Origin of the sequence: Comamonas sp. SCN 65-56, from assembly GCF_001724135.1 — a bacterium.
In the GTDB taxonomy this organism is placed as follows: Bacteria; Pseudomonadota; Gammaproteobacteria; order Burkholderiales; family Burkholderiaceae_C; genus Comamonas_C.
In genome coordinates this window covers 1-110,704 of sequence record NZ_MEDS01000006.1, presented here as the reverse complement: position 1 = coordinate 110,704, position 110,704 = coordinate 1, and the positions used below count along the sequence as shown (strand labels likewise).

Annotated in this window: 109 protein-coding genes, 2 pseudogenes and 1 riboswitch (1 of these 112 cut by a window edge); of the genes and pseudogenes, 48 read left to right on the top strand and 63 right to left on the bottom strand. The window is 65.7% G+C overall.

Annotated elements, in window-relative coordinates:
* The 6 genes from rpoN to ABS45_RS04405 all read left to right on the top strand — a co-directional run.
* Positions 1–997: the 3' portion of an RNA polymerase factor sigma-54 gene (rpoN, locus tag ABS45_RS04430; protein WP_291553421.1), read on the top strand. It extends 545 nt beyond the left edge of the window; 997 of the gene's 1,542 nt are visible here — the last part of the coding sequence; its start codon lies beyond the left edge, outside the window; the stop codon is at positions 995–997.
* Between the two features lie 15 nt (positions 998–1,012).
* Positions 1,013–1,465 (top strand): thioesterase family protein, encoded by a 453-nt coding sequence (locus ABS45_RS04425; protein WP_146912503.1) that lies wholly within the window; start codon positions 1,013–1,015, stop codon positions 1,463–1,465.
* Entirely contained in the window at positions 1,462–2,745 is a 1,284-nt protein-coding gene (locus ABS45_RS04420) for a THUMP domain-containing protein (protein ID WP_291553420.1), read from the top strand. The genes ABS45_RS04425 and ABS45_RS04420 overlap by 4 nt, the downstream gene beginning before the upstream one ends.
* Positions 2,742–3,491, top strand: coding sequence for a M15 family metallopeptidase (locus ABS45_RS04415; RefSeq protein ID WP_291553418.1), 750 nt, complete (start codon positions 2,742–2,744; stop codon positions 3,489–3,491). The genes ABS45_RS04420 and ABS45_RS04415 overlap by 4 nt, the downstream gene beginning before the upstream one ends.
* A gap of 22 nt (positions 3,492–3,513) precedes the next feature.
* Positions 3,514–4,005 carry a putative toxin-antitoxin system toxin component, PIN family gene (locus ABS45_RS04410; protein ID WP_146912500.1) on the top strand — a complete coding sequence of 164 codons (492 nt, stop codon included), beginning with the start codon at positions 3,514–3,516 and terminating at the stop codon, positions 4,003–4,005.
* A 65-nt stretch (positions 4,006–4,070) separates the two neighbouring features.
* The gene (locus tag ABS45_RS04405) at positions 4,071–5,357 is read left to right on the top strand and encodes a solute carrier family 23 protein (protein WP_291553412.1); all 1,287 of its coding nucleotides are present in this window, start codon (positions 4,071–4,073) and stop codon (positions 5,355–5,357) included.
* 9 nt (positions 5,358–5,366) lie between these two features.
* On the opposite strand, the gene ABS45_RS04400 is transcribed toward ABS45_RS04405, so the two are convergent.
* Positions 5,367–6,080 (bottom strand): zf-TFIIB domain-containing protein, encoded by a 714-nt coding sequence (locus ABS45_RS04400; RefSeq protein ID WP_291553410.1) that lies wholly within the window; start codon positions 6,078–6,080, stop codon positions 5,367–5,369.
* Positions 6,081–6,165: 85 nt separating this feature from the next.
* Between ABS45_RS04400 and ABS45_RS04395 the strand changes: the two genes are divergently transcribed.
* A complete protein-coding gene (locus ABS45_RS04395) occupies positions 6,166–6,588 on the top strand; it encodes a hotdog fold thioesterase (protein ID WP_291553409.1) in 423 nt (140 codons plus the stop codon).
* 44 nt (positions 6,589–6,632) lie between these two features.
* Here ABS45_RS04395 and ABS45_RS04390 read toward each other — a convergent pair whose 3' ends face one another.
* Positions 6,633–7,211 (bottom strand): cob(I)yrinic acid a,c-diamide adenosyltransferase, encoded by a 579-nt coding sequence (locus tag ABS45_RS04390; RefSeq protein WP_291553407.1) that lies wholly within the window; start codon positions 7,209–7,211, stop codon positions 6,633–6,635.
* A gap of 171 nt (positions 7,212–7,382) precedes the next feature.
* Here ABS45_RS04390 and ABS45_RS04385 point away from each other — a divergent pair, with 171 nt between their 5' ends.
* Both ABS45_RS04385 and ABS45_RS04380 read left to right on the top strand, forming a co-directional pair.
* Positions 7,383–10,514 (top strand): EAL domain-containing protein, encoded by a 3,132-nt coding sequence (locus tag ABS45_RS04385; protein WP_291553404.1) that lies wholly within the window; start codon positions 7,383–7,385, stop codon positions 10,512–10,514.
* A 178-nt stretch (positions 10,515–10,692) separates the two neighbouring features.
* Positions 10,693–12,117, top strand: a complete 1,425-nt coding sequence (locus ABS45_RS04380; protein WP_291553402.1) for an FAD-linked oxidase C-terminal domain-containing protein — start codon at positions 10,693–10,695, stop codon at positions 12,115–12,117.
* A 19-nt stretch (positions 12,118–12,136) separates the two neighbouring features.
* Here ABS45_RS04380 and ABS45_RS04375 read toward each other — a convergent pair whose 3' ends face one another.
* The 8 genes from ABS45_RS04375 to mnmG all read right to left on the bottom strand — a co-directional run bounded on the left by ABS45_RS04375 (position 12,137) and on the right by mnmG (position 19,990).
* Positions 12,137–13,381, bottom strand: a complete 1,245-nt coding sequence (locus ABS45_RS04375; RefSeq protein WP_291553400.1) for an MFS transporter — start codon at positions 13,379–13,381, stop codon at positions 12,137–12,139.
* A 68-nt stretch (positions 13,382–13,449) separates the two neighbouring features.
* A complete protein-coding gene (locus tag ABS45_RS04370) occupies positions 13,450–14,490 on the bottom strand; it encodes a peptidoglycan-binding domain-containing protein (protein ID WP_291553399.1) in 1,041 nt (346 codons plus the stop codon).
* Between the two features lie 94 nt (positions 14,491–14,584).
* The gene (locus tag ABS45_RS04365) at positions 14,585–15,322 is read right to left on the bottom strand and encodes a class I SAM-dependent methyltransferase (protein ID WP_291553397.1); all 738 of its coding nucleotides are present in this window, start codon (positions 15,320–15,322) and stop codon (positions 14,585–14,587) included.
* Positions 15,323–15,327: 5 nt separating this feature from the next.
* The gene (locus ABS45_RS04360) at positions 15,328–16,248 is read right to left on the bottom strand and encodes a ParB/RepB/Spo0J family partition protein (RefSeq protein ID WP_291553395.1); all 921 of its coding nucleotides are present in this window, start codon (positions 16,246–16,248) and stop codon (positions 15,328–15,330) included.
* Positions 16,249–16,278: 30 nt separating this feature from the next.
* Complete coding sequence (locus ABS45_RS04355) at positions 16,279–16,512, bottom strand: hypothetical protein (RefSeq protein WP_291553394.1); 234 nt, start codon at positions 16,510–16,512, stop codon at positions 16,279–16,281.
* A gap of 40 nt (positions 16,513–16,552) precedes the next feature.
* The gene (locus ABS45_RS04350) at positions 16,553–17,323 is read right to left on the bottom strand and encodes an AAA family ATPase (RefSeq protein ID WP_291553392.1); all 771 of its coding nucleotides are present in this window, start codon (positions 17,321–17,323) and stop codon (positions 16,553–16,555) included.
* Between the two features lie 67 nt (positions 17,324–17,390).
* A complete protein-coding gene (gene rsmG / locus ABS45_RS04345) occupies positions 17,391–18,041 on the bottom strand; it encodes a 16S rRNA (guanine(527)-N(7))-methyltransferase RsmG (protein ID WP_291553390.1) in 651 nt (216 codons plus the stop codon).
* The gene (mnmG, locus tag ABS45_RS04340; protein WP_291553389.1) at positions 18,038–19,990 is read right to left on the bottom strand and encodes a tRNA uridine-5-carboxymethylaminomethyl(34) synthesis enzyme MnmG; all 1,953 of its coding nucleotides are present in this window, start codon (positions 19,988–19,990) and stop codon (positions 18,038–18,040) included. The genes rsmG and mnmG overlap by 4 nt, the downstream gene beginning before the upstream one ends.
* 81 nt (positions 19,991–20,071) lie before the next feature.
* Here mnmG and ABS45_RS04335 point away from each other — a divergent pair, with 81 nt between their 5' ends.
* Positions 20,072–21,187 (top strand): alkene reductase, encoded by a 1,116-nt coding sequence (locus tag ABS45_RS04335; protein WP_291553388.1) that lies wholly within the window; start codon positions 20,072–20,074, stop codon positions 21,185–21,187.
* Here the strand turns inward: ABS45_RS04335 and cueR are convergent.
* The 3 genes from cueR to ABS45_RS04320 all read right to left on the bottom strand — a co-directional run bounded on the left by cueR (position 21,166) and on the right by ABS45_RS04320 (position 23,913).
* Positions 21,166–21,615, bottom strand: a complete 450-nt coding sequence (gene cueR / locus ABS45_RS04330) for a Cu(I)-responsive transcriptional regulator (protein WP_291553387.1) — start codon at positions 21,613–21,615, stop codon at positions 21,166–21,168. The genes ABS45_RS04335 and cueR overlap by 22 nt on opposite strands.
* On the bottom strand, positions 21,612–21,809 hold the full coding sequence (locus tag ABS45_RS04325; RefSeq protein WP_024538418.1) for a cation transporter: 198 nt from the start codon (positions 21,807–21,809) through the stop codon (positions 21,612–21,614). The genes cueR and ABS45_RS04325 overlap by 4 nt, the downstream gene beginning before the upstream one ends.
* A gap of 82 nt (positions 21,810–21,891) precedes the next feature.
* Positions 21,892–23,913 carry a cation:proton antiporter gene (locus ABS45_RS04320; RefSeq protein WP_291553383.1) on the bottom strand — a complete coding sequence of 674 codons (2,022 nt, stop codon included), beginning with the start codon at positions 23,911–23,913 and terminating at the stop codon, positions 21,892–21,894.
* Positions 23,914–24,024: 111 nt separating this feature from the next.
* Between ABS45_RS04320 and ABS45_RS04315 the strand changes: the two genes are divergently transcribed.
* On the top strand, positions 24,025–24,726 hold the full coding sequence (locus ABS45_RS04315; RefSeq protein ID WP_291553381.1) for an MOSC domain-containing protein: 702 nt from the start codon (positions 24,025–24,027) through the stop codon (positions 24,724–24,726).
* 39 nt (positions 24,727–24,765) lie between these two features.
* Positions 24,766–25,257, top strand: a complete 492-nt coding sequence (locus tag ABS45_RS04310; RefSeq protein WP_291553379.1) for a C40 family peptidase — start codon at positions 24,766–24,768, stop codon at positions 25,255–25,257.
* Here the strand turns inward: ABS45_RS04310 and ABS45_RS04305 are convergent, their stop codons facing one another.
* Positions 25,258–25,803, bottom strand: a complete 546-nt coding sequence (locus ABS45_RS04305; protein ID WP_291553377.1) for an acyloxyacyl hydrolase — start codon at positions 25,801–25,803, stop codon at positions 25,258–25,260. It abuts the gene before it with no gap.
* 75 nt (positions 25,804–25,878) lie between these two features.
* Complete coding sequence (locus ABS45_RS04300; RefSeq protein ID WP_291553375.1) at positions 25,879–26,415, bottom strand: Spy/CpxP family protein refolding chaperone; 537 nt, start codon at positions 26,413–26,415, stop codon at positions 25,879–25,881.
* A 199-nt stretch (positions 26,416–26,614) separates the two neighbouring features.
* On the opposite strand from ABS45_RS04300, the gene ABS45_RS04295 reads away from it, so the two are divergent.
* Both ABS45_RS04295 and ABS45_RS04290 read left to right on the top strand, forming a co-directional pair.
* Positions 26,615–27,508: a recombination-associated protein RdgC gene (locus tag ABS45_RS04295; RefSeq protein ID WP_291553373.1), complete on the top strand. Its 894-nt coding sequence runs from the start codon at positions 26,615–26,617 to the stop codon at positions 27,506–27,508.
* Between the two features lie 4 nt (positions 27,509–27,512).
* Complete coding sequence (locus ABS45_RS04290; protein WP_291553371.1) at positions 27,513–28,769, top strand: spore maturation protein; 1,257 nt, start codon at positions 27,513–27,515, stop codon at positions 28,767–28,769.
* A 246-nt stretch (positions 28,770–29,015) separates the two neighbouring features.
* Here the strand turns inward: ABS45_RS04290 and ABS45_RS04285 are convergent, their stop codons facing one another.
* The 9 genes from ABS45_RS04285 to ABS45_RS04245 form a co-directional block, all read right to left on the bottom strand.
* Positions 29,016–29,450 (bottom strand): DUF3293 domain-containing protein, encoded by a 435-nt coding sequence (locus tag ABS45_RS04285; protein WP_291553369.1) that lies wholly within the window; start codon positions 29,448–29,450, stop codon positions 29,016–29,018.
* 14 nt (positions 29,451–29,464) lie between these two features.
* Positions 29,465–30,652, bottom strand: coding sequence for an acetyl-CoA C-acyltransferase family protein (locus ABS45_RS04280; RefSeq protein WP_291553367.1), 1,188 nt, complete (start codon positions 30,650–30,652; stop codon positions 29,465–29,467).
* 72 nt (positions 30,653–30,724) lie between these two features.
* Positions 30,725–31,507, bottom strand: coding sequence for an enoyl-CoA hydratase-related protein (locus ABS45_RS04275; protein ID WP_291553365.1), 783 nt, complete (start codon positions 31,505–31,507; stop codon positions 30,725–30,727).
* Positions 31,508–31,573: 66 nt separating this feature from the next.
* A complete protein-coding gene (locus ABS45_RS04270) occupies positions 31,574–33,340 on the bottom strand; it encodes an AMP-binding protein (RefSeq protein ID WP_291553504.1) in 1,767 nt (588 codons plus the stop codon).
* Positions 33,341–33,366: 26 nt separating this feature from the next.
* Positions 33,367–34,188, bottom strand: a complete 822-nt coding sequence (locus ABS45_RS04265; protein ID WP_291553363.1) for an ABC transporter ATP-binding protein — start codon at positions 34,186–34,188, stop codon at positions 33,367–33,369.
* A 97-nt stretch (positions 34,189–34,285) separates the two neighbouring features.
* Positions 34,286–35,473, bottom strand: a complete 1,188-nt coding sequence (locus tag ABS45_RS04260) for an ABC transporter substrate-binding protein (RefSeq protein WP_291553361.1) — start codon at positions 35,471–35,473, stop codon at positions 34,286–34,288.
* A 41-nt stretch (positions 35,474–35,514) separates the two neighbouring features.
* Positions 35,515–36,552, bottom strand: coding sequence for a branched-chain amino acid ABC transporter permease (locus tag ABS45_RS04255; RefSeq protein ID WP_291553359.1), 1,038 nt, complete (start codon positions 36,550–36,552; stop codon positions 35,515–35,517).
* Positions 36,552–37,430, bottom strand: coding sequence for a branched-chain amino acid ABC transporter permease (locus tag ABS45_RS04250; protein ID WP_291553357.1), 879 nt, complete (start codon positions 37,428–37,430; stop codon positions 36,552–36,554). Before ABS45_RS04250 ends, ABS45_RS04255 begins: the two co-directional genes overlap by 1 nt.
* The gene (locus tag ABS45_RS04245; protein ID WP_291553355.1) at positions 37,430–38,290 is read right to left on the bottom strand and encodes an ABC transporter ATP-binding protein; all 861 of its coding nucleotides are present in this window, start codon (positions 38,288–38,290) and stop codon (positions 37,430–37,432) included. Before ABS45_RS04245 ends, ABS45_RS04250 begins: the two co-directional genes overlap by 1 nt.
* Positions 38,291–38,454: 164 nt before the next feature.
* Between ABS45_RS04245 and ABS45_RS04240 the strand changes: the two genes are divergently transcribed.
* On the top strand, positions 38,455–39,147 hold the full coding sequence (locus ABS45_RS04240; RefSeq protein WP_291553503.1) for a TetR/AcrR family transcriptional regulator: 693 nt from the start codon (positions 38,455–38,457) through the stop codon (positions 39,145–39,147).
* Here ABS45_RS04240 and ABS45_RS04235 read toward each other — a convergent pair.
* A complete protein-coding gene (locus tag ABS45_RS04235) occupies positions 39,089–39,541 on the bottom strand; it encodes a PACE efflux transporter (protein ID WP_291553354.1) in 453 nt (150 codons plus the stop codon). The two genes, ABS45_RS04240 and ABS45_RS04235, sit on opposite strands and share 59 nt — an antisense overlap.
* 93 nt (positions 39,542–39,634) lie before the next feature.
* Here ABS45_RS04235 and ABS45_RS04230 point away from each other — a divergent pair.
* Positions 39,635–40,110, top strand: a pseudogene (locus tag ABS45_RS04230) (shikimate kinase).
* Here the strand turns inward: ABS45_RS04230 and recX are convergent.
* Positions 40,098–40,568, bottom strand: coding sequence for a recombination regulator RecX (gene recX / locus ABS45_RS04225; RefSeq protein ID WP_291553502.1), 471 nt, complete (start codon positions 40,566–40,568; stop codon positions 40,098–40,100). The pseudogene ABS45_RS04230 and the gene recX overlap by 13 nt on opposite strands.
* A gap of 107 nt (positions 40,569–40,675) precedes the next feature.
* The gene (gene recA, locus ABS45_RS04220; protein ID WP_291553352.1) at positions 40,676–41,761 is read right to left on the bottom strand and encodes a recombinase RecA; all 1,086 of its coding nucleotides are present in this window, start codon (positions 41,759–41,761) and stop codon (positions 40,676–40,678) included.
* 106 nt (positions 41,762–41,867) lie between these two features.
* Between recA and ABS45_RS04215 the strand changes: the two genes are divergently transcribed.
* The 3 genes from ABS45_RS04215 (at position 41,868) to ABS45_RS04205 (ending at position 44,790) form a co-directional block, all read left to right on the top strand.
* Complete coding sequence (locus ABS45_RS04215) at positions 41,868–42,356, top strand: MarR family transcriptional regulator (RefSeq protein ID WP_291553351.1); 489 nt, start codon at positions 41,868–41,870, stop codon at positions 42,354–42,356.
* Positions 42,357–42,597: 241 nt separating this feature from the next.
* Positions 42,598–43,272, top strand: a complete 675-nt coding sequence (locus tag ABS45_RS04210) for a response regulator transcription factor (RefSeq protein WP_291553349.1) — start codon at positions 42,598–42,600, stop codon at positions 43,270–43,272.
* 63 nt (positions 43,273–43,335) lie between these two features.
* Entirely contained in the window at positions 43,336–44,790 is a 1,455-nt protein-coding gene (locus tag ABS45_RS04205; RefSeq protein WP_291553348.1) for a sensor histidine kinase, read from the top strand.
* A gap of 12 nt (positions 44,791–44,802) precedes the next feature.
* Here ABS45_RS04205 and ABS45_RS04200 read toward each other — a convergent pair whose 3' ends face one another.
* Genes ABS45_RS04200 through ABS45_RS04190 form a run of 3 tightly spaced genes read right to left on the bottom strand, consistent with a single transcriptional unit; the run spans position 44,803 to position 46,855 of the window.
* Positions 44,803–45,516, bottom strand: coding sequence for an SPOR domain-containing protein (locus ABS45_RS04200; protein WP_291553346.1), 714 nt, complete (start codon positions 45,514–45,516; stop codon positions 44,803–44,805).
* Between the two features lie 5 nt (positions 45,517–45,521).
* Positions 45,522–46,328 carry a biotin--[acetyl-CoA-carboxylase] ligase gene (locus ABS45_RS04195; RefSeq protein WP_291553344.1) on the bottom strand — a complete coding sequence of 269 codons (807 nt, stop codon included), beginning with the start codon at positions 46,326–46,328 and terminating at the stop codon, positions 45,522–45,524.
* Complete coding sequence (locus ABS45_RS04190; RefSeq protein ID WP_291553341.1) at positions 46,325–46,855, bottom strand: SET domain-containing protein-lysine N-methyltransferase; 531 nt, start codon at positions 46,853–46,855, stop codon at positions 46,325–46,327. Before ABS45_RS04190 ends, ABS45_RS04195 begins: the two co-directional genes overlap by 4 nt.
* Before the next feature lie 88 nt (positions 46,856–46,943).
* On the opposite strand from ABS45_RS04190, the gene ABS45_RS04185 reads away from it, so the two are divergent.
* Positions 46,944–49,856 (top strand): DNA topoisomerase III, encoded by a 2,913-nt coding sequence (locus ABS45_RS04185; RefSeq protein WP_291553340.1) that lies wholly within the window; start codon positions 46,944–46,946, stop codon positions 49,854–49,856.
* A gap of 6 nt (positions 49,857–49,862) precedes the next feature.
* On the opposite strand, the gene ABS45_RS04180 is transcribed toward ABS45_RS04185, so the two are convergent.
* The gene (locus ABS45_RS04180) at positions 49,863–50,447 is read right to left on the bottom strand and encodes an NnrU family protein (protein WP_291553338.1); all 585 of its coding nucleotides are present in this window, start codon (positions 50,445–50,447) and stop codon (positions 49,863–49,865) included.
* Between the two features lie 133 nt (positions 50,448–50,580).
* Between ABS45_RS04180 and ABS45_RS04175 the strand changes: the two genes are divergently transcribed.
* The 5 genes from ABS45_RS04175 (at position 50,581) to ABS45_RS04155 (ending at position 54,115) form a co-directional block, all read left to right on the top strand.
* Positions 50,581–50,970, top strand: a complete 390-nt coding sequence (locus ABS45_RS04175; RefSeq protein ID WP_291553335.1) for a VOC family protein — start codon at positions 50,581–50,583, stop codon at positions 50,968–50,970.
* Between the two features lie 123 nt (positions 50,971–51,093).
* Entirely contained in the window at positions 51,094–51,519 is a 426-nt protein-coding gene (locus ABS45_RS04170) for a VOC family protein (RefSeq protein ID WP_291553334.1), read from the top strand.
* Positions 51,516–52,214 carry a glutathione S-transferase N-terminal domain-containing protein gene (locus ABS45_RS04165; RefSeq protein WP_291553332.1) on the top strand — a complete coding sequence of 233 codons (699 nt, stop codon included), beginning with the start codon at positions 51,516–51,518 and terminating at the stop codon, positions 52,212–52,214. The genes ABS45_RS04170 and ABS45_RS04165 overlap by 4 nt, the downstream gene beginning before the upstream one ends.
* A 39-nt stretch (positions 52,215–52,253) precedes the next feature.
* A complete protein-coding gene (locus ABS45_RS04160) occupies positions 52,254–52,829 on the top strand; it encodes a DUF1439 domain-containing protein (protein WP_291553330.1) in 576 nt (191 codons plus the stop codon).
* A gap of 62 nt (positions 52,830–52,891) precedes the next feature.
* A complete protein-coding gene (locus ABS45_RS04155) occupies positions 52,892–54,115 on the top strand; it encodes an MFS transporter (protein ID WP_291553328.1) in 1,224 nt (407 codons plus the stop codon).
* Positions 54,116–54,162: 47 nt separating this feature from the next.
* Here the strand turns inward: ABS45_RS04155 and recQ are convergent, their stop codons facing one another.
* Positions 54,163–56,019 carry a DNA helicase RecQ gene (recQ, locus tag ABS45_RS04150; protein WP_291553326.1) on the bottom strand — a complete coding sequence of 619 codons (1,857 nt, stop codon included), beginning with the start codon at positions 56,017–56,019 and terminating at the stop codon, positions 54,163–54,165.
* Between the two features lie 112 nt (positions 56,020–56,131).
* On the opposite strand from recQ, the gene ABS45_RS04145 reads away from it, so the two are divergent.
* Entirely contained in the window at positions 56,132–57,166 is a 1,035-nt protein-coding gene (locus tag ABS45_RS04145) for a homocysteine S-methyltransferase family protein (protein ID WP_291553324.1), read from the top strand.
* Positions 57,167–57,229: 63 nt separating this feature from the next.
* Here ABS45_RS04145 and argC read toward each other — a convergent pair whose 3' ends face one another.
* Complete coding sequence (gene argC, locus ABS45_RS04140; protein ID WP_291553323.1) at positions 57,230–58,162, bottom strand: N-acetyl-gamma-glutamyl-phosphate reductase; 933 nt, start codon at positions 58,160–58,162, stop codon at positions 57,230–57,232.
* 218 nt (positions 58,163–58,380) lie between these two features.
* On the opposite strand from argC, the gene sucC reads away from it, so the two are divergent.
* The 5 genes from sucC to ABS45_RS04115 all read left to right on the top strand — a co-directional run bounded on the left by sucC (position 58,381) and on the right by ABS45_RS04115 (position 62,962).
* Positions 58,381–59,541 carry an ADP-forming succinate--CoA ligase subunit beta gene (sucC, locus tag ABS45_RS04135; protein WP_291553321.1) on the top strand — a complete coding sequence of 387 codons (1,161 nt, stop codon included), beginning with the start codon at positions 58,381–58,383 and terminating at the stop codon, positions 59,539–59,541.
* A 17-nt stretch (positions 59,542–59,558) separates the two neighbouring features.
* Entirely contained in the window at positions 59,559–60,452 is an 894-nt protein-coding gene (gene sucD / locus ABS45_RS04130; protein ID WP_291553319.1) for a succinate--CoA ligase subunit alpha, read from the top strand.
* Between the two features lie 98 nt (positions 60,453–60,550).
* Positions 60,551–61,351 (top strand): Stp1/IreP family PP2C-type Ser/Thr phosphatase, encoded by an 801-nt coding sequence (locus ABS45_RS04125; protein WP_291553317.1) that lies wholly within the window; start codon positions 60,551–60,553, stop codon positions 61,349–61,351.
* Between the two features lie 23 nt (positions 61,352–61,374).
* The gene (locus ABS45_RS04120) at positions 61,375–61,992 is read left to right on the top strand and encodes an FHA domain-containing protein (protein ID WP_291553315.1); all 618 of its coding nucleotides are present in this window, start codon (positions 61,375–61,377) and stop codon (positions 61,990–61,992) included.
* 178 nt (positions 61,993–62,170) lie between these two features.
* A complete protein-coding gene (locus tag ABS45_RS04115) occupies positions 62,171–62,962 on the top strand; it encodes a 3',5'-cyclic-nucleotide phosphodiesterase (RefSeq protein ID WP_291553312.1) in 792 nt (263 codons plus the stop codon).
* Here ABS45_RS04115 and galE read toward each other — a convergent pair.
* The 6 genes from galE to ABS45_RS04085 all read right to left on the bottom strand — a co-directional run bounded on the left by galE (position 62,925) and on the right by ABS45_RS04085 (position 71,490).
* Positions 62,925–63,938 (bottom strand): UDP-glucose 4-epimerase GalE, encoded by a 1,014-nt coding sequence (gene galE / locus ABS45_RS04110; protein ID WP_291553310.1) that lies wholly within the window; start codon positions 63,936–63,938, stop codon positions 62,925–62,927. The two genes, ABS45_RS04115 and galE, sit on opposite strands and share 38 nt — an antisense overlap.
* Positions 63,935–66,676, bottom strand: coding sequence for a methionine synthase (metH, locus tag ABS45_RS04105; RefSeq protein WP_291553309.1), 2,742 nt, complete (start codon positions 66,674–66,676; stop codon positions 63,935–63,937). Before metH ends, galE begins: the two co-directional genes overlap by 4 nt.
* Positions 66,677–66,701: 25 nt before the next feature.
* A riboswitch (S-adenosyl-L-homocysteine riboswitch) is annotated at positions 66,702–66,783 on the bottom strand.
* Positions 66,784–66,905: 122 nt separating this feature from the next.
* Positions 66,906–67,583 (bottom strand): glutathione S-transferase, encoded by a 678-nt coding sequence (locus tag ABS45_RS04100; protein ID WP_291553306.1) that lies wholly within the window; start codon positions 67,581–67,583, stop codon positions 66,906–66,908.
* A gap of 15 nt (positions 67,584–67,598) precedes the next feature.
* Entirely contained in the window at positions 67,599–69,389 is a 1,791-nt protein-coding gene (locus tag ABS45_RS04095) for a Rieske 2Fe-2S domain-containing protein (RefSeq protein ID WP_291553304.1), read from the bottom strand.
* Positions 69,386–70,291, bottom strand: a complete 906-nt coding sequence (locus ABS45_RS04090; RefSeq protein ID WP_291553303.1) for an aromatic ring-hydroxylating dioxygenase subunit alpha — start codon at positions 70,289–70,291, stop codon at positions 69,386–69,388. Before ABS45_RS04090 ends, ABS45_RS04095 begins: the two co-directional genes overlap by 4 nt.
* Before the next feature lie 41 nt (positions 70,292–70,332).
* Entirely contained in the window at positions 70,333–71,490 is a 1,158-nt protein-coding gene (locus ABS45_RS04085; protein ID WP_291553301.1) for a BMP family ABC transporter substrate-binding protein, read from the bottom strand.
* Between the two features lie 231 nt (positions 71,491–71,721).
* On the opposite strand from ABS45_RS04085, the gene ABS45_RS04080 reads away from it, so the two are divergent.
* Positions 71,722–71,973: a GlsB/YeaQ/YmgE family stress response membrane protein gene (locus ABS45_RS04080; RefSeq protein WP_291553300.1), complete on the top strand. Its 252-nt coding sequence runs from the start codon at positions 71,722–71,724 to the stop codon at positions 71,971–71,973.
* Positions 71,974–71,989: 16 nt separating this feature from the next.
* Here the strand turns inward: ABS45_RS04080 and ABS45_RS04075 are convergent, their stop codons facing one another.
* Together ABS45_RS04075 and dinG are read right to left on the bottom strand one after the other, a co-directional pair.
* A complete protein-coding gene (locus ABS45_RS04075; protein WP_291553297.1) occupies positions 71,990–72,727 on the bottom strand; it encodes a hypothetical protein in 738 nt (245 codons plus the stop codon).
* A gap of 22 nt (positions 72,728–72,749) precedes the next feature.
* Positions 72,750–74,921, bottom strand: coding sequence for an ATP-dependent DNA helicase DinG (gene dinG, locus ABS45_RS04070; RefSeq protein ID WP_291553294.1), 2,172 nt, complete (start codon positions 74,919–74,921; stop codon positions 72,750–72,752).
* Positions 74,922–75,165: 244 nt separating this feature from the next.
* On the opposite strand from dinG, the gene ABS45_RS04065 reads away from it, so the two are divergent.
* On the top strand, positions 75,166–75,618 hold the full coding sequence (locus tag ABS45_RS04065; RefSeq protein WP_291553291.1) for an RNA-binding protein: 453 nt from the start codon (positions 75,166–75,168) through the stop codon (positions 75,616–75,618).
* A gap of 65 nt (positions 75,619–75,683) precedes the next feature.
* Here ABS45_RS04065 and ABS45_RS04060 read toward each other — a convergent pair whose 3' ends face one another.
* From ABS45_RS04060 to ABS45_RS04045, 4 genes are read right to left on the bottom strand one after another with little or no spacing between them, the layout of a single operon-like run.
* Positions 75,684–76,460, bottom strand: coding sequence for an SDR family oxidoreductase (locus ABS45_RS04060; protein WP_291553288.1), 777 nt, complete (start codon positions 76,458–76,460; stop codon positions 75,684–75,686).
* The gene (gene lptC / locus ABS45_RS04055) at positions 76,460–77,095 is read right to left on the bottom strand and encodes an LPS export ABC transporter periplasmic protein LptC (RefSeq protein WP_291553286.1); all 636 of its coding nucleotides are present in this window, start codon (positions 77,093–77,095) and stop codon (positions 76,460–76,462) included. Before lptC ends, ABS45_RS04060 begins: the two co-directional genes overlap by 1 nt.
* The gene (locus tag ABS45_RS04050) at positions 77,092–77,655 is read right to left on the bottom strand and encodes an HAD hydrolase family protein (RefSeq protein ID WP_291553283.1); all 564 of its coding nucleotides are present in this window, start codon (positions 77,653–77,655) and stop codon (positions 77,092–77,094) included. Before ABS45_RS04050 ends, lptC begins: the two co-directional genes overlap by 4 nt.
* Complete coding sequence (locus ABS45_RS04045) at positions 77,655–78,653, bottom strand: KpsF/GutQ family sugar-phosphate isomerase (protein WP_291553280.1); 999 nt, start codon at positions 78,651–78,653, stop codon at positions 77,655–77,657. The genes ABS45_RS04050 and ABS45_RS04045 overlap by 1 nt, the downstream gene beginning before the upstream one ends.
* A 57-nt stretch (positions 78,654–78,710) precedes the next feature.
* Here ABS45_RS04045 and ABS45_RS04040 point away from each other — a divergent pair, with 57 nt between their 5' ends.
* A complete protein-coding gene (locus tag ABS45_RS04040) occupies positions 78,711–80,693 on the top strand; it encodes a monovalent cation:proton antiporter-2 (CPA2) family protein (RefSeq protein ID WP_291553278.1) in 1,983 nt (660 codons plus the stop codon).
* 33 nt (positions 80,694–80,726) lie between these two features.
* Positions 80,727–81,281 carry an adenine phosphoribosyltransferase gene (locus ABS45_RS04035; RefSeq protein ID WP_291553275.1) on the top strand — a complete coding sequence of 185 codons (555 nt, stop codon included), beginning with the start codon at positions 80,727–80,729 and terminating at the stop codon, positions 81,279–81,281.
* A gap of 11 nt (positions 81,282–81,292) precedes the next feature.
* Here ABS45_RS04035 and ABS45_RS04030 read toward each other — a convergent pair whose 3' ends face one another.
* From ABS45_RS04030 to ABS45_RS04015, 4 genes are all read right to left on the bottom strand, one after another.
* Entirely contained in the window at positions 81,293–81,991 is a 699-nt protein-coding gene (locus tag ABS45_RS04030; RefSeq protein ID WP_291553273.1) for a hypothetical protein, read from the bottom strand.
* A gap of 72 nt (positions 81,992–82,063) precedes the next feature.
* Positions 82,064–82,558, bottom strand: a complete 495-nt coding sequence (locus ABS45_RS04025; RefSeq protein WP_291553270.1) for a cyclic nucleotide-binding domain-containing protein — start codon at positions 82,556–82,558, stop codon at positions 82,064–82,066.
* 94 nt (positions 82,559–82,652) lie between these two features.
* The gene (gene mnmE / locus ABS45_RS04020) at positions 82,653–84,056 is read right to left on the bottom strand and encodes a tRNA uridine-5-carboxymethylaminomethyl(34) synthesis GTPase MnmE (protein ID WP_291553268.1); all 1,404 of its coding nucleotides are present in this window, start codon (positions 84,054–84,056) and stop codon (positions 82,653–82,655) included.
* Complete coding sequence (locus tag ABS45_RS04015) at positions 84,053–85,300, bottom strand: YbfB/YjiJ family MFS transporter (protein WP_291553265.1); 1,248 nt, start codon at positions 85,298–85,300, stop codon at positions 84,053–84,055. The genes mnmE and ABS45_RS04015 overlap by 4 nt, the downstream gene beginning before the upstream one ends.
* Positions 85,301–85,392: 92 nt before the next feature.
* Here ABS45_RS04015 and ABS45_RS04010 point away from each other — a divergent pair, with 92 nt between their 5' ends.
* Entirely contained in the window at positions 85,393–86,460 is a 1,068-nt protein-coding gene (locus ABS45_RS04010; protein ID WP_291553264.1) for a nitronate monooxygenase, read from the top strand.
* Here the strand turns inward: ABS45_RS04010 and ABS45_RS04005 are convergent.
* From ABS45_RS04005 to alr, 7 genes are all read right to left on the bottom strand, one after another.
* Positions 86,438–87,685, bottom strand: coding sequence for an O-antigen ligase family protein (locus ABS45_RS04005; RefSeq protein ID WP_291553261.1), 1,248 nt, complete (start codon positions 87,683–87,685; stop codon positions 86,438–86,440). The genes ABS45_RS04010 and ABS45_RS04005 overlap by 23 nt on opposite strands.
* An 8-nt stretch (positions 87,686–87,693) precedes the next feature.
* Positions 87,694–88,467 carry a glycosyltransferase family 2 protein gene (locus ABS45_RS04000; RefSeq protein WP_291553258.1) on the bottom strand — a complete coding sequence of 258 codons (774 nt, stop codon included), beginning with the start codon at positions 88,465–88,467 and terminating at the stop codon, positions 87,694–87,696.
* A gap of 84 nt (positions 88,468–88,551) precedes the next feature.
* Positions 88,552–88,758, bottom strand: a complete 207-nt coding sequence (locus ABS45_RS03995; protein WP_291553255.1) for a zinc-finger domain-containing protein — start codon at positions 88,756–88,758, stop codon at positions 88,552–88,554.
* 2 nt (positions 88,759–88,760) lie between these two features.
* The gene (locus ABS45_RS03990) at positions 88,761–89,699 is read right to left on the bottom strand and encodes a branched-chain amino acid transaminase (protein ID WP_291553252.1); all 939 of its coding nucleotides are present in this window, start codon (positions 89,697–89,699) and stop codon (positions 88,761–88,763) included.
* Between the two features lie 39 nt (positions 89,700–89,738).
* Positions 89,739–90,140: a glycerate kinase gene (locus tag ABS45_RS03985; protein WP_291553248.1), complete on the bottom strand. Its 402-nt coding sequence runs from the start codon at positions 90,138–90,140 to the stop codon at positions 89,739–89,741.
* 7 nt (positions 90,141–90,147) lie between these two features.
* A complete protein-coding gene (gene radA / locus ABS45_RS03980) occupies positions 90,148–91,530 on the bottom strand; it encodes a DNA repair protein RadA (protein WP_291553246.1) in 1,383 nt (460 codons plus the stop codon).
* A gap of 61 nt (positions 91,531–91,591) precedes the next feature.
* Positions 91,592–92,689, bottom strand: a complete 1,098-nt coding sequence (gene alr / locus ABS45_RS03975) for an alanine racemase (protein ID WP_291553243.1) — start codon at positions 92,687–92,689, stop codon at positions 91,592–91,594.
* A gap of 145 nt (positions 92,690–92,834) precedes the next feature.
* Between alr and lplT the strand changes: the two genes are divergently transcribed.
* On the top strand, positions 92,835–94,097 hold the full coding sequence (gene lplT, locus ABS45_RS03970; RefSeq protein WP_291553240.1) for a lysophospholipid transporter LplT: 1,263 nt from the start codon (positions 92,835–92,837) through the stop codon (positions 94,095–94,097).
* Between the two features lie 51 nt (positions 94,098–94,148).
* Positions 94,149–95,030: a DMT family transporter gene (locus ABS45_RS03965; RefSeq protein WP_291553238.1), complete on the top strand. Its 882-nt coding sequence runs from the start codon at positions 94,149–94,151 to the stop codon at positions 95,028–95,030.
* A 4-nt stretch (positions 95,031–95,034) separates the two neighbouring features.
* Here ABS45_RS03965 and ABS45_RS03960 read toward each other — a convergent pair whose 3' ends face one another.
* From ABS45_RS03960 to ABS45_RS03935, 6 genes are all read right to left on the bottom strand, one after another.
* Complete coding sequence (locus ABS45_RS03960) at positions 95,035–97,101, bottom strand: EAL domain-containing protein (protein ID WP_291553236.1); 2,067 nt, start codon at positions 97,099–97,101, stop codon at positions 95,035–95,037.
* Positions 97,102–97,103: 2 nt separating this feature from the next.
* Positions 97,104–98,483, bottom strand: coding sequence for a PAS domain S-box protein (locus tag ABS45_RS03955; protein ID WP_291553232.1), 1,380 nt, complete (start codon positions 98,481–98,483; stop codon positions 97,104–97,106).
* Between the two features lie 149 nt (positions 98,484–98,632).
* The gene (locus ABS45_RS03950; protein WP_291553231.1) at positions 98,633–99,301 is read right to left on the bottom strand and encodes a ProQ/FinO family protein; all 669 of its coding nucleotides are present in this window, start codon (positions 99,299–99,301) and stop codon (positions 98,633–98,635) included.
* Between the two features lie 81 nt (positions 99,302–99,382).
* A complete protein-coding gene (gene amt, locus ABS45_RS03945; protein ID WP_291553230.1) occupies positions 99,383–100,687 on the bottom strand; it encodes an ammonium transporter in 1,305 nt (434 codons plus the stop codon).
* Between the two features lie 22 nt (positions 100,688–100,709).
* The gene (locus ABS45_RS03940; RefSeq protein WP_291553227.1) at positions 100,710–101,048 is read right to left on the bottom strand and encodes a P-II family nitrogen regulator; all 339 of its coding nucleotides are present in this window, start codon (positions 101,046–101,048) and stop codon (positions 100,710–100,712) included.
* A gap of 21 nt (positions 101,049–101,069) precedes the next feature.
* Positions 101,070–101,801 (bottom strand): TorF family putative porin, encoded by a 732-nt coding sequence (locus tag ABS45_RS03935; RefSeq protein WP_291553225.1) that lies wholly within the window; start codon positions 101,799–101,801, stop codon positions 101,070–101,072.
* Positions 101,802–101,934: 133 nt separating this feature from the next.
* On the opposite strand from ABS45_RS03935, the gene ABS45_RS03930 reads away from it, so the two are divergent.
* Positions 101,935–103,470 (top strand): YifB family Mg chelatase-like AAA ATPase, encoded by a 1,536-nt coding sequence (locus ABS45_RS03930; RefSeq protein ID WP_291553223.1) that lies wholly within the window; start codon positions 101,935–101,937, stop codon positions 103,468–103,470.
* Between the two features lie 200 nt (positions 103,471–103,670).
* Positions 103,671–104,324 carry a glutathione S-transferase family protein gene (locus tag ABS45_RS03925; protein ID WP_291553221.1) on the top strand — a complete coding sequence of 218 codons (654 nt, stop codon included), beginning with the start codon at positions 103,671–103,673 and terminating at the stop codon, positions 104,322–104,324.
* Between the two features lie 12 nt (positions 104,325–104,336).
* Here the strand turns inward: ABS45_RS03925 and ABS45_RS03920 are convergent.
* Positions 104,337–105,362: pseudogene (locus tag ABS45_RS03920) on the bottom strand (integron integrase).
* A gap of 139 nt (positions 105,363–105,501) precedes the next feature.
* Between ABS45_RS03920 and ABS45_RS03915 the strand changes: the two are divergent.
* From ABS45_RS03915 to ABS45_RS03885, 8 genes are all read left to right on the top strand, one after another.
* Positions 105,502–105,768: a hypothetical protein gene (locus ABS45_RS03915; RefSeq protein WP_291553219.1), complete on the top strand. Its 267-nt coding sequence runs from the start codon at positions 105,502–105,504 to the stop codon at positions 105,766–105,768.
* Positions 105,765–106,262, top strand: a complete 498-nt coding sequence (locus ABS45_RS03910) for a hypothetical protein (RefSeq protein ID WP_291553216.1) — start codon at positions 105,765–105,767, stop codon at positions 106,260–106,262. Before ABS45_RS03915 ends, ABS45_RS03910 begins: the two co-directional genes overlap by 4 nt.
* A gap of 29 nt (positions 106,263–106,291) precedes the next feature.
* Positions 106,292–106,876 (top strand): DUF6338 family protein, encoded by a 585-nt coding sequence (locus ABS45_RS03905; RefSeq protein WP_291553213.1) that lies wholly within the window; start codon positions 106,292–106,294, stop codon positions 106,874–106,876.
* 4 nt (positions 106,877–106,880) lie between these two features.
* Complete coding sequence (locus ABS45_RS03900; protein ID WP_291553211.1) at positions 106,881–107,054, top strand: hypothetical protein; 174 nt, start codon at positions 106,881–106,883, stop codon at positions 107,052–107,054.
* The gene (locus tag ABS45_RS17620) at positions 107,051–107,113 is read left to right on the top strand and encodes a DUF1010 domain-containing protein (RefSeq protein ID WP_366246622.1); all 63 of its coding nucleotides are present in this window, start codon (positions 107,051–107,053) and stop codon (positions 107,111–107,113) included. The genes ABS45_RS03900 and ABS45_RS17620 overlap by 4 nt, the downstream gene beginning before the upstream one ends.
* 20 nt (positions 107,114–107,133) lie before the next feature.
* The gene (locus ABS45_RS03895; protein ID WP_291553208.1) at positions 107,134–107,721 is read left to right on the top strand and encodes a hypothetical protein; all 588 of its coding nucleotides are present in this window, start codon (positions 107,134–107,136) and stop codon (positions 107,719–107,721) included.
* A 72-nt stretch (positions 107,722–107,793) separates the two neighbouring features.
* A complete protein-coding gene (locus ABS45_RS03890) occupies positions 107,794–108,630 on the top strand; it encodes a DUF4062 domain-containing protein (protein ID WP_291553205.1) in 837 nt (278 codons plus the stop codon).
* 88 nt (positions 108,631–108,718) lie between these two features.
* Positions 108,719–110,254, top strand: a complete 1,536-nt coding sequence (locus ABS45_RS03885) for an ATP-binding protein (protein ID WP_291553202.1) — start codon at positions 108,719–108,721, stop codon at positions 110,252–110,254.
* Positions 110,255–110,704 lie beyond the last annotated feature (450 nt).

Sequence of the window (110,704 nt, the reverse complement as noted above, 5' to 3'; positions counted from 1 at the left end):
GTCGCTCGCCGAGGGTCTGGTGGGCAGCGGCGACCTCGAACGCGTGCAGGAAGTGGTCGAGCAGTTCGGCATTGCGCTCAAGCTGCTGCAAAGCCTGGAGCCCACCGGCGTCGGTGCGCGCGATCTGGCCGAATGCCTGCAGTTGCAGGTGCGTGCCCTGGGGCTGAGCGAAGCACAGCCGCCCGCCGTGCTCTGCGCTGCGCAGGTGATCTGCAGGCAGCCGCTGGAATGGCTGGCGCGCCGCGACGTGCGCCGTCTCGCGCAGGCCTGCAACGCCAACGAGGAAGAAACGCGCGCCGCGATGGCGCTGATCGCACGCCTGGAGCCGCGGCCCGGGCGGCGCTTTGCCGAGGTGGAGCGCAACATCATCGTGCCCGATGTCATCGTGCGCCGGCGCCTGCAGGGCGGCGAGCTGCGCCTGGATGTGCAACTCAACCCCGAGGTGATGCCGCGCCTGCGCGTGCACGACGCCTATGCCCAGGCACTGCGCCAGCACCGCAAGGAGGAGGGCCACCCCGAGCTGCAGGCGCGCCTGACCGAGGCGCGCTGGTTCATCAAGAACATCGAGCAGCGCTTTGACACCATCTTGCGCACCGCGCGCGCCATCGTCGAGCAGCAAAAAGCCTTTTTCATCCACGGCGACCTGGCCATGCGCCCGCTGGTGCTGCGCGAGATCGCCGAAGAGCTCGGCATGCACGAATCGACCATTTCGCGCGTGACCAACGGCAAATTCATGGCCACGCCGCAGGGCACCTATGAGCTCAAGTATTTCTTCGGCTCCGGCCTGGGCACGGACGCGGGGGGCAGCGCGTCGAGCACCGCGGTGCGCGCGCTGCTGCGCCAGTTCGTCGCCGCCGAAGACCCGCTCAAGCCGCTGTCGGACAACCAGCTGGCCGAGATGCTCAAGGAACAGGGCATCGCCTGCGCGCGACGCACCGTTGCCAAATACCGCGAGCAGCTCAAGATCGCGCCGGCCAGCCTGCGCAAGCAAATCTGAGTTCACACTTCCCCCATGGCCCGCGTTCTTTTCGACCTCCCCGACCGCTTCTGCTTCGAGACCACACTGCAGGTCTACATCAGCCACGTCAACCAGGGCGGGCACCTCGATAACGCGCAGCTGCTCAGCCTGGTCTCCGAGGCGCGGCTGCGCTTTTTTCAGGCCATGGGCATGACCGAGGCCAACGCGGGCGGCGCGGGCATCGTCGTTGGCGACATGCTGGCGCAGTACAAGTCCGAGGCCTTTCATGGCGAACAGCTCATCGTGCGCATGCGACCCATGGATTTCAACCGCTACGGCTTCGATCTGGTGTTCCAGATGACCGAATCGACCACCGGCCGCGAGGTGGCGCGCGGCAAGACCGGCATCGTCTTTGTTTCGCACGAAACGCGCCGCGCGACGCCCATCCCGCCGCTGGCGCGCGAGCGGCTCGATGCGCTCCTGGCGCACATGGGACGTCAGCCATGAACCGGTTTGAACTCTTTTTGCCCTGCGCCGCCGGTGTCGAGGGTTTCCTGGCCGACGAGGTGCGTGCGATCACCGGCTGCCCTGACGTGCAGGCGCTGCGCGCGGGCGTACGCCTGGCCGCGCCGTGGCGCGCGGTGCTGGAGCTCAACCTGCACAGCCGCCTGGCGCAGCGCGTGCTGGTGCAGCTTGCGCACCGACCGTATCGCGGCGAAGCCGATCTGTACGAACTTGCCAGCAGCGTGCGCTGGGAAGCGTGGTTTACCGCCCGCCAGACCTTCAAGATCGAGGTGACCGCGCACGCGAGCCCCTTGAAGAGCCTGAACTTCGCCGCGCTGCGCGTGAAGGACGCGGTCGCCGACCGCTTTCGCCAGCAGAGCGGCACGCGCCCCGATGTGGACACGCACCGCCCCGACGCGCGCATCCACCTGCACCTGACGCCGGAAACCGCCACGCTCTCCATCGACACCTCGGGCGAGCCGCTCTTCAAGCGCGGCTGGCGCGAGGACAAGGGCGACGCGCCGCTCAAGGAGACCCTGGCCGCCGCGATGATCGCCGCCTGCGGCTGGACGCCAGAAAGCGGCCTGCCGCTGTACGACCCCTGCTGCGGCAGCGGCACCGTCGTCATCGAGGCGGCGCAGATCGCCTGCCGCATCGCGCCGGGCCTGAAGCGCCGCTTCGCCTTCGAGCGCCTGCTGCCGCATGACCGCGCAGCCTGGGATACTCTCAAAAAAGAAGCTATTAGCACAGTACAGACAAGCTCTACACCCATATTTGGCAGTGATATTTCACACCGCATGGTGGACTTCGCCCGGCGCAACGCCGAGCGCGCGGGCGTGGCCGCCGCCGTGCAACTGCGCGGCGGCGACGCGCTGGAACGCCTGCCACCCTGCGAGCTGCCCGGCGTGATGCTGCTCAACCCGCCGTATGGCGAGCGCATCGCCGCCGCCGGCGCCGCCGGGCAAAGCAGCCGCGAGCGCGCGCTGCAAGGCGCCCGCCCCGGGCGCGAAAGCGCGCAAAACAGCGGCGATGAAGACTTTTTCAAGCAGCTCGCCACGCACTGGAAGCGCCATTACGCCGGTTGGCAGGCCTGGATACTCTCGCCCGATCGCGAGCTGCCCTCGGCCATGCGCCTGAAGGCGTCCCGCCGCGTGCCGCTGTTCAACGGGCCGATTGAATGCCGCTTGTTGCGCTTTGACATGGTGGCGGGTAGCGCGCGCGGGCCCAAAGGCCCGGAAACGTCAAGCAAGCCGGACTCACCCGCACCCGTCAGCGCCCCATGAAGCTAGCCGCATCGCGCCCGTGGTCAGGCACTGCCACCCTGGCGGCCGCCGCCGTGCTGGCCAGCCTGCTCACGGCCTGCGCCGCCACCGCGCCCGGTGCGCACAATGAACTCGTGCCGCTCAGCCGGCTTGCCCCCACCGTGGTGCAGGACATGCGCTACTTTGGCGCCAACAACTTCGTCGGCCGTCCCATCGCCGGGTACGAGGCCCCGCAGTGCTGGCTGAGCCAGGCGGCGGCACACTCGCTCGCCCGGGTGCAGCACGACCTCGCCGCGCACGGCCTGGGCCTGAAGGTCTTTGACTGCTACCGCCCGCAGATGGCGGTGGATGATTTCGTGCGCTGGGGCGCGGACCTCGCCGATCAGCGCACCAAGGCCGAGTACTACCCGCGCGTGCCCAAGTCCGAGCTGTTCGCGCGCGGCTACATCGCCGAAAAATCCGGTCACAGCCGCGCCAGCACCGCCGATCTGACGCTCGTCGTGCAAGACGCGACGCGCGCCACCCAAGTCATCGCCGGGCCCGTGGCGTTGGGGCAGGAAGTGGACATGGGCACACCGTTTGATCTTTTTGACGAGCACTCGCACACCGAAGACGCCGAGCAGCCGCCCGCGGTGCGGCGCAACCGCCTGTGGCTGCGCGCGCTGATGCAGTCGCACGGCTGGCGCAATCTGCCCGAGGAGTGGTGGCACTACACGCTGGCCGATGAACCCTGGCCACAGCGCTATTTCACCCGGCCGGTACGCTGACGGCGCTTGCACCCGGACCGCCATGCAGGCTGGCACCCCAACCGCCGGACACGCTGCGCTGGTGATAGACACCAACATCGTGCTGGACCTCTGGGTCTTTGAAGATCCGGCCGCTGCCACCCTGCGCGTGCAGCTGGGCCAAAGTGACATGCCCTGGTATGCCACCCAGGCCATGCGCGATGAGCTGCAGCGCGTGCTGGACTACCCGGCGATCGCCCTATGGCTGGCGCGTGCGCTGCGCAAGCCCCAGGACGTGCTGGCGCAATGGGATGCGCACACCACGCTTGTTGCCGCTGCACTCGAAGCGCCCTGGCGCTGCAAGGATGCGGACGACCAGAAGTTCATCGACCTGGCAGTGCAACAGCGGGCGTTGCTGCTGTCCAAGGACAAGGCGGTGCTGTGCCTGGCCAAGCGCTTGCAAGCCTCTGGCGTGCGCATCGCCCGCACTTTGGATGATGCAACAAGCATAGCTGCCAGCGCCCTGCCACAAAGCGTCAGCGCTGGGTTTCATTAATATTTCACCACACCCAAGACAAACCCTCTACCATCGCGCCACCCTGACAAAGCAAGGAGAAGACGATGGGGTTTTTCAATTGGAGAGCGGTGCCCACCGAGGTGCTGGCGGGCGGCGGCGTGATCGGCCCGGACGAGCGCCTGCCGTGGAAGGAAACCGGCCTGATGGGCATCCAGCACGTGATCGCGATGTTTGGCTCCACCGTGCTCGCGCCCATCCTCATGGGGTTCGACCCGAATCTCGCGGTGTTCATGAGCGGCATCGGCACGCTGATCTTTTTCCTCGTCACCGGCGGCAAGGTGCCGAGCTACCTCGGTTCGTCGTTCGCCTTCATCGGCGTGGTGATCGCCGCCACCGCCTACGCGGGCAAGGGGCTGAACGCCAACATCGGCGTGGCGCTGGGCGGCATCATCGCCTGCGGCGCGGTCTACGTGCTGATCGGCCTCATCGTGCACGCGATCGGCACCGGATGGATCGAGCGCTTCATGCCACCGGTGGTCACCGGCGCGGTGGTCGCGGTGATCGGGCTGAACCTGGCGGGCATCCCGGTCAAGAACATGGCGGCCAACAATTTCGAGAGCTGGATGCAGGCGATGACGTTTCTTTGCGTCGCCGCGGTGGCGGTGTTCACCAGGGGCATGGTGCAGCGCCTGTTGATCGTCGTCGGCCTGCTCATCGCCACCGTGCTCTACGCGCTGCTGACCAACGGCATGGGGCTGGGCAAGCCGTTTGACGTCTCGGGCATCGCCAGCGCGCCCTGGCTCGGGATGCCGCAGTTTCACGCGCCGGTATTCAGTGGCGCGGCGATGGTGCTGATCGTGCCCGTCGTGATCATCCTGGTGGCGGAGAACCTCGGGCACCTGAAAGCGGTGACAGCGATGACCGGCAAGGATCTGGATCCGTATCTGGGCCGCGCCTTCATCGGTGATGGCATCGCGACGATGGTGAGCGGCGCGGGCGGCGGCACGGGCGTCACGACCTACGCCGAGAACATTGGCGTGATGGCGGCCACGCGCATCTATTCCACCGCGGTGTTCCTGATTGCCGCGTTCATCGCGCTGCTGCTGGGCTTCAGCCCCAAGTTCGGCGCGCTGATCCAGGCGATTCCGCTGCCGGTAATGGGGGGCGTGTCCATCGTCGTCTTCGGCCTGATCGCGATCACCGGCGCCAAGATCTGGGTGGACAACAAGGTGGATTTTTCACAGCCGCGCAACCTCATCGTCGCAGCGATTCCGCTGGTGCTGGGCACGGGCGAATTCACGCTCAAGTTCGGCGACTTCGCGCTCGGCGGCATCGGCACCGCGACCTTTGGCGCGATCTTGCTCAACGCGCTGCTGCAGCCCAGAAGGTAGGCGGCCGGTTCAGCGCCGGAACATGCCCCAGAGCAGGTCCAGGCCGGCGCTGAGCAAATCCACGTCGCTGCCCACACTGCTCCATGTCGAGGCTTGCTCGCGCTGTTCGTTCATGCGCTGGCGCTCCAGCGCCACCAGCGCATCGGCCAGCGCATCGGGCGTCTGGCTCTGCGCGGTTCTGAGCGCCTCGGTGCTGTGGCGCTCCAGCGCCTTCTCCACCGCCTTGGCATCCAGCAGCGAAATCGCCGAGTGGCACCAAGGGCAGGCATCCTGCGTGCGGATGTTGATCGGCCCGCCGCAGCCGGTGCAGCGCACGGTATCGACGCGCGCGGCAAGGGCACTGATCTCCTGCGCCGTGAGATGGCGCACAAAACCCTTCTCGACCATGAACGAGCCGAAGGTGGAGAAGCGCCCGTGGCGCTGCGCGCAGCGCCAGGTGACGTAGCGCCCGCCCTGCGCCACGTCAAAGCCGCGCGCCAGCTCGCGCGTGCAGCGCGTGCAGCGCAGGCGCGGGGCAAGCGGGTGGCTCGCGTCGCCACGGTGCTCATGCAGCAGCTCGAACAGCTCGTTGACCGCCTGCGGCGCCAGGCGCGTATTCTCGTGCGGATCGAACCACAGGCCCTGGCAGGCAAAGCACAGGTCCAGCTCGATGAAACCGCTTTCGCGCGCGGCGAACTGGCGGCTGTGCATGGGCTGGCGGCACGAGGGGCAAGCGAGCGACATGGCCGGATGATACGCAGGGGTGACAGCGCGGGCGCGCACTGCTGCCTAAGATGTCGGCATCACCCAACGACTCAGCCATCGCGCCATGCCCGCCATCTGGAAAAAGCCCATCTCGCTCGAAGAAATCACCCGCGTGCACGTGGGCACCACCGTCGCCCACCTGGGAATTGAAATGCTGGAAATCGGCGACGACTTCCTGCGCGCGCGCGTGCCGGTGGATGCGCGCACGCGCCAGCCCTTCGGCCTGCTGCATGGCGGCGTGAGCGTGGTGCTGGCCGAAACCCTGGGCTCCACCGGCGCCTACTACAGCAGCCCCGAAGGCCACCGCGCCGTGGGCCTGGATATCAACGCCAACCACCTGCGCGCCACCACCAGCGGCTGGGTCACGGCCACCGCGCGGCCGGTGCACATCGGCCGCACGACGCAGGTCTGGCAGATCGACATGGTGAACGACGCGGGGCAGGCCACCTGCACCTCACGCATCACGATGGCGGTGCTGGCTTCATAGTCGAATATGAGTACAGCGCTAGATAGGCAAGCGTTTGCAGCTCCTTATTCAGAAGCATCCTCGCGCTCGGCGCGCGCCAGCCGTTCGCTCTTCCAGTACACCTCGGCACCGCCATCCTGGCGGTTGAGCACGCGCGAGAGCACGAACAGCAAGTCCGACAGGCGGTTGAGGTACTGGCGCGGCGTCGGCCGCATTTCCTCGCTCTGCTGCAACGCGACGACCGAGCGCTCGGCGCGGCGCGCAATGGTGCGGCAGACATGCGCCTGGCAGGCAGCGCGCGTGCCCGCGGGCAGGATGAACTCCTGCAGGCCGGGCAGCGTCTGGTTGTAGTGCTTCAGCGCCGCATCGAGCTGCGCCAGCGCATCGTCCTTCAATATCTCGAAGCCCGGCATCGCCAGCTCGCCGCCCAGGTTGAAGAGCTGGTGCTGGATGTCGATCAGCAGCTCGCGCATATCGCCGGGAAGGCGCTCGCACAGCAGCAGCCCGATGTGGCTGTTGAGCTCGTCCACATCGCCCATGGCGTGCGGGCGGCCGCTGGCCTTGGAGACGCGCGTGTTGTTGCCCAGCCCGGTGCTGCCATCGTCGCCGGTGCGCGTGGCCACGGCCGTTACCCGTTTTCCCATGGCGTGCCTTTCTTCAAATCCTTTGGGTGGCGCGCATTGTGCCCCGGCCGAAACACAACAGGTCCGCATTGATTTTCGGGCTACTGGGGTTGCAGCGCCCCAAGCCATGGCAACATAAAGCCTTGCAGTGCGCAAAACCCGGCGTTCGTCCGCGCGCACAAATCGACCACCATGATGACAGCCAAAAACCACGGCAGAGCCACTACGCCACTGTCGCCCAAGGCCATTGCCGCAGTGGTTTTGGTCGCCGGTCTTGGCGTCACGGCTGCGCTTGTGCAGCGCCAGAAGGCAGCGAATCTGGAGGTGCAGCAGGATCGCCTTCAAGCCATTGCCGAGTCGCTGGCGAGCGACATCGAACAGCGCGTGAAAGCCTACGCCGGTATCGCCGCGAGTACGCGCGACGTGATCGCGGCGCGGCCCGACCTGCCGGCCTGGATGTTCCGCTCCATCGTGGACAGCCATGCGGTAGCGGACACCTTCCCGGAGGTGCGCAGCGTCGCGTTTACCCGAATGGTGCCCGACAAGGATCTGGCGCGCTACACCGACCATCTGCGCCAGCTGCACCCGCGGCTCAGCGAGACGCACACGCTAAGCGTGCACCCGCAGCTGCCCGGCGAGCAGCACTACATCATCGAGCAGTTCTGGCCGTTCAAGGATGCCGGGCAGCTGGTCGGCCTGGATACGCTGTCGCAGCCGGACAACATGGAGACGATCCTCAGAACGACGGGCACGCCCGGCCTGGTGCTCTCGGCGCCTTTCGAGCTCCTGCAAGGCGGGCAGGATCGCAAGGCTTTCGTCTTGCGCTACGCGGTCCATCCATCGCAGCCGGTGGCGGCAGCGGCACCCTACCTGGGCTCGACGGTCGTCACCGTGAGCACCAGCGGATTACTGCATGCGACCAAGACGGCAAGCGGGCGCGACAAGGTGTTTCTGCGCATCGAAGACGTGACCGCCGACGCCCCGGTGCTGCTGACTGGTGACGCCGCGACGCCGCGGGCCATGCAGTCACCCTTGGCGGCCCAGGTGCCATTGCTGATGGGCGGCAGGCGCTGGCTGGTGAGCGTCACACCAGCCGTGTCGCTGCTTTCCAGCGCCGAGCGCTCGCTGCCCTGGTGGATAGGCAGTGCCGGCGCAGGCCTGTCCCTGTTGCTGGCGTTTGCCGCCTTGGGAATGCTCCAAAGACGCCAGCAAAGCCTGCTGGAGCTGACCTCGGCACGGGCCACCTTGCGCCAGCGCGAGCTCATGCTCAAACGCGTCTTCGAGCAAAACATCCTTGGCGTTGCCGTTATCGATATGGGGAGCGGCGCAGTCGTGGAAGCCAACGCGCGCCTTGCCGACATATTGGGCTATCGCGGCGAGCAGCTCACGGGACAGTCGTACTGGAGGTGGCACTACCACCCCGACACGGTGCAGGAGCAAAAGGAATTTCTCGCATTGCACGAGAGCGATGCCACATCGATGCGCATCGACAAGCGGCTGCGCCACAACGACGGCTCGGAAGTCTGGGTGGACCTGACGATTTCGCCGCTGGCGGAACCCGGCGAAACACCGACCCAGGCAATCTGCATTGCCCAGGACATCACCGCGCGGCGGCAGATGGCGCGCCAGCTGCAGCGCAACGAAGCGCTCCAGCGATCCATCCTCAACCATTTGCCCATTGCCATCCTGCTGGTCAGGCCCGGCGGCGAGATCGAGTACCGCAACAAGGCCTTTGTACGCATCACCGGCTACACCCAGGAGGAAGCGCCTACCACCGACGCGTGGCTGGCAATGGCCGTCCCGGACGTCGGCACGCGCGCGCAAATCAGGGCGGACTGGGACGCCCGAGTACTGCAAGCCACGGCAGGCGACGGCCTGATTGAAGCGCGCGAATACGTCATCCGCAGGGCCAATGGCGATCTGCGAACGGTGACCGCATCAGGGGTCATCGCCGCGGGGCGGGAGATGATCCTCCTTGACGACATCACCGACAGCAAGCAGGCGCAGACGGAAATCCGCTACCTTGCCAGCCATGACCCGCTAACAGGAGCGGCCAACCGCAGCGCGCTCACGCAGGCGCTGCAGGATGCGCTGCGCGTGAGCGAACGCGCCGGCACGGCAGGAATGGTGCTGATGCTGGACCTGGACGGTTTCAAGGCACTCAATGAAACCGCCGGCCACCAGGCGGGTGATGAAATGCTACGCCAGGCTGTCGCCCGCATGCGGGCCATGCTCAAGAGCGGCGACACGGTGGCGCGCCATGGCGACGACACCTTTGTGCTGGTCATGCAGACAGAGACTGCGCTGGAACCCGCCACCAGAGACCATGCGACAACGTTCGCGCAGCACCTGCTGGCTGCGCTGGCCAGACCCAGCACCATCGGCGGGCAGGCCCTGCACACCAGCGCCTGCATCGGCATCGCGCTTTTCATGGGCATGCGCGAAAGCGCGGACGAGTTGCTCAAGCAGGCCGACATGGCGCTGTCCCAGGCCAAGCAGGCGGGGCCAGGCAGCCTGCGCATGTACAGCCAGGTGGAGCACGAGAAGCTGCAAAAGCGCGCCAGCCTGGTGCGCGACCTGCGAGCCGCCATCGAGGAGCAGCAATTCGAGCTGTACTACCAGCCCCAGATTCGCGCCGGCGCAGTCATAGGCGCAGAAGCGCTGGTGCGCTGGCACCACCCGAGAGACGGCTTCGTGTCGCCGGCGCAGTTCATCGCGCTGGCCGAAGAGACCGGCCTGATCGTGCAATTGGGCGAGTGGGTGCTTGGCAGCGCCTGCCGGGTGCTGGCCCGCTGGAACACCGACCCCTTGCTCAAGGGCATCAAACTGGCGGTCAACGTGAGCCCGCGCCAGTTCTATCAGGAACAGTTCACCGGCACCGTGCTGGCGGCGCTGTCCACCAGCGGGGCCGATGCCAGGCGCCTGGAGCTGGAGCTCACCGAAGGTTTGCTGCTGCAGGACGTGGAGGGCACGATCGCCAAGATGGGTGAGCTGCGCGGCTACGGCGTGAGCTTTTCCCTGGACGACTTCGGTACGGGCTATTCCAGTCTGGCCTACCTCAAGCGTTTGCCGCTGGACAAGCTCAAGATCGACCAGAGCTTCGTGCGCGACGTGCTGGTGGATGACAACGACGCCGCCATCGCACGTACCATCGTCTCGCTGGGCAACACCCTGGGCCTGACGACCATTGCCGAAGGCGTGGAAACCGAAGAACAAAAGCGCTTCCTGCTGCACAACGGCTGCGACACCTGGCAGGGCTATCTGTTCAGCAAGCCCCTGCCAGCGGCGGATTTCGAGCGCTTCGTGCATACCCTGGCGACCTAGGAGCGTGAGCGGCGGCAGGCGGCACGGATGCAGCTCTTGCCATGGGTCTCCCGCCGTGCGGGAAAGAGCCCGCAATCCCCAAGGGCAACCGTATTTGATGGACAGTGTGTTTCGTGCGTCCCGGCAATCTGGTTCCTACAATCTGGCGCACAACACCCTTGAACAGGAGCCCTCCGCCATGAACGCCCCCGCCTCTACCGCCCAGTTGCTGGCCATCGCACCGCGCCCCGTGCCGCAGGCGCTGCTCGATGCGCTGACGCAGCGCTTTGGCGCGCAGTTCTCTACCTCGCTGGCGGTGCGCGAGCAGCACGGGCGTGACGAATCACCGTTCACCGATGCCCCGCCGCCCGCGGGCGTGGTGTTTGCCGAAAACACGCAAGACGTGGCCGATGCGGTGAAGCTCGCCAACCAGCACGAGGTGCCGGTCATCGCCTGGGGCGCAGGCTCCTCGCTCGAAGGCCATCTGCTGGCGGTGCAAAGCGGCATCACGATCGACGTGAACCGCATGAACCGCGTGCTCTCGGTCAACGCCGACGATCTGACCATCACGGTGCAGCCCGGCATCACGCGCAAGCAGCTCAACGATGCGATCAAGGATCAGGGGCTGTTCTTCCCGATCGACCCCGGCGCCGACGCCAGCATTGGCGGCATGACCGCCACGCGTGCCAGCGGCACCAACGCGGTGCGCTACGGCACCATGCGCGAGAACGTGCTGGCGCTGGAGGTGGTCACGGCCAGCGGCGAGGTGATCCGCACCGGCACGCGCGCGAGAAAGAGCAGCGCGGGCTACGACCTCACGCGCCTGATGGTGGGCAGCGAAGGCACGCTGGGCCTGTTCACCGAGATCACGGTGCGCCTCTATCCCTTGCCGGAGGCGGTGAGTGCGGCGATCTGCTCCTTCCCATCGATTGAAGCTGCGGTGCGTACGGTGATTGAGACCATCCAGCTCGGCGTGCCGATCGCGCGCGTGGAGCTGCTCGATGCCAACGCCGTGCGCGGCGTGAACCACTACAGCAAGCTCACGCTGCGCGAACAGCCGCTGCTCTTGATGGAGTTCCACGGCTCGCCCGCGAGCGTCAAGGAACAGGCCGAGACGGTGCAGGAGATCGCCAGCGAGCACGGCGGCGCCGATTTCGAATGGGCCGACACGCCCGAGGAGCGCTCGCGCCTGTGGACCGCGCGGCACAACGCCTACTTTGCCGCGGTGGCCAGCCGCCCGGGCTGCCGCTGCATCACCACCGACACCTGTGTGCCGATCTCGCGCCTGGCGGACGCCCTGCTCGACAGCGTTGATGAGGCCAACGCCAGCCGCATCCCCTACTTCCTCGTCGGCCATGTGGGTGATGGCAACTTCCACATGGGCTATCTGATCGACCCCGATGACGCCGACGAGCGCGCCCGTGCCGAGCAGCTCAACCACCAGCTCGTCGCCCGTGCACTGAAACTCGGCGGCACCTGCACCGGCGAGCACGGCGTCGGCCTGCACAAGATGGGCTTTCTGGTCGATGAGGCGGGGGCGGGCAGCATTGACATGATGCGCGCCATCAAGCGCGCGCTCGACCCCAAGAACATTCTCAATCCAGGCAAGATCTTCGCGCTTTGAGCTTTGACCGTCGGCACGGTCAGGCGGGCGCCGTGGTCGGCGCCAGGCGCCTGGCGGCCACGTTGGCGCCGACGAACGCCGCCGCCGCCACGCTGATCGCCAGCGCCACGGCCGAACCGTAGAAGATGCCCGAGTACCAGTGCCCGTCCATCATCGCCCCCCAGACCGGGGCGGCGACGCTGGAGCCCAGGTCCAGCCCCGAATACACCATGCCGTAGACCCGCCCAGTCGCGCCGGGCGGCGTGGCGGTCTTGATCAGCATGTCGCGCGACGGCCCGGCAATGCCGATGCCAAAGCCCGAGAGCGCAGCGATGACCAACCCGACGATGCCGCTCGTCAGCGCCAGCCCGACCACCACCATCAGCAGCGCCGACGCCATCAGGCACACGCCTATGGTGAGCTCCATGCGCCGGATGCGCCCGACGATGAAACCGCCCAGAATCATGCCCACGGCGCTGCACAGCATGAACCCGGTGACCACGCTGGCGGCCAGCGTCAGCGGCATCTGGTAGAGCCGCTCCAGCGCCGGCGCGGCAAAGCTCTGGATGGCAGCGAGCGCGCACGTGGTCCAGAAAAAGAAGGCAAAACACAGCCAGACCGCCGGCAGCTTGAGGAAGGCGAGCGGGTGCTCCTGCGGGGCAGCCGCCGATTCCACAGTGTTTTTGGCTTTTGGCGCTTGTTCAGCAAGCGCATCACGCTGCCAAAATAATAGCATTATCACGACCACCACCCAGACGGCTGCGCTCAGGCAGGCGATGCGCCAGGAGCTGCTGGCGGCCGCGATCACCGCCAGGATGGGAGATGCCGCCCAGCCCAGATTGCCCGAGATGCCGTGGGCGGCGTAGGCATGGCCCAGCCGCTCGCTGGAGACCCGGCGGTTGAGAATGGTGAAATCCGCCGGGTGAAACGGCGCATTGCCCAGTCCCGAAAGCACCATGACGAGCACGAAGCCGCCATAGCCCGTACTGCTGGCTGCCACCACGGCCGCGGCGGCAAACAGGCCCAGGGAGCCGAACAGCACCGGCCGCGCGCCCAGCTTGTCGACGACAAAACCGGCAAGCGCCTGGCCTATGCCCGAGGTGACAAAGAACAGCGACAGCAGCAGCCCGAGCTCTGAATAGCTGAAGCCGAATTCCGCCACCAGCAAGGGAAACAGCGGCGGCAGCAGCAGCTGGAAGAAATGCGAGGTGCCGTGCGCCAGTGTCACCAGGCCGGTGGTGCGCATGTCTTCGCGCAGGCGGGCAGCAGAAGGTGTCGTCGTCATGGGCGCGATGCTACGCGCACCGGCCCCGTCTGTCTGTCACCCCCAACGCCGTACCCCGGCTGCTGCGCTCAGCGCGAGAGCGCGTCCAGCGTGTTTCTGTCGAGCTGGCCATTGATCGCCAGCCCACGGTCCTTCTGGAACTGGCGGATGGCCGCGGCACTGCGCGGCCCGAGCTTGCCGTCGGGCGTGCCGACGTTGTAGCCCAGCGCGTTCAGCCGCTCCTGCGCCTCCAGCGGCGACATCACCGCCACCGCATGCGTTTGCGACGGCGCTGCGCCGCCATCCACCCCCAACTTGCCACCGCCGCCCAGACCCTGGCCCTGCACGCTCTGCGTCTGGTAGCCCCTGAGCGCCACCACCATCTGGTTGTAGGCGTCCATGAAGGCGGCGGTGATCACCTTGCCCTGCGCGGTGTTCTGGTAACCACCGAGTGCGCCGCCACCGCCCCCGCCAAAGATGCTGCCAAAGCCGGCGAAATCCGTCTTGGACGCGCTGCCTTCTGAGGCCGCCACCTGCACGCCGGAGCGGTTGTCCACCAGCGTGAGCATGGCGCTCGCCTCGCGCGTCTTGGTGCCCGCGCCGACGGCCGCAATCGCGCGCCCGCTGCCGCCGCCGATCAGGCCACCCAGCACGCCGCCCATGCCGCCGGCGTCGTTGTTCGAAAAAATGATCTCCGGCGACAGGCCGTAGTCGGACGCGACCATCTGCCCCTTGCCGAAGTTGCTGCCGCTGCGCATCTCGCCCGAACCCATGAGATCGCGCTCGCGCTGCATCGCGCGCATGCCGGCCGCTCCGCGCTCGACGACGATGAAACAGTTGGACTGCTGGATCAGCAGGCGCAGCAGATTGGACGTGGGCGGAAGTTTGTATTCGTTGCGCAGGATGGTGTACCAGCCCGCATCCTGGTTCTCGACCAGCGAGACCGTGCCCAGCGGCGCCGAACAGCGCTCCAGCTGGCCGCTGGCATTGGCCGAATTGCCACCGGCAGCCGCGCCCGTGGCCACCGTCTTGGCATCGCTGCTGCCCATTTTCATATTGGTGGTTTCGCAGCCGGCCAAGGCGAGTACCGCACAGGCTGCGGCGATGGTGGACAAGGATGTGCGCGACATGAATGACCTCTTTTCTTGAATGATGGCTGATTTTCCAGACCGTTCGAAACGGGGCATCCTAAGGGCTGGCTGTGACGAAAAACGTGTTTTCTTGTTACAACGTGTCGTCTGCCGCCATCCGGTACATCCACACCGCATGCCCTCGCTGCGGCGCCTTCTCCAGTTGCGCGCTCGCCGTCATGTCGGGCAGGGCGAATGCCAGGCTCACCAGCCAGCTGCCCGGCAGCATCTCGGCGCGCGCCTTGGCGGATGCGCGAGCCATGGTCTCGGGGCGCTGAAACAGATAGACCATCTGATAGTCGCGCCAGTCCTCGGCCCACAAATCGCCCTGCTGCACCTTGGCAAAGCGGCAACGCGGGCGGCACAGCAGCGCCAGCAACGGGCTCCACTCCACGCCATACAGCCGCGCCTGCGGATACTGCGCATGCAGGGCGCGCAAGCCATGCCCCAGACCGCAGCCGCCATCCAGCACCCGGGCGCCCGGCGGCAATGGCGCCAGCTGCGCCAGACCATCGAGGGCGCGCATCGGCGTGGGGAAAAACGGCGCATCGCGCCAGCTGTGCAGCGGGTAGATCAGCACCAGCATCGCCACCGGCAGCAGCCAGGCCCAGGCCGGCAATGCCACGCTGCCCGAGAGCGCCAGCGACAGCGGAAAGCCCAGCGCCACCAGCGCCCGCCGCCACCAATGGGCGGCCAACAGGCTCAGCAGCACGCCCGGCAGCGCCGCCAGCAGCATGGCCGGCAACGGCGCCAGCACGGGGCGCAACGCCAGCTGCAGCGCCCAGCACAGCAGCCAGACCAGCACGGCAGGCAGCGGCCAAGGCAGGCGCATGCTCGCTATTGCCCGCGCAAGCGCTCGATCAAGCCGCCCAGCGCATCCAGCGAACCAAAGGCAATCGCGATTTCGCCCATCTCCTCGGTACGGCTGCCGCGCTTGACACGCTTTTTCACGCGCACTTCCACCTCGGCGGTGAGCAAGTCGGAGAGTTCTTCCTCGACCCGGCGGATATCGCGCGATTTTTCCTTCTTGGGCTTTTGCGGCAGCAGGTTGAATTCCGCGCCCAGCCGTTTCACCAGACTCTCGGCCTCGCGCACGGACAGCTTTTTCGCCGCGATCTGGTTGCCCGCCGTGATCTGCGCCGCACGATCCAGCGCGAGCAGTGCGCGCGCGTGCCCCATGTCGATATCGCCCGCCATAAGCATGGTCTGCACCGGCTCGGCCAGATTCAAGAGGCGCAGCAGATTGCTCGCCGCGCTGCGCGAGCGCCCCACCGCCTGCGCCACCTGCTCATGCGTGTAGCCGAATTCGCGGATCAGGCGCTGCAAGCCTTGCGCCTCCTCCAGCGGGTTGAGGTCTTCGCGCTGGATGTTCTCGATCAACGCCATCGCGGCAGCAGCTTCGTCGGCCACCTCGCGCACCAGCACCGGCACTTCATCCAGACCGGCCAATTTTGACGCGCGAAAACGCCGCTCACCGGCGATGATTTCGTACTTGCCCGCGTGTTCGCCCTGAGCAAGCTGACGCACCAGAATCGGCTGCATGATGCCCTGCGCCTTGATGCTCTCGGCCAGCTCGTAGAGCGCGCCTTCGTCCATGCGCGTGCGCGGCTGGTAAGTGCCGGGTACGAGCTGCTCCAGCGGCAGGCTGGTTGGCAAGCCCTTGTTGACCGCCTGTGCCTGTTCCGCCTTGTCTTCGACCTTGGGGCCGAGCAGCGCTTCGAGGCCGCGGCCCAGGCCCTTGGGTTTTTTGCTTGCCATGGTCAGATTTCCGTCTTGGTCACCGCTCACTCACGCCACTTGCTTCGGCACCAGCGGCGCGGGGCGATCGGCCTCCAGCGCATCCTGGGTGAAGCGCTGATGTTGAGTGCCGATCACTATGTTTTTGGTAGCGGCCAGCGTTTGTTGAATATGCGTTGGAGCCCTGTTTTCTTCAAATTCAGCACCCGCCATTTTGCCCGAGAGCGCAAACACATCGCCGCCGCGACACCCTGGCGGCGGTGTACGAAAGATCGGCGCGATCATCAAAACGCCATCGCAAGGGCCATTCCTCGCAACCCCCCGGCTACATGCGCCGAACGCGCCCCACCATCTCGTGCGCAAAGGCCACGAAGGCCTGACTGCCCTTGGCCGCCGGGTCAAACACCACACCCGGCAAACCATAGCTGGGCGCCTCGGCCAAACGCACGTTGCGTGGGATGACGGTATCGAACACCTTGTCGCCAAAGTGCGATTTGAGCTGCTCGCTCACCTGCTGCTGCAGCGTGATGCGCGGGTCGAACATCACGCGCAGAAGACCAATGATTTGCAAATCGGGGTTCAGGTTGGCGTGCACCTGCTTGATGGTGTTGACCAGATCGGTCAAGCCTTCGAGCGCGAAATATTCGCACTGCATCGGCACGATCACGCCGTGCGCGCAGCACAGGCCGTTGAGCGTGAGCAGGCTCAAGCTGGGCGGGCAGTCGATGAGGATGAAATCGTACTGTGCATCCACAGCCGCCAAGGCGTTCTTGAGCCGCTTCTCGCGCTGCTCCAGATCAACCAGCTCGACCTCTGCACCCGACAGTTCCCGGTTGGCACCCAGCACCTGGTAACCACAAGCCTGAGCCCGCACTGCAGCCTGCTGCACGCTGGCCGAACCCAGCAACACGTCGTACACGGACGACTGCAGTGCGCGCTTGTCCACGCCGGAGCCCATGGTGGCGTTGCCTTGCGGGTCAAGATCGACCATGAGCACGCGCTGCCCAATGCTGGCGAGCCCGGCGGCGAGGTTGACGGTGGTGGTGGTCTTGCCGACGCCACCCTTCTGGTTGGCGACACAGAAAATCTTGGCCATGCTGCGGTACACAAACAGGGAGAACGGCCGCGAGGGTTGCTGGCCAAAGGTGCGTCAAGTGTATGCGCTATACCGGCCGCATCCAGACGACGCAACGCTCGGCATCGAGCTGCGGCACGCGCAGAGGTTCCACGTGAAACATGCCGACGTTTGCCGGCAAAGCCGCAATCTCGTCGTCCGGCCGCTTGCCCTTCATCGCCAGCCACGCACCATCCGGGGCCAGCAGATGCCGAGACCAGGCGGTGAAATCTGCCAGCGACGCAAATGCGCGGCTGCTGACCAGATCGAACGGCCCTTGCAAGGCCTGCACCCGGGCATGGACGCCGCGCAGGTTGCGCAGCTGCACGCTGGCGGCTGCCTGCTGCACGAAGGCCGCTTTTTTGGCCACGGCATCCACGCACACCACCTCCATCTCTGGCTGACAAATGGCAAACACCACGCCGGGCAAACCGCCACCAGAGCCCACATCCAGCAGTCGCGCACCTGCGCCTTCCCTCTGCGCCAGATGGCGACACAAGGGGGGGACGGCGGCAAGACTGTCCAGAAGGTGGTGCGTCAGCATGTGCTGCGGATCACGCACCGCGGTCAGGTTGTAAATGCGGTTCCAGCGTTGCAACAACTCCAGAAATTCCAGCAGCTGGTCCACTTGGGATTGATCCAGCTGCAGACCGAGTGAACCAAGGCCATCCTGCAACTGGCCTTGCAGCTCGGCCGTCATGCCGCGCGGCGGGCCGCACCCCTGAAATGGCCCTTCTTCAAATGCACCAGCAACAAAGACACCGCCGCGGGCGTGATGCCGGAAATGCGCGAAGCCTGGCCCAGGGTCTGCGGCCTGTGCTTCTGCAGTTTCTGCCGCACCTCAATCGAGAGCGCAGCCACCTGCGTGTAATCCAGATCCGCGGGCAGCGGCAGGTTCTCGTAATGCGCGGCGCGCTCCACCTCCTCGCGCTGCCTGTCGATGTAGCCGGAGTACTTGGCGGAAATTTCGATCTGCTCGATCACCGCATCGTGCAGATCACCAAGCGTTTCACGTGAAACATCGGCGCTGGCGAACGCGCCTGTGTTCAGCGACAGCAGCCCGGAATAATCCACACCCGGGCGGCGCAGCAAGTCAAACAGGTTGTATTCGTGCTCCAGCGCCTTGCCAAGCACGCGCTCTGATTCCACAGGTTCCACCACAGCAGGGTTGATCCAGGTGGTTTTGAGCCGTTCTGTTTCACGTGAAACCGCATCACGCTTGCGGCAGAACGCATCCCAGCGCACATCATCCACCAAGCCCAGACGGCGCCCGGTTTCCGTCAGGCGCATATCCGCATTGTCCTCTCGCAGTTGCAGGCGGAACTCCGCCCGGCTGGTGAACATCCGGTAGGGCTCGGTCACACCCCTGGTGATGAGGTCATCCACCAGTACACCCAGGTAGGCGTCGCCCCGTCCCGGCAGCCAGGGCGCCTCGCCGCGGCATTGCAAGGCCGCATTCAATCCGGCAAACAAGCCCTGCGCTGCCGCCTCTTCGTAGCCGGTGGTTCCGTTGATCTGGCCGGCAAAAAACAGACCGTCTATTTGCTGCGTTTCGAAATTGCTGCGCAGCGCACGCGGATCAAAATAATCGTACTCAATCGCGTAACCGGGCCGCAGGATATGCGCCTGCTCCAGCCCGGTGATGCTGCGCACGAGTCGGTATTGGATATCAAACGGCAGGCTGGTGGAAATGCCGTTGGGGTAGAACTCGTGTGTCGTGAGTCCTTCAGGCTCCAGAAAAATTTGATGGCTTTCCTTCTCGGCGAAGCGGTGGATTTTGTCCTCCACACTGGGGCAATAGCGCGGGCCGGTGCCCTCGATCACGCCGGTGAACATGGGGCTGCGGTCCAGCCCCGAGCGGATGATTTCGTGCGTACGCGCATTGGTGTTGGTGACCCAACACGGCATCTGGCTCGGGTGCATCGCCGCCTTGCCCATGGTACTGAAAACCGGCAGCAGCCCCTCATTCACGCCGCCCGGCATGCCATCGCCCGGTTGTTCTGTGCAGCGCGAGAAATCGATGCTGCGCCCATCCAGCCTCGGCGGCGTACCGGTCTTCAGGCGTCCTTGCGGCAGCTTCAGTTCCTTGAGTCGGCTGGCCAGACTCACGGCCGGGGGGTCTCCCGCCCTGCCGCCCTGGTAGTTGTTCAAGCCCACATGGATCTTGCCGTTGAGGAAAGTGCCGGCCGTGAGCACCACGGCGCGCGAGCGAAAGCGCACGCCCGCCTGGGTAACGGCGCCGGTCACGCGGCTGCCCTCCAACATCAGATCGTCCACCGCTTGCTGGAACACCTGCAGGTTGGGCTGGTTTTCAAGCCGCGTGCGAATCGCCGCCTTGTACAGCAGCCGATCGGCCTGCGCCCGCGTGGCTCGCACGGCCGGCCCCTTGCTGCTGTTGAGAATGCGAAACTGGATGCCGGCCTCGTCGGTCGCCAGCGCCATCGCACCACCCAGCGCATCCACCTCCTTGACCAGGTGCCCTTTGCCAATACCGCCGATGCTGGGGTTGCAGCTCATCTGCCCCAGCGTCTCGATGTTGTGCGTCAGCAGCAGGGTCTTGCAGCCCATGCGGGCACTGGCGAGCGCGGCCTCCGTGCCGGCATGGCCGCCACCCACCACAATGACATCGAATTCCTCGGGATACAACATGCTCGTGCACACAAAAAAGCAAGGGGCGTTATTGTCCCACTCGACGACCACTTTCGTGTTTCACGTGAAACCAATACAAGCATGACGACACTTTTTGATCCGTTGCAGGCCGGCGAGCTGCACCTCACCAACCGCGTCGCCGTCGCGCCGTGCACGCGCAACCGCTCTCCTGGCGCCGTGCCGACGGCGATGAATGCCGAGTACTACCGCCAGCGCGCCGGCAACGGCCTCATCATCACCGAGGGCACGGCCATCAGCCAGCAAGGCCAAGGCTATGCGCATGTGCCGGGCCTGTACAGCGCAGAGCAGCTCGCGGGCTGGCGGCAAGTGACCGACGCCGTGCACGCGCGGGGCGGCTGCATCGTGACGCAACTCTGGCATGTGGGCAGGGTCTCGCATGTTTCGCTGCAGGCCGACGGCGCCGACCCGGTGGCGCCTTCGGCAATCCCCGCGCATTCACGCACCTACATCGTTGACCCGCAGACGGGCGCCGGTCAGTTTGCCACCACCTCCGCACCCCGGGCCCTGCAGCGCGAAGAGCTGCCCGCCATCATTGCATCCTTCGCACAAGCCGCACGCGACGCCGTGCACGTGGCCGGCTTTGACGGTGTGGAGCTGCATGGTGCCAACGGCTACCTGATCGACCAGTTTCTCAAGGATGGCAGCAACCAGCGCAGCGACGATTACGGCGGGAGCCCGCACAACCGCATCCGGTTTGCCGTGGAAGTGGTGCGAGCCGTGGTGGATGCGGTGGGCGGCGCCCGCGCGGGCATCCGGCTCTCGCCTGTCACCCCGGCCAACGGAATTCACGAGAGCCACCCTCAGCCGCTGTTCGAGTTGCTGCTGCAGGCACTCGCGCCGCTGAACCTGGCCTATATCCATGTCATCGAAGGCGCGACCGGCGGGCCGCGCACCATCGAAGACCAACCCTTTGATTACGCCGCCTTCAAGGCCGCCTACCGCAACGCCGGCGGGCGCGGCGCCTGGATGGTGAACAACGGCTACACGCGCGCAATGGCACTGGAAGCTGTCGCAAGCGGGCATGCCGACATCGTTGCCTTCGGCAAAGACGCCATCGCCAATCCCGATCTGGCCGAGCGGTTCAGGCGTGGTGCAGCGCTGAACGCCTGGGACAAGGCGACGTTCTATGGCGGCAGCGCCAAGGGCTATACCGACTACCCGGCATTGGGTGACTGAACTTCTTTTTTTTCAGACGCCAACTCATCCAGAATCGGACATTCCGGTCGGTCGTCGCCCTGGCAGCAGTGCACCAGCGCCTGCAGGCTGCGGCGCATGTCCTGCATTGCGCTAATGCGCTGCTCCAGATCCATCATGTGGCGCTCGGCGATGCGTTTGACTTGGCTGCTCGCCCGGCTGCGGTCCTGCCACAGGCCGAGCAGCGCCTCGATCTCCGGCATCGAAAACCCCAGATCGCGCGCGCGGCGGATGAAGCGCAGCGTATGCACATCCGCCTCGGTGTAGAGGCGATAGCCACTTTCCGTGCGCGCCACCCTGGGCAGCAGGCCGAGCGATTCGTAATACCGGATCATTCGCGCCGACTCATGCGAGCGCGCTGCCGCCTCGCCAATCACCACGGGCCAGCGCCCGGCAGCGGCTTGCGTCACGCAGCGACCTCGTAGCCCTCCTCGCGGATGGCGTTGGCAATCGCGTCGCGCGACTTGTCGCTTTGCACCTCCACGCGCCCGCTGGGCAGGTCCACTTTGACAACCGCCTCCGTATCCACTTCGCGCACCGCATGCACCACGGCGCGTTCGCAGTGGCCGCAGGTCATGCCTTTCACATCGAATTGGTATTGCATGGTTCCATCTCCAGTCAAGATTCACAGTGATGCCGCAATCATCTGCCTTGACATTGTGACAAGGTCAAGCCCCGGGCTGCCATCAGGGATACACCAGTATCTTGTTCAGCCCGGGGAAATGCTTTTCCAGCTTGAGCGGCAGCTGGTCCAGATACGGCGTGTGCGCTAGCTCACCCTCGCGCGCCGACACCAGGATCAGCAGGTCGGAGTCGGACATGCGACGGAACACAATGAAAAAGTCGTCCCAGTCGCTCAACTCGTTGAGGTCGAGCGTGACGGACAGTTTCTGCCGCTTGAGGCTTTCCTTGACCGCTTGGTGTGCGCTGTTGGTGCCATTGAGGTGCACTGGCGCCGAATGCTCTGTTGCAAGCTTGGCAATCTTGCGCCAGTACAGGTCGAAATGTTCCGAACTTTCCGCCAGCGGCGGCAGGATGACGAAGATGCCGGTGTATTTGGCGATCGGTGCATCCAGATGGCACAGCAACACGGTCTTGCGTGTCTGGTAGAGCACGCTGCCGAACTTGTTGCCGATGAAACCGGCGATGAAGCCGGTCTGCTGCGGCCAGCCCATGAGGATCAGGTCGGCGCCAATCTCGCGTGCCGTGCGGCCGATGCCGGTTCCCGGGTGCTGGTCTATGGTCGCCATCACCTTGAGCTCCACATCCGCCGCACTCGCCTCAAAGCGTACCTCCTCCAGCATCTCGCGCGCCAGGGCCATGTTGTCTTCCGCTTCATCCGTATTGGGCACCACCGACACCACGGCCAGCGGGTAGCTGGATTTTTTCTCGCGGATCAAGACGGCCAGGCGCACCAGGTTCTCGAACTCCGTGGTTTCCGAGAGTGGGATCAGGATCTGCTCATCGCTCTGGTTGCCATTGCGCGCCACATCCTGGGCGGTCTCGGTGTTCGCTTCAAGCGTGCGCGCCGCCTTTTCCGTCACGATGGAGGCGATCACGCAGGAGGCAAGGATGATCACGATGATGGCATTGATGACCCTATCGTCGACGATACCCGCGCGGTAGCCGACGATCACCACCGCCAGCGTGGCAGCGGCATGCGCCGAACTGAGCCCGAAGATCAGATCGCGCTGTTCGCGCTTGAGGTGAAACACCTTCTGCGTGAACTCGGCGGCAAGGTACTTGCCGGCAAACGCGGTGACCGTCAGCGCCAGCGCGATCAACAGCACCGTGAACCCGTCGAACACCACGCGCACGTTCACGATCATGCCAACGCTGATGAGGAAGAACGGGATGAAGAGCGAATTGCCGATGTACTCGATGCGGTTCATCAGCGCCGAGGAATTCGGAATCTGCCGGTTCAGCGCCAGCCCTGCCGCAAACGCTCCGATGATGGGCTCCAGCCCCGCCACCTCCGAGAGGAAGGCAGAGAGAAAGACAATCGCCAGCACGAAGATGTAGTGCGAGTGCTTCTTGTCCGCCTGGCGTTCGAAGAACCGTTTGGCCAGCCAAGGCACCACCAGCGCCATGAAGGCGATGAACACCAGCAGCGAGACCACCAGACGCATCCAGAATTCGCTCGTCAGTCCGCCGCTGCGCGCACCAAGAATCATCGCCAGCACCACCAGCACGCCGGTGTCGGTCAGGATGGTTCCGCCGACCGTGATGGCCACGCTCGGGTCCTTGGTCACACCGTACTTGCTCGCTATGGGATAGGTCACCAGCGTGTGCGTTGCGAAGATGCTGGCGATCAGCAGGCTGGCCCAGACATCCATGCCCAGCAGGTAGTGGCAGACCGGATAACCGATGCCAAAGGGAATCGCGAACGTGGCGATGCCGAACACGACGCTGCGGTTGGCATTGGCCTTGAACTCGATCAGGTTGAGCTCCAACCCCGCGAGAAACATGATGTAAAGCAGGCCTATGGTCGAGAAGACATCGACAAAAAGGCTTTTTTCCAGAATGTTGAAGCCATGCGGCCCGATCAGGATGCCGGCCAGGATGAGCCCGATGATGTCCGGCGTGCGCACTTTCTCCAGCAGCACCGGAGCGGCCAGAATGATGAACAGGATCAGCGAAAAAATCAGGATCGGGCTTTGCAGCGGCAGCTCGAACTGCTGCGCCAGCTTGGCAATGACGGGTTCCATGAAGAGATGGCGAGAGCTGCAAGGGAACAGCCGGGCATTGTGGCACGCAGTCTGAGAACGGCCCGGGGGGCAGCTACCATTGGCCCTGCCAGCCTCTTTTCAGTCGCCACCATGTCCGCATCGCCCTTAGGCCTGATCCGCGCCGTGCAGCGCTGCGCCGCCGTGCCGTTTGCGCGGCTCGATGGCAGCCCGGGAGGCCAGAGCGCCATTGCCAAACAGCCGGTGCAGGGGCCGGTCGCGGTCGGCACACTCGGATTGCAGGGCGATGAACAGGGAAATCCTCGCTCGCATGGCGGGCCCGAGAAAGCGGTGCACCACTACGCCTACGAACACTATGCCGCCTGGCATGCGGAGTTGGGCGATTTGCCGGTGCTGCGTGAGCCCGCGGCCTTTGGCGAGAATCTTTCCAGTACCGGCGTGACAGAGGCGGATATCTGCTGGGGCGACCAGCTGCGCATCGGCAGTGTGCTGCTGGAAGTCAGCCAAAGCCGGCAACCGTGCTGGAAGCTCAACGCCCGCTTCGGCCAGCCCGGCATGGCAAGGCGCGTGCAGGACAGCGGCCGTACCGGCTGGTACTACCGTGTGCTGGAGCCCGGCAGCCTGCAGGCGGGCGATGCCATCGTGCTGGTAGAGCGCCCCTGGCCCCAATGGCCACTGACTCGCGTGCTGCAGCTTCTCTACCACCGGATGCTCGATGTGCAGCAACTGCGCGAACTCACACGCCTGCCGCTGCCCGAGCGATGGAAAACGTTTGTAGAGCACCGCCTGAGCACCGGCACCGTGGAAGACTGGGGCAGCCGCATCCAGGGCTGATTGCGCCAACGCCGTCACTGCTGCACCATTGCACCCGCCATGCTCCGCCACGCCTGTACTGCCATCACCTGCATTGCAGCGGTCCTGATCCTGGGCGCCTGCGGTTTTGCACCCAAACAACCAGGGCAGGGCTCAATGATCGATGTGCCTTCGCGCCTGTCCGATGGCCAGGCCAGCAATGTCGCCATCCACGCGCTCGGACTGGTAGGCACACCCTACCGCTATGGCGGCAACACCCCCGAAGGCGGTTTTGACTGCAGCGGCCTGATCGGCTATGTCTACCGTGGTGAGACCGACACGCCACCGCCGCGCACCGTCGCGCAGCTGAGCCGCTACGGCGCGCCGCTGCCGCGCAGCGAACTGCGTACCGGCGACCTGGTGTTGTTTGGCAGCGCAGTGCCGACCCATGCCGGCATCTATGTCGGCAACAACCGCTTTGTGCATGCGCCTTCGACGGGCGGCACGGTGCGGCTGGACAGCCTTGACGGGCCCTACTGGTCGCGCCAGGTGGCGACGTTTCGCAGACCCTGACTACCAGTGCAGCGCGTAGCGCAGGTGCACCAGGTTGCGCCCGGGGTTGGGCGACTTGATGCGCGCATTGGAGATATGTTGCAGGCTCAGCAACACCTCGTGCCGGCGCTGCTCGCCCCAGCGCAAGCCAACGCCGATATGGGACGCAAAGTTGAATGCAGTGCTGAACTGGTGCTCACTGCTGTGATAGAGGTGGTTGGACAGCGTCACGCCTATCCCGCCCTGAAAAAACCACGGCGACGCACCGCCGTCGGGCGTCCAGCGCAAGGTCGGCGTCAAACCCAGCAGCACCAGGTTGTTGCGATTCACGCCGTTGTAGCGCCAATGGCTCAGGTAAGCATCCCAATGACCCGTCAGCAGGCCACTGCCTAGCGGTTTTTGCCAATCGCCCCAGGGCAGCGTGCCGCCCAGTGTCGCGATATGGATGCCTCCATTGGCAACGCCCGACTGGATATAGACCGAAGGCGCCTGCGCCCCAGGTTGCGCGACGGCACCGAGTGAAACGGCCGACAAAAAACTCGCAAACAAAACCGATGGGGTTGACATGGGGGGACAGGGTCTTCAGCTATCAAATGAATGACAGTCTAAAAGATTCCCTGTCGACCCGGTGCCTGTGCGGATTCAGGAAGCGGACGGTGCTGGAGTGCCCTTGCTGCCGTGGTGCATTCCGCCATGGCCATGCATGCCGCGTTCGCGCCGCTGGTGCATGCCCTGCGCATCAAACACCTTCTGCTGTTCCGGCATCAGTGCGGCATAAAAGGTTTTCACCGCCGCGCCGCGCTGGTCCGCCGCCGCCGCGCGCTGCTCGCGCAGCGCACGCATGCGGTCGATGCGCTCGGGCGTGCTCAGCTTTTGCAGCTCGGCGCGATCCAGGCGCGCATGGGCTGGGGGTTGCATCGCTTTCTGGAACGTATCCCAGGCAGGCAGCTGGGCATCGGTCAACTGCAGCTTTTGCTTGAGCTGCTCGGCCCGCTGCGCATGGCGCTGCTGCCATTGCTCCGGGTTCATGTGCCTGCCGTGCATGCGCTGCTGCGCTGCAGGTGCCTGTACCGCATCCGCCGGCGCATCGGCTGCGGGCGCGGCGATGGCGTTGAGCCCGCCCCAGGCGAGCAAACTGGCGGCGATGGCAACGGTCATGGTGGTTCGGGTTTTCATCATGGTCGGGTTCCTTTCCCGGGTTGTTGACGATGGCTGCAGTGTGGACGGGCGATGTATCGCTCACATGAGCCGCTGCTTCAACTGTGTAAAGTTGCATGCACTTGCGTTGCGAGCGCACGCGCCAGCGCTTGATATTCGATTAAAAAGCGAAGCTAACGCAGGCTGGTAAATCGCCAACAGCTATCAATTCAGGAATTTCGTGTTCAAGAACCTCATCCTCTACCGCATTGCCACCGGCTGGAAACCGGATCTCTCCGCGCTCGAATCCGCTCTCGCCGCCACACCCTTCGTAGCCTGCGGCGCAACGCAGGAACAGTCCGGCGGCTGGACCGCGCCACGCCGCCAGGAACATGGTCTGCTGGTCGAAAGCGTTGGCGGTCAATGGGTGCTTACATGGCAGACGGAAAAGCGCGTGCTGCCTGCCGCCGTGCTGGCCCGCCGCGTGGAAGAAAAAGTGCAGCAGATCAGCGCCGAAAGCGGCCGCACGCCCGGACGCAGGGAGCGGCGCGACCTGAAGGACGAGGCGCGCCTGGATCTGTTGCCCCAAGCCTTCACCCAGCGCAGCAGCAGCGATGTCTGGATAGACCCTGAAGCCGGTTGGCTGGCGATAGGCAGCAGCAACCAGACGCGTGCCGATGCCATCACCACCGCCCTCGTGGAAGCCCTTTCCGGTTTTTCCGTCCACCTGGTGGATACCCAGACCAGCCCCCAGACGGCGATGAGCGCCTGGCTGCTGGAACAGCAGGCGCCGGCGGGCTTCACCATAGACAACGAATGCGAGCTCAAATCCGGCGATGCGGAAAAAGCCGTGGTGCGTTACGCCCGCCACCCGCTCGATATTGCCGAGGTGCCCGAGCATGTGCGCGCCGGTAAGCTGCCCACGCGTCTGGCCATGACCTGGCAAGGCCGCGTGAGTTTTGTCTTGACAGAGGGGCTGCAGCTGCGCCGCATCGCGCTGCTGGAAACCGAGCAGCAGGAACGCCAGCGCAGCGGCGATGATTTCGATGCCGACGTGGCCCTCGTCACCGGCGAGCTCAAAGGCCTTCTGCCCGAACTCCTGGCCGCCCTGGGCGGCGAAACGGCCAGCGCCTGACGCCATGGCATTGAACGCGGTCTGGGTTGGCTTCTTCCTCATCGCGTTCCTCGTCGCCTGCGTGCGCTGGCTGCTGGGCGACGCAGCCATCTTCCAGCAATTGCTCACCGCCATGTTCGATGGTGCGCGCTCGGGCTTCGAGATATCGCTCGGCCTGGCCGGCATCATGGCGCTGTGGCTCGGGCTGATGCGCGTGGGCGAGCAGGCCGGCATGGTGCAGCTGCTGGCACGCCTGGCTCAGCCCGCCCTCCGGCGCCTGTTTCCCGAAGTGCCCAAGGGCCACCCGGCGCAGGGCGCGATGACGCTCAACATCTCGGCCAATCTGCTCGGACTGGACAACGCAGCCACGCCGCTGGGCCTCACCGCCATGAAGGAGCTGCAAACGCTCAACCGCGAGAGCGAGGGCAGCGCCAGCAACGCGCAAATCATGTTCGTCGTGATGAACACCGCCGGCCTCACGCTGATTCCCACCTCGGTGATCGCAATCCGCCAGAGCGTGGCGCTGCAGCAGGGCCTCACCAGCGGCTTCAACGCGGCTGACATCTTCCTGCCGACGCTCATCGTCACCTTCATCGCGCTGCTCGCCGGCGTGCTCGCCGTCGCCGTGGCTCAGCGCTTGCCGCTGTGGCGCCCCCGCCTGCTGCTGCCGGTGTTGGCGGTGGCGGGCGCGCTGCTGGGCAGCGTGGCACTGCTGGCGCACCTGCCCGCCGAGCAGGCAGCGCGCATCGCCGGCACCACCGGCGCGGGCGTGATCTTGGCCATCGTCGTTCTGTTCCTGCTGGCGGGCGTGTGGCGGCGGATCAATGTGTATGACGCCTTCATCGACGGCGCGCGCCAGGGCTTTGACGTGGCGGTGCAGATCGTGCCCTACCTCGTCGCCATTCTCGTGGCCATCGCCGTGTTTCGCGCCTCGGGCAGCATGGACGCCCTCCTTGGCCTGCTCGGCCGCGCCGTGAGTGCATTGGGCCTGCCCACCGATTTTCTGCCCGCCCTGCCCGTGGGGCTGATGAAGGTGCTCTCCGGCGCCGGTGCGCGCGGGCTGATGATCGACGTGCTGCAAACCCACGGCGTCGATTCCTTCGTCGGGCGCCTGGCCAGCATCATTCAGGGCTCGACGGAAACCACCTTCTACGTGCTTGCGGTGTACTTTGGCAGCGTGGGTGTCAGGCACACGCGCCACGCGCTTATCTGTGCGCTGCTGGCCGATGCGGTGGGGCTTGTGGCGGCGATCGTGGTGGGTTATGTCATGTTGCGTTCATGACCGCAGGCGCCACGGTGTTTGCACATATGCCTGCTACCAGCATTGAATACAAAGAGTTCTTAAAAGAATAGTGGTAGTAATAGCCTGCCCGTGAAACGTAGGAAAAGTTGATTTTTCTGTTGAATTTCAAAGGTTTGCTTGCATGGATAACCGGGTTTTGACAGTGGTCGGGTTCGGAGCTGCTCATGGGGACAAATCGGTGTCCTGCGCCTGGCCTGTGGATAACCAGCGTCTTGTCCCCCGTTTTCAGCCAGGTTGTCCACAGGTCAGGAGGAGCAGTTGCGGAATTGTGTCTTCGGCGCAGACAACGATGGCGTTTTGCGCCCACCGATGGCCCAGCCGTTCGGCCGTGGCACGTGTCAGTCCCAGTACCAGGAAACTGGGTTCCGGCGGCCAGCCATTGCTGGGGTGCGTGCCCTCGCCTTCGATGAAGAGCAGATGAAGTCGGCGCAGCTCGGCCGCCAGTTGCTGCTGGCGTTCGGTATTGAAGGCCAAGGTACAGGGCTGACTTCGTGGATTGGCCGCCGTGATGAACGCGCTGGAGGTGACGCCGTGACGCGAGTGCAGTTGCCGCAGCAGCGGGCTGGCTTGGTTGATGCGCAGGATGAAGGGTGCGTCGCCGCCCACGCGGTATTCGGTTTCCCGGTAGGCGGCGAGGAGTTCGGCAGGGATCGCGGTCATGGCCGCGCCTGCGTTTACACGCGCTCGAAGATCGCGGCAATGCCCTGCCCGCCGCCGATGCACATGGTCACCAGCGCGTAGCGCCCTTTGGTGCGGTGCAGCTCGGCAATCGCCTTGGTGGTGATGATCGCGCCCGTAGCGCCCACCGGGTGGCCGAGCGAGATGCCCGAGCCGTTGGGGTTGACCTTGGCGGGGTCCATGCCCAGTTCCTGAGCCACGGCGCAGGCTTGAGCGGCGAAGGCTTCGTTGGCCTCGATCACGTCGATGTCGGCGAGTTTTAGACCGGTGCGTTGCAGAACTTTTTGCGTCGCAGGCACCGGGCCGATGCCCATGTAGGCCGGATCCACCCCGGCGTGCGCGTAGCCCACCAGGCGCGCCAGTGGCTTCACGTTCAGGGCCTGCACCCGGTCGCCGCCCACCAGCACCACGGCGCCCGCGCCGTCGTTGATGCCCGAGGCATTGCCCGCGGTGACAGTGCCGCCTTCCTTCTTGAACACCGGCTTCATGCCCGAGAGCGTGGTCAGCGTGGTGTCGGCGCGCGGGTGCTCGTCGGTGTCGAAGACCACCACGCCCTTGCGCGTCTTGATCTCGATGGGGACGATCTGTTCCTTGAAATATCCGGCGGCGATCGCGGCGACGGCGCGGCGGTGGCTCTCTGCCGCCAGTTGGTCCTGCATCTCGCGGCTGATCTTGTAGCGCTCGGCGACGTTCTCTGCCGTCACGCCCATGTGCAGTTTTTGCCACGGGTCGTGCAGGATGCCTATCATGTAGTCGATCAGCTTGGCGTCGCCCATGCGCGTGCCCCAGCGCGCGGCGGTGTCAAAGAAGGGCCCGCGGCTCATGGATTCCGAGCCGCCGCCCACGGCGACGTCGCAGTCGCCCAATTGAATCGCCTGCGCTGCCGAGACGATGGCTTGCAGGCCCGAGCCGCACAGGCGGTTGACGTTGAACGCGGGCGTCTCGATGGGGCAACCGGCATCGATCGCGGCCACGCGCGAGAGGTAGGCATCACGCACGTCAGTGGGAATGACGTTGCCGATTACCACATGGCCCACGGCCTTGGGATCGACCCCGGCGCGCTCGATTGCGGCCTTGACCACGCTGGTGGCCAGTTGCGTGTTGGGGATGTCCTTGAGAGAGCCGCCAAAGCCGCCGACGGCGGTGCGGGCGGTGCTGACGACGAAGACTTCGCGGGTAGTCATGGCAGGTTCCTTGCAGTGTGAATGGTGTGCGCGGCGCGCCGGTGAAGTGTCGCGCAGATTGTGAGCGCGGGATCAATGCCCGGTGAATCGAGGCGCGCGCTTGGCCAGAAAGGCGGCGATGCCTTCGGGCAGGTCGGCGGTCTGCGTGCAGGCGTCGAAACCGCGTGCCTCGGCCTGCAACGCGTTGGCCAGATCGGTATCCTGACTCGCGCGCATCAGCCTGCGCATGTGGCCGTAGGCCGTCGTCGGTCCGCTGGCAAGGCGCTGCGCCAGTGCATTCACCGTGGCTTCGAGTTCCAGCGCCGGCACGACGCGGTTGATCAGCCCCAGGCGCAGCGCTTCGTCGGCGTCGAAATCCTCGCTCAGCAGAGCGATCTCGAGCGCCTTGCGCAGCCCGACGAGGCGCGGCAGCGACCAGGAAGCGCCGACGTCGCAATTGGCGCCGAGCTTGATGTAGGCGAGGTTGAAGCGCGTCTTCTCGGCCACCAGTACGAAGTCGCACATCAGCATCAGCGACAGGCCGCCACCGGCGGCGACGCCATGCACCTGCGCGATGATGGGCGCGTCGATGCGCTGCATCAGCAGCACCGCCTCGTTGATGGTGCCAAGCAATTCGGCGACGGTCTGGCGCGGCGCGGCACTCATCGCGGCAAGATCGCCCCCGGCGATGAAGGCACGCCCGCTACCCTTGAGAACGACGGCGCGCACGCTGCCATCGGTCGCGATGGCGCGCATCGCCGCGAGAAAGGCCTGCGCCGTGGGAACGTCGAGCGCGTTCAGCGATTCGGGGCGGTTGAATTGCAGCGTCACGACGGCGCCGTCGCGCGCGACGATCAGGGGTGTGGTATCGGGCATGGTACTCCTTCAACGATAGCTGTCAGCGATTTGCCATCAAACGCTACAGCCTGTTTTCATGGTGAATCAATAGAGCGCCTCGATCTCCGTGGCATAGGTCTTGTAGATGCTCGCACGGCGCACCTTCATGGTAGCGGTCACTTCGCCATCGTCGTGATCGAGCTCCTTGGTCAGCAAATGGTGTTTGCGAATCTGCTCGACCTGCGCCAGTCTGGCGTTGCCCTTGTCAATTTCTTCATGGATGAGCTGCTGCACCTCGGGCAGCTCGACCAGCGAGCGAAAGTGCGTGAAGGCCAGGCGCCGCGCCTCGGCCCATTTGGCGACAGTGTCGAATTCGATCTGCACCAGCGCCGAGACAAAGCGCCGCCCGTCGGCGATCACGATGCACTCCTTGATGAAGGGGCTGGCCTTCATCGCGTTTTCGATCTCCGAGGGAGTGATGTTCTTGCCACCGGCAGTGATCATGATGTCCTTGAGGCGATCGACGATCTTGATCTGGCCCTGCACCTCGCGCACCACGTCGCCGGTGTGCAGCCAGCCATCCACGATGCTTTGCGCCGTGGCCTCGGGGCTCTTGTAGTAGCCGACGAAGACCATGTCGCCTCGCAGCTGCAACTCGCCGCTGTCACCCAACCGGTATTGCACCCCGACCGTGGCCGGACCCACGGTGCCGATCACCACGTCATCCAGCCGATGGCCGGTGACCATGCCGCTGGATTCGGTCAGGCCGTAGACCTCGATCAGCGGCACGCCCAGCGTGCGAAAAAAGCGCACCACGTCGGGCGCGATCGGTGCGGCGCCGGTGAGCGCCACGGTGGCCGCGCGCAGGCCGATGAAGTTTTGCAGCGCGCGAAAGATCGTCCAGTACGCCAACGCAAAGCGTGCCCGTTCGGCCAGGCTCCAGGTTGCACGCGGCTTCTCGGCCAGCGGCGCGCAGGCGCGCATCGCCCAGGCAAACAGCCGCTGGCGCAGCGCGCCGGTTTCCTGCATCTTGATGAGGATGGAGGCATGCAGCTTCTCCCAAATGCGCGGCACACCCAGGAACATGGTCGGCGCGACCTCGCGCAAGTCCTCCTGCACGGTGCGGATCGATTCGCCGAAGTTCACCGTCGAGCCCAGGTAGATGGGCGTGAAGGTGGTCAGCATCTGCTCGGCCACGTGGCACAGCGGCAGGTAGGACAGGTGCGTGGCGCCCGGGTGCAGCTGCATCCTCTCGACGATGCCCGGCACCACCGCGCGCATGTTGCGCCACGAAATCATCGCGCCCTTGGGCTTGCCGGTGGAGCCCGAGGTGTAGATCATCAGGCCGATGTCGTCCAGGTGCTGGCGCGCCAGCGCATCGTCGATCAGCTGCGAGTTGTTGCTTTCACGGCCAAGCTGCTCAACCTCCTGGAAGGTCGCGATCACCGCGCGTTGCGCGGGTGTGAAGCTGCGCAGGCCCTTGGTTTCGATGACGATGATTTTCTTCAGGCGCGGTAGTTGATCGAGCGCTTCGAGCACCTTGTCGGTCTGCTCCTGGTCTTCACAGACCATGATGTCCACGTCGGCGTGGCCGACCACGTAGGCGACCTCGGCCGATGGGCTGGTCGGGTACACGCCGACGGTGACGGCCCCCATCAGCGCGGCGCCCATCTGCGCCAGCACCCATTCGATGCGATTTTCGGACAGCACGCCCAGGTGTCCGCCGGCGCCCAGGCCCAGCGCCGCCAGCCCCCGGGCCACGTGGCAGGCGCGCTGGTGGTAGTCGGCCCAGGTCACCGGCTTCCAGATGCCGAAGTCCTTTTGGCGAATGGCCACGCGCCGCGCATCGCTGCGGGCGCGTTCGCGCAGCATCTGCGGCAGGGTCAGTTCGGGCAGGTTCACGACAGCCACCTCTTGCGCCGCTTGTAATGCTTGAGCTCCTTGAAGCTGCGGGCTTCGCCACTGCCGCCCATGCCGAGGTAAAACTCGCGCACATCGGCGTCGCTGGCCAGGCGCTCGGCCGTGCCGTCGATCACGATCTTGCCGTTTTCCATGATGTAGCCGCGGTGCGCCACGGCGAGCGCCACGGTGGCGTTCTGCTCGACCAGCAGCATGGACGTGCCGCGCTCGGCGTTGATGCGCGCGATGATGGTGAAAATGTCTTCGGTGAGCATGGGCGACAGGCCCAGCGAGGGCTCGTCCAGCAGCATCAGCGTGGGCTGCGCGATCAGCGCGCGGCCGATGGCCAGCATCTGCTGCTCGCCGCCCGAGAGGTAGCCCGCCAGGCCCTTGCGCCGCTCAAACAGGCGCGGAAAGTAGGCGTACACACTGTCGAAGTCGGGCTTGGAGGCGCCGCTGCGCCCGGTGAGCGCGTAGGTGGATGCGACCAGGTTTTCCTCGACAGTCAGGTCCTCGAAGACTTGGCGCCCTTCCATCACGTGCGACAGGCCGTGGCGCACCAGTTGCTGCGGTGCCAGCCGCGCGGTGTCGCCGCCGTCGAAACGTATGCTGCCCGATTCCAGCGCGCCGTCCTCAAGCGGCAACAAATTGGAGATCGCCTTCAGCGTCGTGCTCTTGCCCGCGCCGTTGCTGCCCAAGAGCGCCACGATCTCGCCGCGCGGCACGGCCAGCGACAGGCCGCGCAGCGCCTGCACCACCTTGTTGTAGACGACCTCGATGTTGTTGACTTCGAGGACGTGGTTGGGCGACGGTTCTGACATGGCTTGCAGGGTTGAGCGTTCAGCGTTGGGCGTTGAGCGAGGGGGCACGCATGCAGGTCTTCACGCTGAACGCTCAACCCTCAACGCCCAACTCCTTTCAGAGCTTGATCCAATCCGAGACCGCGACCATCTTTTGCGCCTTCATGTCGGCCTGGTACACGCGGCCCACCGGAATCGAGTTGCCTGGAATGCTGATCGGCACGCCGATCAGGCCGCCGGTGTCGAAGTCGCGGATGGAGTTGAGCGCGGCCTTCATGTTGTCGCCACTCAAAGGCTTGCCACCGTCCAGACAGCGCTTGACCGATTCGAGGAACAGCATGGCGGCCAGCATGCCCTGCGTGTAGGCGGTGCTCTGGTACTGCGGGCGCATGGCGCGGATCTTCTCGAGCAGGGGCGCTTTTTCGGTGTCGTAGTAGTAGCGGTAGGGCATCACGCCCATGAAGCCGTCGCCGTCGGGGCCCATCTTCATGACGGTGGAGCTGTCCATGGTCCAGAAGGTGCCCATCCACTTGGTGGCCATTCCCTGCTGCTTGCCCTGCGAGATGAACTCGTTGATGGGCGCGAGGATGTAGCCGTGAAAGATGGTGTAGTCGGGCGCGGCGCGGCGCAGCTTGATGACTTCGGTGGAAACATCGACGCTGCCCGCGGCCGTCATGATCTTGATGGGCACCGACAGGCCCAGCGCCTTGGCCGCGGCCTCGCTCTTTTCGATCGGGTCACGCCCGAACTCGGAGTCGGAATAGACGAAGGCCACCTTGGCGCCCGGCTTCTCCTTGGCGATGTGCTTGAGCAGGATGCCGAACATCTCGGTGTAGTCGGGACCGACCAGGAACTGGTGCGGGTACTTCTTGGGGTCGTTGAGCTCACTCGCAAACGAGGCGCCCGCCATCAGGATGGCGCCATTGCGATCGAGCTCGGGGTTGATGGTCTTGGCGAAACCGGTGGAGTCGCCGTAATAGACGTTGACCTTGTTCTGACTGGTGATCTTCTTGAAGGCCGCGACCGAGGCATCGACCTTGTAGGCGGTGTCCTCGGGCACGTACTTGACCTTGCGGCCCTTGATGCCGCCCGCGTCGTTGATGATCTTGACGTAGTCTTGAAAGCCGTCGTTGATGCCGACGCCGGCAAACGCGAACACCCCGGTCATGGGGATGGAGCCGCCGATGACGATCTCCTCGGCATCTTGCGCCAGCACGGACAACGGCTGCGTGAGCGCCGCCACGCCGCTGGCGGCAGCCCCCAGCATGAGCGAGCGGCGACGGGTGGAAATGGGGCGATGGGCCATGACAGTCTCCTTGGGGGGTGGGTGATTGCGCGTGGCACTGCTCAATTGCGGAAGGGCCACAGGTGAAAGAATCGGCGCGTGCGCCGCCACATTTCTGCGAGCCCCAGCGGCTCGAACACCAGAAAAACGATGATGAGCGCGCCGAACACGACCAGGCGCACGGGCGCAAGAAAGACGGTGAGCTCGGCGCCGCCGGGCAGCAGATCGACGACGAACTTGAGCAGCTCGGGCACCAGCGTCATGAACACCGCGCCCAGGATCGAGCCCAGTGTCGAGCCCATGCCGCCGACGATGATGGCGGCCAGAAAGAAGATCGACATCGACAATGGAAAACTCTCGGGCGTGATGACGCGAAAGAAGTAGGCGAACAGCCCGCCCGCCACCCCGGCGTAGAACGACGACAGGCCGAACGACAGCAGCTTGTACTGCAGCAGCGGAATGCCCAGCACCTCGGCCGAGATGTCGCGGTCACGGATGGCGATGAAGGCGCGCCCGATGCGCGTGCGAAACAGGTTGGCGGCGCCCAGCAGCATCAGCACCGTGACCGGCACGATCAGCCAGTACAGGCGAAACGAGGTGTCCAGATCGACGTCGAACACGCGCGCCGGGCGCATCGACAGTCCGGTCGTGCCGCCGGTGAAGTCGAAGTTGGCGAACAGAAAGTGCGCGATGAAAGTGGCGGCAATCGTCACGATGGCCAGATACAAGCCCTTCACGCGCAGCGACGGCACACCGACGATGATGCCGCCCAGCATCGCCACCACGCCGGCGGCCAGCAGGTTCAGCGCCAGCGGCGTGCCCCAGCGCAGTTGCAGGATGGCGACGGTGTAGGCGCCCAGGCCCATGAAGGCGGCCTGCCCCAGGCTGACCAGGCCGGTGTAGCCGGTCAGGATGTTGAGCCCGGCGCTGCTGGCCACGTTGATGGCCACCAGGCAGGCCATGTACAGCCAGTAGTCGTTGGCGGCGAACGGAAACGCCACCAGCAGCACCGCCGCGATGCCCAGCCATGCGTGCTGCGTGCGTGAATCGAACAGCGCCGCGTCAGCGACGTAGTCCTGCTTGAGCGTACCGATGCGCATCAGAGCCTCTCGATTTCGTGCGTGCCGAACAAGCCGTAGGGCCGCAGCATCAGAATGACGACGAGCACAATGAAGGTGGCTAGCAGCTTGTACTCACCACCCAGATAGGCTGCGGCCAGGCCTTCGACCAGCCCCACCAGCAGTCCGGCGACGAGCGCGCCGAGCACACTGTCGAGTCCGCCGACGATGACGACGACCAGCACCGAAAGGCCGAACACGCCCATCGACGACGAGATGCCGCCGATCGAGCCGACGATGATGCCGGACACCGCCGCCAGCATGGCCGATACCACCCACGACAGAGAAAACACGCGCGGCACGTTGATGCCGACCGCGTAGGCGGCGGCCTGGTCGCTGGCGGTGGCGCGCAGCGCCACGCCGCCGCGCCAGTAGCGAAACACCAGCAGCACGGCGGCGATGAACACGATGGCAATCACCGCGCCCCAGGCCACCTTGGGCGCGAGAAAGGCCTCGCCGATCATGATCGGCTTGCTGGGCATGAAGTCGGGCAGGCGGCGCTGATCGGCGCTCCAGATGATCTCGACCAGCCCGACCAGCACCGAGCCCAGCCCGATGGTGACCATGAAGGCCGAGATCGGCGGCTCACCCAGCAGCGGGCGGATCATGCTGCGCTCGATCACCGCGCCCAGCACGCCGCAGGCCAGCACCGCCGCCGGAATGGCCAGCCACAGCGGCAGCGCCCACATGGCGGCGAAGGTAAAGAACAGGTAGCCGCCGGCCATCAGCATCTCGCCAATGGCCAGGTTCACCACCCGCGTGGCCTTGTAGACCATCACGAAGGCCAGCGCCGCCAGCGCGTACAGCCCGCCGCTGGCGATGCCGGTCAGGCCGATCTCGAACAGGTAGCCCCAGTCCATCAGGCTGCCTTCCGCCCGGCGACGCCGACCGCGCGCAGCTTGCGCCGCAGCGCCTGCACATCACCCGCGCCCAGGTAGGCGCGCGCCACCTCGGGGTCGGCCTGCACCACGGCCGGCGTGCCCTGCGCGATGACCTGGCCGAAGTTGAGCACCACCACATGGTCGGACAGGTCCATCACCATGCCCATGTCGTGCTCCACCATCAGCACCGTCACACCCCATTCGGCACGCACGTCCAGGATGAAGCGCGCCATGTCCTCGGTCTCCTCGCGGTTCATGCCGGCCACGGGCTCGTCGAGCATCAATATTTCGGGCTGCATCGCCAGCGCCCGCGCCATCTCGACGCGCTTTTGCAGGCCGTAGGACAGCGCCGCGACCGGTGCGTGGCGGATGTGATCGATTTCCAGGAAGTCGATGATGCGTTCCTCGATCTCGCGGCGCAGTTCGGCCTCCTCGCGGCGCGCGCGACCGACGTAGAGCAAGGCATCCAGCACGTTGGTCTTGAGGTGCGCGTGGCGGCCGAGCTTGATGTTGTCGAGCACCGTCATGCCGCGAAACAGGGCGATGTTCTGGAAGCTGCGCCCCAGCCCCATCCTGGCGCGCTTGGGCGCGGGGATGCGCGTGATCTCCTGGCCCTTGAAGCGGATGCTGCCCTCAGCCGGCCGGTAAAAACCCGAGATGGTGTTGAACAGCGAGGTCTTGCCCGCGCCGTTGGGGCCGATCACCGCCGTGATCGAGCCGGGCGCCACCGCAAAGCCCACGTCCGTGAGCGCGCGCACGCCGCCGAAGGCCAGCGTCACGCCCTGCACCTGCAGCAGTGGCGCGGCGTCGTGTGGGGCGTCTGCCTGGGCTTCGGGCATGGCGGCGGGTCTAAGGGTTTGTTCGCGTCCCAAAAGGGCTACTTGTGCGTAAACTTGTTACTGGAAAGTAGATTTTTGACAAGAAGACGCGATCGCAGCATCCGGATTTACCCGCACCCGGTCCAGGAAACGCCATGGCCACTTCTTTGTCCGACCAAGCGCCCATGCCCGCCCCACGCCCGTCGCGACGCCCGCGAGCGCAGCCGTCACCGTGGGCCCGGCCGTCGCAGCGCCAGCAGCAGCGCGAAGCCAAGCGCAACGCGGTGCTCACCACGGCGGCGCAGCTGTTCAACGAACGCGGCTTTCACGCCACCTCGCTCGACGACATTGCCGCCCACCTGCATGTGAGCAAGCCGACGCTGTACTACTACGTCAAGAACAAGGACGAAATCCTGCTGGCCTGCGTGCAGAAGGGGCTGCACATGACGCTGGAGGGCATCGAGGCTTCGCGCCAGGCGGGCGGCAACGCGCTCGACCAGTTGCGCGCCTGCATGCAGGTCTATGCCGAGATCGTGGTCCAGCCTTTCGGCATGTGTCTGATCCGCGTCGGCGACGAGGAGGTGCCCGAGCCCAGCCGCACCGAGCTGCGGCGCATGAAAAGCGAAATCGACCTGGCATTCAGGCGCCTGGTCACGCAGGGCGTCGAGGACGGCTCGATCGCACCCTGCGACCCCAAGATCATGGCCTTCGTGATTGCCGGCGGCCTGAGCTGGATCGGCCGCTGGTACCAACCCGGGGGTCAGTACCCGGAGAATGAAGTCGTCGCCCAGTGCATAGACGCGCTGCTGGGCGGCGTGCTCAAGCGCCCACCTGCGCCGAAGCCGGTAGCCCGAAAAAGTGGTCGAACACCCAGTTGAAGACATAGGTGTAGACGAGGAAGAACACCATCAGTGCCGCCTCCATCACCAGTGCCTCCCACAGACTCACGCCAAACCACCAGGCCATCAGCGGCACCAGGATCAAGGCCAGGCCCCCTTCAAAACCGATGGCGTGCGCCGCGCGCCGCGCGATGGAGCGGCCCTTGACCGTCTGGCGCGCTTCCCACCACTCGAAGGCGCTGTTGAAGGTGACGTTCCAGCCCACGGCGACCGCCGATGCCGCCACTGCCATGACACCGGATTCCTGCGGCTGCTGGCCGATGAGCACGAACATCAGGCCCGATGCGACGATGGCGATGATTTCATAGATGGTGACGTAGATCACCCGGCGCCAAGGCCCCTGGAGGCCGCTGGCCTGGTGTGGTGTGGACATCCGGCGAGTATAAAAAATCCGGTCTAGTCGCTCGTACACTGGCGAGTTTTCGGGAGAAGATTTTTGGCGCCGCTGCGTTGCACCTTGGTGGGCATGCCCGGTTCGGGCAAATCAACCGTCGGCCGTCACCTGGCCAGGCGGCTTGACTGGGCGTTCGTCGACATGGATCAGCGCCTGGAGCAGCTGTTCGGCTGCACCGTGCGCGCCTTCTTTGATGCCCATGGAGAGGCGGCGTTTCGCGAGCGCGAGACACAGTTGCTGACCGAGCTGGCGCACGAAGGCGGCGCGATGGTGCTCTCCACCGGCGGTGGCGTGGTGCTGGCCGAGGCCAACCGTACGCTGCTGCGCGCCCATTGCGCCCCGGTGTTCTACCTGCATGCGACGGCACACGCGACCCACAGGAGCGTCTGCGCGAGATCTACGCCACGCGCGATCCGCTGTACCGCGAATGCGCGAGCTATGTGATCGAGACGCGCAGGCCCACGGTGAGTGCGCTGGTCAACATGGTGCAGATGCAGCTGGAGATGGCACGGCCATCGCAGGCTATGCCTGGCGATCAGAGTTCCTGATCGTCGTCGGCGCCGCCGCGCCCCCGCACCACCCGGCGCACCACTTCCCCGGAAAATCCACGCGCGGCGAGAAACCGCATCTGGCGCGCGCGCTCTTGCGGGCTGGTGGCGACCTCGCCGCCAAAGCGTTTGTGCCATACGGCCCGGGCGCGCTGAAGCTCCGTATCCGCCAGCGCGGTGGTGCTGGCGCGCACCAGTGCTTCGGAAAGGCCCTTGCGGCGCAGCTCCTGCGCCACGCGCTGCGTGCCCAGCAGAGGCGCCCGGCGATGCACCACCGAGGCGGCGGCGCGTTCGTCGCTCAACAGGCCGCTCGCCTGCAGCGCGTCGAGCAGCGCCCGCAGGTCGTCGCCCTCCTGCAGGTGGCGCGTGAGCTTGGCGGCAAGTTCGTGGCGCGAGTGCTCGCGACGGGCCAGCAACCCGAGGGCGCGGGCCTTGAGGCTTGGGGCGGTGCGTGGTATCAAAACAAGAGCTGCCTGCGCTTCATGGACGGGCGGAACGAGTCATTTTGGTTAAAAGCGACAGTGCTTTTGTCGATCGCCTCTCACCGATTGCCGCCGTCCGGCGCTCACTGGTCGTCGGCTGCCGCATCCTTGCCGGCTTTTTCTTCCTTGGCGCCAGCGACCGGCGGCAGCAGCGCAATGCCCAGGCCTTCGCGCACCTTGTTCTCGATCTCGTGGGCGAGCTGCGGGTTCTCGCGCAGGAATTCGCGCGCGTTGTCGCGCCCCTGGCCGATCTTCTCGCCGTTGTAGGCGTACCAGGCGCCGCTCTTTTCCAGGATGCGCGCGTTCACGCCCATGTCGATGATCTCGCCCTCGCGCGAGATGCCCTCGCCAAACAGGATGTCGAACTCGGCCGTCTTGAACGGCGGGCTGACCTTGTTCTTCACGACCTTGACCTTGGTTTCGTTGCCGATGGCGTTGTCGCCCTTCTTGATCGTGCCGATGCGCCGGATATCCAGGCGCACCGAGGCGTAGAACTTGAGCGCGTTGCCGCCGGTGGTCGTCTCGGGGCTGCCGAACATCACGCCGATCTTCATGCGGATCTGGTTGATGAAGATCACCATGCAGTTGGTCTTCTTGATGGTGGCGGTGAGCTTGCGCAGCGCCTGGCTCATCAAGCGCGCCTGCAGGCCGGGCAGGCTGTCGCCCATCTCGCCTTCGATTTCGGCCTTGGGCACCAGCGCGGCGACCGAGTCCACGACGATGAGGTCCACGGCGCCTGAACGCACGAGCGAATCGACGATCTCCAGCGCCTGCTCGCCGGTGTCGGGCTGGCTGATCAGGATGTCGTTGACGTTGACGCCCAGCTTTTGCGCGTAGCTGGTATCGAGCGCGTGCTCGGCATCGATGAAGGCGCAGGTGCCGCCTTGCTTTTGCATCTCGGCGATGACCTGCAGCGTGAGCGTGGTCTTGCCCGACGATTCCGGCCCGTAGATCTCGACCACTCTGCCGCGCGGCAGGCCGCCGACGCCCAGGGCGATGTCCAGCCCCAGCGAGCCGGTGGAGACGACCTGGATGTCCTCGATCGCCTCGCCTTCGCCGAGACGCATGATGGTGCCCTTGCCGAACTGCTTTTCGATCTGCGCCAGCGCGGCGGCCAGGGCCTTGGCCTTCTCGGTTTGGGCAGGGGTGGTCTTGACGGCGGTGTCCATGAGAGGCTCCTTGAAAGGGTGAAATACTGGATGCGTTGACAGTAGTTTAAGGCCTTGTTCTGCAAAATTCATGTATTTATTGGTCAGTTTGCCTGACAATGCGGGGATGATCATTTCGGAGCATCAGGATGACCGCTGGCGCCAGACGCATCTGGGCCGGCTGCTCGGCCATGCGATGCGGCGCTTTGACGCGCGCGTGCTGCAGCTGATGGCGCGCGACGTGGGCGTGCCGCTGGCGCTCTCTCACCTTGCGGCACGCGACAAGGTGGGCGCGGCGCATGTGCACATCACCCGCCATCTGTCGCTCGCGGGCGATCGGCTCACCGACCTGGCCGAGCGTGCGGGCATGAGCAAGCAGGCCATGGCCGACCTGGTGGCGCAGTGCGAAGCCTGGGGCCTGGTCACGCGCGAGGCCGATCCGCACGACGCGCGCGCGCGCACCGTGCGCTTCACCGCAACGGGCTTGGCCTGGCTGGAGGCCTTTCGCACCAGCGTGGCGCAGGCCGAGGCGGAGTTTCGCGCCGAAGTCGGCCAAGAGATTGCCACCGTCGTGATGCTGGGGCTGGAGGTCTACGGTGCGGGAGCCATCGGCTAAGGCAACGCTGAACAAGCCCCTCACGCGTCGTGCATCCCACCCTGCGGCGGTCTGCAGCGTTGCAAATCCTCGCGATAGCTCCAGCTATCGCTGCGGTTTGCGCCTCGCAGCCCACCCCCAGCTTGGGCGCACGCCATCGCAGGGACTTGTTCAGCGTCGCCTAAAATTTCAGCAGCGGCCGGGCTTTGCAGAGCGCGCGAGACAGTGCGTACCCACCGTTCAACCTCAGGAGACCCGTGGCATGCGCATCCTCATCGCCGAAGACGACCAGGTTCTCGCGGACGCCATCCTGCGCTCGCTGCGCGGCTCGGGCGCGGTGGCCGACCATGTGGACAACGGCAGCGAGGCCGATGCGGCGCTGCTCACCAACCATGAGTTTGATCTTTTGATCCTGGACCTGGGTCTGCCGCGCATGCATGGGCTGGAGGTCTTGAAGCGTCTGCGCGCACGCGGCAGCGCCCTGCCGGTGCTGGTGCTCACCGCTGCCGACAGCGTCGAGGAGCGCGTGCGCGGGCTGGACCTGGGCGCCGATGACTACATGGCCAAGCCGTTTTCGCTGCAGGAGCTGGAAGCGCGCGTGCGTGCGCTCACGCGCCGGGGCCTGGGCACCACCACCAATCTGCTGCGCCACGGGCCGCTCACCTACGACCCGGTGGGGCGCACCGCCAGCATCGACGGCATGGCCGTGGAACTGTCGGGGCGCGAGCTTGGATTGCTGGAGGTGCTGCTGCAGCGCGCCGGGCGCATGGTGTCGAAAGACCAGCTGGTGGAGCATTTGTGCGGCTGGGGCGAGGAGGTCAGCAACAACGCGATCGAGGTCTATGTGCACCGGCTGCGCAAGAAGATAGAGCAGGGCCCGATCCGCATCGCCACGGTGCGTGGCCTGGGCTATTGCCTGCAGAAAATCGCCCAGTGACGCTATTGAAACGAAAGCATTCATCGCTTGCGTGGCGGGCGCTGACGGCCAATTAGACCAAAAATGCGGCACGAGCAGCGCTCCCTGTTTGGCGAGATCCTCGATTGGATGCTCACGCCGCTGCTGTTGCTGTGGCCCATCAGCCTGGCGCTGACCTGGTTCGTGGCGCAGGATCTGGCGGACAAGCCGTTTGATCGCACGCTGGAATACAACGCCTACGCGCTGGCCGAACTGCTGACGGTGCAGGACGGGCTGGTGCGTTTTGACCAGGCGCAGTCCGCCAGCGGTGTGCTGCGCGCCGATGAGTCGGACGTGGTGTATTTTCAGGTGCTCGCGCCCAGCGGCGCGTTGCTGGCGGGTGAGGCCGATCTGCCCCTGCCGCCGCCGGACGATGTTCCCGCCAGCGATCAGGTGCGGCTGACGAATGCCGAATTGCACGGCGCCAAGCTGCGCGCCGCCTATATCTGGATGCATCTGCCGCAGATCGGCAACGCGCCGGCGCTGGTGCAGGTGGCCGAGACGCGCAACAAGCGCAGCCTGCTGGCCACCGACATCATCAAGGGCGTGCTGCTGCCCCAGCTCTTCGTGCTGCCGCTGGCGCTGCTGCTGGTCTGGCTGGCGCTCACCCGTGGCATCAAGCCGCTGCACCAACTTGAAGAGCGCATCCGCCGGCGCAAGCCCGGCGATCTTTCGCCGCTGGACGACAAGGCGGTGCCGATCGAGGTGGCGCCGCTCGTTGATTCGGTCAACCACCTGCTCGACCGCCTGCATGAATCCGTGGCGACGCAAAAGCGCTTTCTGGCGGATGCGGCGCACCAGCTGAAGACGCCGCTGGCCGGTCTGCGCATGCAGGCCGACCTCGCGCAGCGTCAGGGCGGCAGCGCCGATGAGCTCAAGCAGTCGCTGCAGCAGATCGGCCGCGCCTCGGTGCGCGCCACCCATACCGTCAACCAGCTGTTGGCGCTGGCGCGTGCCGAGGGCGGCATGGCGCTGATGCAGCGCCAGAGCGTGGACCTGGCGCAAATCGTCACCGACGCGGTGCATGCCAGCGTGCCGCAGGCCTTGCAGCGGCATATCGACCTGGGCTACGACGGTGCGCCGGCAGGCAGCCTCGGCGCCGTACTGCGCGGCAATGCCACCCTGCTCTCCGAGCTGGTGCGCAACCTGCTGGACAACGCCTTGCACTACACGCCGTCTTCGGCGCAGGCGCCGGGGGTGGTCACCGCGCGCGTGATCACCGACCCCTTTGGCCAGGTGCTGATGCTGCAGGTGGACAACTCCGGCCCGGGCATTGCGCCGGTGGAACGCGAGCGCGTGTTCGAGCCCTTCTACCGTGCGCTCGGCACCCAGGTGGATGGCTCGGGGCTGGGTCTGTCCATCGTGCGCGAAATCGCCCGCCAGCATGGGGCACAGGTGCAGATCGCCGCACTGGCCCCGGGCCAGGCGGAGCCGGGCGTGCGCTTTACCGTGCGCTTCACGTCGGGGCTTGCGAGCGTTGCCGCCAGTCCGCCGCCATGACCGGACGGCGCACTACGCGCAGGGCTGCAGCGGCGTGTCGCCCCAGGTGATGTGCAAGGCGTCCAGCTGCGCGCGCAGCGCCGCCGTGCTTGCGGGCAGGCGCAGCAGGTACCTGGTTTGCGGCGCGCGCTCCTGTACCACGCGCGCGGTGCGGATGCCGTGGCTGGCCAGATCGGCCTGTCCGCGCTGCGCTGCCTCCTGCGTTGCAAAGCGCCCGAGCGACAGGCCGGGCTCCAGCGCCGCACCGGGGCGATCGAACGCGACTTTCAGCGCACGCAGCTCGGTGCGCTTCTTTGCCAGTGCGTCCTCATCGGCAAATCGGCCCATGTAGACCATCCAGCGCCCGGGGATTTCATTGGCCTCCAGCAGCCAACTGCCTTCGGGCAGCGTCGAAAGCGATGCCCTGATATCTGCCACGCGCGCAGCCTCCAGCGGCCCCGCCTGCAGGCATTGGGGTGTCTCGGATGTCGGCTCGGCGGCGGCGCTGTCGGTCGTCGGTGCGGGAGCTGCCGGGCTGACGGCGGGAGTTGCAGGTGCTGGCGCCGGAGCGGGGCTCGGTGTGCCGGGGCCCAGCAGTTGCAGGGACTGCGGCGCGATCTGCTGCTGCAGGCGCTGAGGCTCGCCCTCCTGCTGCGGTGCCCAGCCCCAGGGCGCCAGCAGCCCGGCGCTCCAGCCGTAGTAGCCCGCGTTGGCGAGCAGCAGCAGGGCTATGGCAAAGCGCAGCATGGCGGTCAATGGCCCGGCGCAGGGCGGACGCTGACTTCCGCGCTGGTAATGCGCTGCATGCCGGCCGCGGTCTGCACGCGCAGCGCGCCATCGTCGTCGACGCCGAGTGCGCGGCCGTGCGTGCCATCGCTGAGCACCACCAGCTTGCCCTTGAGGTGGTCGCGCTGCTCAAAGCGCGGCTGCAGCGGGGCAAAGCCGTAGGCGGCAAAGCCCAGCAGCGTGCGCGCCAGCGGCGCGGCGTAGCGCAGCAGTGCGGCCGGGCCGTCGAGCGTGTCGTCCACGTCCTGCAGGCAGGCAGCGGGCGTGCGCAGGCCTGATTCCGGGGGCAGCTGCAGGTTGAGCCCGATGCCGACAATCGCGCAGCGCTGACCGCTGCCGTCGGCGATTTCCGTCGTCTCGATCAGGATGCCGGCGAGCTTGCGCCCGTCCGCCAGCCACAGATCGTTGGGCCATTTGAGCTCGATGCGCGGCTGCTGGCTGGCGCGTGCGGGCAGCTGCGGCTGCAGGCTTTCCGCCACCGACAGGCCCACGGCCAGCGACAGGCCGGACCAGTCACGCGGCGTGTAGGGCAGTCCAAGCGATACGGCCAGCACATCACCCGCGCCGCTGTACCAGCTGCGCCCCTGGCGCCCGCGTCCGGCGGTTTGCTCCTCGGCAATCAGCAGCGTGGGCGGCAGGGCGCCCTTGCGCGCGCGGCGCATCAGCTCGGTGTTGCTGGAATCGATGGTGGGCAGTACCTCGATCACCAGCCCGGGCAGCAGCGGCGTGAGCTGTGCGCGCAGCGCAGCGAGTGGCCAGTCGCCCAGGCTCATGCGCGGCGGCCCTGGCGTGCGCTGTCGCGCGTGGGTTCGACGGGCCGCCAGCCACGCTTGGGCGCGAGCATGGTGCCGCGGCAGCTCGCCGCGCCGCAGCGGCAGGCGTACTCCATCTTGAGCTTCTTCGTATAGCGCTCGTCGATGATGAGGCCGTAGTCGTAATTGAGCTCTTCGCCTGCGGCAATATCGCGCAGCGCGGTGATGAAGATGCGGCCGTCCTGCTCGTCGGCCCAGCAGTTGGGCGCGCACGAGTGGTTGATCCAGCGCGCCGCGTTGCCGCCCACGTTGGCGTCGATCACATGGTCTTCATCGACGTGAAAGTAGAAGGTGTGGTTGGGCTGCGCCGGATCGTGCGGGTGGCGCCGCTGCGCCTCGTCCCAGGAGATGACTTCGCCCACGTATTCGATGATCACTTCGCCCTCGGCGATGGCTTGCAGCGCGAACACGCCCTTGCCGTGCACGCCCGAGCGGCGCACCTGGATGCGGCGTCCGCGCGGAGCCTGGGGAGCGGGGGAAGCGGCCATCGTGAAAATCTCTGCTACCTTGTATGCATACACCTGCGCGCGCGTGCGCGTGGGGCCGCCCATTGTAGAAGTGCTTACAGACCCATCCATGAGCAAGACTCTCGTCATCGCAGAAAAACCCTCGGTCGCGCAGGACATCGTGCGTGCCCTGACCGCCACCTCGGGCAAGTTCGACAAGTTTGAAGACCATTTCGAGAACGAGCGCTACGTCGTCACCAGCGCCGTCGGCCACCTGGTCGAGATCCAGGCGCCCGAGGAATTCGACGTCAAGCGCGGCAAGTGGAGCTTTGCTCACCTGCCGGTGATCCCGCCGCGCTTTGACTTGAAGCCCGTGGACAAGACCAAGAGCCGCCTGGCCGCCGTCGTCAAGCAGGCCAAACGCAAGGACGTCGCCGAACTCATCAACGCCTGCGACGCGGGGCGCGAGGGCGAGTTGATCTTTCGCCTGATCGAGCAGTACGCGGGCGGTGCCAAGGGCAGCCTTGGCAAGCCGATGCGCCGCCTGTGGCTGCAAAGCATGACGCCGCAGGCGATCCGCGACGGCTTTGACAAGCTTCGCAGCGAGCAGCAGATGCAGGGCCTGGCCGACGCTGCCCGCAGCAGAAGCGAGGCCGACTGGCTGGTGGGCATCAACGGCACGCGTGCGATGACCGCGTTCAACTCGCAGGGCGGGGGCTTTTTCCTCACCACCGTCGGGCGCGTGCAGACGCCAACGCTCTCGCTGGTGGTCGAGCGCGAAGAAAAAATCCGCGCCTTCCAAAGCCGCGACTACTGGGAAGTGCACGGCACGTTTGCCGCGCAGGCGGGTGAATACCTGGGCAAGTGGTTTGACCCGGCGTTCAAGAAGGGCGACGACGTCGAGGCGCGCGCAGATCGCGTCTGGAACCAGGCTGCGGCGCTTGCCATTGCCGATGCGGTGCGCGGTCAACCGGCCACGGTGACGGAAGAATCCAAACCCACCACGCAGGCCAGTCCCCTGCTGTTTGACTTGACCAGCCTGCAGCGCGAAGCCAACGGCAAGTTTGGCTTTTCCGCCAAGACCACGCTCTCGATTGCCCAGGCGCTGTATGAAAGGCACAAGGCGCTGACCTACCCGCGTACCGACGCGCGCGCGCTGCCCGAGGACTATCTGCCAGTGGCGCGCCAGACCTTCGAGATGCTGGCCACGTCCGGTCAGGGGCACCTTGCGCCGTTCGCGCACCAGGCGCTGGAGGGTGGCATGGTGCGCGCCAGCCGCCGGATTTTTGACAACAGCAAGATCAGCGACCACTTCGCCATCATCCCGACCACGCAGGCACCCCATGGCCTGTCGGAGGTCGAGCAAAAGCTCTACGACCTGGTGGCGCGCCGCTTCATGGCGGTGTTCTTCCCGAGTGCCGAATACCAGATCACCACGCGCATTTCCAAGGTGGAGCAGCACAATTTCAAGACCGAGGGCAAGGTGCTGGTGCGCCCCGGCTGGCTCGCGATCTACGGCAAGGAAGCGGCCAGCGAGACCGAGGGTGGCAAGCAAGGCGAGAAGGGCCAGCCGCTGGTGGCGGTGCAGCCGGGCGAAACACCGCTCACGGCCCAGGCCGAGGCCAAGGACCTGAAAACCAAGCCCCCGGCGCGCTACTCTGAAGCGACGCTCTTGGGCGCGATGGAGAGCGCGGGCAAGCAGATCGATGACGACGAGCTGCGCGAGGCAATGCAGGAAAAAGGCCTGGGCACGCCCGCCACGCGCGCGGCCATCATCGAAGGCCTGCTCACTGAAAAATACATGCTGCGCGAGGGCCGCGAGCTGATTCCCACGGCCAAGGCGTTTCAGCTCATGACGCTGCTGCGCGGGCTGGAGGTCAACGAGCTGTGCAAGGCGGAACTGACTGGCGAGTGGGAATACAAGCTGGCGCAGATGGAAAAGGGCCAGCTCTCGCGCGCCGCCTTCATGCAGCAGATCGCCGCGATGACCGAGCGCATGGTCAAAAAGGCCAAGGAATACGACCGCGACAGCATCCCGGGCGACTACGCCACGCTCTCTGCGCCCTGCCCCAACTGCGGCGGCGTGGTGAAGGAGAACTACCGGCGCTACGCCTGCACCGGCAAGGATGGTGGCGAAGGCTGCGGCTTCGGCTTTGGCAAATCACCGGCCGGGCGTACCTTCGAGATCGCCGAGGCCGAGCAACTGCTGCGCGAGCGGCGCATCGGGCCGCTGTCGGGTTTTCGTTCCAAGGCCGGCTGGCCCTTCACCGCCGAAATCGCCATCGTTCGCGACGAGGATGCGAGCAATTTCAAGCTCGAATTCGACTTTGGCGACGACAAGAACGAGGGTGAAACCGGCGAACTGGTCGCGTTCGCCGACGAGGCGCTGGGCCCCTGCCCGGCCTGTGGTGCCGAAGTGCATGAGCACGCCAGCAACTACGTATGCTCGCGCGCCGTGCCCACCGCCGCGCAGCCCGTGCCCACATGCAGTTTCAAGAGCGGCAAGATCATCCTGCAGCAGGCGATCGAGCGCGCGCAGATGGCCAAGCTGCTCGCGACCGGCAAGACCGATGTGCTCGACAAATTCATCTCCAACCGCACGCGCCGCCCGTTCAAGGCGCGCCTGGCGTGGGATGCGGGCGCGGGCAAGGTCAACTTCGAGTTCGAGCCGCGCGACAGCAAATACCCGCCGCGCAAGACGGCGCTATCAAAAACGAGAGCTGCTGACGCAGGTACAGCAAGCGCTAGAGGCCAAAAAAGCTTGAAACCCTCGGCCAAAAAAGCCGCAACCAAAACCCCGCGCAAAACCACGGCGGCCAGCGGCAAGACGCCCAGCGCGGCACTGGCCGCCGTGATCGGCCCCGAGGCCGTGAGCCGCCCCGAGGCGGTGAAAAAGCTCTGGGTCTACATCAAGGAACACGGCTTGCAAAACCCGCAGGACAAGCGCCAGATCGTCGCCGACGACAAGCTGCGCGCGGTGTTCGGCAAGGGCAGCGCCGGGATGTTCGAGGTGGCCGGGCTGCTCGGGCCGCATCTGGGCTGAGCGGGTTCAGCCGCGCGCCATCGGCGCCACGCCTATCCACAGCGCATGCAGCCAGAACGCGAACGCCACCCAGGCCGCCGCGCCGAGCACCACCGTCAGTACGGTGGGTGCAGCCCTGCCTGGTGCAAAGACCGCGCCCTGGTTCCGGTCGCGCTGGCGTGCGGCGCGAAAATCCAGTACGGCCCACAGCAATACGCTGCCAAACAGCAGCAGGTCCGCCAGCTTGCCCGTGGCCAGCAGATGGCCGAAGGCCCAGAGCTTCACGCCCAGAATCATGGGGTGGTGCAGCTTCGCCTTGATCGCGTTGCGTGGCACATAGGCGGCCACCACGAAGATGAAGGCCAGCAGCGTGAACAGCGAGTTCAGGTGCTTGAGCGCGGTCGGCGGGCTCCACAGCATCACCGGCTGCTGGCGCGCCTGCGCATAGCCCCAGACGATCAGCGCCAGGCCTGCCAGAGAAACGATGGAGTACAGACCCTTCCAGGCCAGCGGGCCGAGGCCGGCAATGGCGCGCCCGCGCCAGCCATCGGCCACGATGCGCACCGAATGCATGCCGAGAAACAGTACCAGGCCGATAAGAAGAGTGCTCATGGTGCGTGATGCGTAGGGGAATCTCTGACGATTATCCGTGGACGGCTCGCCGGCCCTTCACGCCCGCGGCGCCCGCGTGCCGAAGCCGCCGCTACCATTGCCGACTTTGAAACTCGTGCACGGAGACCGCCCCATGTTCAGCCACATCATGCTCGGCGCTGCCGACCTGGAGCAATCGAGGCGCTTTTACGATGCCCTGCTGGGCGCGCTGGGCATCGCCGCGGGCGTGGCCAACAAGAACCGCTACTTTTACCGTAGCGCTGCGGGAACCTTCGCCATTTCCACGCCCATCAATGGCGAGCCCGCCTGTTTTGGCAATGGCGCGACCACCGGCTTTGCCGCCGCCTCGCCCGAGCAGGTCGATGCGGCGCACGCGGCAGGCGTGGCCGCGGGTGGCGAGAGCTGCGAGGGCCCGCCCGGCTGGCGTGAGCTGGGCGGCGGCGCGCGCATCTATCTGGCCTATCTGCGCGACCCGACGGGCAACAAGTTGTGCCTGGCGCACCGCCCGGCCAAGGCAGCCTGATCGCCGGATTGCGCTGCCATTGCTGCGCCTGGCGGGGCAGTGTCGCGCTTTTCGGCGGATTCAGCGTCCGGACTGCGGGCCATACTGCAAGCCGTACCCGCTTTCTTCTGACAGGAGCCCTCCATGTACAGCTACGTCATGCTCGGTGCCAGCGATATGGAACAGTCGCGGCAGTTCTACGACGCCTTCTTTGGCGCGCTGGGCCTGCCGCCCGGCATCGCCAATGGCGATCGCTATTTTTACGTCGGCCATTCGGGCACGTTCGGCATTTGCCCGGCCAGCGGCAGCCAGCTCGCGTCGCACAACAGCGTGGGAACCGTGGGCTTTGGCGCGCTCAGCCCCCAGGATGTGGATGCGGCCTGCCTTGCCGGACAGGCGGCCGGTGGCATGCGCACCGATGATCCCGCGGGCTGGCTCGATACCGGCGTGGATGGGCCGCTGTACATGGCCTATCTGCGCGACCCCAGCGGCAACAAGCTGTGCGTGCTGCACCAACCGCCAGAAGCCGGCGCAGAATCAAGCCCCGAGAAAGGACCTACCACGCCATGACCTGGACCCACCCCATCACCGCCCAATGGCCGGCGCAGCACCCCGAGCGCCTGCAGCTGTATTCCCTGCCCACGCCCAATGGGGTGAAGGCCTCGATTGCGCTTGAAGAGTTGGGCCTGCCCTATGAATGGCACCTCGTGAGCTTCGAGAAGAACGACCAGTTCTCGCCCGCGTTTCTCTCGCTCAACCCGAACAACAAGATTCCCGCCATCCTGGACCCCAACGGCCCTGGGGGCAAGCCGCTGGCACTATGGGAGTCGGGCGCCATCCTGGTCTATCTGGCGGAGAAAACCGGCCAACTGCTGGCGCAAGATCCGGCGCAGCGCTACGAGACTCTGCAGTGGCTGATGTGGCAGATGGGCGGCGTGGGGCCGATGTTCGGCCAGCTGGGCTTTTTCCACAAGTTTGCCGGCAAGGATTTCGAGGACAAGCGCCCGCGCGATCGCTATGTGGCCGAGTCCAGGCGCTTGCTGGGGGTGCTGGACAAGCACCTTGCGGGCCGCACCTGGATGGTGGGCGATGCGTACTCGATCGCCGACATCGCGATCTTTCCGTGGGTGCGCAACCTGGTGGGTTTTTATGGCGCGGGCGAGCTGGTCGGCTGGGGCAGCTACCCCGAGATCGAGCGCGTGCTGGCGACCTTCGTGGCGCGCCCGGCGGTGGAACGCGGGCTGCAAATACCGGCGCGCGGCTAGAGAGGTCGAGAGTACCGGGTCAGGGAATGGGGCGGGGACATGCACAGACGTGCATTGTTGTTTTGCACCGCCGCTGCCGTCGGCCTGGGAGTCCATGCCGCTGACGGCGCGGATGCTGGCGAGGCGGGCGCGGCACCCACATTGACGTTCACGCTGGCGCAGATGCAGGCGCTGGTGGACCCGCATTTCCCGGCCGAGGAAGGCGTGGCCGGGGTGGTGGCGCTTGAACTGCAAGCCCCCCGTTTGCACCTGCTACCCGAGATCAACAAGCTGGGGGCAGTGCAGCAGGCGCGGGTACGCGCGCCGCAGTCCGACCGGTGGTTCGATGCGCGTTTTGACCTGCGATTTGCGCTGCGCTACGAAGATGTGGATCACGCCCTGTACGCTACGCATCTTGACATCACGGCGATGCAACTGGGCGGGCTCAAGGGACAGACGGTCGACATCCTGCGGCAATATGTCTCGGGTTGGTTGCAGCTCTCGCTGGTCGAGGTGGCGCTGTACCGGCTGAGCCAGGCCGACCTGCGGCGCATGGCGCTTTTCGGCATGGAGCCCGGGCCGATCACCGTCACTGACGACGGCGTGCGCGTGGCGCTGGTGGTCAAAAGGCCCTGAGCAGCACATAGGCGTGCGCGCCGCTACCATCCAAGGCTCTCGTTCGTCGATCCAGCCTGCCCATGCCGCCCGTCACCACTGCCGCCGCCATGCCCGCGCCCAACCCCACGCGCTACCGCGTGCTCGGCGCGATCAGCTTTTCGCACATGCTCAACGACATGATCCAGTCGTTGATCCTGGCGATCTACCCCATTCTCAAGGGCGATTTCAACCTGAGCTTTCTGCAGATCGGCCTGATCACGCTGACCTACCAGCTCACCGCCTCGCTGCTGCAACCGCTGATCGGCCTGTACACCGACAAGCACCCGCAGCCGCACTCGCTCGCCTTTGGCATGGGCTCGACGCTGTGCGGGCTGCTGCTGCTGTCGGTCGCGCCGAACTTCGGCGTGATTTTGCTGGCGGCTGCGCTGGTGGGCACGGGTTCTTCGGTGTTTCACCCCGAATCGTCGCGCATCGCGCGCCTGGCCTCGGGCGGACAGCATGGGCTGGCGCAATCGATCTTTCAGGTCGGCGGCAACACCGGTTCGGCGCTCGGGCCACTGCTGGCGGCGCTCATCGTGCTGCCGCATGGCCAGGGCGCGATCGCCTGGTTTGCCGTGGCGGCGCTGGTGGCGATCGCGGTACTCTGGCAGATCGGCAACTGGTACCGGCGCCAGTTCCTGGGCAGTGGCGCACGCACCAGGAAGGCGGCCAGCACGGCCGTCAGCCCCGTGCCGCCGAATGTGGTTCGGCGCGCGATTGGCGTGCTGTTGCTGCTCATTTTTTCGAAGTATTTCTATCTCACCAGCCTGACCAGCTACTACACCTTCTACCTGATCGAGCGCTTTCATGTCTCGGTGCAGTCGGCGCAGATCCACCTCTTCGTCTTTTTGTTCGCGGTGGCGGCTGGCACGCTGGCCGGTGGGCCGATTGGTGATCGCATCGGGCGCAAGCCGGTGATCTGGGTCTCGATCCTGGGGGTGGCGCCGTTCACGCTGCTGCTGCCGCATGTCGGCCTGATGTGGACCGGCATCCTGACCTTCATTATCGGCGTGGTCATCGCCTCGGCGTTCTCGGCCATCCTGGTCTATGCACAGGAACTGATGCCCGGCAAGATCGGCGCCGTCTCCGGCCTGTTCTTCGGTTTTGCCTTCGGCATGGGCGGCGTGGGCGCGGCCGTGCTGGGCGTTTTGGCCGACAGCCGGGGCATCGAATTCGTCTACCAGGTCTGTGCGTTCTTGCCGCTGCTGGGGCTGCTCACGGTGTTTTTGCCAACGATAGAACACCCCCGGCCCAAGGCAGCCTAGCGAGTGCCTGGTGGCGCGCTCGAGCGCTATTGAGCAGTGCCCCCCAGCTACGCCTGGCACACCTGCAAGACCTGCGCGCCATACGCCTCCAGCCGCTTGGCGCCCATGCCTGGGATGCCGGCAAGGTCGGCCAGGGTCGCCGGGTTGCGTTCGGCGATCGCGGCCAGTGTGGTGTCCAGAAACACGACGTAGGCCGGCACGCCGTGCTCCCGCGCCACCTCGGCGCGCCAGGCCTTGAGGTTGATGAAGCGCACCTGGGCGCTGGCGCCCAGTTCGGCGGCCGCGGCGGCTGGCGTGTGGCGCCGGGGCTTGCGCGTGCGGCGCGCGGCGGCGCTGGTTTCGCGCAGCAGCACAGGTACTTCGCCGCGCAGCAGCGGGCGGGCGCCGGCGCCCAGGGCCAGCGTATCGAAGGCACGGCCATCTTCCAGCAGCACGCGCTGCACACCCACCGCCTGCGTGGCCAGCAGCTGGCGCAGCACGGCGCGCAGCTGGTGCTCGTTGTAATTGGCGCCCAGGCCGAAGGTGGACAGGCGCTCGTGCCCGAACTGGCGCACCTTGTCGGTCGCGTTGCCGCGCACGATGTCCATCAGATGCCCGGTGCCGAAGGTCAGGCCGCTCATCTCATGCACGCGGTAGATGGTGGACAGGAGCTTGCGCGCGGCGTCGGTGCCATCCCAGACAGCGGGCGGTTGCAGGCAGTTGTCGCAGTTGCCGCAGGGCTCTGACACTTCGCCAAAGTAGACCAGCAGCCGCTGGCGGCGGCAGTCGGTGGCCTCGGCGAGCGTGAGCAGCGCGTCGAGCTTGCCGCGCAGCACGGTCTTGAAGGCCTCGCTGGCGTCGCCTTCGTCGATCATGCGCCGCTGGTTCACCACGTCCTGCAGACCGTAGATCATCCAGGCATCGGCGGGCAGGCCGTCGCGCCCGGCGCGTCCGGTTTCCTGGTAGTAGCCCTCGATGTTGCGCGGCAGGTCGACGTGGGCGACGAAGCGCACATCCGGCTTGTCTATGCCCATGCCGAAGGCGATGGTGGCGACCATGACGATGTCGTCCTCGCGCAGGAACCGGTCCTGGTGCGCCTGGCGGACATCCATTTCCATGCCGGCGTGGTAGGGCAGCGCGGCGATGCCGGCCTGGGACAGCGCCCGCGCCATTTCCTCCACCCGCTTGCGCGACTGGCAATAGACGATGCCCGCTTCGCCGGCGTGCTCCTGCTCGATGAAGCGCAGCAGCTGGGCCAGCGGCTCCTTCTTCTCTTGCACGTGGTAGCGGATGTTGGGGCGGTCAAAGCTGCTGATGAAGACTTGCGCCGAGCCCAGCTGCAGCCCTTCGAGGATGTCGGCGCGCGTGAGTGCGTCGGCGGTGGCGGTCAGGGCGATGCGCGGTACGCCCGGATAGCGCTCGGCCAGCATCGCCAGCTGGCGGTATTCGGGGCGAAAGTCGTGGCCCCACTGGCTCACGCAATGCGCCTCGTCAATCGCCACCAGTGCCAGCTGGCCTTGCGCGTACAGGCCGTCGAGTAGGCTGAGGAAGCGCTCGCTCACCACACGCTCGGGCGCGGCGTAGAGCAGCGTGGTTTCGCCGCGCGCCAGGCGCTGCTCCACCTCCAGCGCCTGCGACCAGTCCAGCGTGGAGTTGAGGAAGGCGGCGGCGACGCCGGCCTCGCGCAGCGCGCCGACCTGGTCGTGCATCAGGGCGATCAGCGGCGAGACCACAAGGGTGACACCCAGGTGCGCCTGCTGGCGTGCAATCGCCGGAATCTGGTAGCACAGCGATTTGCCGCCGCCCGTGGGCATGAGCACGAGCGCATCGCCACCGCCGGTGACGTGGTCGATGATGTCCGCTTGCGGACCACGAAAGCTGTCGTAGCCGAAAACCTGGCGCAGGATGGAGAGAGGGGAGGACAAGGAAACTTCGTTAAAGATAGCTGCTCGCGCTTGTCTGGCATGCGCAGAAGCGGTATTTCATTGAAAAACCGACCCTGCTATTGTCCGGCACGGGTCTTCCTACAATTGCCGCATGACGCTTCCCCATTACACCCGTGCGCAGCCACTGCCCGAAATTCTTGCCAACCGCATCGTGATTCTGGACGGCGCCATGGGCACCATGGTGCAGCGCCTGAAGCTGACCGAGGCGCAGTTTCGCGGCGAGCGCTTCAAGGACTTTCACAAGGACGTGAAGGGCAACAACGAGCTGCTGGTGCTGACGATGCCGCAAGTCATCAGCGACATCCACGAAGGCTATCTCGCCGCGGGCGCCGACCTGATCGAGACCGACACCTTTGGTGCGACCACGGTGGCGCAGGCCGACTACGACATGCAGGACCTGGCGCGCGAGATGAACGTGGCGGCGGCGAAGCTGGCGCGCGCGGCGTGCGACAAATTCAGCACGCCGGACAAACCGCGTTTCGTCATTGGCGCGCTCGGCCCCACGCCCAAGACCGCGAGCATCAGCCCCGACGTGAACGACCCGGGCGCACGCAACATCACCTTCGAGCAATTGCGCGCGGCCTACCACGAGCAGGCCAGCGGCCTGATCGAGGGCGGCGCCGATGTGTTGATGGTTGAGACGATTTTCGACACGCTCAACGCCAAGGCGGCGCTGTTTGCCATCGAAGAGGTGTACGAGGAAACCGGCGAATGCCTGCCCATCATCATCAGCGGCACGGTGACCGACGCCTCCGGGCGCATCCTCTCGGGCCAGACGGTGACCGCCTTCTGGCACAGCGTGCGCCACGCGAATCCGCTCGCCATCGGCCTGAACTGCGCGCTGGGCGCGGCGCTGATGCGCCCCTACATCCAGGAACTCGCCAAGGTCGCGCCCGAGACCTTCATCAGTTGCTACCCCAACGCCGGCCTGCCCAACCCGATGAGCGACACCGGCTTCGATGAAACGCCGGATGTCACCAGCCGATTGCTGCACGAGTTCGCCGCCGAGGGGCTGGTGAACATCGTCGGCGGCTGCTGTGGCACCACGCCAGAGCACATCCAGGCCATTGCTCAAGCGGTGGTGCCGGTGGCGACGCGCAAGCTGTTCTATCCAGCCGAGGCCTGAATAAAAATTGATAGCTATCAGCGGTTTATCAGCAAGCGTTTTGGATGGATTTGACCTGGATTTTTACAGGTCCAACATCAGCTTGAGGTTCTGCACCGCCGCGCCACTGGCCCCCTTGCCCAGATTGTCCAGCCGCGCCACCAGCACCGCCTGGCGGTAGCTGTCGTTGCCGAACACGCGCAGTTCGAGCTGGTTGGTGTCGTTGAGCGCTTCAGCCTCCAGCTTGCCGTCGTCGGTGGCCGGCAGCACCTTGACGAACTGCTCGACGGTGTTGGTTTTGGCGTAGTGGGCGGCCAGCACGTCGTGCAGGTCGGCCGCCGTCGGCTCCCCCCGAAGCAGATCCAGGTGCAGCGGCAGCTCCACCAGCATGCCCTGGCGGAAATTGCCGACGGAGGGCACGAACAGCGGGCGGCGCTTGACGCCGGCGTACTTCATGATTTCCGGCAAATGCTTGTGCGAGAGGCTGAGTGCGTAGAGCTCGTACCTGGCCGCTTCGCCCTTTTCGTGCGCTTCGATCATGGTGCGCCCGCCGCCCGAGTAGCCGCTGACCGAAGGCAGTACCAGCGGATAGTCGTCAGGGATCAGCCCGGCATCCACCAGCGGGCGCAGCAGCGCGATCGCGCCGGTGGCGTAGCAGCCGGGGTTGGCGACGCGGTCGGCGGCGCGAATCGCTGCCAGCTGCCCAGGCGTCAGTTCGGGAAAGCCGAACACCCAGCCGTCCGCCGTGCGGTGCGCGGTGGAGGCGTCGATGATGCGGATGCGCCTGCCGGTTTGCGCGGTGATCGCATCCACCATGGCCACCGTTTCACGCGCGGCGTCGTCGTGCAGGCACAGCACCACCAGATCGACACCGGCGATCAGCGCGCGCTTGGCGGCGGTGTCCTTGCGCAACTGCGGGTCAATGCTCGCCAGCTCGATCTGCGGCAGGGCGTGCAGCCGCTCGCGGATCTGCAAGCCGGTGGTGCCGGCTTCGCCATCGATGAAGACCTTGGCCATGAGGTGTGCTCCTGCGCGTGAGAAACGGTGGTGCCCATCGGGTGACCGCGGGCGTCGTCTGAATGGTGCGTCGCAACATGATACATTCGCCGATTGCCGAGGTCGTGAAGCTGGCGCAGTGATGCGGCGCGACGCGACCCCAGACCCCGCCACTGCGGTTCTGCACTGCGCTCTTCGGCAGCACGGGTAAAGACTCCACCTTTCCTGAGAGAGACCTCATGAAGATTCACGAATACCAAGGCAAGGAAATCTTGCGCAGTTTCGGCGTGCCCGTACCCCGCGGCATTCCCGCGTTCACGGTGCAGGAGGCGGTGGAAGCCGCGCAAAAACTCGGCGGCCCGGTTTGGGTCGTCAAGGCCCAGATCCACGCCGGTGGCCGTGGCAAGGGCGGCGGCGTGAAGGTGGCCAAGAGCATTGACGATGTGAAGCAGCTCGCCGGGCAGATTCTGGGCATGCAGCTGGTCACGCACCAGACCGGACCCGAGGGCCAGAAGGTGCGCCGCCTGTACATCGAAGACGGCGCCGACATCCAGAAGGAGTATTACCTCTCCGTCGTGACCGACCGCGAGAGCCAGAAGGTGGCCTTCATCGCCTCCAGCGAAGGCGGCATGGACATCGAGGAAGTCGCGCACAGCACGCCCGAGAAAATCATCAAGGCCTTCGTCGATCCGCTCGTCGGCCTGACCGAAGCGCAAGGGCAGGAGCTGGCGCGCGGCGTCGGCATGCCGCAGGAATCGGTGGCGCAGTTCGTCGACGTCTGCCAGAAGCTCTACAAGTGCTACATGGAAACCGACGCCTCGCTGGTCGAGATCAACCCGCTCAATCGCGACAGCAAGGGCGCCATCATCGCGCTGGACGCCAAGTTCAATTTCGACAGCAACGCCCTTTTCCGTCACCCCGAGATCGTCGCGCTGCGCGATCTGGATGAAGAAGACCCGGCCGAGGTGCAGGCGAGCAAGTTTGACCTCGCCTACATCAGCCTCGATGGCAACATCGGCTGCCTGGTCAACGGCGCGGGCCTGGCGATGGCGACGATGGACACCATCAAGCTCTTTGGCGCCGAACCCGCCAACTTCCTCGACGTAGGCGGCGGCGCCACCCCCGAGAAGGTCACCGAAGCCTTCAAGATCATGCTCAAGAACCCCAAGGTCAAGGGGATTCTGGTCAACATCTTCGGCGGCATCATGAAGTGCGACACCATCGCCACCGGCGTTATCACCGCCTGCAAGGCCGTGAACCTGTCGGTACCGCTGGTCGTGCGCATGAAGGGCACGAACGAAGAGCTGGGCAAGAAGATGCTGGCCGAATCCGGCCTGCCCATCATCAGCGCCGACACCATGGCCGAAGCGGCGACCAAAATCGTCGCCGCCGTCGCTTAAGCCCGGGAGAGAACAACATGTCGATCTACATCAACAAAGACACCAAGGTCATCACCCAGGGCATCACCGGCAAGACGGGCCAGTTTCACACCCAGAAATGCCAGGAGTACGCCAATGGCAAGCAGTGCTTCGTCGCCGGCGTGAACCCGAAAAAAGCGGGTGAGAAAATTTTTGACATTCCGATCTACGGCACCGTGAAGGAAGCGGCGCGGCAGACCGGCGCCACGGTGAGCGTGATCTACGTGCCGCCGGCCGGCGCAGCGGCTGCCATCTGGGAAGCCGTCGAGGCCGACCTGGATCTGGCCATCTGCATCACCGAAGGCATTCCGGTGCGCGACATGCTGGAAGTGCGTAACAAGATGAAGGCCAAGGAAGCCAGGGGCGGCAAAAAGACGCTGCTGCTCGGCCCCAACTGCCCGGGCCTCATCACGCCCGACGAGATCAAGATCGGCATCATGCCCGGCCATATCCACATGAAGGGCCGCGTGGGCGTGGTTTCGCGCTCCGGCACGCTGACCTATGAAGCGGTGGGGCAGTTGAGCGAGCTGGGCATTGGCCAGTCCAGCGCCGTCGGCATCGGTGGTGACCCGATCAACGGCCTCAAGCACATCGACGTGATGAAGGCCTTCAACGACGACCCCGAGACGGATGCCGTCATCATGATCGGCGAAATCGGCGGCCCGGACGAGGCGGACGCGGCGCGCTGGTGCAAGGCCAACATGAAGAAGCCCATCGTCGGCTTCATCGCCGGTGTGACCGCGCCTCCCGGCAAGCGCATGGGCCATGCGGGGGCGCTGATCTCCGGCGGCGCCGACACGGCCGAGGCCAAGCTGGCGGTGATGGAGGAGTGTGGTTTCAAAATCACACGCAATCCGTCGGAGATGGGGCGCATCCTCAAGAGTCTGCTCTGAGCCTTGCGGCCCGGTGCGAAGCCAGCTCCCGGAGCTGGCTTTTTTGTCGGCGCAACGCCGCCGCCCGTATCATTGCGCCCTTGCAGCGTTTAACGCCCATGGGCGTCACCGACGGCCAGCCGATGCCTTCCCCTCTGGATTACGAGTTTTGCGCGCGCACCGATGTCGGGCGGGTGCGCAGCAACAACGAAGATGCCGTGGCCGTCTGCGCCGATGCGCGGTTGATCGTTGTCGCCGACGGCATGGGCGGGTACAACGCGGGCGAAGTCGCCAGCGCGATGGCGGTGCAGATCATCGAGCAGGAGCTTGGTGCCTGGCTGATGGCCGCGGGCCAGGCGGTGGATGTCACGCTCATTCGCGAGACCTTGACCGCCTGCGTCGACCGGGCAAACGCCGAGATCCTGAACGCGGCACTCGACCGCCCGGAATACGCCGGCATGGGAACCACGCTGGTGGCCGGCGTTTTTGCGCGCGACCGACTGCTGCTCGGTCATATTGGCGATTCACGCGGCTATCTGCTGCGCGACAAGCGGCTGCGCCGCATCACGCGCGACCACACCTGGCTGCAGGAGCAGGTGGACAGTGGTCTGATGACGCTGCAGCATGCGCGCCATTCGGGCATGCGCAACCTGCTCACGCGCGCGCTCGGGGTTGATCCGCAGGTGCGGCTGGAAATCAATGAATTCACGGTGCAGGCCGATGATCTGTTCCTGTTCTGCACCGATGGGCTGACCGACCGCATGAACGACCAGGACCTGGAGGTGCTGCTGCGCGATCCTTCCGCGTTGCCGCTGCTGGCCGAGCGCCTGCTGCAGCAGGCCAATGCCCTGGGCGGGCGCGACAACACCAGCGTCATCCTGGCGCGCACGAGCGTCGCGGCCGGCATGGTTGGTCGATAATCGGGCGAGATAGGAAATAGCGCATGCCCAGCCTGGTCTTCATGCTTGAAGGAACGATCGTCAAGGAGGTGGACCTTGCAAAATCACGCACGACGCTGGGGCGCCGCCCGAACAACGACATCGTGATCGAGAACCTCACCGTCAGCGGCGAGCACGCGGCCTTTCATTTGCAGGGTCAGGCAGTCGAAGTCGAGGACTTGCACAGCACCAATGGCACCTTCGTCAACGGGCAACCGGTGCAGCGCCAGCTGCTAAACGACGGCGACCAGGTCATCATCGGCAAATACGAGGTGCGCTTTGTGCAGGGTGAGCCGACTGCGCTCCATGCCCCCGTACCCGCCGCTCCTGCCGCGCAGCCACCGGCACCCGCTGCGCCGCCCGCCGCGGGCCGGGCGCTGGTACGCGTGCTGACGGGGCCGGGCGCTGGTCGGGAAGTGCCATTGACCAAGGTGGTTACGACCCTGGGCAAGCCCGGCGAAGCCGTGGCCTCGATCAGCCACCGCCCGCACGGCTATCTGCTGGCGCAGGTGGATGGCGCGCCGCCCAGCGTCAACGGACAGGCGATCACCGAGCCCCATTCGTTGCAACCCGGCGATCAGATCGTGCTGGGGGAGACGCAGATGGAATTTGTGCTGCTCTGAGAGCTTGAGAGGCCATCCCCCATGCCCGCCCTGCACGCCAAAACACCACCACTCTTCGTTGCAAATACTCGCCATAGCCCGGGCTATGACTGCGTTTTGCGCCTCGATCGGCAGCGTTTTGACGCACCTTTCAGGCACGGGCAATTGCCTCTCAAGCTCTGAGCAGAAAGCCCGGCAGATGAAGGTTCGCGTGCTCGGCTGCAGCGGCTCCATTGCCCGCGATTCGCGCACGACCGCCTTTTTCATTGATGATCACATCCTGGTGGATGCAGGCACCGGCGTCGGCGATCTGAGCGTCGAGGAAATGGCCGGCATCACCCATGTCTTTCTCACCCATTCGCACCTGGATCACATTGCCGCGCTGCCGCTGCTGCTGGATACCGTAGGCACGCAGCGCTGCGCGCCGCTGCAGGTGTTTGCGCTGGCGCAGACCCTCAAGGCCTTGCGCGAGCACATTTTCAACGACGTCATCTGGCCGGATTTCACGCGCATTCCGCGGCCCGAGGCCCCATTGGTGCAGCTGCACCCCTTGGGCGTGGGCGATGTGCTGGCGGTGTCCGGAATCACCCTGGAAGCCTTGCCGGCCAGCCACAGCGTGCCTGCCGTGGGCTATGCGCTGCGCGGGGCGGGCGCCTGGTGGGTGTTCAGCGGCGATACCGAGGGTGGCGTGGCGGCCTTCTGGCAGCGCGTGAACGCCTTGCATGCCCAGGCGCCGGGCGTGGGGGCGCTGGTGATGGAAACCGCCTTCAGCAACCGCGAGCAGGCACTCGCGCGCAAAAGCGGGCATCTGACGCCGGCTGCGCTGGCGCAGGAACTCGCGCAGCTCAGCGATCCAGCCGGCTTTCCGGTCTACATCTCGCACCTCAAGCCCAGCGAGGGCGCGGCCATCATGCGCGAGGTGCGCCAGCTGGAGCAGGGGCGCGGGCTGCAGATCATCGATCTGCAGTCGATCGAGCTGTTGCAGCTGTAGCGCCGCTGCCCTGGTGCCAGCGCAGGGCGCTGCGCAAGATGCCGTCCAGGCCATGGCGCGGTGTCCAGCCCAGCGCCGCCTGCGCCAGCGCAGCACTGGCCACCAGCGTGGCCGGGTCTCCGGGGCGGCGCGGCTGGACTTCACTGGCCGGCGCACCCGCGCACAGCGCCTGGCATTGCGCGAGGACTTCGGCGACGGAATTGCCCTGGCCGGTGCCCAGGTTGAACACATGAAAGCCTGGCTGCCCGGCCATGTAATCCAGCGCGAGCAGATGGGCTTCGGCCAAATCTTCGACATGGATGTAGTCGCGCACGCAGGTGCCGTCCGGCGTCGGGTAGTCGTTGCCAAACAGCTTGACCGGGCCGAGGGAAGGCGTGAGCGCCGCGCGGATGATGTTCGGGATGAGATGGGTTTCGGGCTCGTGCGCTTCGCCGGTTTCGCCGTCGGCGTCGGCGCCGGCGGCGTTGAAGTAGCGCAGGCAGACGGCGCGCAGGCCATAGGCTTCGCAGTAGGCGCGGATCTGCTGCTCGGCCAGCCATTTGCTCAGGCCGTAGGGGTTGATGGGCTGCGCCGGATGCGCTTCGTCGATCGGTGTGTACAGCGGGTTGCCATAGACCGCGGCAGTGGACGAAAACACCAGCTTGCCCACGCCGGCGCTGCGCATGGCATCGAGCAGGTTCAGGGTACCGGTGACGTTGTTGCGCAGGTATAGCGCCGGTTCGCGCACCGATTCGCCGACCAGTGAGCGCGCGGCAAAATGCAGTACCGACTGGATCGGATAGCGCGCGAAAACCGCGCTCAGGTCGCCAGGATGGAGCAAGTCGCCGATTTCCAGCGGCCCCCATTGCACGGCGTTGCGGTGGCCGGTGACAAGGCTGTCGAAGGTGACAGGCACCACGCCGGCGCGCGCCAGGCGCTTGCACATGTGCGCGCCGATGTAGCCGGCGCCGCCGCAGACGAGGACATGCGGCTTCATGCCAGGTTCTGCGCCAGCCGGTGGCGCAGCTCCTCAACGTCCATGCCGCGCCGCGCGGCCATGTCGATCACCTGATCGTCGCCGATCTGTCCCGTCGTGTAATAGGTCGATTCGGGGTGAGCGAGGTAGAAGCCGCTGACGCTCGACGGCGGAATCATCGCGAAGCTGTTGGTCACCTCGATGCCGACTTCGGGCGCATTGAGCGTGGCAAACAGCGTGCCCTTGACGGTGTGGTCGGGGCAGGCCGGGTAGCCGGGCGCGGGGCGTATGCCCTGGTATTTTTCGGCAATCATGGCGTCACGATCCAGCGTTTCATCCTGCGCATAGCCCCACAGGTCGCGGCGCACGCGCGCGTGCAGGCATTCGGCAAACGATTCGGCAAGGCGATCGCACAGCGCCTTGAACGTGATGTTGGAATAGTCGTCGAGCTGCGCCAGGAACTCCTGCTCTTTTTTCTCGGCGCCGATGCCGGCCGTCACGGCGAACATGCCGGCGTAGTCCTTGATGCCCGATTCCTTGGTGGCGATGAAGTCTGCGAGGCAGCGGCTGGGGCGCATCACGCCATTGACCGGCGTCTTCTCGGTCTGCTGGCGCACGCCGTACCAAGTCATCAAGACCTCGCTGCGCGACTCGTCGGTGTAGAACTCGATGTCGTCGCCGACGCGGTTGGCCGGGTACAGGCCGATCACGCCGTTGGCCTGCACCCAGCGGCCTTCGACGATTTTTTTCAGCATCGCCTGCCCGTCGGCGAAGACCTTGCGCGCCTCTTCGCCGACCACCTCGTCCTGCAGGATCGCCGGGTAGGCACCGGCGAGATCCCAGGTCTGGAAGAACGGCGCCCAGTCGAGGTATTTGACGATTTCGGCGAGGTCGAAGTTGACGAAGGTGCGCCGCCCCAAAGCGCGTGGCACTGTCGGTGTGTAGTGCGTGAAGTCCACTTTGGTCGCATTGGCGCGCGCCTGCTCTATCGTCCACAGCGGCACGCGTTTTTTCTTCGCGTGCAGCTCGCGCACGTGCGCGTAGTCGGTCTGGATTTCCGCCAGATACGCGGCGCGTCCTTCGCCCAGCAGGCTTTGCGCCACGCCCACGCTGCGCGAGGCATCGGGCACGTAGATGACGGGGCCGTCGTACTTGGGCGCAATCTTGACCGCGGTGTGGACGCGCGAGCAGGTCGCACCGCCGATCAGAAGCGGCGTCTGGCGGCTGGTGAAGTATTCGTCCTTGTTCATCTCGGCCGCGACGTGTTGCATTTCCTCAAGGCTTGGGGTGATGAGGCCCGAGACGCCAACCATGTCCGCGTGCAGCTCCTTGGCCTTGGCCAGCAGTTCGTGTGAGGGAATCATCACGCCCAGGTTCACCACCTCGAAGTTGTTGCATTGCAAGACGACGGTGACGATGTTCTTGCCGATGTCGTGCACGTCGCCCTTGACGGTGCAGACGACGATCTTGCCCTTGCTGGAGATGTCGATGCCGGCGGCCTTCTGCGCTTCCTTCTCGGCCTCGATGTAGGGTACGAGGTGGGCCACGGCCTGCTTCATCACGCGGGCGCTCTTGACCACCTGCGGCAGAAACATCTTGCCCGCGCCAAACAGGTCGCCCACGACGTTCATGCCGTCCATCAGTGGGCCTTCGATCACGGCGAGCGGCCGCGCGCCACCCTGCACGCAGATTTGCTGGTAGGCCTCTTCGGTGTCGGCGACGATGAAGTCGGTGATGCCGTGCACGAGAGCATGCGTCAGGCGCTCGCCCACTGGCGCCGGGGCTTCGGGCGTGCCGCGCCATTCGAGCTTCTTGCCATCGTCACGCGCCGCGCCCTTTGCGCTCTCCGCGATCTCTAGCAGGCGCTCCGCCGCATCGGGTCGGCGATTCAAGACCACGTCTTCGACGCGTGTGCGCAGCTCGGGCTCCAGGTCGTCATAGACGCCTATCATGCCGGCGTTGACGATGCCCATGGTGAGGCCCGCCTTGATCGCGTGGTAGAGAAACACGGTGTGAATCGCCTCGCGCACCGGCTCGTTGCCGCGAAACGAAAAGCTCACGTTGGAGATGCCACCCGAGACCTTGGCGCCGGGCAGGTTCTGCTTGATCCAGGCGGTGGCCTCGATGAAGTCGATGCCGTTGCGTGCATGCTCTTCGATGCCGGTGGCGATAGGGAACACGTTGGGGTCGAAGATGATGTCCTCTGGCGGGAAGCCGACCTCATCAACCAGGATGCGGTAGGCGCGCTCGCAGATTTCGATGCGCCGCGCGAGGGTATCGGCCTGGCCCTGCTCGTCAAACGCCATCACCACCGCGGCCGCGCCGTAGCGCTTGACCAGGCGCGCATGCTGCTTGAACTCTTCGACCCCTTCCTTCATCGAGATGGAATTGACGATGCCCTTGCCCTGCAGGCATTGCAGGCCGGCTTCGATGATCTCCCACTTGGATGAGTCCACCATCACCGGCACCCTGGCGATGTCGGGCTCGCTGCCGAGCATGCGCAGAAAGCGCACCATCGCCGCCTTGCCGTCGAGCATGGCCTCGTCCATGTTCACGTCGATGATCTGCGCGCCGTTTTCCACCTGCTGGCGCGCCACCGACAGCGCCTCTTCGTACTGCTCGGCGATGATCATGCGCGCGAAGGCCTTGGAGCCGGTGACGTTGGTCCGCTCGCCAACATTGACGAAGAGCGAACTGTCGTCGATCAGTACGGGCTCAAGGCCCGAGAGTTTCATCGGAGGGGGGGCAACAACGGACATCAGGCTCACCTGCACAGGGCGAAAAGACAGGTGAGCGCCGTTGCAAGCTGATCGTCGCCTTCAAGCCTGACGGGCCGTGGCGGCCCGCTGCAACGCTCCTTGAAGACGCTGCCAATTTTAGTCAAGGCCGACGCAAGCCCCGGTTTGCGCCATGAATTTCAAGCCAAATAGGCCTCCAGCTCCCGTCAAACAAGCGCTGGCAGCTCTCATTATTGAAATTGCGCGGCAATCACATCAGGATCGCGCCATGCTCGGTCGGCACGGCGCTGCGCGAGGGCGAGGCCGGGAACACGCCCGACATCACGGTGAAGCCGGGGATGCGTTTGACGCGATCGGTCCAGCGCCTGAGCGCCGGAAAGTCCGTCAGGCTCAGGCCGCCTTCGGGTGCGAGGATCACGTAGGGGAAGCAGGCGATATCGGCGATCGTCGGCTGTGCGCCGCTGCAGACCCAGCCGCCTTCGTTGCATTCGGAAAGCCACAGATGCTCGTCCAGAATGCGAAACAGCTGGTAGGCGCCACGCCGCGCCTTGTCCGCGTCGATGTCAAAGCCGAACACTTGCTGCAGCCGCGCCGCCGATGAGGTGGCGGTGAGCTCGTTGGCGAAGGCCAGCCATTGGCAGACCTCACCCAGGCGGCGCGCGTCCTGCACCGGGTACCAATGGCTGCCCGGCGCGTAGCGCGTGGCCAGATAGGTCAGGATGGCCTGGGCGTCGCGGATCAGGTAGCCGTCGTCGTCGAGAAACGGCAACTGGCCCAGCGGGTTGAGGGCGAGCATGGCTTCGCTCTTGTGCTCCAGGCTGGGGAAAAACTCCACCGGCCGCTTCTCGTAGGGCTGACCGAGGATGTCCAAAAACAGGCGAATCTTGTAGCAGTTGCCCGAAAGTTCGTAGTCGTAGAGGGTGATCATGGTGTCATTCCCGCGTCACAGATCGAGCACCAGCAGCCCTGAGGCGCTGCGCGAGACGCAGGCCTGCATGCAGTGGCCGGCGCGCTTTTCGTCCTCGCTGAGATAGACATCACGGTGCTCGGGCTGGCCTTCGAGTACCGTGACCATGCAGGTGCCGCACACGCCTTGCTCGCACGAGAGCTCGACCGGCACGCCGTTGGCGTTGAGCACCTCGGCCAGGCTTTGACCCACCGGCACCTCAAGCTCGCGGTCACTTTTGGCCAGGCGCACCTTGAAGGGCTGGTCGTTCTGGTGCGAGACGGTGTTGGAAAAGAGTTCGAAATGCACGCGATTCGCCGCCAGCCCCGCCGCGGCGGCCGCTGCGACGATGGCATCAAGAAAGGCGCGCGGGCCGCAAACGTAGACATCCATGCCCGGGTCCATCGCCTGCAGCAGCCGGGCAATCGTCTCTCCCGTTGCCGCCGGGGACAGCCCCAGGTGCAGCTCGGCGTGGCCGAGCACCTGCAGGCGCTCGCCAAACGCCACATGGGCCTGGCTGCGGGCAAAGTAATGCAGACGGTAGTCGCGCCCGGTGGCGGCCATCTGCGCCGCCATCGAGAGGATGGGCGTGATGCCGATGCCGGCCGCGAGAAACAGCGCGCCGCCGCTGTTGGCGAGGCGAAAGTGGTTCTTCGGCCGCGAGACCTCCAGCAGGTCGCCCGCCTTGAGCTGCGCATGCATGGAGGCCGAGCCGCCACGCGAAGCGGGCTCGCGCTTGACGCCTATGGTCACGCCGCGCCAGCCGTGCGCTGCCTGGGCGCTGACCTCGCCGGGCGAGCTGGCGATGGAGTACTGGCGCAGCATGCCCGAGGGCGTCTTGACGTCGATATGCGCGCCGGGAATGAAATCGGCCAGCGCCCCTTGCTCGCCGCTGGCGACGGGTTCGAGTTCGAAGGCGCGGATCTCCTCGGCGGTGTCCAGCACACGCGCCACGCGCACCTTGATCAAGCGTTCATCGGCGCGCAGGCGCTCCTTGGGCCGCTCGGGCGGCAGCATGTACTGCTCGTCGGCCGAGCTTGTCGGGTAGGCGCTCACACAGCCCTCGGCGATCAAGCGGCCGCGCAGGCGCTGCATCGCCTTCTGGTGGCGCAGCTGCCAGGGGGCGATCGCCAGGCCTTCGGGGCACTGCAGCACCGCATGCACGATGGTCTTGTCGGCGCGTGCCGGTTGCAGCAAAAAGAAGAGCGTGTGCGCCGCGCCTGCTTCGCTCCAGGACAGCGCCAGCGCGTGCGCGCTTTCTTGGCTGCGCAGCTGCGCCTGTACCAGGCCGGGGTCGCAGTCGCGATAGCGCGCAAGCTGCCCGCGCACGGTCTCAGCGTCGGCATGCAGGACGAAGCTCTGCAGCGCCTGCTGCGTCTGTCCGGCGGCGGGCGGAGCGATCAGCCAATCCTGCAGCGTCAACGCCAGCGGCACACCGGCAGGCGCCAGCCAGTGCATCCAGACCAGGCCATGCGCCTCCTGCGTGGCAAAGGTGTGGGCGCAAACGCTGGTGGGCGGCGGCGTCTGCGAGGCTGCGGGCAGCACGATGCACTGGCCGTCGCCGCTGCGGTATTGCCAGCCGTGGTACTGGCAGCGCACGCGGTGGCCGGTGTTCACGCCCATGGACAGACGTGCGCCGCGGTGGCAGCAGCGGTTGTCCCAGACATTGACGCAGCCGTCGTCATCACGCCAGATGGCGAGCTCCACCCCTTGCAGTTCGCCGGCAAAGACATGGCGCTCGGCCAGGTCGTGCGCGCAGGCGACGGGAAACCATTGCGGAGCGCTCATGCCACGGCTCCCTGCGGCGCCGCCCGGTCGGGCGAGGGCAGCGCATGCGACGCCAGTTCGCGAAAGGTGCCGTACTGCACGCCGCGCTGATCGAGCCAGCGGCGGTAGGCCATGGACATCGCATCGGCCTTGACCGGGATCTCGAAGCGTGAATCCAGCGGCATCTTCTTCGGAATTTCGTTGCTCAGCAGCATCAAGTCCTGGCCGAAGATGGTTTGCTGGAACAGCCGCAGGCCTTCATCGGAAGTGCCTTCATCCACATAAGCCAGCAGCGTATGGGCACGGCACCATTCCTCGGTCAGCGGTTGCACCAGCAGGCCGATCACGTCCATGCGGCCCGGGCGGCCGTGCGAGGTCTTGTAGAGAAACGCGGTGTAGGGTTGGACCACGCGATAGATGTAGTCGGTGTCCGAGCCGCTGCCCGCAGCGGTCGCGGCGCCGCGCGGCTGGAAAAAACGGCAGTTGCGCGCGAAGATTTCGCCATTCTCCAGCGTGACATCGTAGGGCTCGACGTCAGTGTAAGGCTCGGCGCCGAGGTAGCCGTGGTGCACGTACGGAAAGTGCGCCATATCCAGGAAATTCTCGACCGCGCGCAGCCCCGAAACATGCACGTTCATCGAGCCTGCGCCGACGATGCGCCGGTCGGCCTCCTCGAATTCGGGCAGGGCGAAGAGCGCGTGGCGCGGATGGCCCAGCGAGACCCAGTGCGCGTGGTAGCGCGTGAGCGTCTCGCAGGGCTGGCGCTCGCTATCGGCGCGCCAGGCGCTGAATTGCCCCGCCGCGTCGCGCCTGTATTCGATGGCGTGGCCAAGCAGTTGGGTGTGATACGTGCGATTGGGCGCGACGTCGTCGGCGATCGCAACCGGGTACCACTCGTCCCAGACGACGGATTCAATCTGCATATCAAGCTCCTTTCACTACCCACCTCGCTCACGTGCGGGTGTCAAGTCGGGCTGGGAATCTGTCCCTCGATGCCCGGAACGAAGAAATTGATCGCACCCATCCAGTCGTCATCGGCACGCACGCCGACGGCTAAGCGCTCCTTACCGTCACGATCGACGATGGGGCCGGTGAAGACGTCAAAACTGCGATCCTTGATGCCGGCCTCGGCCTTCTCGACCCTGGCCTTGAGGTCTGCGGGGATCTGATCGGACAGCTTGATCAGCAGGTTCTGCCCTTCGGGCATGCCCCAGCGCGTGGTCTGGCCACCCTTCCAGGTGCCGTCGAGCGCCGCGCCTATGGTCTTTTTGTAGTAGGGCCCCCAATCGACGACGACCGAACCCAGGTGCGCCTTGCCGCCGATCTCGCTCATGTCCGAATCCCAACCGAAGGCCAGCTTGCCCGCCTGCGCGGCCGCCTGGATCACGGCCGGGGAGTCGGTGTTTTGCAGCAGCACGTCGGCGCCGCCGTTGAGCAGGGAATTGGCCGCCTCGGTTTCCTTGGGCGGGTCGAACCAACCGTTGATGAACACCACGCGCACCTTGATGTCGGGCTTGACGCTTTGCGCGCCCAGCGTGAAGGCGTTGATGTTGCGCAGCACCTCGGGAATCGGCACCGAGCCGACATAGCCGAGCACGTCGGTCTTGCTCATGCCCGCGGCGATCATGCCGGCCAGGTACACCGGCTGATAAAAGCGCGAGTCGTAGACGTTGAGGTTGGGGCCGGTCTTGTAGCCGGTGGCGTGCTCGAAACGCAGGTCGGGGAAGTCAGGAGCCACCTTGACCATGGCCTCCATGAAGCCGAAGCTGGTGCCGAACAGCATGGTGTTGCCCTGGCTGATCAGATCGCGCAGCACGCGCTCGGTGTCGGCGCCCTCGGGCACGTTTTCGACGAAGCTGGTCTGCACGCGATCACCGAGCGCGGCCTGGACATCTTTGCGGCCCAGGTCGTGCTCGAAGCTCCAGCCGGCGCTGCCGACCGGGCCGACGTAGATCCAGGCGGCCTTGAGCGGCTCGGCCTTGGCGGGGGCCGACGCAGGAGCAGCGGTGGGGGCAGCGGCAGAGGCTTCCTCCTTCTGGCCGCAGGCGCTCAGGGCCAGCGGCGAGACCGCGCCCAGCGCGGCGAGTCGGAGAAGAAGGCGTTTGCGGGGATCAATGGGCATGGCAGAAGCGTCCAAAATGGCAGTCAGATGGATGGAATTTTGCGCGACGGATGGGCGCACGCGAGTATTTATTGTGTGCAAAAGTGCATACAATTTCTACTGGTGCAAACCCGCAGCGGCGCGAGTATCGCGCACGCGGCGCAATGTTTCACATTCACTGCCATCGCCTTGCCTCGCGCCAAGGCGAAAATACCCCGGTCACTTTCAAGCAACCAATCGCAAGGACTTGCCATGTTGAGCATTCTGGGAACGGCCCTCGTGGGTCTGATCGTCGGTTTCATCGCGCGCGCGATCAAGCCGGGCGACGACAAGCTGGGCTGGATCATGACGGCGGTGCTGGGCGTCGCCGGTTCGTTCGCCGCGACCTATGCGGGCCAGGCCATGGGCTGGTACCAGGCGGGCCAGTCTGCAGGCTGGATTGCCTCGGTGATCGGTGCCGTGGTGTTGCTGGTGATCTACGGCATTTTGAAGAAAAAGGGCTGAAGCGCGCGCCAGTGCTTTATCGGACCGGCAAAAATTGTAGTAAACCAGCGCCCAGGATGCCCTGCACGTAGCTGATGGCGGCACGGCGGTGGCGCTCGTCGCCGAGCTCGGCCAGCAGGTCCAGGCGCGCGATGATCTTGCCGAATTCGCGCTCAAAGCTCAGGTTGCGCGGAGCATCCTGCGCGATGGCGTCCGCCAGCAGCAGCGGCTCGCCCCGGCTGTCGCGGCGCTGCGCGAGGATCCAGGCGGCGGTTTCGACATTGCGCGCGGCGTTGTACAGGCGCTGCGGATCGAGGTTGTCGAGCAAGTGGAAGCTGGTCTTGCCGCCATGCGCGGTGACCAGCATGTCGGCGGTGGCGAGCACCAGCGCCGCCACCCGATCGCCGCTGAACTCGGGCGACATCGCCCAGGCCATGGCCGCGATATCGCGCCGCCCCTGCAAAGGCGGCCAGGGTTCGCTGCTCTCCAGCGCCGCAGTGACTCGCGCCAGTGCCTGCGCGCGGCTGGCAAAGCCGCCTGCGCGCCACTGCACGGGGTTGCGCTTGTAAAGCTTGTCGGCGAGCAGCAGCAGGCTTTGCAGGTTGTCGCGCATGGCGAGCGTGGCCGCGCGGTTGAGCTCGGATTGCACCAATTCGCCCTGCTGCATGGGCGCCTCGCGCACCGTGCCGCGGTCGGTGGGCGCGGAGCTGGCGCAGCCCAGCAGTAAGGCGACGTTCAACAGGCAGGCGGGCAGAACGGGGCGGTGCGCGGGCATCGCCCCATTGTCACCGCTGGCTTCAGGTTGCAGGCGTGGCCAGCGGCGCGCGTTCTTGCAGCGTGAAGGCGGGCAGCCCGCGCAGCAGGCGCCGCCCGTAGCCGGTCTGCAAGAGCCGCTTGTCGTAGCAGACCACGCGCGCGTGGTCGTCCTCGCTGCGTATCGCGCGCCCCACCCACTGCGCCAGGCGCATCGCGGTGGCGGGCACCACGAGGTTCATGAACGGATCGCCGCCGCTGGCGCGCAGCCATTCGGCGCGCGCTTCATCCACCGGCTCGTCGGGCGGCGCAAACGGCAGCTTGGTGATGAACAGCGATTCGCACAGCGCGCCCGGCAGGTCCATGCCCTCGGCAAACGATTGCAGGCCGAAGATGATCGACACCTGCCCCTGGGCGACGCGCTCGCGGTGCTGCGCCAGCAATTTGAGGCGCGGCAGGCGCCCCTGCACCAGCACGGCGGCGCGCAGGCTGCCCGGCAGCAGCTCCACCGCCTGGCGCATTTGCTCGCGCGAGGTAAAGAGCACCAGCGCGCCGCTGGTCACCGTGGCCAGATCGGTGAGCAACGCCGCGATCATCTGGCGCGTGAACGCTGCCATCTCGCGCGGCGCGGCCTGCGTGCTGGCGGCCACCAGCGTGCCCTGCGCCGCGTAGTCAAACGGGCTGGCAACCTGCAGCGTGGTCACGGCCGCGTCGCCATGCAGGCCGGCCTCGCGCAGGAAGAAGTCAAAGTCGCCACAACCCGTGAGCGTGGCAGACGTCAGCACCGCAGCGCGCACGCGCTGCCACAGGTGCGCGGCCAGCGCCGCGCCCGGCAGCACCGGGCTGGCGTGCGCGCGCACCACCACCGCGTCGCCGGTGCTAGCCAGCGTGAACCACTTGGCCGCGGGCGCGTTGCCCTCGGCAGGCTCCTGCAACAGCAGCGCGCTGGTGGCGTGAATCGCCTCCAGACGCGGCGCGAGCTGTCCCACCTGGGCGTAGAGCTGCGACAGGCGGCGCGCCTCGTGCGGTTCTTCGCGCATGTGCTCGCGCAGCGCGTCGGCTATGGCGCGCAGGCCTTGCAGCAGCTCGCCCGCGTGTTGCAGCACCTGCGCCAGCGCGTCGGTCAGGGGCTGCGGCAAACGTCCATCGGGCACGCGTTCGCGGTGGCTGGCCAGTTGCCCCGGCGCGCGTGCAATGGCCGCGCGCAAGGGCGCGCCGTACAGGTCGATGATGAGGCGCTCGGCATCCTGCAGCGCCACGCGCAATCGCGTGCTGCTCGCGGCCACGTCCACCTCGTTCTTCACCTCGACCTGCGTGCCCACGCGCAGCGCGCGGCTGGCCAGTTGCGCGAGCCACGCCAGGCGCGACAGGTCCATCTCGCAGGCGAACTGCGACAGTGCCGTCTTGGGCAGGTGGTGCGCCTCGTCGATCACCAGCAGGCAGTTGTCCAGGTCCGGCAACAGCCGCGCGCCGATCGAGGACAGCAGCAAATCGTGATTGGCGACGATCACCTGCGCAGCCACCAGCTCGCGGCGGCGCTCGAAATAGGTGCAGGTGGAAAACAGCGGGCAGTGTCGCCCGGCGCAGGTGTGCGCCACGGCCGCCACTGGCGCCCAGAGCTGCGGATCGGGCGGCGTGGCAAGCTGGTCGCGGTCGCCATCCCACAGCCCGGTGGCGAGGTCGTCCGCCAGTCGCGTGTAGAACGCGCTGCGTGCCTCGGCGCTTTCCTGTTCGGCCGCGCTCAGGGGGTCTTCGGGAAACAGGTCCTCGTCATCAGTGGGTGCATCGCCCGCCAGGCGTTCGAGCTTGAGCTTGCAAACATAGCGTGCGCGGCCCTTGGCCAGGGCAAAGCTGAAGGGCTCGGGCATGGCGGCGGCCAGCGCCGGCAAGTCCTTGTGCACCAGTTGCTCCTGCAGCGCCACGGTGGCGGTGGCGATCAGCACCCGCGTGCCGCGTGCCAGCGCGATCTGGATGGCAGGGACGGCGTAGGCGAGCGACTTGCCGGTGCCGGTGCCGGCCTCGATCACCGCGATGGCGCGTCGGGGCTCGTCGCCATCGGCCGGCGCGCCGTCCCGCGCCAGCTGTGCGCGGGCAAAGGTGCGCGCCACCTCCTCGGCCATGCGCCGCTGGCCGCTGCGCGCGCGCATGCCCGGCGTGGCGGCGACCACGGCGTCGAATTGCTGCAGGGCCTGCGTGGCGGAATCGGTGTCGGACATCGGGTGAATGCGGGTTTGCTTGCGTTTTTATAAAGTTATTGTTGCAAATTGCACCACTGCCGCGCAAAAAACGCTTGCGTCGCCGCCGAAATTCAAGAACAGTACCGTATTGGTGGGCGTGCGTCCATCAAGTAGGTTACGGTGATCCGTCAGTTTTCGCGCATAGGGCTTCTTAGGTGATTCACTGTTGGCGGTTTCGGGACTCCGTGGTTCCATTTTTTTGTTAATTAGGGAGTCCCATTTCATGGGCAACAAACTGTACGTCGGCAACCTGCCGTACCAAGTGCGCGATGAAGATCTGCAGCAGGCCTTCGGGCAATTCGGCACGGTCACCAGCGCCAAGGTCATGATGGAGCGCGACACCGGCCGTTCCAAGGGTTTCGGCTTTGTCGAAATGGGCAGCGACGCCGAAGCGCAGCAAGCCATCAACGGCATGAATGGCCAGCCCCTGGGCGGGCGCAGCCTGGTCGTCAACGAAGCGCGTCCGATGGAGCCGCGTCCGCCGCGTTCCGGTGGCTATGGCGGCGGCGGTGGCCGCAGCGGTGGCGGCGGCTACGGTGGTGGCCGCGGTGAAGGTGGCGGCGGCGGCGGTTTCCGCAGCCCCTACGGCGGCGGTGGTCGCGGTGGTGGTGGCGGTCGTGGCGGCTACGACGGCGGTGGCCGTGGTGGCTACGATGGCGGCAACGGCGGGTACTGATCTACCGGCAAACCCATGAAAAAGCTCCTTCGGGAGCTTTTTTGTTGTCCGGAGTTGTTCGAACCTTACTCGCCGTCCCGGCGCTTGCGCGGGCGACCTGCCATCAGGCGGTCGAACACCGCATTGGGCAGCAGCGGCAGCAGGCGCGCCACGATCGCCATCTGCCAGGGGATCACGCGATAGCTCGCGTGGCCGGCGATGGCACGCTCGGCCCGTTCGGCAAATGCTTCGGCCGACAGCATGAAGGGCATGGGATAGCGATTGCGCGCGGTCAGCGGCGTGGCGACAAAGCCGGGGCACAGCGTGAGCACGCTGACTCCGCTGCCGCGCAATTCGCTGCGCACGCTCTCGCAGTAGCTGATGACGGCGGCCTTGCTCGCGCAGTAGGCACCGTGGCCGGGCAACCCGCGTGCGCCGGCAACGCTGGCAATCCCGACCAGCCGACCGCTGCCTCGCGCCACCATCGGGCCGATGAAGGGCTGGAAGGTCGCCGCCAGCCCGGTGACGTTGGTGGCCAGCGTGCGCTGCAGCACCGCGAGATCCTGCGCATCGCCCGGCGCAATGCCCAGGCTGATGCCCGCATTGGCCAGCACCACATCCGGCAGACCCTGGCGTTCGAGACAGGCGTTGGCAGCGGCAGCGATCTGTGCCAAGTCGCGGATGTCGGCACCATAAATTTCATAGCTTTCAGCGCTTATCCTGTCTGCGTCAAGCCATGCTTTGACCATATCCACACGGCGGGCAAGCAGTGCTGCGCGCCAGCCTGCACGCAGATAGCGGCGGGCCAGCGCCTGGCCAATGCCGCTGGAGGCGCCGGTAATGAAGACAAGCGGCGGCGCCATCAGCGTCGGCTGCGCGCTGGCTGCACCACGCCGCGCACATTGCCCGTCATGGTCACCAGCCCGGCCTTGTTGTCGTAGTCCAGCGTGTCGGCCGTGACGCTGTCGTTGCCCTGGGTGAGCACCACGGGCTGGTCGGATTGCACGCGTTCACTGTTCACCCAGGCCCGCAGATGCTGCCCTTGCAGGCGCAGCACGGGCGGCGTGCTCTGGCCCGCGGTCGCCGGCGTGACGCGCTGCACCACCGCATCGCCCAGCAGCTGCACCTCGGAGCCATCGGCATTGGTAATGGCGCGCCTGGCCGTCGCCGTCATCACCCGGCCCTGGGCATCGGTCGAGCGGATGTCGGCCTGCTCGATCTCCAGCGTGTCGGTATCCGGGAAATGCTGTGCCAGCCGCCCGCGTACCTCGCTTTGCAGGCGGCCATTGGCGTCGAACGATTTGACCGAAAAGTCGCGCATGAAGTAATCCGGCTCATGCGCCGGCGCCACCGGCGGCTGGGGCGCCTGCAGTTGCGGCGCGTTGCGCACCAGCCACCAGGTGCCCAGTGCCAGCAGCCCCATCAGCGCCACCGGCAGGTAGAGCGTGGCGCGCTCCCAAGCGTGTCCCCAGGTGCGCCCCCAGGATCTTGCGCTCATGAGGCGCGCGCCAGCAGCTGCGCATACCGGCCCGACGCGACCAGCAGCAGATCACAAAGCTCGCGCACCGCGCCATGCCCGCCTGCGGCGCGCGTGACATGGTGGGCCACGGCGCGCACTTCGGCATGGGCCTGCGCCGGCGCACAGGCCAGGCGCGCGCGGCGCAGCAAGGGCAGATCGGGCCAGTCGTCGCCCATGACGGCAAGCGCTTCGAAGCCCAGACCCAGCTCGGCCAGCAGGCCCTGCGCTGCCGGCAGCTTGTCTTCCGTTCCCAGGCGCAGGCGCTGGACTCCCAGCGCCGCAAGGCGCAGGCGCAAGGCGGGCGAATCACGGCCACTGACCACCATGACCTGCAGACCCGCCTGCTGCAGCAGCTTGATGCCGTGACCATCGAGCGAATCAAAGCGCTTGAGCACCTCGCCTTCGCCGGAAAAATACAGCCCGCCGTCGGTCAGCACGCCATCCACGTCCAGCAGCACGGCGCGCACGCCCTGGGCCTGCAGCAGCAGTTCCGGCGCCCATTGCAAGGCTGGCAACAGCGGAGGCAGTGGCGCGACCATCAGATCACCTTGGCACGCATCAGGTCGCCGATGTGTACGATGCCGGTCAGCACGCCGGCGCTATCGGTCACGAGCACGCTGGTGATGCGGTGCTGCTCCATGAGCTGCGCGGCATCGGCGGCGAGGGCCTCGGCGGCCATGGTGCGCGGGCCGGGGTGCATCAGCTCGCCGGCCGTCATCTTCAGCACGTCGGTCCCGGCTTCGATGCGCCGACGCAGGTCGCCATCGGTGAAGATGCCTTGCAGGCGCCCTCGGGCGTCCACCACCGCGGCCGCGCCCACGCCCTTGGCGCTCATTTCGCGCATCAGCGTGCTGAAACTGGCGTCCGGTGGCACGCGCGGCACATCGGCGCCGCTGCGCATCACGTCGCGCACCAGCGTGAGCAGGCGCCGCCCCAGAGCGCCGCCCGGGTGCGAGCGCGCAAAGTCCTCGGGGCGAAAGCCGCGCGCGTCCAGCAGCGCCACGGCCAACGCATCGCCCATGGCGATCTGCGCCGTGGTGCTGGCGGTGGGTGCGAGGTTGAGCGGGCAGGCTTCGCGCTCCACGCTGCAATCGAGCACCAGGTCGGCATGGGCCGCCAGCGTCGATGCGGGTGCGCCGGTCAGCGCCACCACGGGCACGCCCAGGCGCCTGAGCGCCGGCAGCAGGGCGGTGATCTCGTGGCTCTCGCCGCTGTTGGACAGGGCCAGCACCAGATCCTCGTGCGTGACCATGCCGAGATCGCCGTGGCTGGCCTCGGCCGGATGCACGAAGAACGCCGGCGTGCCGGTGGAGGCCAGCGTGGCGGCGATCTTGCGCCCCACATGCCCGCTTTTGCCCATGCCCATGACGACTACTCGCCCGCGTGTCGCAAGGATGCGGTGCACCGCCTGCGTGAAGGCTGCGCCAAGCCGCTCGCCCATGCGGTCCAGCGCGACCGCTTCGATGTGGCAGGCCTCGCGCCCCAGGCGCAGGATGCGGTCGTCGTCGGTGCGCGGTGCGTCTTGTGCAGAAACCATGGACAAATTCTATCGGCGCGGGCCCCAAACCCGGGGCGCTGGCTCTACCATCATGCGATGTCGTCGCTGGCGCTGACTCTGCTGTACCTGCTGGCTGCCGTGCTGGGCGTGGTGGCCTGCCGGCTGCTGCGCCTGCCGCCGATGATGGGCTACCTCGCCGCCGGCATCCTGATCGGGCCGCACGCGCTGGCGCTGGCGCTCAATTCCGAGGGCGTGCGCCACCTGGGCGAGTTCGGCGTGGTGTTCCTGATGTTCACCATCGGCCTGGAGTTCAGCCTGCCCAAGCTGCGTGCCATGCGCCGGCTGGTCTTCGGCCTGGGCTTGATGCAGGTGCTGGGCAGCGTGCTGGCATTCATGGGCGGGCTGCTGCTGCTCTCGCGCTGGCTCGGCGGCGTCTGGGAGATGGACTGGCAGACCGCGCTGGCCCTGGCCGGCACGCTGGCGATGAGCAGCACCGCCATCGTGGTGAAGCTGTTGACCGAACGCGCCGAGGTGGACACCGAGCACGGCCGGCGCGTCATGGGCATTCTGCTGTTCCAGGACCTGGCCGTGGTGCCCATGCTGGTGCTGATTCCGGCGCTGGGCTCCTCGCCCGAGCAGTTGCTGACGGCGCTGGCGCTGGCGCTGGTCAAGGCGGTGGTGCTGGTGAGCGTGCTGCTCATCGGCGGGCAGCGCGTGATGCGCTGGTGGCTGACGCTGGTGGCACGGCGCAAGAGTGAAGAGCTGTTCATGCTCAATCTGCTGCTGATCACGCTGGGTCTGGCCTGGCTGACCGAGCTGGCCGGTCTCTCGCTGGCGCTGGGTGCCTTCATCGCCGGCGTACTGGTCTCCGAAACGCCTTACCACCACCAGGTGGGCGCCGACATCCGGCCGTTTCACGATGTACTGCTGGGCCTGTTCTTCATCACCGTCGGGATGATGCTGGACTGGCATATCCTGGTGGAGCACTGGGCGCTGGTGGGCCTGCTGCTGCTGGCGCCGCTTCTGCTCAAGGCGGCGATCATCTTCGGCCTGGCCCATGCGCGCGGCGCATCGGCTGGCGTGGCGCTGCGCACCGGGCTGTACGCGGCGCAGGCGGGCGAATTCGGCTTCGTGCTGCTGGCGCTGATGCAGACGCACCAGTTGATAGAGCCGCGCCTCATGAACCCGGTGCTGGCGGCCATGGTGCTGTCGATGCTGGCCACGCCCTTCCTGATCCAGTACAGCCCGCAGATTGTCAGCCGGCTGGTGGCCAGCGACTGGATGCAGCAATCGCTGCAGGTGACGCAGATCGCGCGCCGGGCAATCAACACCAGCGGCCACATCGTGATCTGCGGCTACGGCCGCTGCGGCCAGAACCTGGCGCGGCTGCTGGAGCTGGAGGGCATCGCCTACCTGGCGCTCGATCTGGACCCGGACCGCGTGCGCCAGGCTGCCGCCGCCGGCAATTCGGTGGTGTTCGGCGACGCCACGCGCACTCAGGCGCTGCGCGCGGCGGGCCTCTCGCGCGCCGCCGCGGTGGTGGTGACGACGCACGAGGTGCCAGTGGCGCTCAAGGTGCTGGTGCACCTGCGCAACGAAGCACCGCAGGTGCCGGTGATCGTGCGCACGCAGGACGACACGCACCTGGAGGAACTGCGTGTCGCTGGCGCCGCCGAAGTGGTGCCCGAGGCCATCGAAGGCTCCCTGGTGCTGGCCGGCCATGCGCTGGCGCTGGTCGGCGTACCGCTGCGCCGCGTCGTGCGCCTGCTGCAGGAGCAGCGCAATGCCCGCTACGGGCTGCTGCGCAACTATTTTCACGGGCTGGACGAGACACCGACCGAGCGCGATCAGGAGCGATTGGCCTCCATCACCCTGCCTGAGGGCGCCGCGGCGCTGGGCCAGAGCCCGGCCGCACTGCGCCTTGCGCCCATGGGCGTGCAGCTCGTCGCGGTGCGCCGCGCCAATGGCAGAACCAGCGGCGCGCAGGACGAGCAAGCGCTGACCGGCGGCGACACCCTGGTGCTCAGCGGCCATCCGACGGCGCTCGGGCTGGCCGAGGAAAGCCTGCTGCGCGGGTAGGATGCCGCCATCACTCCGATCTGCACCACCTCCATGCCCACACCCGCCATCACCGATTACCTGCGCTCGCACATCCGCACCGTGCCCGACTGGCCCGCGCCGGGCGTGCAGTTTCGCGACATCACGCCGCTGCTGCAGGACCCGCGGGTGTTTCGCGTACTGATCGACACCTTTGTGCACCGTTACATGGACAAAAGCATGCGCCCCGACGTGGTGGCCGGGCTGGATGCGCGCGGCTTCATCATCGGCTCGGTACTGGCCTACGAGCTGGGCCTGGGGTTCGTGCCGATCCGCAAGAAGGGCAAGCTGCCGTTCACCACGGTGCAGGAAACCTACGAGCTGGAGTACGGTAGCGCCACCGTGGAGCTGCATGCCGATGCGGTGCGCGGCGGCGACCGCGTGCTGCTGGTGGACGACCTGATTGCCACCGGCGGCACCATGATGGCCGGCAAGAAGCTGCTGGAAAAGCTGGGCGCCACCGTCACCGAAGGGGTTGCGATCGTCGATCTGCCGGAGCTGGGCGGCTCCGAGCGGCTGCGCGCCGCCGGATTGCAGCTCTATACGCTGGTGGATTTCAGCGGGCTCTGAACCGGGCCGGTTCAGCGCAGCGCGCCGTACTGCGTCGCCCCCAGACGCGGGGTCTGGCCATCATCGTCGACGATCATGGTGTCGGCAAAACCGTTGTTGTCCGATGCCTCCTGCGCCGGTCGGCGCAGTGGCGGCTGTGCCACGGCAGGCTTGGGCGCCGCGGCCTGTTGCAAGGCTTTCTGGAAGGCCTCGACCTCGTCGGGTGCGATGGGCTCGAAATCCGATTTCGCCTGCGGCGCTGGCGCCACGACCGGCGGCGTTGCCACCTGGGGCGGCACCGGCGTGGCTGCCGGCTTTGCCACGGCGGCGGCCGGCGCCACTGCAACGGCCGGTTTGTCCGGGCCGCCGAGCGCCGCGCTCACGCGCCAGTAGACCGCGGCCACCTCGACGTGAAAGCGCGCGCGCGCGGTCTGGGTGAGCAGGGCTTCCATCTCCGCCTGACGGGCGGTATCGGCGCCATAGCCGGGCGCAATGTCGATCATCACCAGGAACTGGCGCCCATCCGGGTCCAGCGACAGCACCTTGAACTTGTAGCCCGAAGAAAGCACCCCCGAGCGCACCATCGCATCGCGTACCGCCAGGTAGAGATGCTCGCGCCGCTGTGTCCGCTCGCCCTTGGCGGACTCGGCGGCCGCGGCCTGCGCTGCGGATCCGGCGCTGGCTGTGACAGGTTTGGATTTGGGAGGAAAAAGCCAACTCAGCAGCGACATGCTTCACTCCGGTGATACCAATGGTTGCGCTGCAGTTTAACGCGCAAAACCCCGGCTGAGGCTCTCGCCCGCTCAGGTCGCTGCCACGCGCATGCGCCGGTTGGCCAGCCGCTTGGCCAGCACCGCACCCACCATCATCGCCAAGGCCAGCGCGACTGCCGGTTGCCGGTTGGACAGTTCCGCAAAGCGCAGTGGCGTGAGGCCCCAGAGCCGGCAGGCGCCATTGGCCTGTACCGTGGCACTGCGCGGGCGGTGCGAGAAAAACGCCCCTTCGCCCACCACCGAGCCGCCGCCCACGATCGCAAGGCGCACGCGCTGCTTGGCGTCCTGGTAGTGCACGCTGAGCGAGCCGCTTTCCACCAGATACAGCGAGCGGTCGCTGCTGCCCTGATCAAACAGGACCTGGTTGGCCGCCAGGTCCATGGGCTGCAGGTAGGGCGCGAGGATGGCCCACTGCTGCGCGCTGAAGGCGGTTCCCAGCGCGTCGTCTTCCGGTGACTGGCGGATCGCCGCCATCAGGCCATCCAGAGTGTTGGATGCGGAGCCGGGGTAGTGCGCAGTCGCCATGGCTGCGCAACTTACCTTGCAAGCCGGGGATATGCAAGCGCGTCAGTGCGCCGCTTACACCTGGATGCATGTCCGTCGCCTGGCTGCGACGTCCTCACTTGCCAATGCAGAACTGCGAAAAAATGCTGCCCAGCAGGTCGTCGGCCGTGAATTCCCCGGTGATCGCTCCCAGTGCCCCCTGAGCCAGGCGCAGCTCCTCGGCCAGCAGGTCCAGCGCCGGCTCGGGCGCATCCAGCCGGGCGGCCGCTTGCTCCAGATGGTTTCGCACGGCCCTGAGCGCCTGCAGATGCCGCTCGCGCGCCATGTAGACCCCTTCGGCAAGCGCCTCCCAGCCCACGGTGCGCAGCAGCCGCTGGCGCAACGCCGCCAAGCCCTGCCCCGTCTGCGCCGAAAGGGTGAGTGCCTGCTCTCCGTGCGCGCCGGGCGGCGCTGCACCAGGGGCGGCGTCGCTCTTGTTCCATACGTCGATCCGCGGCACCGCAGGCGTCAGCCGCTGCGCCAGCGCCGCCGCAATCTGCGCATCCGCGGCCAGGTAGGCGCCATCGCCGCAGCGCGTCAGGTCGTGCAGGAAAAGCACGGCATCGGCGCGCGCAATCTGCTCCCAGGCGCGCTCTATGCCGATGCGCTCGACCGCATCCGCGCTCTCGCGCAGGCCTGCGGTGTCGATCACATGCAGCGGCACGCCCTCGATCTGTATGGTCTGGCGCACGGTGTCGCGCGTGGTGCCGGCAATCGGCGTGACGATGGCCAGTTCGGCGCCGGCCAGGGCGTTGAGCAGAGAGCTCTTGCCGACATTGGGCTGGCCGGCAATCACCACCGTGATGCCCTCGCGCAGCAACGCGCCCTGGCGAGCGTGTCCGAGCACTGTCGCCACTCGATTCTGCAAATTCAATAGCTGTCCGCGCGCGTCTGCCTTGCGCAGGAAGTCGATTTCTTCTTCAGGAAAATCCAGCGTCGCCTCCACCAGCATGCGCAAGTGCACGAGCGCATCGCGCAGCAACTGCACCTCGCCCGAGAACGCACCCGAAAGCGAGCGCGCCGCGCTGCGCGCCGCACCCTCGGTGCTGGCGTCGATCAGATCGGCCACCGCCTCGGCCTGCGCCAGATCCATCTTGTCGTTGAGAAAGGCGCGCTCGGTGAACTCGCCCGCCTCGGCCAGGCGCAAGCGTGGCAATGCCGCGCCCGCCACCTCCATGCAACGCGCCAGCAGCAGTTGCAGCACCACCGGACCGCCATGCGCCTGCAACTCCAGCACGTCCTCGCCCGTGTAGCTGTGCGGCGCGGGGAACCACAGTGCAAGCCCGCGGTCGATCGCGTCCCCCGCCGCATCGGCAAAGGGCAGGTAATGCGCCTCGCGCGGTCGCAGCGCCTGCCCCAGCAGCGCCTGCACAAAGGGCGCAAGGCCGTGCCCGGAAACCCGCACGATGCCGACTGCGCCACGCCCCGGCGCGGTCGCGATGGCAGCGATCGGATCATCGTGGCGCGCGAGCTGGCTCATGGCATGCGCCTCCAGCGCAGCGCCGACCCGGCATAAATCAGGGCGCCCAGCACCAGTGCCGATGCCGCAAACGTGAGCCCCAGCGTGAAGCCACGCTGCTGCCCATGGACCGCCAGCAGCCAGGCGGTGATCGGCGGGCCGATGATCTGGCCCACGCCATAGACCACGGTGATCAGGCTCATGAAACTGTCAGCAGCCTCGGGCCAGAGCCTGCGCGCGACCTGCATCGCATAGGACACCAGCGCGAGAAACGGCAGCCCCAGCAGCAGGCTGCCCATGGCAAAGCCCGCCACCGTCGGCAACAGCAGACCGACGATGATCCCGCTCGCCTGCACCGCGTAGCAGGCGACAAGCAGCCAGCGCCGGTCCCAGTGCTCCGGCGAGCGCGTGCTGAGCACAACGCCGAAGGTGGCACCGACGCCGAAAATGGGCCAGAACAAGTCCGGCCAGGGCGAACCGGGCTCCAGCGCCATGCGCGCAATCACCGGCAAAAAGGTCGCGGTGACGATGTAGCCCAACCCCGCCAGGCCGTAGCCCAGGCCGTGCAGCGCACGCGCCAGCACCGGTGCCGCGGCCGACGCGGGGGCTGCCGTGGCGCTCACCGGTTGCGCCGCGCCCGTCGCGTTGGCGAGGCCGCGCATCACCGGCCAGATCGGCAGATACCAGAGCAAGGCGAGCACGCCAAACACCACCCAGCCAGCGGTCGCCCGCCACTGGACCGCCACCATGGCGCTGGCCGCCAGACCGCTGAGCACTATCCCCAGGCCCGGCCCGGCAAAGATCAGCCCGCCCATGGCAGCGCGCCCCTGCAGCGCCAGACGCACCATGCACCAGGCCGCCACGTTGAGCAGAACGAACGCGCTCGCCACGCCCGCCAGAAAGCGCAGCGTCGGCCACAGCGCCGGAATGGGCAGCGCCATCGCCAGCGTCAGCACCACCGTGGCGGCAAGCCCGGCATGGGCAAACGGCGCCGGCCCCCAGCGCCGGTACAGCTGCGGCAGCAGCCACGGCACGGCGGTGCACACCAGGGCGCCCACCAGATAGCCGATGTAGTTGGCGGTTGCCAGCCAGCTGCCCTGCGCGATGGTCACCACCTTGTCGTGCAACATCATGGGCAGCAGCGGCGTGAACGCAAAGCGCCCGACACCCATGGCCACCGCCAGTGCCAACAGCCCCGCCAGTGCCACCGCCCAGGGGCGCTCAGACCAGGGCGAGACGGCAGGGGCAGCGACAGGAACGGGCATGGAGCAAGGGTCGGGCGCAGCGTCGCGATGCGGCAGCGCCGTAAGATGAAGGCGGAAATCATCGCACACGGCAGCGTTTCTGCCTCAGACCCATGACCCAACCCTCCGCACTGCTGCAACGCCTGGGCCTGCAGCACCCCATCATCCAGGCACCCATGACGGGCTCGGACACACCGCAACTCGCGGCTGCCGTCTCGCAAGCCGGCGGGCTGGGTTCGCTGGGCTGCGGCGCGCGCTCACCGGATGCCATGCGCGAAGCGGCTGCTGCCGTGCGCGCGGCAACGGACAAACCGTTCGCCATGAACCTCTTCGTGCTGCAGACACCTGCGCCGGATGCTCTGGTAGTAGAAGCTGCACTCGCACAGTTGGCGCCGCTTTACGCCAGATTTGACCTGCCGCTTGAGCCCCCCAAAAAATGGTGCGAAGACTTTGAGGTGCAGTTCGAAACCCTGCTGGAGCTGCGCCCCGCAGTCGCCAGTTTCACCTTCGGCATCCTGAGCGGCGAGCAGATCGAGCGCCTGCATCGTGTGGGCTGCATGGTCCAGGGCACGGCGACGACGGTGCAAGAGGCCCTGGCCTGGCAGAACGCGGGTGCCGATGCAGTGGTGGCCAGCGGCATCGAGGGCGGTGGGCACCGTGGCACCTTCCTGAGCCCTTGGGAAGAAAGCCAGATCGGCACGCTGGCCCTCGTGCCGGCGTGCGTCGATGCGCTTTCCATCCCGGTGATCGCCGCAGGCGGCATCATGGACGGGCGTGGTATCGCCGGGGCGCTGGCGCTGGGCGCGCAGGCGGCGCAGATGGGCACGGCCTTTCTGGCCTGCCCGGAATCATCGATCGCCCCGGCGTGGCGCGCGGCACTGGCCAGCGCCCAGGGCAGCGATACGCGCCTGACCCGCGTTTTCTCGGGCCGCTGGGCGCGCGGCATCGTCAACGCCACGATGCACGCGCTCGATCCGCTGGCAACTCAGTTGCCGCCCTACCCGATCCAGAACGCGCTCATGGGCCCGGTGCGCCGCGCCGCCGCGAAGGCTGGCGACGCCGACGGCATGGCCTTGTGGGCGGGGCAGGGGGTGGGGGCCGTGCGTGCACTGCCGGCAGCCGAGCTCATGCACCAGCTGGTGGCAGAGCTGGCCCGGATCAGCCTGCCGCCGGTGCGCTGATACCGGCAGCTTGGCGCTGCTGCAGCGCCACCATGAACATGGTCACCATGAGCAGGTAAAACAGATTGCCGCTGTTGTGCGCAAAAAAGACCTGGGTCAGGCCGAAGCCGATGTACAGCACGGGTATGGCCAGGCCGGCCAGGCGCAGGGCAAAGGTTTCCTGCTCGCCCGTCAGTGAATCCGGGCGTCTGGGCCAGAACACCAGCAAGGGCACCAGGTAGAAAAGCAGCAGTACGCTCACACCGACCACGCCCCGCTTGGCAAACATGTCCAGTATTTCGTTGTGCGCATGGTCAAACCGAAGCACGGTGGGATCCGCCTCACCCGCCTGCACCCGCCGGGCTTTCTCGACGGTGTACTGCCCGCGCCATCCCAGCCAGGGTCGATCCCGGCCCATCTCCAGCGCCAGCCGCCATTGCTCCAGGCGCTGGCCCGATGAGGTATTGATCGTCGCGGGGACGCCTTCGCGATAGGCATCGCCCTCCTGGATCGCGATGCTCCAGCGCTGCGCCACTTCGGGCCCCTGGTACCAGCCGATCATCAGGCCCATGAGGCTCAACGCCGCCAGCGCCTGCCACACCCGGCGGTGGCTGTGCCCGCGCGCCAGCAGCCACAGCCACAGGGGCAAGGACAGCACGCCGGCCAGCCAGCCGCCGCGTGCCAGCGACAACACTGATCCCAGCACCCCAAGGCAGGCGGCGGCCGCCAGCAGCGACCGGGTCTGCCATTTCCAGTGCGGGTCACCGAGCGCCAGCCACAGCGCGCACATGCAGCCCAGCAGCATGCTCAGATCGCCGAACTGGATCGCGTTCAGGAAGCCGTCCGCGCGCGGACTGCGCTCCACCAGGTTCTGAAACAGCGCCACAGCTCCGCCCCCGATGGCGCCTGCCGCCACGCCCAGCCGCAGCACGCCGGCGCGCGGCGGGCACAGACACAGCTGCACAATACAGGGCAGAACGAGCAGGTACTTGGCCGGTCGATCGGCGCTCGCCCAGCCTCGGGCGGCATTGATGTCCACGGCCCAGAGCAGCCCCATGCAGACCACGCAGGCCATCCACCAGCGCATCTCGCGCGACGGCCGGCAGCGGTGCCATGCGCCGATGTTCAGCAGGCTGGCGAGCAACAGCAGCACCGTGCCGACCGAGTAGCCCGACGGAAACAGCAGTGCCAGGGCCGGCACCAGGAACACGCCGGCAGTCGTCAGCTGCGCGGCCCGGCGTTCCACGCCCTGGCTCAACGCATGACCTCCGCCGTCAACGCGTTGCGGTCGTAGTACAGCGCCGCGTAGCGGAAGAACGCCTCCAGCGCCAGAAACCAGCAGTAGAGAAAACCGGCGCCGCCGCACAAAAAGCCGCCGCGCCCCAGGTACATGCGCGCAAACATCCAGCTGCCTGCCGCCAGGCCGCGCAGCACGCCGCCCCGGGCGCTGCCGCCGGCCCGCTTGGCGGCGCCCAGCAGCGCGTACTGCGTCAGTTTCTCGAGCGAGATGCGCACCGTCGGGCGCGTTTCGTGCCACAGGCGTTCGCGTATCAGGCGACGCGGCACCTCGGGCTCACTGAGCACCGCCTGCTCGTGCACCACGCCGACAAATTCCCGTAACTGGTCGCGCCGGAACAGGCGCTCCACCCGCGTGTCGGCGCGAAAATACCGCAGCTCGTGCCCGAAGGCCATCAGGCGCCAGCGGATGCTGAACACCGCGCGCTCCCCGCTGGCCACGATGGCCTGCAGCTCCGCGGCAAACGCGGGCGACATGGTTTCGTCGGCGTCGAGGAAAAAAATGTAGTCGCTGCTGGCGTGCGCGATCAGCCGGTTGCGCTGCACGGCAAAGCCTTGCCAATCCGGATGGCAGTGCACCTGCGCGCCCAGCGAGCGCGCGATGGCGACCGTGGCATCCGTGCTGCCGCCATCGACCACCAGCAGCTGATCGGCGAACGCCGCACTGCGCAGGCAGCGGGCGATGCAGCGTGCCTCATTGAGTGCCAGGACGGCGACCGTGAGCGTTGGCATGGAGCTTGTGGAAAGCGGCCGGGCAAGTGCCCGCGCATGGCCTGTCTGTGCCGCCGGCACGGGGCCCGTGCAGGCAGCAGCGCTTCAATGCCCGCCCTTGACCACTTCGCCCTCTTTCAGGCGGTAGACCGTGCTGCAATACGGGCAGCGGGCCTCATGCTGGCGGGCGATTTCGAGGAACACGCGCGGATGGCTGTTCCACAGCTTCATGTCCGCCTTGGCGCTGGGGCAGAAGATGCCGCCATTGCCATCCAGGTCCTTGGCGAGCAGTTCGACAACGGTGTGCGCCATGCTCAGACCCTGGTGAGCCAATGGGCGTAGCGGGGGTTGCGCCCGCCCACGATGTCAAAGAAGGCGGTCTGGATTTTTTCTGTCACCGGGCCGCGCGAGCCGCTGCCGATCTGCAGCCGGTCGTATTCGCGGATCGGGGTTATCTCGGCCGCGGTGCCGCTGAAGAACATTTCATCGGCGATGTAGCACTCGTCGCGAGTGATGCGCTTTTGCACCACTTCTATGCCCAGATCCTTGCAGACCTGCAGCACCGTCTTGCGCGTGATGCCGTTCAGTGCGCCGGCGGAGAGATCAGGCGTGTACACCACGCCGTCCTTGACGATGTAGACGTTTTCGCCCGAGCCTTCGCTCACGAAACCGGCGCTGTCCAGCAGCACGGCTTCGTCGTAACCGTCGTCGGTGGCTTCCATGTTGGCCAGGATGGAGTTGGTGTAGTTGCTCACCGTCTTGGCCTGCGTCATGGTGATGTTCACGTGGTGGCGCGTGTAGCTGCTGGTCTTGACGCGGATGCCGCGCTTCATGCCCTCTTCGCCCAGGTAGGCACCCCAGGCCCAGGCTGCGACCATCACGTGGATGGTGTTGCCCTTGGGCGAGACGCCGAGCTTTTTGTCACCTATCCACACCAGCGGGCGCAGGTAGCAGGAGGCGAGCTGGTTGGCCTTGACGACCGCGCGCTGCGCCTCGTTGACCTGCTCCATGCTGAACGGGATGTCCATGCGCAGGATCTTGGCGCTGTTGAACAGGCGCTGGGTGTGGTCCTGCAGCCGGAAGATCGCGGTGCCGCCCTCGGCGTCGTAGGCGCGCACACCCTCGAACGCGCCGCAACCGTAGTGCAGCGTATGGGTGAGCACATGGATCCTGGCATCGCGCCACTCGACCATCTGGCCATCCATCCAGATCTTGCCGTCGCGATCGGCCAGTGAAGGAATAGTGGAACTCATCGCCATCCTCTGAAAATCGAACCCGAACAACCAGTCATTTTACGATTCGGCCGCACCCTGGCGCAGCAATTGCCAGCGTAGCAGGCGGCCACCCTCGAATTCGCAGCGCACTTGCGTACCCGAAGCGTCACGCCAACGGTAGATTTCCGTGCTTGCGCCCTCTGCGCTCAGGCACTCGCCCAGCGAGCGGGTCAGCGCCACAACATGCAGCAGATTCACCCCCTGCGCCAAGCGGGCATTGAGCATCACGGCGCTCGCCACGGTGCCAACCGGTCGCTCGGCCGCCCTGCGCATCACCTGCATCAGCCGCGTGAAATGCAGCAGCAGCCACAGCAATGCGGCGCCTGCGCCGGCCACCAGCCCCGGCCAGCCCCAGGCCCGCCAGCACAGCACCAGCAGCGCAAACAAGGCCAGTGGCGGGATCAGACGGCGCAGCCGCATACCCCGCCTACCCCAGACCGCGCACCGCGTCCATCGCCTGCTCCACGCGTTCCACCGCGTGAATCGTGAGCCCCGCGATCGGCTTCCTGGGTGCATTGGCCTTGGGCACCACCGCGACGGTAAAGCCCAGCTTGGCGGCTTCCTTCAGACGTTCCTGCCCGCGTGGCGCGGGACGCACCTCGCCCGCCAGGCCCACTTCGCCAAAGGCGATGAAGCCCTTGGGCAGCGGCTTGGCTCGCAGGCTGCTGGTGATGGCTAGCAGCACCGCCAGGTCTGCCGCCGGCTCGCTGATGCGCACGCCACCCACGGCGTTGACGAACACGTCCTGATCCGCGCAAGCCACGCCCGCATGGCGGTGCAGCACCGCCAGCAGCATGGCCAGGCGATCGCGGTCCAGCCCCACCGACAGCCGCCTGGGGTTCGCGCCGCCGCCATCGACCAACGCCTGGATTTCGACCAGCAGCGGGCGCGTGCCTTCCAGCGTGACGAGCACGCACGAGCCAGGCACCGGCTCGCTGTGCTGGCTCAGAAAGATTGCGCTCGGGTTGGAGACGCCCTTCAGGCCCTGCTCGGTCATCGCGAACACGCCGATTTCATTGACCGCGCCAAAGCGGTTCTTGATGGCACGCACCAGGCGAAAGCTGCTGTGCGTGTCGCCCTCGAAGTACAGCACGGTGTCAACCATGTGTTCGAGCACGCGCGGGCCGGCGATCGCGCCTTCCTTGGTCACATGGCCGACGAAGACGATGGCGATGCCACTGGCCTTGGCCAGGCGCGTGAGGTGCGCCGCGCATTCGCGCACCTGGGCCACGCTGCCTGGCGCGCTGGCGAGCTGGTCGGAATAAATCGTCTGGATGGAGTCGATCACGCAGATGGCGGGCTGCACCGCGTCGACGGTGGTCAGAATCTTCTCCAGCTGAATCTCCGCCAGCACCTGTACCTGGCTGGCCGCAAGGCCCAGGCGCCGCGCACGCAGCGCCACCTGCGCGCCGCTTTCTTCGCCCGTGACATAGAGCACCGGCAGGCCCAGCTGCTGCAGCGCATCCAGCGCCTGCAGCAGCAGGGTGGATTTGCCTATGCCGGGGTCGCCCCCCATGAGCACCACGCCGCCTTCGACGATGCCGCCGCCCAGCACGCGGTCGAGCTCCGCCAGGCCGGTGGCGGTGCGCGCCACCTCGGAGGCCTCGATGGCTGAGAGCGGCACCACCTGCTGCGCCGGCGCCAGGCCGGCGTACTGCGCGCCGCTCAGGCGGTTCTTGCCCGCGCCCGGCAGCTCGGCCACGGTCTCCACCAGCGTGTTCCAGGCGCCGCAGCCCGGGCACTTGCCCAGCCAGCGCGGGCTGCTGGCGCCGCATTCGCTGCAGGTGTAGAGCGTCTTGTCCTTGGCCATTTTTATGTCAAATCAGGCTTTTGCGCATGCTGGATATGCGCTGACAGCTATCTTTATTGCATTATTCCTGCACCACGACCGGCACCCGCTGCGCCAGCGCGCAGAGCTGCTCGTAGCCTATGGTGCCCGCGGCGGCGGCGACTTCCTCGACCGGCAGGAGCGTGCCATTGGCGGCGCGCCCCCAGAGCGTGACTTCGCTGCCCACGCCCGCCTGCGGCAGGCCCGTGAGATCGACCGCCAGCATGTCCATGCTCACGCGGCCCAGGGTGCGCGTGCGCTGGCCGTCGACCAGCACCGGCGTATCCGTGCCGCCATGGCGCGGGTAGCCGTCGGCATAGCCGCAGGCCACGGTGCCCACGGTCATCGGCTGGTCAGCGGTGAAGGTGGAGCCATAGCCCACGCTGTCGCCGGCCTGAAGCTGCTGCACGGCGATGACCTGCGTGCTCAGGGTCATGGCGGGCTGCAGGCCCCAGTGGGCAATGCCGTTGGCCGGATAGTCGGGTGAACTGCCATAGAGCATGATGCCGGGGCGCACCCAGTCCTGGTGCACCCGCGGCTCGTCGCCGCGGCGCAGCAGCGCGGCGCTGTTGGCAAGGCTGCGCTCGCCCGGCAGGTCGCGTGCCGCGGCCTCGAAGGTGGCGAGCTGGTGGTCAATGCCGCGCGGGCCGTCGGCGTCGGAAAAATGCGTCATCAGCGCAATCTCGTCGACCTGCACCAGCGCGTTCAGCCGCGCCCAGGCGGTGCGGTAGCGCGCGGCAGGAAAGCCGAGGCGGTTCATGCCCGAATTCATCAACAGAAAGACATGGTGTGGCGTCTGCGTCTTGTGCTGGCTGAGCCAGTCGATTTGCGCATCGGTGTGCACCGCATGCCACAGCCCGAGGCGCGAGCACGGCTCCAGATCGCGCGGCTCGAACACGCCTTCGAGCAGCAGGATGGGGCCGCGCCAGCCCAGCTTGCGCAGCAGCTCGGCCTCGGCCAGGTCCAGCAGCGCAAAACCGTCCGCGCCGCGCAAGGCGTCGAACACGCGTGCGATGCCATGACCGTAGGCATTGGCCTTGACCACCGCCCAGACGCGCGCGCCCTGTGCCCGCTGGCGCGCAACCGCCAGGTTATGGCGCAGCGCGCCCAGGTGGATGGTGGCAAGAATGGGGCGGGGCATAAGTGCAATAGGTGTGCGGGGCGACAAGCGCGTGGATTCTCCCACCCGCCCGCGGGCAGCCTGCGTGATATAACCCCGCGCGTCGCTCTTCGGAGTATCCAGGCCAACCACAGCGCCCGCCGGCACGGCGCCCTTCCAGCTCCCGATGAAGCGCGGTTTCTACACCATCATGTCAGCGCAGTTTTTCAGCTCGCTGGCAGACAACGCCTTGTTCGTCGTCGCCGTGGACCTGCTGCGCACCAATGGCGCCGCGCCCTGGCAGGCGGCGGCGCTGGTGCCGATGTTCGCGCTGTTCTACGTCGTGCTCGCGCCCTGGGTCGGCGCGTTTGCCGACTCCATGCCCAAGGGCAGGGTGATGTTCATCAGCAATGCAGTCAAGGCGCTGGGCTGCCTGCTGATGCTGGCGGGCTCGCACCCGCTGCTGGCCTATGCCGTGGTCGGGCTGGGTGCGGCGGCGTATTCGCCGGCCAAGTACGGCATCCTGACCGAGCTGCTGCCGGCATCGCTGCTGGTCAAGGCCAATGGCTGGATCGAAGGGCTCACCATTGCCTCCATCATCCTTGGCGTGGTGCTGGGCGGGCAGCTCGTGGCGCCGCAGGTTGCCGAGCTGCTGCTCGCGGGCCACTGGCCGGGTGTGGATTTGCCCGCCGAGGGCGCCATCTTCGCGCTGATTCCGGTCTATCTGCTGGCCGCCTGGTTCAACCTGCACATCCCGCTCACGCGCACCCGGCGCAGGCCCATGCCGCGCAACCCGCTGGCGCTGCTGCCGGATTTTCGCGATTGCAACCGCAAGCTCTGGCACGACAAGCTGGGGCAGATCTCGCTCGCCTCGACCACGCTGTTCTGGGGCGTCTCAGGCAATCTGCGCTATGTGGTGCTGGCCTGGGCGGCGGCGGCGCTGGGCTATGGCACTACCCAGGCTTCGGCGCTGGTGGGCGTGGTGGCGCTGGGCACCGCCAGCGGTGCGGTGTTCGCCTCGATGCGCATCCGGCTCGATCGTGCGCCACGCGTCATCTCCTGGGGCATCGCCATGGGCGCACTGGTGATGGCGATGAACCTGATCCACAGCATATGGGTGGCCGTGCCCTTTCTGATCCTGATGGGTGCGCTCGGAGGTTTTCTGGTCGTGCCAATGAACGCGCTGCTGCAGCACCGCGGCCACCATCTGATGGGCGCGGGGCGCTCGATCGCGGTGCAGAACTTCAACGAGCAACTGGCCATTTTGCTCATGGGCGCGGGCTACAGCGCCTGCGCCAAATGGGGGCTGTCGGCCTTTGGCGCGGTGACGGCCTTCGGCGCCACCGTGGTCGTCGTGATGTGGCTGATCGGCCGCTGGTATGCGCACAACCTGCGCCACCACCGCGAGGAGATGTCGCGCCTGAAAGTCATCGCCCGGCGCGACCGTTGACTCTGTTTTCGATAGCTATTGGCTCTTGATACACAAGCGCAAAACCCTGTTTTGAATCCAAATTTCGTTCCCGCACTCGCCCTGCTGTGCAACGCCCTGATCTGGGGCCTTTCCTGGTGGCCGCTGCGCCTGATGTTCGATGCCGGTCTGCACCCGCTGTGGGCCACGACGTTGATGTTTGCGCTCATCGCCACCGCCATGCTGCTGCTGCGCCCCGCGGCGCGCCAGCGCCTGCTGCGCACGCCCGGGCTGTGGCTGCTGATGCTCACCGCCGGCATGACCAACGTCGCCTTCAACTGGGCGATCACGATTGGTGATGTGGTGCGCGTGGTACTGCTGTTTTACCTGATGCCCGCCTGGGCCGTGTTGCTGGCGTGGCGCTTTCTGGGCGAGCGGCCGAGCGGCTGGGCGCTGGCGCGGCTGCTGCTGGCGTTTGCCGGGGTGGCGCTGGTACTCTGGCCGGCCGGGGGCGGCATGCAGCACCTGGCCGCGGATTTTTCGCTCGCCGACGCCTTGGCAGTGCTCGGCGGCTTCATGTTTGCCGCCAACAACGTGCTGCTGCTGCGCCTGCGCAGCGAGCCGACACAGGCGCGCGTGCTGGCGATGTTTGCCGGCGGCGCGGTGGCAGGCCTTGCCGTGGCCGGCGCCAGCCATGCGCTCGGGCTGGTGCCGGGACTGCCGGCGCCAGGCGCGGCATGGCTGGTGCCGGTGCTGGCCTGGGCAGCAGTGCTGGTGCTAGCCAACTGGGCGCTGCAATTCGGCGCCACCCGCCTGCCGTCGGGCACCACCTCGCTCGTGATGCTGTCGGAAATCCTGTTTGCCACCGCATCCTCGGTGCTTGCCGACGCTGCAAGCCCCACTACAGCCACCTGGGCGGGCGGTGTGCTCATCGTGCTCGCGGCGCTGCTGGCCGCGGTGCAGCGGCGTGAGTGATGCGCTAACCGCGTTCGGCGATGAACCGCTGCAAATCCTGCAGCAGCATGGGTCGGGCGAGCCAGTAACCCTGGATGTGATTGCAGCCCAAACCGCGCAGGACGCGGGCCTGCTCTTCGGTTTCCACCCCCTCGGCGGTGGTCTTGATGCCCAGCGCATGCGCCATCGCCACCACCGCCTCGATGATGGTCTGGTCTTCGCTGCCCGCGCGCAGATTGCGCACGAACGAGGCATCGATCTTGAGCACGTCGATGTCAAAGCGTTTGAGATAGGCCAGCGACGAAAAACCCGTGCCGAAATCATCGAGCGCCACCAGAATTCCGTGCTCGTGAAACTCCGTCAGCGTCTTGCGCACCTGCTCGGAGTTTTCCACCAGCGTGCTTTCGGTGATTTCCATGCACAGCGCACCCAGCGTCAGGCGGTTGGACTGCATCAACGCCAGCCAGCGCTGCGCGCCGTAGTTCGGGTGGGTCAACTGCCGGCCCGAGACATTCACGTTGATCCGTACCCAGCGGCCGTGGCGGGCATGCAGCGCCGCCGCCGCCTGCGCCGCCTGCTCCAGCACCCAGTCACCAATCGCATGGATCAGGCCTGATTCCTCGGCCAGCGGAATGAACTCGGCCGGGCTCAGCATGCCCAGGTCGGCATGGCGCCAGCGCAACAGCGCTTCGGCACCCAGGATGGCGCCGGTCTGCGCCTCGCACACGGGCTGAAAATGCAGCAGCAGCTCCTGGCGCTCCAGCGCCTGGTGCAGGTCGCGCAGCAGTAGGGCGCGCCGGTTGAGCTGCGCCCGCATCTGGGCGCTGAAGCGCGTGCTGCGGTTGCGCCCCTGCGCCTTGGCGCTGTACATGGCCTGGTTGGCAAACTGCAGCAACTCGCTGCTGTCGCGGGTGTCCTGCGGGTACAGCGCAATGCCGGCGCTGGCATGCATATGCCACTGCGTCTCACCCATGGGCAGCGGCTCGGCCAGCAAACGCTGGATCTCTTCGGCCAGCCGCATGACCCTGGCATCGTCGCGCGCATCCAGCGCAACGACTCCAAACTCGTCGCCCCCCAACCGCGCAACGGTGTCGCCAGGATGCAGACAACCCTGGATGCGGGCTGCCGTCTTTTGCAGCAGCTCGTCGCCACGGACATGGCCCAGGCTGTCGTTGACTTCCTTGAAATCGTCGAGATTGAACAGCAGCAGCGCCACGGCGCCGCCGCTGGCGTCGGCCGCCTCGCACGCGGCTTGCAGCTGCTGGCGGAACATCGTGCGGTTCGCCAGGCCGGTAAGCGCGTCAAAGTGCGCCTGGCGCCAGATCACATCGGCCTGGCGCTTTTTCTCGGTGACATCCTTGAGCACCACGGTGGTGCCGATCTCGTACTGCGTCTGATCCTCGATCGGCGTGACGGTGACTTCAACGTACACATCCTTGCCATGCCGGTTGTTGAAGATGCAGGTATAGCCATCGGGCAGGGTACGACCTATCTGCACCGTCTGGCGGTCTTGCGCATCCACCAGTCGCACGACATCGTCCACCGGCTGGCCAAAGCAGCGCAGGCGCTCGCAATCGAGCAGCGCTTCGGCGCTCAGGTTCATGAAGTCCACGCGCCCTTCCTCGTTCACCACCACCACGCAATCGTTGATGCTGGCGAGAATCGCCTCATGGGTGATGTGGCTCTCGCGCAGGCTCTTCTCCACCTGATGGCGGTGCAGCGCCACGCGCAGCGCCATGGCGAGATCGCCCTCGCGGTAGGGTTTGACGACATAGCCAAACTGCGCGTTGATCTGCGCGCGCTTCAAGGTCTCGCCATCAGAATGTGCGGTGGCGAAAATGATGGGTGTATTGCGGGCGGCATAAATCTGCTGCGCCGCTTCGATGCCGGTCATCGCCCCCTTGAGGCGAATGTCCATCAGCACCACATCCGGCGCGAACCGCTCGGCCATCGCGATCGCATCGGCGCCGGTATCGGCAATCCCCACCACCCGATAGCCCAGACGCTGCAGGCGATCGGCGGTCTCCTCGGCGATCAGCGCCTCATCCTCGACGACCAGCACTGAAGGCGGCGACTCGCTTTGTGGCTGCATAGTCAAGTCTCCGTCGATTTTTCGGGCAGTAGCAGCGTCAGCACCACACGCGTGCCAGGGCTGGCCTGCAGGAATTGCACCTCGCCGCCCAACTGGCGGATGAGCGAACGAATCAAGCGTTTGCCCAGCGAGGTGCCGCTGTTCAGGTCAAAGTCGGGCGGCAGGCCCTGGCCATTGTCGCGGACTTCCAGCACCAGCGTCTGCCCCGCAGCGCGGCGCAGCGCCAGATGCAGCTCGCCCTTGCGACCCTGCGGCAAGCCGTGCTTGAGGGCGTTGGTCACCAGTTCGTTCAGGATCAGACCGCAAGGCACGGCGGTATCGATGGGGAGCAGCACCGGTTCAAGCTCGGTGAACAGGCGCACCTGATCGGCCGAAAGGCTGTAGCTGCCTATGAGCTGGGTGCTCAGGTTGGTAACGTATTCGGCAAAATCCACCGCGGCCAGGTCACGGCTGTACAGGCTTTCGTGCACCATGGCCATGGAGCGAACGCGGTCCTGGCTCTGGCGCAGAATGGTTTTCATCCCCTCGTCATCCAGGTTCGCCGCCTGCAGCGAGAACAGGCTGGAGATGACCGCCAGGTTGTTCTTGACCCGGTGGTGGATTTCCTTGAGCAGGGTCTCCTTCTCCTTGAGCGATTCGAGCATCACCTGCTCTGCGTGCTTGCGGTTGCTGACGTCGCGGATGGTGCTGACGATGAGCGTGCCTTCGGCAGTCTTGAGGGGGCTCAGGCTGATTTCGACCGGAAACTCGCTGCCGTCCTGGCGCATCGCAAACAAATCCAGGTCGGCCCCCATGGGCCGCACGCGCGGGTTGCTGTGGTAACCGCCGCGGTAGGACGGGTGCTGCGCGCGATAGCGCTGCGGAATGAGTTTTTCGATGGGCTGGTCAAACAGCTCCTGGCGCGGAAAGCCAAACAGTTTTTCGGTCTGCGAATTGACCAGCCGGATCACCCCCTTGCCATCGACGATGACCATGGCATCCGGTGCCGATTCCAGCAGATCGCGCATGAGTTTTTCGCTCTGCTTGCGCTCGGTCACATCGCGTGCCACGCACAACGTGAGCCGCGTGCCGTCTTCCGTCTGCAGCGGACTGAGCATGATGTCCACCGCAAATTCACTGCCATCCTTGCGCCGGCCAAACAACTCCAGCCCCGCGCCCATGGGGCGTGCATGCGGCTCTGCCACGTAGCCATCGCGCAACTGGGCATGGCCGGAGACAAAGCGCTGCGGTATCAGCACCTCGATCGCCCGGTTGACCAGCTCGTCGGCCTCATAGCCAAAAAGCGCATTGGCACGGGCATTGGCGCGCACGATCCGGCCATCGTTGCCCACGACGAGCAGGCCATCGGGAGACAACTCGAAGGTCTGGCGGTAGAAATCCATGGCTCAGGCCGCTTGCGCCGCAATGGCGACGATGGTGGTGGAATACCGATGCAAGCAAAAAAGATACCACAAGTAACACTTCCGAGAGGCGCCGCCAGCGCCGCGCTCGAGCCGTGCCCTGTTTTGGTACAGCGGCCAGCCAGCCTGGCTCAGTCGGCAGTCTGCGCAGCGCTGGTCTGCAACTGCCGCGCACGCGCCAGCGCCCGCTGCACTTCGGGCAGCGCCAGGCCGTACATCCCGGCGAAGGCGGGCAGATCGGCCGTACCCGATTCGAACGCGCGCAGCAGCGCCTCGGCGCGGGCATCCTGCGCCGCCGCGTCAGCCAGGGCGGCATCGAGCTGCGCGTTGGCGGCTTCATCGCGCCCGCGCACCCGCTCGGCGTAGGCCTGGCGGCTCAATCCCGAGGCCTGGTAGGCGCGCACGATGCGCTGGCGTAACTCGGCGGACAAATCCTCCTGCGTGCGCTGCTGGCGGCGGCGGAACACCTGCAGCAAGGCGTGGTGCACATGCTCGGGCGCCACCGGCTCCACCGCCTTGCCCTGCAGATCGTGGCGCGGCTGGCCGCTGGCCACCGCCGCCAGATAGCGCGTGCTGCGCGCGTGCCAGGCCAGCGCCTGCTTGAGCTCGGCCGGGTCCAGCGCATGGGCCGCCACCAGGTCTTCGAAGATGCCGCGCTTGAGCGGCAGCAGATGCCTGCCGAAAAGGCGCGGATACCACTGGGCCAGCTGATCCAGCAAGGGCGGATGCGCAGGGCGGGCCTTCCGCGCAGCGGCAGATTCGGTAGTCGGCGGGGTGGGCGGGATGGGCACAGCGGTCATCGAAGGCAAAAATTGGGCGCAAGTGTACGGGCGCCCAATCCCATTCTCCGCCCGTGCATCGGTGCTGCCCATCCACGCGGCTTAGCGGTTGTACGCCGTCTCCCCGTGGTAGCTGATGTCCAGGCCCTGGCGCTCGGCCTCCTCGGAGACGCGCAGGCCCACCAGCAGGTCGGCGATCTTGTAGGCCACGAAGGACACCACGCCGGACCAAACGATGGTGAACAGCACGCTCTTGACCTGTATCCACAGCTGCACGCCCATGCTGAATGTGTCGGGAGTCAGGCCCCCGGTGCCACCCAGGCCCTGGGCCGCGAACACGCCGGTGAGGATGGCGCCGACGATGCCGCCCAGGCCATGCACGCCGAACACGTCGAAGGCGTCGTCCACCTTGAGCATGCGCTTCAAGCCGCCCACGCCCCACAGGCAGACCAGGCCGGAGACCAGGCCGATGGCGATGGCGCCCATGGGCCCGACAAAGCCGGCCGCCGGCGTGACCGCCACCAGGCCGGCGACGGCGCCCGAGGCCGCGCCCAGCATCGATGCCTTGCCCTTGTGCACGGCCTCGCCCGCGCTCCACGACAGCGTGGCGGCGGCGGTGGCGAGCACGGTGTTGACGAAGGCTAGGCCGGCGACGGCGTTGGCGGCGCCGGCCGAGCCGGCGTTGAAGCCGAACCAGCCCACCCACAGCAGCGACGCGCCCACCATGGTCAGCGTCAACGAGTGCGGCGTGAACGCCTCGCGGCCAAAGCCTATGCGCTTGCCCACCATGGTGGCGCCCACCAGGCCGGCAATGCCGGCGTTGATGTGCACCACGGTGCCGCCGGCGAAGTCCAGCGCGCCGTCCGCCGCCAGCAGACCACCACCCCAGACGATATGCGCCATGGGCACGTAGCTGAAGCTGAACCACAGCACGGCAAAGATCAGCACGGCGGAGAACTTGATGCGCTCGGCGAACGAGCCCACGATCAGCGCCACGGTGATGGCCGCGAACGTGCCCTGGAAGGCGAAGAACACGTATTCGGGGATGGTGGTCAGTGCGCCAAAACTCTCCAGGCCCACGCCCTTGAGGAACATCTTGGACAGGTCGCCCACGAACTTGCCCTCGCCCGAGAACGCCAGGCTGTAGCCGTAGATGGCCCACAGCAGCGAGCACAGGGCAAAGATCACGAACACCTGCACCAGCACCGACAGCATGTTCTTGGCCCGCCCCAGGCCGCCGTAGAACAGTGCCAGGCCGGGGATGGTCATCAGGATCACCAGCAGCGTCGAGGTCAGCATCCAGGCCGTGTCGCCCGAATCGATGCGCGGTGCGGCCGGCGCCTGGGCGCATGCGGCGCCGGCCAATAGGCACAGGCCTGGCACCAGGAAAGCGTGTACTTTTCTCATGATGGGTCTCCGTCGCCTACGGTTACAGGGCCTGCACGCCGGTCTCGCCGGTGCGTATGCGCACCACCTGCTCCAGCGCGGCCACGAAGATCTTGCCGTCGCCGATCTTGCCGGTGCGCGCCGCGCCCTCTATGGCCTCGATGGCGCGCTCGACCAGGGCGTCGGCAATCGCCGCCTCGATCTTCACCTTGGGCAGAAAATCGACCACATACTCGGCGCCGCGGTACAGCTCGGTATGGCCCTTCTGGCGGCCAAAGCCCTTGACCTCGGTGACGGTGATGCCCTGCACGCCGATGTCCGACAGCGCCTCGCGCACCTCGTCGAGCTTGAAGGGTTTGATGATGGCGGTGATCATTTTCATGATGGCGTTCTTGGTGTTGCGTCAGAGGGTCTTGGTGAGCGTGACGATCAGGCGCGCCTTGTTCGCGTCGCCGAAATAGCCCTTTTGGTTTGCGCCGGCCACGGCCGCCGACAGCGACAGGCCGCCGCCGAAGTCATAGGCGCCGCCCACGCTGTAATCAACGTAGTTGGGCACGCCCAGATCCTGGATGTCACCGGCAAAGCGCGTGGTGCCGACGGCGACCTTGAGCGTGAGGCCGGGCGCCACCTCCGTGGCGAAGGCCAGGTTCAGGTAGCCCGTGTTGCGCCCGCGCAGGCCGGAAGTCTTGGCGCCGGCCCAGCCGAAATAGTCCCTGGAGACGGTATGCGAGTACTTGGCCGTCAACGGGCCATAAGTCGCCGCGCCGTACAGCTCGGTGGTGTTGCCGCCGGTGTTGCCGGGATAGAGGTAGGTGAGCACGCCGACATCCATATCCACGGCGCCGAGCCTGAATTTGTAGCCGCCGTAGAGATCGGTTTCAATCGCGTTGCCCGGCAGCCAGTTCACGCTCGAGTTCCAGTTGCCGACATAAAAACCGCTGTCGCCAAAGACGTAGTCAAAGCCGCCCTGGATCGCCGGGCTCAGCGCCCTGATGCGATGCACATCCTGATCCTGGCCGCGGAACTTGTAGTTGCTGGTCAGCGACACGTTGGCGCTTAACTGGGCGCTGGCCAGTGCGGGGAAAGCGGCGATGGCGAGGGCCAGGCTCAGGGCCTTCAGGGATGTGCGGGTCATGGTTCCTCCGGTGGTTTGAAGATCGTCAGACTCGCTACCGCACGAACCATGCCAGTCGCTCACAGGTACATTTGCCAGCCAATCCGCATGTTTGCGAGGGGTGCAGCGCACCAGATTGGGGAGGGTTCACGCGATGAGTCTCGCTTTGGTGCAAAGCCGCGCGCTGCTGGGTCTGGCTGCGCCGGCCGTGACGGTGGAGGTGCATCTGGCGAACGGGCTGCCTTCGTTCACGCTCGTCGGTCTGGCCGATGTGGAGGTCAAGGAGGCGCGCGAGCGCGTGCGCGCCGCGCTGCAAAACAGCGGGTTGGAGTTCCCGTCGAACAAGCGCATCACCGTCAACCTCGCGCCCGCCGATCTGCCCAAGGATTCGGGGCGCTTTGACCTGCCGATCGCACTCGGTCTGCTCGCCGCCAGCGGGCAGATCGATGCCGCGCAGCTCACCGGCTGGGAGTTTGCGGGCGAGCTTTCGCTCTCGGGCGGCCTGCGATCGGTGCGTGGCGCGCTGGCGACGGCTTTGGCGCTGCGAACCCAGGGCGAGCAGGCGCGCATGGTGCTGCCCGCCGAGAGCGCGCGCGAGGCAGCACTGGTGCCCGATACCGCCATCTACGGCGCCGAGCATCTGCTGGACGTGGTGGCGCAGTTTCTGCCGCCCGCCAGCGGCGAGAGCACGGTGGCTCCCCTGCCAGGCTGGCAGCGCATCGAATCGGTCGCGCCGCGGCCCTCGGGCACTGCGCCGGATCTGGCCGACGTCAAAGGTCAGGCCGCCGCACGCCGCGCGCTGGAGATCGCCGCCGCCGGCGGCCACGGGCTACTGCTGGTGGGGCCGCCAGGCTCGGGCAAATCCATGCTGGCGCAGCGCTTTGCCGGCATCCTGCCACCGATGCAGGTCGAAGAAGCACTGGAGAGCGCAGCGATTGCCAGCCTTGCGGGGCGCTTTGCGCCTGAGCACTGGATGCAGCGCCCCACCGCCAGCCCGCACCACACCTGCAGCGCGGTGGCGCTCGTCGGTGGCGGCTCACCGCCGCGCCCCGGAGAAATTTCGCTTGCCCACCACGGCGTGCTCTTTCTCGATGAGTTTCCCGAGTTTGCCCGCAGCGCGCTGGAAGCATTGCGCGAGCCGCTGGAGAGCGGTCACATCACCATCGCCCGTGCGGCGCAGCGCGCGGTGTTCCCTGCGCAGTTCCAGCTGATTGCGGCGATGAACCCCTGCCCCTGCGGCTTCGCCGGATCGCGCCAGCGCGCCTGCCGCTGCACGCCCGAGCAGATCGCGCGCTACCAGGGCAAGCTCAGCGGCCCGCTGCTCGATCGCATCGATCTGCATGTGGAGGTGCCCCACATCCCTGCCGAAGAACTCTTGGGTGCCCCGCCGGGCGAGACCAGCGCCGCCGTGCGTGAGCGCGTGGCCGCCGCACGCGATCGCGCCATCACGCGCCAGGGCCAGCCCAACCAAACCCTCGCCGGCCAGGCGCTGCAAGACGCCGCGCGGCTGGACGATGCCGCCCACCGCTTTTTGCAAACCGCCGCCACGCGCCTGGCGTGGTCAGCCCGTGCCACGCACCGCGCGCTGAAGGTGGCGCGCACCATCGCTGACCTGGCGGGCTCCGAGCACATCACCGTCGCCCACGTGGGCGAGGCTATCCAATACCGCCGCGCGCTGTTGGCGAGGTAGGTACGCACACCTCGGCTTTTGACTCCCTCCCCCGCTGGGGGAGGGGGCCAGCGGGGGAAGGGGCTGTCTGCCCCGTGAAGCAGCGCCAAACGATGGCTTTGTTCCTGCCTCATCGAAAAGCAGGGGTGAGAGCCGCCCGCCGCCACCCCCAACACCACCGCCGCCACCAAGGTATCCACCCCCGCCGCAAAATCCCCCGCATGCTGCTCTTCGACGCCCTCAGCCCCGCCCCGCGCTGCCTGCGCATGTTCCTGCTTGAAAAAGGCCTCGTCCTGCCCACGCAGCAGATCGACGTGATGACGGGCGACAACCGCCGCCCGCCCTACCTCGCGCACAACCCGGCGGGCCAAACCCCCGCGCTGCTGCTGGACGATGGCAGCTGCATCGCCGAATCCATCGCGATCATGGAATACCTCGAAGAGCGCCACCCCGCGCTCACCCTCATCGGCAGCACGCCCGAAGAACGCGCGCAAACGCGCCAATGGCTGCGCCGCGTGGAACTGAACATCACCGAGCCCATCCACAACGCCTTCCACTGGGCCGAAGGCGCGGCGCGCTTTACCGGCCGCATCCCTGTCGAGCCCGAAGCCGCCCCCGGCCTCAAGCGCGTGGCGCAAGACCGCATCGCCTGGCTGGACGCGATGCTGCCCGCAGGCCAGTCGTGGCTGGCAGGCGAGCGCTTCACCATCGCCGACATCTGGCTTTACGTGTGGCTGGATTTCGCGGCATCGGTCAAGCAGCCGTTTGACCGCGCGCTGCCCCGCATCGGGCCGTGGTTCGATCGCGTCGCCGCGCGACCATCGGCGCAAGGCAGCTTGCATCCCGGTTGCCAGCCGGGCGGCGTGCGCGGGTAAGGCCCGCTGGCGCTACAGCGCATCCAGCGGGCTCAACACGCCCCGCCCGCCCTTGTTGAGCACATGCGTGTAGATCATCGTCGTGCTCACGTCCGCGTGCCCCAGCAGCTCTTGCACCGTGCGAATGTCGTAGCCCGATTGCAGCAAATGCGTGGCAAACGAATGGCGCAGCACGTGTGGCGAGACCGGCTTGGTCATCTGTGCCAGTTTCGCCGCCTCGCGCACCGCGCGTTGCACCGATTCGGGGTAGACGTGGTGGCGACGCTCCAGATGCTCGCCTGTGCGCGCATCCGGGCACGGGTCCACCCCGCGCACCGGTGAGGGGAACACCCACTGCCACGCCCAAGCCTGGTCCGCATTCGGATACTTCACCGCCAGCGCATGCGGCTAATACACCCGCCCCAGCCCCGTTTCCAAATCTTTCTCGTGCAGCGCCCGCGCCTTGCACAACTGCGCCTGCAACGGCTCAATCAGGTTTTCGGGCAGCACCGTCACCCTGTCCTTGTCACCCTTGCCCTCGCGGATCACGATCTCGCGCCGCGCGAATTCCACGTCCTTCACGCGCAGGCGCAGCGCCTCCATCAGCCGCATGCCCGTGCCGTAGAGCAACTGCGCGATCAGTCCCGTCGTGCCATCCATGTGCATCAACAGCAGCCGCACCTCGGCGGGCGTGAGCACCACCGGCAGCCGGCGCGGTCTTTTCGCCTGCACCACCTCATCGAGCCAGGGCAACTCGACGGCCAGCACCTGTCGGTAGAGGTAGAGGATTGCCGCCTTCGCCTGGTTCTGTGTGGAGGCCGACACCTGCCTATCCACCGCCAGATGGCTCAGGAATTCCTCCACTTCCCGTGCGCCCATCTCTTGCGGATGGCGCTTGTTGTGATACAGAATGAAACGGCGCACCCAATCCAGATAGGCCTGCTCGGTGCGGATGCTGTAGTGCCGAGTGCGCAGGTGAATGCGCATGCGCTCCAGCAGCTTGGGCGGCTTGGGGGCGGCCGTAGAGCCGTCGGGCGGAGGGAAGCTTGATGCATCCATCCGCAAAATTTTAGGTTTGCCTAAATGATCGAGAAATCCGGGTTTACGAGGGAATGGGCGGGTGTTGCGACATGTTATTGTTCAATAGGGCACTTGTTGAGTGCCGTCTAATTCCAGTTGTGCGTCATAGGGGGAGAAAATGAGCGTTCCAGAGTATTTGGAGTTGTTTTCTGGGCAGGGAGCGGGGCGGGTTCGCGTCCGGTTCCAGCAATACGACGGAAAAATAGCCAGTTTGGCATTCTCTCCAAGAGAGGCTCTTTCCCTTATCGCCCCTGAAAATGACACCTTTCATCAATATCTTCGGTTTGACGATTATTTATTTGAAGTGCTCAAGTATGAAATTGAGCCCAAAACTCAAACATTGACCATTGTTGCAGCCCCCAAGCAGAAGGGTAACTCCGCATGAGTACGCCCGGTCAATTGAATCAGGAGCGGTTGCTGCAACTGCGAAACCAATACTTGTCTCTTGTCCAACTTGAGGTTGAAGAGTTTGGAGTCAAGCCCACTGAAGTTCGCCATCTCATCGGAAGGCTCGGAGAGTTTGAGTGCGCGTTATTGGTTGGCGGCACTCTGTCGCACATTGCCAATCAGCACGGTTTTGATGTGGTTGCTGCTAATGGGCGAAAAATAAGTGTCAAAGTAACAGGTCAGAAATCCGGCTTTGTCGCCATTTCCAAGAGCACTCTTCATCATGCAGATGATTTGATGGTCATTCAGTATCAAAATGCGAGGCTTGAGGTTCTTTACTACGGTTGCATCAACAAAGCTGCCGAAGCCGCACGCTTTTATGCACCATCCGGCGCATATGAGCTTGAGCTTTCAAAAGCCCGTCAGTTGCAGCACGCCGCCCAACATAGCATTCAACCCGACGGCCCCGCCTCCGGCGGGTCCGCGGGTTAATTTTGGCGTTAGGTATCACAGGAGAAAAGATGGATATCTGGGGGGCAAACAAGCTCTTGCTTTTTATTGCTTTTGCAATACCGGGCTTTATAAGCCTAAAGTCCTACGAAGTACTTTGTCCATCTAGCGGCAAGAGCAGCTCCGATCGCCTCATTGATGTAGTAACTTATAGCTGCATCAACTATGCAATTTTATATCTGCCTATTCGATGGGTCGAAGTTTCTGATATACCCAAAAACTCCCCATTCTGCTACTATATTTTTTATCTTCTTGTATTAATCATTGCGCCTTTCATGTGGGCCTTGCTCTGGAAAAAAATCCGTACCTCGGAGTTTTTTCAAAAAAATGCGCCTCACCCCACAGAAAAACCTTGGGATTTCTTGTTTGAACAACGCAAGCCCTACTGGGTCAAAGTCACACTAAACAATGGAAAAATTATTGCAGGAAGATATGATTCAAGATCTTTCGCTTCAAGCGCGCCTGCAGATGAACAAATCTATCTAGAGGAGACTTGGATACTCGATGAACACGGAGCATTTTTAAGAAAAATCGATAGAACTTCAGGCACCTTAATACTTGCAAACAACATTAGTCACGTTGAACTAAGAGAGTAAGATCATGAGCAATGACAAAAAACCACTCAATGAAGGCTATCGTCCGGAGCGCATCGAAAGAGGCTATCAGCCTGCGAAGCCGCCTTCACAGCCCGAAGGCCCAAAGCCGCAAAGTGGATATCAGCCAACAACAGGGCATGGCACAAACCCAACAAATAATCCCCCTGGTCGCGAATGATATCTAACAGTTCGCTCAAGCCGACCCGCCTACAGCGGGCGGCTTACCTTATTCGTTAGGCATTCATTGGGGGTCTCGCATGCTGAAGCAACTCATTGATCAAGTTTGGTCAGGCGGCACTAGCCCGCAGGACTCTGAAATCTATGCACTTATCCACGACGAGCTGTCTTCTGGTGCAATGGACACCGGCCTCTGGACAAAGGCAACTGCTGTCTCTGATGGCAACACAGACAAGGCAAAATCTCGTTACATTGAGATGAGGGCGAATGTACTACGCAACGAACGAAAGCGGTTGCAGGAATTTGCGAAACAGGCCCAACGCCAACAGCTGGCCATTGAGAGGCAAAACGCTGAACGAGAAAGGAGATTCCAAGAGCTACAGTCACTGAGTCAAAGAGAGGCAGCGGTGCAGAATAAACTGTGGCTTCAGTTCACGTCTCCCGAGGCAAAAAAAGGGAAGCGAAAAAAACAAGTAAGGAACACATTGATTTTTGCAGTAGTTTCAGTGGGATCCTATCTATTGCTGGAAGAAGGCGGCGCCATACCCATAATAGTTTTTGGCTTTGGTGCATGGCTACTAAGCCTTGCCACCTATGGAAAGCAGGAACTTGAAGATGAACTCAAGAATGTCAGGCGCCGCATCAATGATCTTGGCGGGAATACCTAACAATTCATCCAAGCCGACGCCGCTTCGCGGTGCGGCTTAACTCAGGTGTTAGGCCTCACAAGATAAATCGATATGAGCTACTCCGCCGTCGTTTACAAAGTCATGATTGCGTCGCCCAGCGATGTATCCGCCGAGCGCAGCATCGTGCGAGAGGTTCTGTCCGAATGGAACGTAGTGAACTCCGACGCACGGAGACAAGTTCTCCTTCCGATTGGATGGGAAACACATTCCGTGCCAGAGATGGGCGATCGGCCTCAAGCCCTGATCAACAAACAAATACTGCACGACTGTGATCTTCTAATCGGCGTCTTCTGGACACGAATTGGAACTGCTACAGGCGAGTACGCAAGCGGTACGGTCGAAGAGATCGAACAACACATCAAGACGGGTCGCCCAACCATGCTCTACTTTTCAAGCGCACCCGTCTTGCCGGATAGCGTTGATGCGGATCAGTATCGTCGCCTGAAAGAGTTTAAGTTGAGTTGTCAGTCACGAGGCTTGTATGAACCATATGGTGATGTCCAAGATTTCCGCACAAAGCTGTATCGCCAACTTCAGCTGAAGGTCAATAGAGACGCTTACTTTCAAACAGCTGCCGATTCGACGGGCCCGCCTACTATTCGTGAGCTTGAACCTGGTCCAACCCTTTCAAAGGAAGCAGCATTCTTGCTCAAGGAATGTGTTGCTGATCCATCAGGTCAAGTGTTGCACCTCTCTCATCTCAGTGGCTATGTCTTACAGGTCCGTGGGAAGAACCTCATTGAAGACAATAATGATCGCTCACGGGCAATCTGGACTGCAGCTCTTGAAGAGCTTGAAAATGATGGCCTCTTAGCGGCGGTCGGCTCGAAGCGCAACATCTTCAAAGTTACTCGCAAGGGGTACGAAGTTGCCGACCAATTGCCGTGAGGCCCCTAACCAATCATTCCAGCGGACTGCCTGCGGCAGCCGCTGAATTCAAACGTTGGGCATCAGTCGAAGCGGAGCGAGCGTAGCAATGAAGAAATTTGACCTGAACATCGACCGGATGCTTGAAAACTGGGATGCATTCCATGCCATTCGGGAAATCATTGCCAACGCGCTCGACGAGCAGATATTGACTGGCACGCGGGAAATCGCCATCTCCCGCGACGGCGACGGCCAGTGGCGCATCAGGGACTTCGGCCGCGGCCTTCGGCACGAGCATTTCACGATGAACGAGAATCAGGAAAAGCTCGACCACCCCGGTCTCATCGGAAAGTTCGGCGTAGGATTGAAGGACGCTCTGGCCACATTCGACCGCTTGGGCATCGAGACCCGCATCCGCTCCAAGTTTTGCGATGTCTCCTTCGACCGCTCCGAGAAGCATGATTTCTCCGATGTCATCACACTGCACGCCTGCATCTCCGATCCATCCGATCCGGTATTCGTCGGAACCGAATTCATCCTGAAAGGTTGCTCTAATGAGGACATCGAGAAGGCGAAGCGGCTGTTCCTGCGGTTCTCCGGTGAGGAAAGCCTAGAAAAGACCCAATACGGAGAAGTCCTGCGGAAAGCTGGCAATGTCTCCTACATTTACATCAACGGCATTCGCGTCGCCGAAGAGGAGAATTTCCTGTTCTCCTACAACATCACTTCGCTGACGGCCGCTATTAAGAAGGCTCTCAATCGCGAAAGGACGAATGTCGGGAGGACCGCCTATTCCGACCGGGTGAAGTCCATCCTGCTCGCTTCCTCTTCGGAAGCAGTCGCCAAGGCTCTCGTCGACGACCTCGGAAACTTTGGGAGCGGCAAGCTGCACGACGAGATGAAATGGACGGATGTTTCCGTGCATGCCTCGAAGATCACCAACGCCTCGGGAAATGTCCTGTTCCTGACGGACGAGGAGATCATGAACGCCCCGCGTTTCGTCGAGGAGGCTCGGGCGAGCGGGCGGCAGATCATCACGATTCCCAGCACCGTTAAGGAGAAGCTGTCGGGACAAGTCGATAGGGAAGGCAACGCGATACAGGATTTGGGTAATTTCGTTTCCGAATGGAATGATTGCTTCGAGTTTAAGTTCGTCCCGCCCGAAAGGCTCGCGCAGGCCGAAAGAGCGGTGTTCGACATGACCGGAAGGATCGCTGATCTCGTCGGAGGGCTCCCTGCGAGGGTTCAATCGGTGAAGATTTCGGAGACGATGCGCCCCGAGACCGGAAGCTTCTCGGAAGCTCGGGGGCTTTGGACTGGCACGGAAATCATCGTCAAGCGTAGCGAACTCGATTCCATCGAGGCCTATGCCTCTACCCTGCTCCACGAGATCGCTCACGCCCGAAGCGGCGAAACCGACATCACCATCGGTTTCGAGCAAGAGTTGACCTCGCTTCTCGGGATGGTCGCGTCTAATGCGCTGTGCAGAGCTTCCGCCAACACCGAATTACCGCAAGAGCCGACAAAGGCTCGAATCCCTGAAATCCGGGTCGCATCACGGCAGCCGCAAGCAGCGAGCCGCGACCCCGCTCCCGCGAAGAAGGCGGGGTTCTGGGTTAGGTTGTTCGGCAAACCGCCAAGGTGACGTAATGATGCCCAACCCATCATTCCACCGGACCTGCGCAAAAAGCCGCGCAGGCCGGTGAATTCAGACGTTAAACCTCAGGTGGGAGAAGGTAAGTGGCATATCAGTTGCAGGTCTCTGCAAAAATCTTGAGTTGGCCTCGCCAATGCGCGTGCTGTGGGGGGGAGGCAAATGCGGAGCTTCGCGCAGCGGCGTCCCGAACGACAGGTAAAAGGGTCCAGCACACAACCACCTCGTGGTGGCATGTTCCTTACTGCAATTCCTGCCTGCACCACAAGTCACAGTACGACGAGGCGTCGAAATGGGCCGGGCGAGCTATCGCTGGTGGGCTTGCGGCTTGGGTTTTGATTGCCTGGCTTACGGGCAGCGGCTGGTTGTTGATGTCCCAGCAAGTGGTGTAAGTCTTTCACCGCGGCAAGACGCGTAGGGCGTAGCCCGAAGCGGCTTGCC

Coding starts and splice junctions, on each gene's coding strand:
- ABS45_RS04425 (WP_146912503.1), top strand. CDS start 1,013: ATGGCCCGCGTTCTTTTCGACCTCCCCGACCGCTTCTGCTTCGAGACC.
- ABS45_RS04420 (WP_291553420.1), top strand. CDS start 1,462: ATGAACCGGTTTGAACTCTTTTTGCCCTGCGCCGCCGGTGTCGAGGGT.
- ABS45_RS04415 (WP_291553418.1), top strand. CDS start 2,742: ATGAAGCTAGCCGCATCGCGCCCGTGGTCAGGCACTGCCACCCTGGCG.
- ABS45_RS04410 (WP_146912500.1), top strand. CDS start 3,514: ATGCAGGCTGGCACCCCAACCGCCGGACACGCTGCGCTGGTGATAGAC.
- ABS45_RS04405 (WP_291553412.1), top strand. CDS start 4,071: ATGGGGTTTTTCAATTGGAGAGCGGTGCCCACCGAGGTGCTGGCGGGC.
- ABS45_RS04400 (WP_291553410.1), bottom strand. CDS start 6,080: ATGTCGCTCGCTTGCCCCTCGTGCCGCCAGCCCATGCACAGCCGCCAG.
- ABS45_RS04395 (WP_291553409.1), top strand. CDS start 6,166: ATGCCCGCCATCTGGAAAAAGCCCATCTCGCTCGAAGAAATCACCCGC.
- ABS45_RS04390 (WP_291553407.1), bottom strand. CDS start 7,211: ATGGGAAAACGGGTAACGGCCGTGGCCACGCGCACCGGCGACGATGGC.
- ABS45_RS04385 (WP_291553404.1), top strand. CDS start 7,383: ATGATGACAGCCAAAAACCACGGCAGAGCCACTACGCCACTGTCGCCC.
- ABS45_RS04380 (WP_291553402.1), top strand. CDS start 10,693: ATGAACGCCCCCGCCTCTACCGCCCAGTTGCTGGCCATCGCACCGCGC.
- ABS45_RS04375 (WP_291553400.1), bottom strand. CDS start 13,381: ATGACGACGACACCTTCTGCTGCCCGCCTGCGCGAAGACATGCGCACC.
- ABS45_RS04370 (WP_291553399.1), bottom strand. CDS start 14,490: ATGTCGCGCACATCCTTGTCCACCATCGCCGCAGCCTGTGCGGTACTC.
- ABS45_RS04365 (WP_291553397.1), bottom strand. CDS start 15,322: ATGCGCCTGCCTTGGCCGCTGCCTGCCGTGCTGGTCTGGCTGCTGTGC.
- ABS45_RS04360 (WP_291553395.1), bottom strand. CDS start 16,248: ATGGCAAGCAAAAAACCCAAGGGCCTGGGCCGCGGCCTCGAAGCGCTG.
- ABS45_RS04355 (WP_291553394.1), bottom strand. CDS start 16,512: ATGATCGCGCCGATCTTTCGTACACCGCCGCCAGGGTGTCGCGGCGGC.
- ABS45_RS04350 (WP_291553392.1), bottom strand. CDS start 17,323: ATGGCCAAGATTTTCTGTGTCGCCAACCAGAAGGGTGGCGTCGGCAAG.
- rsmG (WP_291553390.1), bottom strand. CDS start 18,041: ATGACGGCCGAGCTGCAAGGCCAGTTGCAGGATGGCCTTGGTTCACTC.
- mnmG (WP_291553389.1), bottom strand. CDS start 19,990: ATGTTGTATCCCGAGGAATTCGATGTCATTGTGGTGGGTGGCGGCCAT.
- ABS45_RS04335 (WP_291553388.1), top strand. CDS start 20,072: ATGACGACACTTTTTGATCCGTTGCAGGCCGGCGAGCTGCACCTCACC.
- ABS45_RS04325 (WP_024538418.1), bottom strand. CDS start 21,809: ATGCAATACCAATTCGATGTGAAAGGCATGACCTGCGGCCACTGCGAA.
- ABS45_RS04320 (WP_291553383.1), bottom strand. CDS start 23,913: ATGGAACCCGTCATTGCCAAGCTGGCGCAGCAGTTCGAGCTGCCGCTG.
- ABS45_RS04315 (WP_291553381.1), top strand. CDS start 24,025: ATGTCCGCATCGCCCTTAGGCCTGATCCGCGCCGTGCAGCGCTGCGCC.
- ABS45_RS04310 (WP_291553379.1), top strand. CDS start 24,766: ATGCTCCGCCACGCCTGTACTGCCATCACCTGCATTGCAGCGGTCCTG.
- ABS45_RS04305 (WP_291553377.1), bottom strand. CDS start 25,803: ATGTCAACCCCATCGGTTTTGTTTGCGAGTTTTTTGTCGGCCGTTTCA.
- ABS45_RS04300 (WP_291553375.1), bottom strand. CDS start 26,415: ATGATGAAAACCCGAACCACCATGACCGTTGCCATCGCCGCCAGTTTG.
- ABS45_RS04290 (WP_291553371.1), top strand. CDS start 27,513: ATGGCATTGAACGCGGTCTGGGTTGGCTTCTTCCTCATCGCGTTCCTC.
- ABS45_RS04285 (WP_291553369.1), bottom strand. CDS start 29,450: ATGACCGCGATCCCTGCCGAACTCCTCGCCGCCTACCGGGAAACCGAA.
- ABS45_RS04280 (WP_291553367.1), bottom strand. CDS start 30,652: ATGACTACCCGCGAAGTCTTCGTCGTCAGCACCGCCCGCACCGCCGTC.
- ABS45_RS04275 (WP_291553365.1), bottom strand. CDS start 31,507: ATGCCCGATACCACACCCCTGATCGTCGCGCGCGACGGCGCCGTCGTG.
- ABS45_RS04270 (WP_291553504.1), bottom strand. CDS start 33,340: ATGCTGCGCGAACGCGCCCGCAGCGATGCGCGGCGCGTGGCCATTCGC.
- ABS45_RS04265 (WP_291553363.1), bottom strand. CDS start 34,188: ATGTCAGAACCGTCGCCCAACCACGTCCTCGAAGTCAACAACATCGAG.
- ABS45_RS04260 (WP_291553361.1), bottom strand. CDS start 35,473: ATGGCCCATCGCCCCATTTCCACCCGTCGCCGCTCGCTCATGCTGGGG.
- ABS45_RS04255 (WP_291553359.1), bottom strand. CDS start 36,552: ATGCGCATCGGTACGCTCAAGCAGGACTACGTCGCTGACGCGGCGCTG.
- ABS45_RS04250 (WP_291553357.1), bottom strand. CDS start 37,430: ATGGACTGGGGCTACCTGTTCGAGATCGGCCTGACCGGCATCGCCAGC.
- ABS45_RS04245 (WP_291553355.1), bottom strand. CDS start 38,290: ATGCCCGAAGCCCAGGCAGACGCCCCACACGACGCCGCGCCACTGCTG.
- ABS45_RS04240 (WP_291553503.1), top strand. CDS start 38,455: ATGCCCGCCCCACGCCCGTCGCGACGCCCGCGAGCGCAGCCGTCACCG.
- ABS45_RS04235 (WP_291553354.1), bottom strand. CDS start 39,541: ATGTCCACACCACACCAGGCCAGCGGCCTCCAGGGGCCTTGGCGCCGG.
- recA (WP_291553352.1), bottom strand. CDS start 41,761: ATGGACACCGCCGTCAAGACCACCCCTGCCCAAACCGAGAAGGCCAAG.
- ABS45_RS04215 (WP_291553351.1), top strand. CDS start 41,868: ATGATCATTTCGGAGCATCAGGATGACCGCTGGCGCCAGACGCATCTG.
- ABS45_RS04210 (WP_291553349.1), top strand. CDS start 42,598: ATGCGCATCCTCATCGCCGAAGACGACCAGGTTCTCGCGGACGCCATC.
- ABS45_RS04205 (WP_291553348.1), top strand. CDS start 43,336: ATGCGGCACGAGCAGCGCTCCCTGTTTGGCGAGATCCTCGATTGGATG.
- ABS45_RS04200 (WP_291553346.1), bottom strand. CDS start 45,516: ATGCTGCGCTTTGCCATAGCCCTGCTGCTGCTCGCCAACGCGGGCTAC.
- ABS45_RS04195 (WP_291553344.1), bottom strand. CDS start 46,328: ATGAGCCTGGGCGACTGGCCACTCGCTGCGCTGCGCGCACAGCTCACG.
- ABS45_RS04190 (WP_291553341.1), bottom strand. CDS start 46,855: ATGGCCGCTTCCCCCGCTCCCCAGGCTCCGCGCGGACGCCGCATCCAG.
- ABS45_RS04185 (WP_291553340.1), top strand. CDS start 46,944: ATGAGCAAGACTCTCGTCATCGCAGAAAAACCCTCGGTCGCGCAGGAC.
- ABS45_RS04180 (WP_291553338.1), bottom strand. CDS start 50,447: ATGAGCACTCTTCTTATCGGCCTGGTACTGTTTCTCGGCATGCATTCG.
- ABS45_RS04175 (WP_291553335.1), top strand. CDS start 50,581: ATGTTCAGCCACATCATGCTCGGCGCTGCCGACCTGGAGCAATCGAGG.
- ABS45_RS04170 (WP_291553334.1), top strand. CDS start 51,094: ATGTACAGCTACGTCATGCTCGGTGCCAGCGATATGGAACAGTCGCGG.
- ABS45_RS04165 (WP_291553332.1), top strand. CDS start 51,516: ATGACCTGGACCCACCCCATCACCGCCCAATGGCCGGCGCAGCACCCC.
- ABS45_RS04160 (WP_291553330.1), top strand. CDS start 52,254: ATGCACAGACGTGCATTGTTGTTTTGCACCGCCGCTGCCGTCGGCCTG.
- ABS45_RS04155 (WP_291553328.1), top strand. CDS start 52,892: ATGCCGCCCGTCACCACTGCCGCCGCCATGCCCGCGCCCAACCCCACG.
- ABS45_RS04145 (WP_291553324.1), top strand. CDS start 56,132: ATGACGCTTCCCCATTACACCCGTGCGCAGCCACTGCCCGAAATTCTT.
- argC (WP_291553323.1), bottom strand. CDS start 58,162: ATGGCCAAGGTCTTCATCGATGGCGAAGCCGGCACCACCGGCTTGCAG.
- sucC (WP_291553321.1), top strand. CDS start 58,381: ATGAAGATTCACGAATACCAAGGCAAGGAAATCTTGCGCAGTTTCGGC.
- sucD (WP_291553319.1), top strand. CDS start 59,559: ATGTCGATCTACATCAACAAAGACACCAAGGTCATCACCCAGGGCATC.
- ABS45_RS04125 (WP_291553317.1), top strand. CDS start 60,551: ATGGGCGTCACCGACGGCCAGCCGATGCCTTCCCCTCTGGATTACGAG.
- ABS45_RS04120 (WP_291553315.1), top strand. CDS start 61,375: ATGCCCAGCCTGGTCTTCATGCTTGAAGGAACGATCGTCAAGGAGGTG.
- ABS45_RS04115 (WP_291553312.1), top strand. CDS start 62,171: ATGAAGGTTCGCGTGCTCGGCTGCAGCGGCTCCATTGCCCGCGATTCG.
- galE (WP_291553310.1), bottom strand. CDS start 63,938: ATGAAGCCGCATGTCCTCGTCTGCGGCGGCGCCGGCTACATCGGCGCG.
- metH (WP_291553309.1), bottom strand. CDS start 66,676: ATGTCCGTTGTTGCCCCCCCTCCGATGAAACTCTCGGGCCTTGAGCCC.
- ABS45_RS04100 (WP_291553306.1), bottom strand. CDS start 67,583: ATGATCACCCTCTACGACTACGAACTTTCGGGCAACTGCTACAAGATT.
- ABS45_RS04095 (WP_291553304.1), bottom strand. CDS start 69,389: ATGAGCGCTCCGCAATGGTTTCCCGTCGCCTGCGCGCACGACCTGGCC.
- ABS45_RS04090 (WP_291553303.1), bottom strand. CDS start 70,291: ATGCAGATTGAATCCGTCGTCTGGGACGAGTGGTACCCGGTTGCGATC.
- ABS45_RS04085 (WP_291553301.1), bottom strand. CDS start 71,490: ATGCCCATTGATCCCCGCAAACGCCTTCTTCTCCGACTCGCCGCGCTG.
- ABS45_RS04080 (WP_291553300.1), top strand. CDS start 71,722: ATGTTGAGCATTCTGGGAACGGCCCTCGTGGGTCTGATCGTCGGTTTC.
- ABS45_RS04075 (WP_291553297.1), bottom strand. CDS start 72,727: ATGCCCGCGCACCGCCCCGTTCTGCCCGCCTGCCTGTTGAACGTCGCC.
- dinG (WP_291553294.1), bottom strand. CDS start 74,921: ATGTCCGACACCGATTCCGCCACGCAGGCCCTGCAGCAATTCGACGCC.
- ABS45_RS04065 (WP_291553291.1), top strand. CDS start 75,166: ATGGGCAACAAACTGTACGTCGGCAACCTGCCGTACCAAGTGCGCGAT.
- ABS45_RS04060 (WP_291553288.1), bottom strand. CDS start 76,460: ATGGCGCCGCCGCTTGTCTTCATTACCGGCGCCTCCAGCGGCATTGGC.
- lptC (WP_291553286.1), bottom strand. CDS start 77,095: ATGAGCGCAAGATCCTGGGGGCGCACCTGGGGACACGCTTGGGAGCGC.
- ABS45_RS04050 (WP_291553283.1), bottom strand. CDS start 77,655: ATGGTCGCGCCACTGCCTCCGCTGTTGCCAGCCTTGCAATGGGCGCCG.
- ABS45_RS04045 (WP_291553280.1), bottom strand. CDS start 78,653: ATGGTTTCTGCACAAGACGCACCGCGCACCGACGACGACCGCATCCTG.
- ABS45_RS04040 (WP_291553278.1), top strand. CDS start 78,711: ATGTCGTCGCTGGCGCTGACTCTGCTGTACCTGCTGGCTGCCGTGCTG.
- ABS45_RS04035 (WP_291553275.1), top strand. CDS start 80,727: ATGCCCACACCCGCCATCACCGATTACCTGCGCTCGCACATCCGCACC.
- ABS45_RS04030 (WP_291553273.1), bottom strand. CDS start 81,991: ATGTCGCTGCTGAGTTGGCTTTTTCCTCCCAAATCCAAACCTGTCACA.
- ABS45_RS04025 (WP_291553270.1), bottom strand. CDS start 82,558: ATGGCGACTGCGCACTACCCCGGCTCCGCATCCAACACTCTGGATGGC.
- mnmE (WP_291553268.1), bottom strand. CDS start 84,056: ATGAGCCAGCTCGCGCGCCACGATGATCCGATCGCTGCCATCGCGACC.
- ABS45_RS04015 (WP_291553265.1), bottom strand. CDS start 85,300: ATGCCCGTTCCTGTCGCTGCCCCTGCCGTCTCGCCCTGGTCTGAGCGC.
- ABS45_RS04010 (WP_291553264.1), top strand. CDS start 85,393: ATGACCCAACCCTCCGCACTGCTGCAACGCCTGGGCCTGCAGCACCCC.
- ABS45_RS04000 (WP_291553258.1), bottom strand. CDS start 88,467: ATGCCAACGCTCACGGTCGCCGTCCTGGCACTCAATGAGGCACGCTGC.
- ABS45_RS03995 (WP_291553255.1), bottom strand. CDS start 88,758: ATGGCGCACACCGTTGTCGAACTGCTCGCCAAGGACCTGGATGGCAAT.
- ABS45_RS03990 (WP_291553252.1), bottom strand. CDS start 89,699: ATGAGTTCCACTATTCCTTCACTGGCCGATCGCGACGGCAAGATCTGG.
- ABS45_RS03985 (WP_291553248.1), bottom strand. CDS start 90,140: ATGCGGCTGCGCCGTCTGATCCCGCCACTGGCCTTGTTTGCGCTGCTG.
- radA (WP_291553246.1), bottom strand. CDS start 91,530: ATGGCCAAGGACAAGACGCTCTACACCTGCAGCGAATGCGGCGCCAGC.
- alr (WP_291553243.1), bottom strand. CDS start 92,689: ATGCCCCGCCCCATTCTTGCCACCATCCACCTGGGCGCGCTGCGCCAT.
- lplT (WP_291553240.1), top strand. CDS start 92,835: ATGAAGCGCGGTTTCTACACCATCATGTCAGCGCAGTTTTTCAGCTCG.
- ABS45_RS03960 (WP_291553236.1), bottom strand. CDS start 97,101: ATGCAGCCACAAAGCGAGTCGCCGCCTTCAGTGCTGGTCGTCGAGGAT.
- ABS45_RS03955 (WP_291553232.1), bottom strand. CDS start 98,483: ATGGATTTCTACCGCCAGACCTTCGAGTTGTCTCCCGATGGCCTGCTC.
- ABS45_RS03950 (WP_291553231.1), bottom strand. CDS start 99,301: ATGACCGCTGTGCCCATCCCGCCCACCCCGCCGACTACCGAATCTGCC.
- amt (WP_291553230.1), bottom strand. CDS start 100,687: ATGAGAAAAGTACACGCTTTCCTGGTGCCAGGCCTGTGCCTATTGGCC.
- ABS45_RS03940 (WP_291553227.1), bottom strand. CDS start 101,048: ATGAAAATGATCACCGCCATCATCAAACCCTTCAAGCTCGACGAGGTG.
- ABS45_RS03935 (WP_291553225.1), bottom strand. CDS start 101,801: ATGACCCGCACATCCCTGAAGGCCCTGAGCCTGGCCCTCGCCATCGCC.
- ABS45_RS03930 (WP_291553223.1), top strand. CDS start 101,935: ATGAGTCTCGCTTTGGTGCAAAGCCGCGCGCTGCTGGGTCTGGCTGCG.
- ABS45_RS03925 (WP_291553221.1), top strand. CDS start 103,671: ATGCTGCTCTTCGACGCCCTCAGCCCCGCCCCGCGCTGCCTGCGCATG.
- ABS45_RS03915 (WP_291553219.1), top strand. CDS start 105,502: ATGAGCGTTCCAGAGTATTTGGAGTTGTTTTCTGGGCAGGGAGCGGGG.
- ABS45_RS03910 (WP_291553216.1), top strand. CDS start 105,765: ATGAGTACGCCCGGTCAATTGAATCAGGAGCGGTTGCTGCAACTGCGA.
- ABS45_RS03905 (WP_291553213.1), top strand. CDS start 106,292: ATGGATATCTGGGGGGCAAACAAGCTCTTGCTTTTTATTGCTTTTGCA.
- ABS45_RS03900 (WP_291553211.1), top strand. CDS start 106,881: ATGAGCAATGACAAAAAACCACTCAATGAAGGCTATCGTCCGGAGCGC.
- ABS45_RS03895 (WP_291553208.1), top strand. CDS start 107,134: ATGCTGAAGCAACTCATTGATCAAGTTTGGTCAGGCGGCACTAGCCCG.
- ABS45_RS03890 (WP_291553205.1), top strand. CDS start 107,794: ATGAGCTACTCCGCCGTCGTTTACAAAGTCATGATTGCGTCGCCCAGC.
- ABS45_RS03885 (WP_291553202.1), top strand. CDS start 108,719: ATGAAGAAATTTGACCTGAACATCGACCGGATGCTTGAAAACTGGGAT.